This window comes from Foetidibacter luteolus (assembly GCF_009650435.1).
Lineage (GTDB): Bacteria > Bacteroidota > Bacteroidia > Chitinophagales > Chitinophagaceae > Foetidibacter > Foetidibacter luteolus.
In genome coordinates this window covers 57,672-161,901 of record NZ_VVIP01000016.1, presented here as the reverse complement: position 1 = coordinate 161,901, position 104,230 = coordinate 57,672, and the positions used below count along the sequence as shown (strand labels likewise).

73 protein-coding genes (1 of these 73 running past the window's edge) are annotated in these 104,230 nt (G+C 45.2%); 21 read left to right on the top strand and 52 right to left on the bottom strand.

The features are described 5' to 3' along the window. Positions 1–880 precede the first annotated feature (880 nt). Positions 881–3,394 carry a M14 metallopeptidase family protein gene (locus F0364_RS05280; RefSeq protein WP_153796717.1) on the top strand — a complete coding sequence of 838 codons (2,514 nt, stop codon included), beginning with the start codon at positions 881–883 and terminating at the stop codon, positions 3,392–3,394. 4 nt (positions 3,395–3,398) lie between these two features. Here the strand turns inward: F0364_RS05280 and F0364_RS05275 are convergent, their stop codons facing one another. The 7 genes from F0364_RS05275 to F0364_RS05245 form a co-directional block, all read right to left on the bottom strand. After that, positions 3,399–4,415: a dipeptide epimerase gene (locus F0364_RS05275; protein WP_153796716.1), complete on the bottom strand. Its 1,017-nt coding sequence runs from the start codon at positions 4,413–4,415 to the stop codon at positions 3,399–3,401. Positions 4,416–4,711: 296 nt separating this feature from the next. After that, positions 4,712–5,185: a hypothetical protein gene (locus F0364_RS05270; protein ID WP_153796715.1), complete on the bottom strand. Its 474-nt coding sequence runs from the start codon at positions 5,183–5,185 to the stop codon at positions 4,712–4,714. Positions 5,186–5,190: 5 nt separating this feature from the next. Beyond that, positions 5,191–6,357 carry an AAA family ATPase gene (locus tag F0364_RS05265; RefSeq protein ID WP_153796714.1) on the bottom strand — a complete coding sequence of 389 codons (1,167 nt, stop codon included), beginning with the start codon at positions 6,355–6,357 and terminating at the stop codon, positions 5,191–5,193. 26 nt (positions 6,358–6,383) lie between these two features. Then, positions 6,384–7,970, bottom strand: a complete 1,587-nt coding sequence (locus F0364_RS05260) for a peptide chain release factor 3 (RefSeq protein ID WP_153796713.1) — start codon at positions 7,968–7,970, stop codon at positions 6,384–6,386. A 358-nt stretch (positions 7,971–8,328) separates the two neighbouring features. Next, positions 8,329–8,895 carry a hypothetical protein gene (locus F0364_RS05255; RefSeq protein WP_153796712.1) on the bottom strand — a complete coding sequence of 189 codons (567 nt, stop codon included), beginning with the start codon at positions 8,893–8,895 and terminating at the stop codon, positions 8,329–8,331. Between the two features lie 97 nt (positions 8,896–8,992). Next, positions 8,993–10,576 (bottom strand): C1 domain-containing protein, encoded by a 1,584-nt coding sequence (locus F0364_RS05250; RefSeq protein WP_306452324.1) that lies wholly within the window; start codon positions 10,574–10,576, stop codon positions 8,993–8,995. A gap of 553 nt (positions 10,577–11,129) precedes the next feature. Continuing rightward, positions 11,130–12,287 (bottom strand): homogentisate 1,2-dioxygenase, encoded by a 1,158-nt coding sequence (locus F0364_RS05245; RefSeq protein WP_153796711.1) that lies wholly within the window; start codon positions 12,285–12,287, stop codon positions 11,130–11,132. A 108-nt stretch (positions 12,288–12,395) separates the two neighbouring features. Between F0364_RS05245 and F0364_RS05240 the strand changes: the two genes are divergently transcribed. After that, positions 12,396–12,887 carry a metallophosphoesterase family protein gene (locus tag F0364_RS05240; RefSeq protein ID WP_153796710.1) on the top strand — a complete coding sequence of 164 codons (492 nt, stop codon included), beginning with the start codon at positions 12,396–12,398 and terminating at the stop codon, positions 12,885–12,887. A gap of 384 nt (positions 12,888–13,271) precedes the next feature. Further along, positions 13,272–15,527: a TonB-dependent receptor gene (locus tag F0364_RS05235; protein WP_153796709.1), complete on the top strand. Its 2,256-nt coding sequence runs from the start codon at positions 13,272–13,274 to the stop codon at positions 15,525–15,527. 314 nt (positions 15,528–15,841) lie between these two features. Here F0364_RS05235 and F0364_RS05230 read toward each other — a convergent pair whose 3' ends face one another. The 9 genes from F0364_RS05230 to F0364_RS05190 all read right to left on the bottom strand — a co-directional run bounded on the left by F0364_RS05230 (position 15,842) and on the right by F0364_RS05190 (position 28,496). Continuing rightward, on the bottom strand, positions 15,842–16,972 hold the full coding sequence (locus F0364_RS05230) for a lytic transglycosylase domain-containing protein (RefSeq protein WP_153796708.1): 1,131 nt from the start codon (positions 16,970–16,972) through the stop codon (positions 15,842–15,844). A gap of 177 nt (positions 16,973–17,149) precedes the next feature. Then, the gene (locus F0364_RS05225; protein WP_153796707.1) at positions 17,150–19,510 is read right to left on the bottom strand and encodes a tetratricopeptide repeat protein; all 2,361 of its coding nucleotides are present in this window, start codon (positions 19,508–19,510) and stop codon (positions 17,150–17,152) included. A 234-nt stretch (positions 19,511–19,744) separates the two neighbouring features. Beyond that, a complete protein-coding gene (locus F0364_RS05220; protein WP_153796706.1) occupies positions 19,745–20,836 on the bottom strand; it encodes a PKD domain-containing protein in 1,092 nt (363 codons plus the stop codon). Between the two features lie 19 nt (positions 20,837–20,855). Continuing rightward, positions 20,856–21,356: a type VI secretion system TssO gene (tssO, locus tag F0364_RS05215; protein WP_153796705.1), complete on the bottom strand. Its 501-nt coding sequence runs from the start codon at positions 21,354–21,356 to the stop codon at positions 20,856–20,858. 18 nt (positions 21,357–21,374) lie between these two features. Further along, entirely contained in the window at positions 21,375–22,550 is a 1,176-nt protein-coding gene (gene tssK, locus F0364_RS05210) for a type VI secretion system baseplate subunit TssK (RefSeq protein ID WP_153796704.1), read from the bottom strand. 8 nt (positions 22,551–22,558) lie between these two features. Next, positions 22,559–23,428, bottom strand: coding sequence for a TssN family type VI secretion system protein (locus F0364_RS05205; protein WP_153796703.1), 870 nt, complete (start codon positions 23,426–23,428; stop codon positions 22,559–22,561). 640 nt (positions 23,429–24,068) lie between these two features. Further along, complete coding sequence (locus F0364_RS05200; protein ID WP_153796702.1) at positions 24,069–25,442, bottom strand: type VI secretion system contractile sheath protein TssC; 1,374 nt, start codon at positions 25,440–25,442, stop codon at positions 24,069–24,071. 49 nt (positions 25,443–25,491) lie between these two features. Beyond that, positions 25,492–25,947, bottom strand: coding sequence for a hypothetical protein (locus F0364_RS05195; protein ID WP_207632525.1), 456 nt, complete (start codon positions 25,945–25,947; stop codon positions 25,492–25,494). Positions 25,948–26,024: 77 nt separating this feature from the next. Next, a complete protein-coding gene (locus F0364_RS05190) occupies positions 26,025–28,496 on the bottom strand; it encodes an ATP-dependent Clp protease ATP-binding subunit (RefSeq protein WP_153796701.1) in 2,472 nt (823 codons plus the stop codon). Between the two features lie 807 nt (positions 28,497–29,303). On the opposite strand from F0364_RS05190, the gene F0364_RS05185 reads away from it, so the two are divergent. From F0364_RS05185 to F0364_RS05175, 3 genes are all read left to right on the top strand, one after another. Next, positions 29,304–29,741, top strand: a complete 438-nt coding sequence (locus F0364_RS05185) for a GPW/gp25 family protein (protein WP_207632524.1) — start codon at positions 29,304–29,306, stop codon at positions 29,739–29,741. A 12-nt stretch (positions 29,742–29,753) separates the two neighbouring features. Further along, entirely contained in the window at positions 29,754–31,616 is a 1,863-nt protein-coding gene (locus F0364_RS05180; RefSeq protein WP_153796699.1) for a type VI secretion system baseplate subunit TssF, read from the top strand. 396 nt (positions 31,617–32,012) lie between these two features. After that, positions 32,013–32,999, top strand: coding sequence for a type VI secretion system baseplate subunit TssG (locus F0364_RS05175; RefSeq protein ID WP_207632523.1), 987 nt, complete (start codon positions 32,013–32,015; stop codon positions 32,997–32,999). A gap of 69 nt (positions 33,000–33,068) precedes the next feature. On the opposite strand, the gene F0364_RS05170 is transcribed toward F0364_RS05175, so the two are convergent. The 8 genes from F0364_RS05170 to F0364_RS05135 all read right to left on the bottom strand — a co-directional run bounded on the left by F0364_RS05170 (position 33,069) and on the right by F0364_RS05135 (position 46,518). Further along, complete coding sequence (locus tag F0364_RS05170; RefSeq protein WP_153796697.1) at positions 33,069–33,596, bottom strand: hypothetical protein; 528 nt, start codon at positions 33,594–33,596, stop codon at positions 33,069–33,071. An 87-nt stretch (positions 33,597–33,683) separates the two neighbouring features. Next, positions 33,684–34,493 carry a hypothetical protein gene (locus F0364_RS05165; protein WP_153796696.1) on the bottom strand — a complete coding sequence of 270 codons (810 nt, stop codon included), beginning with the start codon at positions 34,491–34,493 and terminating at the stop codon, positions 33,684–33,686. A gap of 32 nt (positions 34,494–34,525) precedes the next feature. Continuing rightward, positions 34,526–38,923 (bottom strand): DUF6531 domain-containing protein, encoded by a 4,398-nt coding sequence (locus tag F0364_RS05160; protein ID WP_153796695.1) that lies wholly within the window; start codon positions 38,921–38,923, stop codon positions 34,526–34,528. Between the two features lie 324 nt (positions 38,924–39,247). Next, a complete protein-coding gene (locus F0364_RS05155) occupies positions 39,248–40,618 on the bottom strand; it encodes a hypothetical protein (protein WP_153796694.1) in 1,371 nt (456 codons plus the stop codon). Positions 40,619–40,641: 23 nt separating this feature from the next. Continuing rightward, complete coding sequence (locus tag F0364_RS05150) at positions 40,642–42,480, bottom strand: type VI secretion system Vgr family protein (RefSeq protein WP_153796693.1); 1,839 nt, start codon at positions 42,478–42,480, stop codon at positions 40,642–40,644. Between the two features lie 192 nt (positions 42,481–42,672). Then, complete coding sequence (gene tssD, locus F0364_RS05145; protein ID WP_153796692.1) at positions 42,673–43,083, bottom strand: type VI secretion system tube protein TssD; 411 nt, start codon at positions 43,081–43,083, stop codon at positions 42,673–42,675. 353 nt (positions 43,084–43,436) lie between these two features. Then, positions 43,437–44,339 (bottom strand): sensor histidine kinase, encoded by a 903-nt coding sequence (locus F0364_RS05140; protein WP_153796691.1) that lies wholly within the window; start codon positions 44,337–44,339, stop codon positions 43,437–43,439. Between the two features lie 451 nt (positions 44,340–44,790). Next, positions 44,791–46,518 carry a T9SS type A sorting domain-containing protein gene (locus F0364_RS05135; RefSeq protein ID WP_153796690.1) on the bottom strand — a complete coding sequence of 576 codons (1,728 nt, stop codon included), beginning with the start codon at positions 46,516–46,518 and terminating at the stop codon, positions 44,791–44,793. Between the two features lie 625 nt (positions 46,519–47,143). Between F0364_RS05135 and F0364_RS05130 the strand changes: the two genes are divergently transcribed. Beyond that, positions 47,144–50,248, top strand: coding sequence for a T9SS type A sorting domain-containing protein (locus F0364_RS05130; RefSeq protein WP_207632522.1), 3,105 nt, complete (start codon positions 47,144–47,146; stop codon positions 50,246–50,248). A 312-nt stretch (positions 50,249–50,560) separates the two neighbouring features. Next, positions 50,561–50,911 (top strand): hypothetical protein, encoded by a 351-nt coding sequence (locus F0364_RS05125; protein ID WP_153796688.1) that lies wholly within the window; start codon positions 50,561–50,563, stop codon positions 50,909–50,911. 6 nt (positions 50,912–50,917) lie between these two features. Here F0364_RS05125 and amaB read toward each other — a convergent pair whose 3' ends face one another. After that, positions 50,918–52,444, bottom strand: coding sequence for an L-piperidine-6-carboxylate dehydrogenase (gene amaB, locus F0364_RS05120; RefSeq protein WP_153796687.1), 1,527 nt, complete (start codon positions 52,442–52,444; stop codon positions 50,918–50,920). A gap of 356 nt (positions 52,445–52,800) precedes the next feature. On the opposite strand from amaB, the gene F0364_RS05115 reads away from it, so the two are divergent. After that, positions 52,801–52,998: a PI-PLC domain-containing protein gene (locus F0364_RS05115; protein WP_153796686.1), complete on the top strand. Its 198-nt coding sequence runs from the start codon at positions 52,801–52,803 to the stop codon at positions 52,996–52,998. A gap of 319 nt (positions 52,999–53,317) precedes the next feature. Here the strand turns inward: F0364_RS05115 and F0364_RS05110 are convergent, their stop codons facing one another. Continuing rightward, positions 53,318–54,064, bottom strand: a complete 747-nt coding sequence (locus tag F0364_RS05110) for a GNAT family N-acetyltransferase (RefSeq protein ID WP_153796685.1) — start codon at positions 54,062–54,064, stop codon at positions 53,318–53,320. A gap of 200 nt (positions 54,065–54,264) precedes the next feature. On the opposite strand from F0364_RS05110, the gene F0364_RS05105 reads away from it, so the two are divergent. The 3 genes from F0364_RS05105 (at position 54,265) to F0364_RS05095 (ending at position 59,602) form a co-directional block, all read left to right on the top strand. Then, positions 54,265–54,960 (top strand): carbohydrate-binding family 9-like protein, encoded by a 696-nt coding sequence (locus F0364_RS05105; protein WP_153796684.1) that lies wholly within the window; start codon positions 54,265–54,267, stop codon positions 54,958–54,960. A gap of 167 nt (positions 54,961–55,127) precedes the next feature. Further along, a complete protein-coding gene (locus F0364_RS05100; RefSeq protein ID WP_153796683.1) occupies positions 55,128–57,188 on the top strand; it encodes a tetratricopeptide repeat-containing sensor histidine kinase in 2,061 nt (686 codons plus the stop codon). A gap of 344 nt (positions 57,189–57,532) precedes the next feature. Next, positions 57,533–59,602: a tetratricopeptide repeat-containing sensor histidine kinase gene (locus F0364_RS05095; protein ID WP_153796682.1), complete on the top strand. Its 2,070-nt coding sequence runs from the start codon at positions 57,533–57,535 to the stop codon at positions 59,600–59,602. Positions 59,603–59,870: 268 nt separating this feature from the next. Here the strand turns inward: F0364_RS05095 and F0364_RS05090 are convergent, their stop codons facing one another. Further along, positions 59,871–60,161: a hypothetical protein gene (locus tag F0364_RS05090; protein WP_153796681.1), complete on the bottom strand. Its 291-nt coding sequence runs from the start codon at positions 60,159–60,161 to the stop codon at positions 59,871–59,873. Between the two features lie 279 nt (positions 60,162–60,440). On the opposite strand from F0364_RS05090, the gene F0364_RS05085 reads away from it, so the two are divergent. The 3 genes from F0364_RS05085 to F0364_RS05075 all read left to right on the top strand — a co-directional run bounded on the left by F0364_RS05085 (position 60,441) and on the right by F0364_RS05075 (position 61,961). Further along, positions 60,441–61,022 carry a hypothetical protein gene (locus F0364_RS05085; protein WP_153796680.1) on the top strand — a complete coding sequence of 194 codons (582 nt, stop codon included), beginning with the start codon at positions 60,441–60,443 and terminating at the stop codon, positions 61,020–61,022. A 170-nt stretch (positions 61,023–61,192) separates the two neighbouring features. Further along, entirely contained in the window at positions 61,193–61,402 is a 210-nt protein-coding gene (locus tag F0364_RS05080; RefSeq protein ID WP_153796679.1) for a YegP family protein, read from the top strand. 52 nt (positions 61,403–61,454) lie between these two features. Next, positions 61,455–61,961, top strand: coding sequence for a YkgJ family cysteine cluster protein (locus F0364_RS05075; protein ID WP_153796678.1), 507 nt, complete (start codon positions 61,455–61,457; stop codon positions 61,959–61,961). Between the two features lie 26 nt (positions 61,962–61,987). Here F0364_RS05075 and F0364_RS05070 read toward each other — a convergent pair whose 3' ends face one another. Next, positions 61,988–62,614 carry a LysE family transporter gene (locus tag F0364_RS05070; protein ID WP_207632521.1) on the bottom strand — a complete coding sequence of 209 codons (627 nt, stop codon included), beginning with the start codon at positions 62,612–62,614 and terminating at the stop codon, positions 61,988–61,990. A gap of 397 nt (positions 62,615–63,011) precedes the next feature. Between F0364_RS05070 and F0364_RS05065 the strand changes: the two genes are divergently transcribed. Beyond that, complete coding sequence (locus F0364_RS05065) at positions 63,012–63,791, top strand: (Fe-S)-binding protein (RefSeq protein ID WP_153796676.1); 780 nt, start codon at positions 63,012–63,014, stop codon at positions 63,789–63,791. A 74-nt stretch (positions 63,792–63,865) separates the two neighbouring features. After that, positions 63,866–64,378: a hypothetical protein gene (locus F0364_RS05060; protein ID WP_153796675.1), complete on the top strand. Its 513-nt coding sequence runs from the start codon at positions 63,866–63,868 to the stop codon at positions 64,376–64,378. A gap of 135 nt (positions 64,379–64,513) precedes the next feature. Here the strand turns inward: F0364_RS05060 and F0364_RS05055 are convergent, their stop codons facing one another. The 3 genes from F0364_RS05055 to bioB all read right to left on the bottom strand — a co-directional run bounded on the left by F0364_RS05055 (position 64,514) and on the right by bioB (position 67,301). Next, a complete protein-coding gene (locus F0364_RS05055) occupies positions 64,514–64,804 on the bottom strand; it encodes a DUF1272 domain-containing protein (protein ID WP_153796674.1) in 291 nt (96 codons plus the stop codon). A 29-nt stretch (positions 64,805–64,833) separates the two neighbouring features. Continuing rightward, positions 64,834–66,189 (bottom strand): aminotransferase class III-fold pyridoxal phosphate-dependent enzyme, encoded by a 1,356-nt coding sequence (locus tag F0364_RS05050; protein WP_153796673.1) that lies wholly within the window; start codon positions 66,187–66,189, stop codon positions 64,834–64,836. A gap of 119 nt (positions 66,190–66,308) precedes the next feature. Then, positions 66,309–67,301, bottom strand: coding sequence for a biotin synthase BioB (gene bioB / locus F0364_RS05045; RefSeq protein WP_153796672.1), 993 nt, complete (start codon positions 67,299–67,301; stop codon positions 66,309–66,311). 467 nt (positions 67,302–67,768) lie between these two features. Between bioB and F0364_RS05040 the strand changes: the two genes are divergently transcribed. Further along, positions 67,769–68,602: an MBL fold metallo-hydrolase gene (locus tag F0364_RS05040; protein ID WP_153796671.1), complete on the top strand. Its 834-nt coding sequence runs from the start codon at positions 67,769–67,771 to the stop codon at positions 68,600–68,602. 77 nt (positions 68,603–68,679) lie between these two features. Here the strand turns inward: F0364_RS05040 and F0364_RS05035 are convergent, their stop codons facing one another. The 5 genes from F0364_RS05035 to F0364_RS05015 form a co-directional block, all read right to left on the bottom strand. After that, complete coding sequence (locus F0364_RS05035) at positions 68,680–69,633, bottom strand: hypothetical protein (RefSeq protein ID WP_153796670.1); 954 nt, start codon at positions 69,631–69,633, stop codon at positions 68,680–68,682. A gap of 54 nt (positions 69,634–69,687) precedes the next feature. Beyond that, the gene (locus F0364_RS05030; protein ID WP_153796669.1) at positions 69,688–71,121 is read right to left on the bottom strand and encodes an outer membrane beta-barrel protein; all 1,434 of its coding nucleotides are present in this window, start codon (positions 71,119–71,121) and stop codon (positions 69,688–69,690) included. Between the two features lie 2 nt (positions 71,122–71,123). Further along, positions 71,124–71,660 carry an RNA polymerase sigma factor gene (locus F0364_RS05025; protein ID WP_153796668.1) on the bottom strand — a complete coding sequence of 179 codons (537 nt, stop codon included), beginning with the start codon at positions 71,658–71,660 and terminating at the stop codon, positions 71,124–71,126. A 792-nt stretch (positions 71,661–72,452) separates the two neighbouring features. Continuing rightward, positions 72,453–73,580, bottom strand: a complete 1,128-nt coding sequence (locus F0364_RS05020) for an ATP-binding protein (protein WP_153796667.1) — start codon at positions 73,578–73,580, stop codon at positions 72,453–72,455. A gap of 567 nt (positions 73,581–74,147) precedes the next feature. Next, positions 74,148–76,595 carry a TonB-dependent receptor gene (locus F0364_RS05015; protein ID WP_153796666.1) on the bottom strand — a complete coding sequence of 816 codons (2,448 nt, stop codon included), beginning with the start codon at positions 76,593–76,595 and terminating at the stop codon, positions 74,148–74,150. A 484-nt stretch (positions 76,596–77,079) separates the two neighbouring features. Here F0364_RS05015 and F0364_RS05010 point away from each other — a divergent pair, with 484 nt between their 5' ends. Together F0364_RS05010 and F0364_RS05005 are read left to right on the top strand one after the other, a co-directional pair. Continuing rightward, on the top strand, positions 77,080–77,625 hold the full coding sequence (locus F0364_RS05010; protein ID WP_153796665.1) for a dihydrofolate reductase family protein: 546 nt from the start codon (positions 77,080–77,082) through the stop codon (positions 77,623–77,625). 30 nt (positions 77,626–77,655) lie between these two features. Beyond that, entirely contained in the window at positions 77,656–78,051 is a 396-nt protein-coding gene (locus tag F0364_RS05005; RefSeq protein WP_153796664.1) for an iron chaperone, read from the top strand. 219 nt (positions 78,052–78,270) lie between these two features. On the opposite strand, the gene F0364_RS05000 is transcribed toward F0364_RS05005, so the two are convergent. After that, positions 78,271–79,116, bottom strand: coding sequence for a rhomboid family intramembrane serine protease (locus F0364_RS05000; protein ID WP_153796663.1), 846 nt, complete (start codon positions 79,114–79,116; stop codon positions 78,271–78,273). Positions 79,117–79,226: 110 nt separating this feature from the next. Here F0364_RS05000 and F0364_RS04995 point away from each other — a divergent pair, with 110 nt between their 5' ends. After that, entirely contained in the window at positions 79,227–79,817 is a 591-nt protein-coding gene (locus tag F0364_RS04995) for a TrmH family RNA methyltransferase (protein WP_153796662.1), read from the top strand. Here the strand turns inward: F0364_RS04995 and F0364_RS04990 are convergent. The 15 genes from F0364_RS04990 to F0364_RS04920 form a co-directional block, all read right to left on the bottom strand. Then, positions 79,812–80,015, bottom strand: a complete 204-nt coding sequence (locus tag F0364_RS04990; protein ID WP_153796661.1) for a hypothetical protein — start codon at positions 80,013–80,015, stop codon at positions 79,812–79,814. The two genes, F0364_RS04995 and F0364_RS04990, sit on opposite strands and share 6 nt — an antisense overlap. 291 nt (positions 80,016–80,306) lie before the next feature. After that, positions 80,307–81,632, bottom strand: a complete 1,326-nt coding sequence (locus tag F0364_RS04985; protein ID WP_153796660.1) for a vanadium-dependent haloperoxidase — start codon at positions 81,630–81,632, stop codon at positions 80,307–80,309. Then, positions 81,629–85,180, bottom strand: a complete 3,552-nt coding sequence (locus F0364_RS04980; RefSeq protein ID WP_153796659.1) for a VCBS repeat-containing protein — start codon at positions 85,178–85,180, stop codon at positions 81,629–81,631. The genes F0364_RS04985 and F0364_RS04980 overlap by 4 nt, the downstream gene beginning before the upstream one ends. Before the next feature lie 668 nt (positions 85,181–85,848). Further along, positions 85,849–88,305, bottom strand: coding sequence for a glutaminase family protein (locus F0364_RS04975; protein WP_153796658.1), 2,457 nt, complete (start codon positions 88,303–88,305; stop codon positions 85,849–85,851). Between the two features lie 115 nt (positions 88,306–88,420). Then, complete coding sequence (locus tag F0364_RS04970; protein ID WP_153796657.1) at positions 88,421–89,470, bottom strand: family 43 glycosylhydrolase; 1,050 nt, start codon at positions 89,468–89,470, stop codon at positions 88,421–88,423. Between the two features lie 333 nt (positions 89,471–89,803). Next, positions 89,804–90,832, bottom strand: coding sequence for a LacI family DNA-binding transcriptional regulator (locus tag F0364_RS04965; protein ID WP_207632520.1), 1,029 nt, complete (start codon positions 90,830–90,832; stop codon positions 89,804–89,806). Positions 90,833–91,004: 172 nt separating this feature from the next. Then, positions 91,005–92,858, bottom strand: coding sequence for a glycoside hydrolase family 2 protein (locus tag F0364_RS04960; RefSeq protein ID WP_153796656.1), 1,854 nt, complete (start codon positions 92,856–92,858; stop codon positions 91,005–91,007). A 500-nt stretch (positions 92,859–93,358) separates the two neighbouring features. Then, complete coding sequence (locus tag F0364_RS04955; RefSeq protein WP_153796655.1) at positions 93,359–94,060, bottom strand: DUF3823 domain-containing protein; 702 nt, start codon at positions 94,058–94,060, stop codon at positions 93,359–93,361. A gap of 27 nt (positions 94,061–94,087) precedes the next feature. Continuing rightward, a complete protein-coding gene (locus F0364_RS04950) occupies positions 94,088–95,989 on the bottom strand; it encodes a RagB/SusD family nutrient uptake outer membrane protein (RefSeq protein WP_153796654.1) in 1,902 nt (633 codons plus the stop codon). A gap of 87 nt (positions 95,990–96,076) precedes the next feature. Then, the gene (locus tag F0364_RS04945; protein WP_153796653.1) at positions 96,077–99,316 is read right to left on the bottom strand and encodes a SusC/RagA family TonB-linked outer membrane protein; all 3,240 of its coding nucleotides are present in this window, start codon (positions 99,314–99,316) and stop codon (positions 96,077–96,079) included. 79 nt (positions 99,317–99,395) lie between these two features. Continuing rightward, the gene (locus F0364_RS04940) at positions 99,396–99,788 is read right to left on the bottom strand and encodes a hypothetical protein (RefSeq protein ID WP_153796652.1); all 393 of its coding nucleotides are present in this window, start codon (positions 99,786–99,788) and stop codon (positions 99,396–99,398) included. A gap of 95 nt (positions 99,789–99,883) precedes the next feature. Beyond that, positions 99,884–100,495 carry an RNA polymerase sigma factor gene (locus tag F0364_RS04935; protein ID WP_153796651.1) on the bottom strand — a complete coding sequence of 204 codons (612 nt, stop codon included), beginning with the start codon at positions 100,493–100,495 and terminating at the stop codon, positions 99,884–99,886. Between the two features lie 961 nt (positions 100,496–101,456). After that, on the bottom strand, positions 101,457–101,906 hold the full coding sequence (gene rpsP / locus F0364_RS29360) for a 30S ribosomal protein S16 (RefSeq protein ID WP_306452323.1): 450 nt from the start codon (positions 101,904–101,906) through the stop codon (positions 101,457–101,459). Between the two features lie 311 nt (positions 101,907–102,217). Beyond that, a complete protein-coding gene (locus tag F0364_RS04925) occupies positions 102,218–103,192 on the bottom strand; it encodes a DUF1735 domain-containing protein (protein ID WP_207632519.1) in 975 nt (324 codons plus the stop codon). A gap of 26 nt (positions 103,193–103,218) precedes the next feature. Beyond that, positions 103,219–104,230: the 3' portion of a SusD/RagB family nutrient-binding outer membrane lipoprotein gene (locus F0364_RS04920; RefSeq protein ID WP_153796648.1), read on the bottom strand. 413 nt of this gene lie beyond the right edge of the window; the window shows 1,012 of its 1,425 coding nt (coding positions 414–1,425); its start codon lies beyond the right edge, outside the window — the gene reads right to left on this strand; its stop codon occupies positions 103,219–103,221.

Sequence of the window (104,230 nt, the reverse complement as noted above, 5' to 3'; positions counted from 1 at the left end):
GTTAGTAGATAGAAAGAGCTGGTTTGTAAAGAGCGCCGTAGGTGCGATATGTTAAGCAGGGTGGTGCGTAACGATAAGATTGATGATGATCGGGCTTTCTTGCAAAAGGTTGCCCCAAATACCGCCTCTACGAGGCTCTACAAAGAGGCCGTAATGGCATACCTGCTACTAACATATCGCAGCCACGGAGCTTTGTGGTTGGCGGGCAATGTTTAATCATACAGCTACGCGGAAAACGGTTACCGGTTACCAGTTGCAGGTTACCAGTCTGTTGATGGGTAAGTGGTTGAAGCTTTTTTGAGGTTACAATGTGCAAGTGGCGCTAACATTGAACGTTAAACAAACGAACACTGAACAAACAAAGCCTCGTAGAGGCGGCATGTTAGTAGATAGAAAAGAGTTGGTTTGCAATGAGCGCCGTAGGTGCGATATGTTAAGCCGCTCCTACGGAGCTTTGGTTGGCGGGCAATATTTAATCACAAAGCTACCCGGAAGAACGGTTGCCGGTTACCAGTTGCAGGTTACCGGTCTGTTGATGGGTAAGTGGTTGAAGCTTTTTTGAGGTTACAATGTGCAAGTGGCGCTAACAGATGGTTGCAAGGGCCCTATCCTGCGGGCAAAGCCTGGCTTTGCAATTTTGATGAATGGCTGCCGGATTGAAGCGAAAACCCCGCTGAAGATCTTGTGCGATTGCGCCTGTGGCGGAGTTGCAGCGAAAAGCCGGGACCGGTGCTGCATTGAAATACTGCAACTGAAAGCCCCTGCTGATTTGTTACCGGCAAAATTCACAGGGATGCGGGTTTACAGCCTACGCTTATGGCGCCAGGTTTGGCGGTAGGATTTTCTTTCAATATTTTCACCGCTCTATTACTTTTTGTTTATGAAGCAACTACTACTGTTACTGGCAACGGCCTTGTTAAACACCAGCATTTCCTTTGCACAAACCTTACAAAGCCCGGATGATTACCTGGGTTACAAAATAGGCACCCGCTACACCCGCCACCATAAGATTGTGGAATATTTTAATGCCGTAGCCCAGGCCAGGCCGGATATGGTAAAAATTGAAAAATATGGCGCTACCAATGAAGGCCGCGACCTGGTAATTGCATTTATCGCTCTGCCGGAAAACCTGCAAAAGCTGGATGCTATAAGGCTAAACAACCTGCGCCTGGCTGGCCTTACCCGCGACAAAGCCGCGCCTGTTACAGAAGGATCCCCGGCCATTGTTTGGCTAAGCTACAATGTGCATGGCAACGAACCAGCCTCTTCTGAAGCTGCCCTGAAAACCTTATACGCCCTGGTTGACCCATCTAATACCCAAACGAAAGAGTGGCTGAAAAACACAGTGGTTATTATTGACCCCTGCATTAACCCTGATGGAAGAGACCGTTATGTAAACTGGTACAACTCAATGGTGGGTATGGAGTATAATCCGGATCCTCAATCCCGCGAACACATAGAGCCCTGGCCACAGGGCAGGACAAACCATTACAACTTTGACCTTAACCGCGACTGGGCCTGGCAAACACAAGTGGAAACCCAGCAACGCATCAAAAAATACAACGAATGGATGCCCCAGGTGCATGTGGATTTTCATGAGCAGGGCTACAACACACCTTACTATTTTGCCCCCGCCGCGGAACCCTATCATGAAGTTATTACACAATGGCAACGTGACTTCCAGGCGCTCATTGGCCGCAACAATGCCAAATATTTTGATGCCAACGGCTGGTTATATTTTACCAAAGAACGCTTCGATTTGTTTTATCCTTCGTATGGTGATACCTACCCGCTGTACAATGGCGCTATTGGTATGACGTTTGAGCAGGGCGGCATACGTGGCGGCCTTGGTATTAAGAACAATGAAGATGATACGCTTACACTGGTTGACCGTGCAACACACCACTACACCACAGGTTTATCTACGGTTGAAACAGCCTCAAAAAACGCCGCTAAACTGGTAACAGAATATAAAAAATTCTTCGATGATACCCGCAATGCTGCCGGCAGTATTTACAAAACCTATGTACTTACTTCGCCCAGCTATAACACCATCGCGGCCGTTGCCAAACTGCTGGATGGCAACGGCATTGAATACGGAACAATAAGCAACACAGGTTTTAAAGGCTACAATTATTTTACCGGAAAAGAAGAGACGTTTAGCAGTGAGGGTTACCAGGTAGCAGTTTCGGCCTACCAGCCCCGGGGCGCTATGGCAAGGGTGTTGTTTGAACCTACCAGTAAACTGAATGACTCAGTTACGTATGACATTACAGCCTGGTCGCTGCCGTATGTATACGGAGCCAAAGCTTATGCCTCAAAAGAAAAACTGGATATCGCACCTTTTAAGCAGGCGCCTGCTGTTACCAAGGTAAGCTCCAGCTACGGCCTTCTGATTCCGTATAACTCGTTCGATGGCGGCAAACTGCTGGCCTACCTGCTTAAAAATAAAGTACGGGTACGTGTTTCTGACAAAGCGTTTACCTACAAAGACAAATTGTATAAGGCCGGTACTTTGATTGTACTGAAAGGAAACAATGTTGCCAACTGGAACGAAATAACCAATAATGCCTGTGCCATGTTTAACCTGCAGCCCGAAGTAGTGGAAAGCGGCTTTATGGACAAGGGGGCCGACTTTGGCTCACCCGATATCCGTTTTGTAAAAGCCGCAAAAGTAGCACTCGTAACCGGCGAACAAACTTCATCCTTATCAGCCGGTGAAGTATGGCATTTCTTCGACCAGGTGATACACTATCCGCTGACACTTGTAAATGCCAACGACCTTGGCCGCATAAGCCTTAAAAACTACGATGTACTTATTATGCCGGATGGTAACTACAGGGCGCTGGATGATGACAAACTCTCCGAAAAGCTGAAACAGTTTGTAAATGATGGCGGCAAAATAGTAGCTATGGAAAACGCGGTTAATCAAATGGCTGAAGGCGGTTGGGGCCTTAAAATAAAAGAAGATAAAAAAGACGAGGATAAAGACAAAGACAATAAAGAAGACACTACTTTATTAAAAAAATACGCTGAAAGAGAAAGAGACGAGTTGCCCAATGCCATACCCGGCGCTATATTTAAAGTACAACTGGATAACAGCCACCCACTGGCCTTTGGCTACCCCAGTTACTATTACACCCTTAAGCAGGATGGCAACATTTACGAATACAGTAAAGAAGGCTGGAATGTGGGTACACTTTCAAAAACAGATTATGTAGCCGGTTTTGTTGGCAGCAAGCTGAAACCCAAAATAAAGAACGGTTTAATTTTCGGTGTGCAGAATATGGGTAACGGCTCTGTTGTTTACCTTGCTGATGATGTACTGTTTCGCAGCTTTTGGGAAAACGGCAAACTGCTATTCACCAATGCGGTGTTTATTGCCGGTGAATAAAACACTACAAAACGGGCGTTATACCAAGCCCCGGTTTTCCGCTTAAATTAATTCTGCCGGCCTCGTAATGGAGGCCGGTTGTTTTATCTCCTGTAAGCAACAGCGGGCCATCCGCGTCAACATAATCCAGTTGAGGTAAAAAGTTAACGATGGCCGCGGAACCGATGCCGCTTTCGTTCATGCTGCCCATCATTACTTTCATACCCAGTTCACGGGCTTTTTTAATCATGCGTAATGCGGGGGTTATACCGCTGCACTTGGTGAGTTTTATATTAATGCCATGAAAGTATCCGTGGCATTTTTCAACATCCTGCTCCAACACACAGCTCTCATCCGCCAGCAAGGGCAGCGGCGACTGCTGAAACAACTGCTTCATGCCGGCCCAGTTGTCTTTTGCCAGTGGCTGTTCAATAAACTCTACACCAAGTTCTTTCAGCAAAGGTATTTTGTGGGCCGCCTCCGCGTACTCCCAACCAGCATTGGCATCTACCCTAAAAACAGCATCTGTATGCTGCCTTAAAGCGGTTATTATTTCCACATCTTCATGTGTACCCAGTTTTATCTTGTACACCGGCCAGGGCCTGGCTTTCATCTTGGCCACCATGTTTTCAATGGTATCAATACCTATGGTGTAGTCTGTAAGTACATCATTGTTCCAGTGTGTGCCCCACAGTTCGTGCAAAGGTTTTGCTTTCATTTTGCCAAACAGGTCCCAGCAGGCCATGTCCAGTGCGCAAACCAAAAAAGGATTGTTGGGATATAAATGGTGCAGGTAATGCCAGTAACGTTCAGGTTCTGTTAAAGCGAATTTCTCTACAAAGTTTTTCTTACGCTCCAGGTCTTCCATCATTTGCTCAACGGTAACCTGGTAATAGGCAATTGCAGGCGCTTCGCCAAAGCCGGTAAACGGCCCCAGTGACAATGCGGTTATTAATGCAGGCTGGTGAATTTTTGTTCTTCCGTTAGATATGGTAAAAGGGTATTCAAAAGCCAGTTCGCGGTGCTTGTATTGCAATTTCATCCGCTCAAAGTTATGGTAAAGGCAATTATATTGCTGGTTATGCCGGGCAAAACGCCTGCTGGCGCCACACGGTACCCAGCCAGACCAATGTGAAATAGGTGTTTGTTAAATGCCCTCCAGCATTTGGATACAAAAACTTTATGAACCCGGCAGCGGAAATTACTTTGAGGCTGTAGTTGCGTCGCACTCTTGTACGTCCTGTAACTCTATTCGCCATTGTGCAACACCAATATAACAGGTAACAAGCCTTATCCCAAATGACGAATGAATACACAGAGAGACAGACACGTAAAAAGCTATCGCGGTATCTCGGGATACTGATGTATAAACTCCTCTGCCATAAATACAGTAATCCCCAACTCAGGCTTAGTGTCCAATAAATTATGGTAAAGTGTGGTATCCGTTGTCACAATAATTTTGTCGTGTGTTTGCAAGCAAATCTGAACCAGGTACAGGTCTTTTCTTGGCAGCCTGGGTATCAATTCTTCCTGCAAATCATCCACTGCGTCAACCCACTTAACTTTTTCAATGTTCTTAATAAAAAGGTTGGTAATTTTTTTTACTTCTTCCCGGCTCTTGGGTGGGTACATAGAGGATGCATCTACAAGTTCGTAAAATTTACGTGCAAGCCGTGTGCCTTTCTGAATTGTTATCTTGTCACAAATCTGATATATTTTATCAAATAGCGCGGAAACCAAAGGCAGTTTTGCCTCATCATCAAACCAATGATAAAACCACTCATCTATGGTTAAATGCCATCCCCTGCCCATACGGATTAAATGCCAAGCATCGTTTTTAAGTTAGATAATTCAGTTTCCATAAAGTTTTTTAGTCCGCCTTCTACCTGTCCCCTTTCATTAATTTCCTGCGGGATGATTTTTGTTTCGTCATCTTCATTTTGGGCAAGATAAAACTGCACATCGTTTTTATCCAGTTCCCCGGCAGCTATTTTAGCCAGAACAGATGACACGATGTTTTCGCTATGTGTTGTGAGAAATATTTGCTTGTTCTCCTTCTGCACAATTTCTGTAAAAACATCCACCAGCTTATTTTGAGCAGTGGGGTGCAGGTGTATCTCCGGCTCTTCAATAAAAGCCAGGGAAGTGTTTTTCTTCAGCAGCTTGATTAACATGTAAAGCGTTTGGTTTACGCCGAAACCTTCATTAACAAGGTCGGTAGTAAATCCTTTGCTGTTTTGTGTGCGGAGGTAAAAAGAAGTGCTGCCAGGTATGGCAACGAAACGGAATGTTTTATTGAAAAGTTGCTTGAAATAATAGTCAATCTTTGACTCAAAACTTACTCCTTCATCCCGTATTTGCATAGCAAATAACGCCTCTTCATTTGCCTGCTCGGTAGAGAAAATTGGAGAAAAGAAGCCGCGTTTGACGGAAATAAGCTCAATATTTTTAATCTCCTCAAACAACTTGTTCAGTTGAATTACCAATAACCGAGTTTTTTGACTTTCATTGATTGTCTCAAAAACAAGCCCATTCCAGGTTAAACTGTAATCCTCAAACTTTACCTCAATCTTCTTAGAGAGATTATAAGGATGGTCTATGAGTATACTTTCTGAAACATTCCCAACCTCATAAGTAATTGATGAAGGAGGGAAAGTGTCGTTTAGCTTGAGAGCATATTTAAATTCGGCATCAATCATGCCAGGCATTAATGATTGCAAGTCAATTTGCTTAGTCAAAGAGATTGAAACAGAATTTCCTTCTGAAGTAATATTTTCATATCCTCCTAAGTTGATAAATCCCAAATTAAACAGACTGTCTAACCGCTGAGAAGGATTTACAAAAAAATTGCGCATTGCATACGTTGCATAAGCAACAGACGACTTACCAGAACCGTTTGGCCCATACAATACATTAAACTTCTTCAAAGGCAAATTCAAAAAACCTATTGATCTGAAATTTTCTAAAAGAAGGCTGTCCAGCATGAGCTAAAAATACAATTTACTTTTAATTACTTATGTATCTCACTCGTAAAATGAAAGTCTATATCCGGGTTATTACTAATCTCCGTATTTAAAAACCATTCGCTTTGCGCCAGGTATACGGGATGGCCATCTTTGTCCTCGCCTGAATTGGCTTGTTTAAACCTCAGGAAATCGTCCAGCTTTTTCGGGTCTTTACTGGTAAGCCAGCATGCTTTGTAAAAGGGCAGGGTGCGGAACTCACAAGCCGCCCCATACTCCTGCAACAGGCGGTATTGAATTACTTCAAACTGCAGGTCACCCACACAGCCGATAATCTTTTTGTTGCCGCCGAATTGGGTAAACAACTGCGCCACACCTTCGTCTGTTAACTGGCTGATGCCTTTTTCCAGTTGCTTGGTTTTCATGGGGTCTTTGTTCACCAGTTCTTTGAATATTTCCGGGGAAAAGGAGGGTATGCCGGTAAAAAAGAAATCTTCCCCTTCGGTAAGCGTGTCGCCAATTTTGAAGTTGCCCGTATCAAATAAGCCCACCACATCGCCGGGGTAGGCATCTTCAATTACATCTTTGCTGCGGGCCATAAAGGTGTAAGGGTTGCTGAAACGCATGTCTTTATCCAACCGTACGTGGTGAAAATATTTGTTGCGTTCAAAACGGCCGCTGCATACACGTAAGAAGGCAATCCTGTCCCGGTGTTTGGGGTCAAGGTTGGCATGTATCTTAAATACAAAACCGCTGAATTTATCTTCGCCAGCAGCCACTTCCCGCAGGCTGGTTTCCCTGTCCCGCGGTACAGGGGCAATGCGTATAAATGTGTCCAGCATTTCCTTTACGCCAAAGTTGTTAACGGCACTGCCAAAAAATACCGGTGCTATTTTACCCTCCAGGTAGTCGCTTACATTCAGCTCTCCATAAACACCGTCAATCAGTTCCACATCTTCCCGCAACTGGGCGGCATCCCGCTCTCCTGCTTTTTCATCCAGCAGTTCCGTATTCAAATCGGTGATGGAAATGGTATCTTCTTCATCTGCCTTAGTGCTGGCCGCGAAAAGGCGCAGGCTTTTATTGTCAAGGTTGTACACCCCCTTAAACTCTTTACCGCTGTTAATGGGCCAGGTCATAGGGTGCAGGCTTATCCTCAGTTCCTTTTCAATTTCTTCCAGCAGGTCAAAACGGTTTTTACCGTCGCGGTCCATTTTGTTAATAAACACAATCACCGGTGTATCCCGCATGCGGCACACTTCCATCAGGCGGCGTGTTTGTTCTTCCACACCGTTTACACTGTCAACCACCAGCACCACGCTGTCAACGGCGGTTAAAGTGCGGTAGGTATCTTCCGCAAAGTCTTTGTGACCCGGCGTATCCAGCAGGTTTATTAAAAAGCCCTGGTATTCAAACGTCATTACCGATGTAGCTACAGATATGCCACGCTGCCGCTCAATATCCATAAAGTCGCTGGTGGCGTGCTTTTTTATTTTGTTGCTCTTAACGGCGCCTGCTGTTTGTATGGCCCCGCCGAATAACAAAAACTTTTCGGTAAGGGTTGTTTTACCGGCATCCGGGTGCGATATGATGGCGAATGTTTTGCGGCGGTTGATTTCCTTTTCGTATTTCATTCTTGTAAAGTCATTAAGTCAATGGTCAATAAGTCAATAAGGGCTGTTTTTTACTGGCAGGCTGCTGCACATTGCTGAGCAATGTACAGAACGTACAAGAGTGCGACGCAACGATGCCTCATAGTAATTCCTCCTGCCGGGCCCATAAACATTTTTCCGCGCAAGCGGAAAGCTGTGCCTTGTATTTTTTGAGGCGCAAAGGTAATGTTTACATGGCTTGCAAATTCGGAGGATTGGAAAGACAGTTTTTTTATGGTACCGGCAGACGTAATGCGTGGCATCGTCCCTTGCGTCGCAATCCGTTCATCGGCAGGATTGCTATGGGGCTTTTACCGAAGCGTAGATAGGCTTTTGCGGGCTAAACATTCAACCGTTTTGACAATTCGCCATCAATCTTTACAAAAAGGTGATAAGGTTTATAGATACGCCATTCCGGTATTTCCATCAACTCAATATAATAATTCAGTTTTTTCTTTTTAAAATCGTGCTGGGTTGCCTCGGGCATGTTCAACATAATAACCCAGCCGTTTTCTTCAGAGGCCTGTTCATACCATTCCTGGTAATAATCGCGGTCCCCACTGTGAAAATTGAGCACATTTTCGGCAATCAGTATAAACTTGGTAATACCCACCGCCATCATTTCATCAATAATATCCCGCTTTAGGGTCATGATATCGTTTTCAATGGCATCATTCCACTCTCCTATTAACTCTATAATGGCAAAATTGAGTTCGTAATCGGCATAGATGATTTTCATATACAGTGTACGGCTTCCAAACTCATCCCACTGTGGGTGAATATAATAATTGTATACTGTTTGGCTAAACTCAAACTCACTGTAGGTACGGCCATAAAAAGGTGAACGGGGATCGTCTTCCGAAGTATAAATATGGCGCCAGTTATAAAACGGTTCAATGGTGTGCATGGTGCTTTTTGTTAGCCGCAAAGTTACAGGAATGTTGAACTTGTAAACCTTACCAAAAACCCAAAAAGCTCATAGAAAAATGCGGAAACCTATTGTATTACACGGCTATTTTATGCGTATAACGCGGCGTTCCTGTGTGCTTGCTCTGCAGGTACTTTTCGTGTATAATAGTACTCATGGGTTTCTCGTACACCTTGCTTTCCAGCCAGGATATTACATCCAGGTAAGCGAATGACCTTGTTTCGAAACGGTTTTTTTCCAGGTGTTTTATCTTTTCGAGGAATTTTTCAAACTCAGGCTTTAGCTTCCGCGGAGATACATCGAAAGAATTGCGCAAAAACCGGAACATTTCTTCTTCTACAACCGTCAGGTTTTTCATCTTGGCCATAAAGCGGTACACAGACTTGATAAGATATTCTATAATATCGTAGTTGCCCAGCTCGTAGTGAGACATCATGTGCAGCAGGCGGGCATAGCACTGTAGGTCTATACGCAAATCGCCGGTGCCGTTAATAATTTTTTGCAGGTGGTCAATACAGGTTTCGTAATCGCCGCTCCCAAAATAAAGCGTTGCTATTTTGTAGTTGAAAACAAGCACCCGGTGGCTGTCAATGTACAGCGAATACTTTGTAAGTTTTTCCTCCACATGTTCTACCAGCGACAGCCCTTCTTTAAATGTGCCCTGCATAAGGTGCTGGTTTATTTTGGCGCTGTAGATATAAATAAACGTATGTATGCGGAAGTTATCGTGGTGATTGGCTATATCTGTTTCTGAATAAGCTTCAAATTTCTTTAGTGTAGTTTCGAATTTTTCAAAATTGCGCAGGTCAAAATGCGCATTCAGCAGGTTATGCATGCCTTTTATGTAGTGGCCTGTTTCCACAGCAATCATCTGGGGCTGGTCATCGTACAGGTCAATCCACTTTTGGCTGTAGCGGTAATACATTAAAAAATCCTGGCGTATAAAGGCAAACCAGCAATAGCTCTGGTACAGGTAGAGTTTTTCGTAAAAATCTGTAATGCCTGTAATGTTTTCCGGCAGGTTTTCTTTAAAAAACTGCTTTATGCTGGCTTCATCCGCCTGGTTACGGGCATGGCCATTAATAATATACCACCTGTACAGCAACAGCGCCAGGTTAGAGAGTTTGGTAACCCTGTCTATATGGCTGCTTATTTCCATGGCCTCGGCAGCCAGTATTTGTGTTTTGTCAGATGAACTGCGGGTAATGTGCAGGGTTTCAATCTTTTTTTCCAGGGAAATTAACTGCACCAGGAAATTGGCTTTCTGGTTGGCTTTGGCCAGTTCTTTGGCCCTTTCCAGTATTTTAAGCGCCTGTAGTTTAAGACCTTTATTGTAGAGAATGCGGGCATTATCGAGGTGCTCGCTTAGCTGAAGATCAATATTTTCGGTGGTTTTTAGCAAGCGTAGGCTGGCCAGCAACTGTTTGTATAAATGCGTTTTTAAATTAGCCAACTGCGGTTTGGTGATAGGCGACAATCTTTTGGAGAGATATTTTTCATCATATTCATCCAGCTTATCCAACGCATCAAACAACTGTACAATTTTAAGCTCTTCATTGGCAGAACTTCGTTTTATGTACAGCTTAAAATGCCGTTTTTCAGACTTTTCAAGAGACTTAATCAATGTAAATAACGCATCTGTAAACCTGTTAGACATCATAAACAATTTTTCCTTAAACACAATGCCACTAAGGGTTTACGGGCTTGTTCACCCTTTTTGGCATAAATAAATCACTTCTAAGTTGTTTTTTCCAACGCAAACTTCCGTGTTACTTTTACATCAGAAAGTTAAGAACAATCATATCACACGGCAGGCAACAAGCATTAAGCAATCATTAAAGGCCACAAAACTTTCAAACAACAAAGAGAATTTTCGAACTTTTTCATATGGCAAGCAATCGTTAGAGGTCGTCTGTTTCTACAGGAGGCCTTTTTTTTAAGGCAGGCCCGCAATTTACGCATTTATGTAAAACGTTCAAACTCTGTATGTTTTTTCCCCTTTTTCAACATCTGAATACCCCTTATTTAACCAACTGTTGCTTCAACTCTTATCAGTAGAAAACTTTTTCTTACTTACTAACTTAACTGGACAGCATTAAATTAACACGCAACCGGTGTTACAGGGCATGCTTTGCCTGTATCCACGGTGAAGCACTGTCATGTTCCGCCGGAACATGACAGTGCAAGTATGCTATTCACCCCCCTGCCTTCAATTATTCGGCCCAACTCATTGTATAGTTTTCATTCTCTATTTCCAGCGCTTCAACCGTTAGCTGTAATGGGTGAAAAGTATCTACCATTACAGCCAGTTCCCTGGTTTCTTTGGCGCCAATACTTTTGGCTACAGCGCCGGGGTGTGGGCCGTGGGGTATGCCACCCGGGTGCAGGGTTATCATGCCACGGGTAACATTTTTGCGGCTCATAAAATTGCCGTCCACATAGTAAATCACTTCATCACTGTCAATATTACTGTGGTTGTAAGGCGCCGGTATGCTTAGCGGGTGGTAATCGAAAAGCCGCGGCACAAAACTGCACACCACAAAATTGTTGGCCTCAAAGGTTTGGTGTACCGGCGGCGGCTGGTGCACTCTGCCGGTTATGGGCTCAAAATCGTGAATGCTAAACGCGAATGGATAGCAACAGCCATCCCAGCCAATCACATCAAAAGGATGGTAGCCGTAATGAATGGGGTACATCTGCCCTTTCTTTTTGGTGTTAATAATGTAATCGCCTTTTTCGTCAATGGTAAGCAATGATTGCGGCGCCCGGATATCCCTTTCACAATAAGGCGAGTGCTCCATTAACTGTCCGTTTTTGCCCAGGTATTTTTTAGGGTACCGCACCGGGCTGAAGCTTTCCACAATCAGCAGCCTGTTTTGTTCCCCATCAAAAACTGCCTGGTAAATGGTACCCCTTGGCACTACCAGGTAATCGCCGTAACCAAACGGCAGTTCGCCATACTGCGTAAGCAGTTTACCCGAACCTTCATGAACAAAGATTATCTCATCGGCATCTGCGTTTTTATAAAAATAATCCTTCATGCTTTGCCGCGGCGCCGCCAGCGAAATATAGCAATCATTGTTTACCAGCACCGGTTTTCGGCTTTGTAAAAAATCGTCTGCCGGTTTAATAGAAAAACCTTCAAAGCTTCGGTGCTTCAGCATTTTTTCTTCAGCTACGCGGGGCTGAACATTGTATGGCGTATCGGTACGGATAATGACGGTAGGCGCATAGCAATGGTACAGCAGTGAATAATCGCTGCTGAAACCTTCGGTGCTAAAAAGCTGCTCTGCATACAAATCCCCGTCCGGCTTGCGAAACTGTGTATGGCGCTTGTGTGGAATTTCTCCGGCCTTTTGATAATGTGGCATTTAAAGAAGATTATCAGGGCTGCAGGCAATACCAGCCGCCCATCGTAAACAATCGTTCCATAAAGTTAGATAAACTTAATTTTACCTGTTTTAACAGGCACGGCAGTTATGAAAAGAATAGGACTAATCTCAGACACACATGGTTACCTGGACGAAGCTGTATTAAGGCATTTTGAGCAATGCGACGAAATTTGGCATGGTGGCGATTTTGGCAACATTGCCGTTGCCGAAACTTTACGAAAAACAAAACCGCTGCGGGGCGTGTACGGCAATATTGACGGGCCTGATGTAAGAAACGAATACCCTGAACAGGCAGTTTTTATGTGCGAGGAGGTAAAGGTGCTGATGCTGCATATAGGCGGCTACCCGCCTGCCTACAAACCGGGTGTTAAAAGCATTATTAAAACGGAAAAGCCAAAGCTGTTTATCTGCGGCCACTCCCATATTCTTAAGGTAATGTACGATGCGCAGTTGCAATGCCTGCACATGAACCCCGGCGCCGCGGGAAGGCAGGGCTGGCATAAAGTGCGTACGCTGATACGTTTTGTTATTGATGGCGCCGATATTAAAAATTGCGAAGTGATTGAACTGCGGGGATAAAGCGAAAAGAGCCGATTGCTTGCGGGCAATCTGTTTTTTAAGTACGATTTACGAAGTACGAAGTACTTTGCTCCCACCTTTTTATATACCTGCAAGCTTTTACCTGTGGTACTTCGTACTTCGTAAATCGTACTTATTAAGTGGTCACATTTGTTAAGCCTTCTACCCGGGTCTGAAAAGCTGCCATGAAAAACCGGCCGCACAAGTGAGTGACACAACGAAGTCCCCATGAAATACCTCTGCCGGTAACATAATTACTCTTCTGCCGGTACAAATTTTCTTTAACAGCATTTGGAATTCTAAAATATTTTGTTAGATTTACTTAATTATTTTTTTAGACGAGCCTAAAAAAATAATTAAAGCCTTGTAAAACACCGATGTGTTATGAAATATTTTGTACTCTTTTTTTTACTCACCTGGACAGCAACCGCAGCATTTTCGCAGCAGGCTTCCGTCTCGGGGCGCATCAATGCCGAAGGGCGCAACCTGGAGATGGCAAGTGTAATGCTGGCGCCCACCAACATAGCCACCATGTGCGATACCATGGGGCATTACAGCATCAACAACATAGAACCGGGCATTTATACTTTAAAAGCCAGCGCCGTTGGTTTTGGCGCCTACAGCAAACGCATTACCTTAAAAGCCGGCGAGCATTTGCAGCTTGATATAACACTAAACCCTGAAGCCACAACCATGAACGAAGTAGTGGTAACGGGCACCATGAAAGCCATGAGCCGTACAGAAAGCCCGATACCGGTAGAAGTATTTACACCCAAATTTTTTCAAAAGAACCCCTCCCCCTGCCTGTTTGAATCTGTTGGCATGATTAACGGCGTAAGGCCCCAGCTAAACTGTAACGTGTGCAACACCGGCGATATACACATAAACGGCATGGAGGGCCCCTATACTATGATACTGATTGATGGCATGCCGATAGTAAGCGCCCTGTCAACCGTATATGGCCTTAGCGGAATACCCAACAGCATTGTTGAAAGAGTGGAAGTTGTAAAAGGCCCTGCGGCTTCGTTGTACGGTTCTGAAGCGATGGGCGGCATTATTAACGTTATTACCAAAAACCCGGCAAAAGCACCGGCAGTAAGCGTGGATGTAATGGGCACCACCTGGCAGGAATACAATGTTGACGCGGCTGTACGCATAAACACGGGTAAAGCGCAAAGCTTAACCGGCATTAACTTCTTTAACTACAACCAGGTTATTGACAACAACAACGATGGCTTTACAGACCTTACTTTGCAAAAGCGTATTTCCTTGTTTAACAAATGGAGCTTTGAACGTAAAGACAGCCGCATTGCCAGCATTGGGCTACGCTATGTAAATGAAGACCGCTGGGGCGGCCAGACCAACTGGAACAAATTATGGCGTGGCAGCGACAGCATTTATGGTGAAAGTGTTTACACCAACCGCTGGGAACTGATTGGCGCTTACCAGTTACCGGTTAAAGAAAAAATTATGCTGCAGCTATCTTACAACTGGCATAAGCAGGATAGCTGGTATGGATTTACACCTTATAATGCCAACCAACAGGTTGCCTTTGCACAACTTTACTGGGATAAACAAATAGGAACTGCCCACATGCTGTTGCTGGGCGGCTCTTACCGTTACACCTATTACGATGATAACACACCCGCCACCGCAGATGCCAACGGCACAAAAAATCAGCCTTCCCGCACACCGTTGCCTGGCATTTTTATACAGGATGAATGGAGGCTTGGCGACAAACACAAACTGCTTACCGGCTACCGGTATGATTATGATAAACATCATGGCAACATACACTCGCCCAGGATTGCGTATAAGTTTTCGCCGGATATAAACAACACATTCCGGCTGAGCTTTGGTACCGGCTTTAGGGTAGTTAACCTTTTTACAGAAGACCACGCTGCTTTAACAGGCGCCAGGCAGGTTGTGATAGCGGAAGAACTTAAACCCGAGCGCTCATATAACAGCAACCTTAACTATGCGCTTAACATACCCACTTCCGGCGGAAAAATAGGGCTGGATGTTACAGCGTTCTACTCTTACTTTACCAACAAGATTATTGGCGACTTTGACACTGACCCTAACAAAATCATTTACGACAACCTCAGGGGCCATGCCATCTCGAAAGGGGTATCGCTTAACACAGATATCAGCTTTGCATTTCCCTTTAAAATTATGGCTGGCGTTACCTACCAGGATGTTTATCAAATGGAAAGAAATGCTGCCGGAAAATTACAGCGCATCGTTCAGTTGCATGCGCCTAAATGGTCTGGCAACTTTGCCCTTACCTATACCTTTCCGCAAAACTTTATGGTTGACCTTACCGGCCAGTTTAACGGCCCCATGCGGCTGCCCGTACAGCGCAACGATTACCGCCCTGAATACTCTCCCTGGTTTTTAATCGGCAACATACAAATCACCAAAAAATTCGCCAGGGGATGGGAGTTGTATGGGGGCATTAAAAACCTGTTCAACTTTGTACCCAAATATGCTCTGATGCGCCCATTTGACCCATTTGACAAACACATTAACGACCCGGTTAACAACCCCAATGGCTATACGTTTGACACTGAGTACAATTATGCTTCCCTACAGGGCATAAGAGGTTTTTTGGGTGTGCGTTACAACCTGTATAAATAACAGTTTACCCTTTGGGTAAACAGGAAGAATTTTTATGTACCCGGCAGGACTGCTGCTATGAGGCTTCCGTTGCGTCGCACTTCGGCGGCTGGATTACTATGTGGCTGTTCCCGCATTATATAACAGATTTATAAAGAACCATTCATTCAGATACAGTACGGCACTAAGCAGACCACACGGCCCTACTCTGCGGGAAAAGCCGCATAGCGGACAAAGCGTACAAGTGAGTGACACAACGATGTTTAATGGATGTTCCTGCCGTGGGGGGCATAGAGTAATAATGACAACAAGAAAAAGCAAAACCTATAATGGTTTCACTCCTCCTGCAGCACCTTAAGCAGTATTGTTTTTTTATTCTTTAGTGAAGACAGCAGCAGCCCCTTGCGGTAGTCGGTATCAAACACAACAACATCCCTGTCATCAAAGCCAAGGTCAACATATACGCGGCCATCTATTACCCAGCCCTTGGCAAGCAGTTCGTTGCCTTTGCTGTTAAAGCTGCCCTTAACTTCAAGGTTTTGCTGCAGCACTATATAAATGGTTTCACCATCGGCAAAATCTTTGTATTTGCCTTTTATGCTTGCCGTTACATAAGTTGATTTTTCCAAAGCCGGCTGTTGTACCGGCTGAGAAACAGCATTGCCCGCCAGTTCGCCCGTTTTAACCTTCTCACTAACCACTACGCTTGCCGGGTGGTTGCCATCATTTTCCTTCACATTCAGCGTCATGGAATTAAAAACGGTAGTATCCACATTTACATCCGTTACCGATGAAAGGCTGGCGGTAAATACATTGTAGCCAAAGTCTTTCATGTACAGCTCCGGGTATTCAAACAGTTCCTTAACAGCTATTATCTTATACACGTAAGCGGCGGTTTCGGGGTTAAGGCTCATGGAAAAATAATCTGCCCCCTGGCGGTTAATGGCTTTTGTTATACGGCCAATGCCCAGGTTATAGGCAGCCGCGGTTAACACCCACGATGATATGCCGTAATTGCGTTTAATAAGCAGGTAATATTCAGCCAGCACCCTGCATGCGGCATAGGTAGCTTTATGAATGTTATCACGGTCGTCTTTAGCTAAAGAAACTGTAAGGCCCTTTTCTACTGCCGTTTCCGGCATCAGTTGCCAAAAGCCCCGGGCGCCAACTTTGGAAGTAATGTTTTGAAATCCGCTTTCCACTATAGCCAGGTATTTAAAATCCAGCGGCAGACCAGTTTCTCTTAAGTAGTATTCAACAACAGGAAAGTTTTCCCTTGCCCTGCGGCTTAACGAAGGAAAGTTAACATTGGGCATTTGCCTGCGTATGGCATCCATCAGTTTTGAAGCGATAAAACCATTTTCAACCGGTATGCGTTCTCCGCAAAAAACAATATCATGTGCCCGGCATGGCTTGTATATAATACAGCTAACAACTAAACAAATAAAAAATAGCCTGTACTTCATGGCGCTATTATTTGTTACACAAATTGGAGGTTTACTTTTTTGGGGACGGACTGCATTGCTACTATGATGCTTTAGTTGTGTCACTCACTTGTACGTCCGGGAATTCTACTGGGCAAATCGAAGACAAGTGCATCTGTGCCAAACTCATCTAAGCACTTAAATTGCTTTGCTGTTACATTATGATTTCTTCTTTTTCTTTTTTCCTTTTGTCTCCTCTACAGGAGGCGGCGCTTCCACTTTTCTTGAGGCCTTTATTTTTTCTACAATCGGGTAAAGGCCTTTTACCCTTTCCCTGGCAAAGTTAATCTCGTATTTGTTGGTTTTGTAAATGTTAATGATGGAAGTATCAATATTGGTATCCAGGAATTTACTGTACGACTCCAGGGCTTCTTCATACTTCTTAAATGTAACCTGCTCATTACCCAGTTTAAAGTAAGCCAACCCTTCATCCAGCTTCACCTTTTCGGCATCGTAAATATCCTGCTTTCTTTTGGCTTCCAGGCTGGCAGAATCTATACCCAGTTGCTTTTCAGTATAAGCAACACGCTTTTGCGCAAAGCTTTCACCCGGCTTTAATTCAACGGCCTTTTTAAAATAAACAAGGGCCGCATTTAAATTGTTGTTTTTAAAAGCCAGGCTATCACCGGCTTGCAGGGCTTCATCGTAATCCCTGTTCAGTTTTTCAATTCTTGCTATTTCAACAAGTTTGGCACGCACATCAGCCAGCTTAGTGGCTACAATGCTTTCCGCAGGCTTTAGCTGTGCGGCTTCGGCATAAGCTTTTTCCGCTGCGGCAAACTGGTTGCTTTTGTAAGCCGCATCCCCTTTTTGCATGGCAGCTTTATACTGCCGGTCAATTTTCTCCTGCAACAGCCGGGCTTCTTCCTTTGCTTTTTTCTCAGCCTTTAGCTGCTCAATCTTTTCCTTGGGCAGCAGCTCTGCCGGTTTTATAGAGGCAGCTACCTGGTAAAGGCTTATGGCCGCATCATAATCCTGTTTGGTATAAGCATCTTCAGCCTTGGCAATTACACCGGCATACTTTTGCTTTTCTGCCGCTTCCTTCGCTTCTTTGTTTTTCTGCTCAACTATTTCCGCTTCTTTCTTTGTTATAGCAGCAAGCTTTTCTGAAGCAGGCGCATAGCCCGGCTTTAATGTTAATGCTTCCCTGTATTTGGTTTTTGCCAACTCATATTCACCGGCTTCAAACGCGTTATTGGCAAGATTCAGAACTTCATTAAGCTTATCATTCTTCTCCTTTTCTATACGCTCTGTTTCCCGCCTTGCAGCCAATGCCTTTTTCTCCTGGCCGGCTTTATTAATCATTTTTTGTGCTTCCTGGTCGCCGGGCACTAACCTTAACGCTTCCTGGAAAGCCGCTACAGCATCATCAAACATCTGGCTGTTCATGTAATTGGCGCCCGTTTGCATCTGGCTGTTGTAAGCGTCTTTCGTTTGTTTAAAAGCCGCTTCTTTAGCGGCATTCTTTTTAAGCTGCTCTATTTCATTAAGCTTTGATAACGCGTAAGCATCATTTGGCATTTGCTGCAACGCCTGTTCAAAACCAAGTTTGGCAGATTCGTAATCCTTTTTCGCCAGGTCTGCATTGGCAATATTTACGAGGCTTTGATAAGCCTCTTTCTTTTGAGCCTCGGCCTTTTTCTTTTCGTTTAAAGCGGCCTGCGCCTGCTGGTCGCTTATTTTTTGATCGGCCTGCTTTATTTTTAAAGCGGCATAGGCATCGCCTGGTTTTATACTTAGTGCCTGGTTATAACCAACTTTGGCGGCATCAAAAGCGCCAGCGGTAAAATCTTTATCAGCAATGGTTATATAGTCCTGGTAGGCCTTTTCATTTTTTGCGTTGGCTTCCGCCTGCTGCTGCTGTTGTGCCAGTTCGTCTATTTTACCAAGTTGTCTTGTTACCCAGGCCTGGCCCGGCTTTAGTTTATCTGCCTGTAAGTATATTTCTTTTGCCTTTATATAATCTTTCTCGTTGAAAGCCCTGTTGGCATTAGTAACCAACTCATTGTACTGGGTTTCCGGGTTAGATGTAACAACAGGCGTTATTGCTGGTGTATTGTTTACGGCCTGGTTTACGGCGGGTTGTGTTACCGCTGGCCGGGTAGTTGCTGGCTCGGCAGCTTTAGGCTGCTCTATAGCTGGCGGCTGATAATTCTGCACCAGCTTTTTCAATGCATCCAGGTTCTGGTAATCGTAACTCATCTCATCATCGGAGAGATCTTTTTTGTACACCAGGAAGAATTTATGCTGGCGGCCACCTTCCAGCACTATCAATGAATATGTTTCGCCAGGTTCTTTTTTTGCGCTTAGCATCATGCCTTTTTCACCTACGTTCTGGATGGAGTAATACGGATACCCGTCCTTTCCCACAAATTTCCAGTTGGTTATCTTGGAGTTGAAGCGGACGTAGGTATCTGCACTCTGCGATACAAAAATTTTAAACCCGTTTATTTCCTGGGCGAGAGTTGCGGTGCTGAAGAGAAGCAAGATAGCAACAGTATATAGTCTGCTCTTGTTCATGGCTGAAAAGGATAAGTTTGTATTATTTGATTCAGGGCTTGTAAACAGGATAGTGGTTTGTTACCTTAATATATCTTAGAACAAATAGTAAAGTCTGACGGTGGTGCAACCTTCGCTTAAATGCCTCCCAAAGAACCGAAGATGAAAGGATTGCGACGCAAGGGACGATGCTACAAGGAACCGGACGCCGGTATCCAACCCTTTAACATAAAACGGCGCAGCCGTTTTAACCTGCTAAAAAATGCCCAGCACTTTGCCCTTTTTCTTATACGTTACCGTAAGGCTGTTGATGCAATCATTAAGGCGCCCCTGCTTTACAGATTTAAGCTCTACTTTTTTGCCTTTTATGTTGGCGCATAATGTTGCAAAGGTTGACACTTTATCATTCTCTATCACCTGGGTACCTTCCCCATTGCACAGGTAGGCATTAAAGTCTGCCGGCGATTTATTGCCTTTTATCAATTCTTCCAACATTATCTTCAGCAGGTCGTCGTTTATTCTCCTGAACTTTTTAGCTTCCGGCTCGGGTTCCGTTTTACCCGTTACAGGTGGCGCTACAACAGGCGGCGGCGCAGTTACTTCAGGCTTATCTTCCGGCACTATAACAGGATATTCGTCTTTAATGAGTTTCTTGGGCTTTATCACTTCATCGCCGGCATTGGATGCGCCGGGCACTTCCATAATAACAAAGCTTTTGCGGTACTTTTTAGCCGGGTTGCCATCCAGCGTTAAGATAACCGTATAAACATCTGAGTTTTTAAAGCTATAGGTTGCTTCTTTATCTGTCCTCACCTTAATATCATCCCGGTTTTCAATCGTCCATTCGTAAGTGCTTGCTTTTAAGGGCGTAGTGAAAGTAACGGACTCAAGCACCCTGCCCTGTTCGGGGCCAACGATGTAATCAGTTATATTGCCTACACTGTCACGAACCACGTCTATGGGTTTTATTACGGTTACCATCGCTACATCATCGCATTTACCATTTACGAGAATTGTAACGTTAAATATGCCTGCCTTTTTAAATACATGACTGGCTGTAAAACCTTCCTTACGTGCTGTGTTATCGCCAAAATCCCACACAATATCGTTGTGCGGAGATGTGGAAGCCTTAAACAAAAGCAACTCGTTGATGTTGTATATCCTTTCCGGCCGGTGCTTAAGCCCGTTGATAATGGCTTCTGTTGCTACGCAGGGCTTATTGCGGTTATTGCTGATAACCCGGTAGCTTAACAACCCCATGCAAAGCACTACTACAAAGAGCATGACCAGCCAAACCTTTACGTCAAGCCCCAACCTGCTGCGGGTAAAAATAAAATCAGACTTCATGGCTATTAGCTGTTTAAGTTTAACGGGATTGCAAGCGGTATTGGTCGTAAGCCCGTTTGCATTCGGTTAGCTCTGCACGTACATTGGCCAGTTGTTCTTTGTATTCATTAACGGTTGCATCTTTATCCGTTCCTTTTCTTAACTGCTGTTTGGCAGATTGCAGGGAAGCCAGCGTAGTTATAATGCCGGTATAGATATTCTTTACAGACATGGAATCATTTATCATGGCTGCCATTTCACGTATCTGTTTGTCTATTTTATCATCTACCAGTATAGGGTTTTCCACCCGGCCAACAGAATCCAGCAGGTGCATGGTTTCTTCCATTTTTATCCTGAATACGCCCAACTGCAAACGTTCGTTTTCAACAGACGCCATCTCTTTTCGCAATTGCTCATTTTGCTTAAACGGCACCTGTATGCTAAAAAACACTACGGTGATAATAACAGCCACCGTAATAATAAAAAAGAGCAGAAAATTGGCGAAGGCCCTATTTCTTTCCTGGCTGTTTAAAGGTGTCATATCATGCGTTTATAAAAGTTATTCAAAAAAGCGCCTGCGGGGCGGTTTGCCCGGCTGGTTAACATTGCTGTTGCCGGTGGTTTCTTCTTTAACAAATATGCCGCTGTCTTTACGTTTGCCTATAAAATCCAGCTTGCTTAGCGTATCAAAAAGTTTGGCCGTAATTTTTACAAACTGGGTAACTTTTTGAATATTCCTGTTAATGTCGTTGTTATCGTATCGTATGTTGGCAAGGTTGGAAAGCATGGTTTCCAGCTCGCCCTGTTTAAGTTCGCACCACTCCACCAGGTAGTTCATCATTTCCTCTTTACCGGTGCCAATGCGCAGGTCAATTGTATTTTTCATCACCCTTGCAAGGCTGGCTACAGATGCAAACAGCGCTGCCGGCGACTCATGTATCATCAGCCAGCGCATGTGGGTAATGGTTTGCGCCAGGTGCAGGGCCATGCGGTCGCACAGGAAAAGCACCAGTTGCGAGATTTCGTTTTGCTGGTTGTTGCGGTAAATTTTCTGTACTATTTCTGTACAGCGCACTTCCAGGGTTGAAAGAAACCTGTCAAGCTCGGTAAAGAGCGCCGTAAGGTCAGGATGCGCACTAATGGAAAAACAGGGAGGTATATAATCCTGGTCAACCCGTATATCGCTGCCGCTGGCCATTACTTTGCCAATGGTAAGCGCATACGGGTGGTTAACAAACTGGCTGTACTGGCTTTCATTCACCACTTCTATACCGTACTGCGGCAGCAGGTAAGGGTAGCGGGGCGGGTTTTCTGAAAGGTCTGGGCTGCCTGCGGGGCGGGTATCGTAAGGGTGTACGGTAAGTACTACCCACCAGGTAGTGTCTGTACGGCCTTCCGTAAACGGAAAAGAAGTGGCAGGTACGCCATCAACGTCGTCATTTGCGGATGTATTAAAAACGGGCAGGTTTATCCGTATGCCGCCGGGCGTAACTGCCTGGCAGGAATGAACGGAAACACGCAATGTATTCTGGTTATCCAGCGAAAGCCTTACGTTAAAAGTATCTTCACCCGCTGCGGATGAAGGCAGCACACCGTAACGCACCGGTGAAACCATCAGCGACGAGGCATCGTACAGGGCAGACTTCCAGGCATTATCCTGCTGAATGAAGTGATGCTTGCCAATCTTCATTCCATCTATCCAGTTTACCGGGAAATGTTTAAGATTATCCCTCATAATTCAGGCTATGCCGGTTTAATGCGTTCACAAATAATTACTGTGTTTTCTGTAATGCCGTTTTCCCTTACGGTAATCTCAGGGTCAAGAATTTTTTGCCACTGGTACCACTTGGGTTTGCGGCGAAACCACCAGAAATGAGAATCCTTATCTTCATCCGCGTACTGTATGGGCGTTTCGCTTTGCGCATCGTTATAGTCGTTGATAAAATGATAGTACAGATCCCCCAGCGTCATATTTTCCGGCGCCTTGGCGCGGAAGTAGGTTTTCTTTACATCAGTGCCTTTCTTGGCTATTTCAAAACCAATAACATATAATTTTTCCCTTGGGTTTTCATCGGGCAGGTCAATCTGGCCATCCAGCGGGTACTGCCAGGTTTTAAATACCGCTTTGGGTATGGAGTACGCCGCTTCAAACGTATTAACAAATAAAAACGGAATAAAAAATGTAAGCGTACTTAACAGCATGGGATAAAACAGGAAAGGCTTGTCCTGTATAAAGCGTTGCAGTGATGAAAAAATAACCACCGTAAAGCATATTACAGAAAGGCCAAAAAGTATTTCGCCCAATATCATTTTAGACTTTGCCTCTGGCGAGCTGGCATAAAAATATTTTTTATGCACTATCGCCATGTGCACAATGCCCAGCAACAAAAAAACAATGGCAAAGGCCCAGTACACTGTAAACAGGTGATCTCCAATATAGGTTGAAGCAAAGGCAGCCAAAGATGCCACAACAGCCGAAAAGCCACCGAAGATAACAGGCTTCTTGCCCCCGCCTGCAAACGCTGAAGAAAACTGTTTTACAACAGCCACCAGGACTACGGAAAAGGTTAAAAACACACCTATATATATCCAGAAAAATTTAAGCGTCATCATTCTTTAGCTTTTATACCGGCTTTAACTATGGTGTTTAAAAGATACCCGGCCTGTTTTGGGCGGTTGCCTTTTGTTTCTTTCAACTTTCGGGGGATATTAGATTTATACATGTAAGATGTTACCTGCACAATGTAGAAGAAGCCCATTCACCACTACCCACTCTCTTATTCATGATACCGGCTGCATTTTTTATGGCATCGCCTGTTGCGTCGCAATCCGTTCATCGTTCGGTTCTTTGGGCGGCATTTAAGCGGGTATTAACCAGGTGCAAACTATATATCCGTGCTTTATATCTTCTATTTAAGCCGTTGCAATTGGAATAGCCAAGTTAGTTATTTGGCCAAACATATTTACCGTGATTTTACCTGAATATTTACTGAAAAATCACAGCAGGGTTACGGAAGCAAGTTGTTGCTTTTTTGATATTAAGCTGCCCGCTGCTTTTTGGCTGATGCACATTGCCGCGTAGAGAACAAGGCCCTTCGTTTTGCTCAGGGCGGGCTACTGAGGCAATTGGTGAATAGAATTGCCTCAGTACAAGTGAGTGACACAAGGGACGCTTAATAGTAGCACCCAAAGTCCGTCCCACATAACTGCTTAAATAAAAAAACTCTTCTCTATCGAAGAGTTGACATACACTTTATTGTTGCTTAAACTGCGCCTTCCATTCCTCACCGTCATCGCCTTTGTAGCCATCCAGTTTAACCAGGAAGCTCTTGGCAGGAAAGAACGGCGTGATGTGTATATCCAGGAAAATGCGGTCTTTCTGTTCTTCATCCCTTTCGAACCGGATAATCTGGAATTTCTCGATCAGCTTATCGGGGCCCTGTATGCCATCCAGAAACTTAACAATCTGGCCCCTAAGGTTTTTTTCCATCTTAACATTCCACAGTTCAAATGCCCGGCGGTTAAGAAAGTCTGAAAGTACCTTGGCAATAAAATCGAACACACGCACAACGGAATACGTTTGCATACCAAGGTTATCGCCCGTAAACAATGTTTTGGCGGAGAAAGGCATTACCCTGCCCCACTCCCCTACCATGGGTACCAGCCCTACATTTTCCAGTTCGGATATTTCACCTTTCTTCTGGTCGAAGCGAACGGCATCCACCTCGTCAATACAGCCATAGGTTTTACCGGCAACAGGTTGAGAGAGTTTGGTACAGTACATTTTACCGGCCAGTGCGGCAGAGCCCGGCACAAACAGGTCTTCTTCCTCTCCCACTTCTGCTTTTTTGCCACGACCTACTATGTAATTGCAGGTCATTAGCACGTTGGCCTTATGCGGGTCGCCGCTGGTAAGGTTGGCATCTGTAAACATATCCAGCACATCATCCGGCGATTCTATGTTTTCAAAATCTGTTACCAGCATTACCTTATTGCGGTAAGCCATTTTTGCCCATTTGTCAACAACGGTGTTGGATTTTAGATAGCCGGGAATAACCATCAGGCTATAGTTGTGACGCATGTCAAGGCGGTCAAAGTTGTTGGTAAGCTCCCTGTCTACATACTCAATAAAAGCCGGCTCATCAAGGTCGGTCAGTTTTTCCATGGGGGCATTCAGCAGGGCCACGTTCTTTAGCTTTGGAGATTCTGTGTTTTTGTAAAACAGGTGAACAGAGCGGTAAGATTGTTCCAGTTCCCTGGTTGCGTCCAACGCTTTTTTCAGGTTGCCTTTCAGCAATTTTTCTGCAGTTGCGGCTTTACCCTTGGCCGTTTTTTTCATTTCTTCTACGTTATTGTTTTGGGTAAGCAGGTCAATCCAAAGCTGCAGTTTTTTCTTAAGGTCGTTGCGCTGTTGTTTTTTGCTGTTGTCTGTTAAAAAGATATTGCGTTTTGCTTTACGGGCGGGGTTAAGGTTATCGGCGCCATCTACAACAGCTTCCAAAAAATCAAAGCCGCCCTGTTTGGCCAGCGTGGTAAGGGAGGCCTCCAGGGCAGGTACTTCCATCAATGCCGGTTGGCCATCCTGCTTGTACTGCTCAACTTTAGCGGTTTCTAATTCTGTTGCCATATCAATGTTTTTAAGTTTTCTGATAATGTTTTTAGTAGTTAACCGGCGGCTATTCTTTGTCTTCCAGTTCTGCCGCCAATGCCCTTAAAGAATTGATAAAGGCAGTTTTGGTATCCGGGTTTTCAATTACTTTCTGTAACGATTTGTTTGTTTCCAGTTGCTTCAGCACTTTCAGGTAAGCATCCATTTCTACGCTCAGGTTTTTCAGGTAAGGGCTTTGGTTGGTCATGTTCTTAATATCAAAATCGCCCAGGCCTGCAAACCTGAAGTTTTCTGTAATGGCAGAGCCATCCTCCTTATCCATTTCCACGTCGCAGTTGGGTTTAAAGTGCTCAAAAACAGCTTCCACGGTCTGCAGCCCTTCCACTATTTCCGGCTTAAGCGGATCTTCGCTGGTAAGCTTTTGGATAAACAGCGTTTTATTAGGTGAAATTTCAACAAACCCCTCACCAGCGGGGTCGGGGGCAAGAATGGTGGTAGCAATACCAGGTTTAGCTTGTGGCATGATGTTACTGTTTAATGGTAAATGGTGTAAGAACGGGCATTGATATTGCCCTGTTCTTTTTTTGGTTTTTAAAAGTGTTACTCAATATTCCACTCCAGTTCTTCGTTGGCAAGTCCTACCTTAATCACGTTTCCCTTGCGGGCATCGCCGGCAATAATATATTTTGATATAGGCCTTCTAAGCCTGTTTCTTATAACACCTGCTATCTGCCTTGCGCCGTATTTGGGCGTAAAACCGTTAAGCGCCAGGTTTTTCTTGGCTTCATCCGTAAGCGCAAGCCCAATGCCCTGCTTATCCAGCGCTTCCAGCAAACTCTTCATCTGTATTTCGAAAATGCGTACGATATTCTTCTCGCTGATGGGCGCAAAAGGCACTATTTCAGTAAGCCTCGCCAAAAATTCCGGCCTGAAATATTTGGTCATTATCTCCATCAGTTTGGAGGATGCCGGTATTTCTCCTTTGTCAAACTGCTCCGCTATCCACTCGCTGCCAATGTTGGAGGTGAAGATGATGAGGGCATTGGAAAAATCGCCTTCCTTACCCAGGCGGTCGTGCATGTGGCCTTCATCCAGTATTTGCAAAAAGGTGTCAAATACAGAAGGGTGCGCTTTTTCCACTTCGTCAAACAACAGGACGGAGTAGGGCTTTTGCCGTATTTTGTTTACCAGCATGCCGCCTTCTTCGTATCCCACATAACCGGGCGGGGCGCCATACAGCAATGCGGCTGAATGTTCTTCCTTAAACTCCGACATGTCAAAGCGTATCATCGCTTTTTCATCGTTGAACAAAAATTCGGCTATTGATTTTGCCAATTCTGTTTTACCCGTTCCTGTTGGCCCCAGGAAAAAGAATGAACCAATGGGCTGGCCCTTTTTGTTAAGACCGCTTCTTGATTCCAGTATTGATTCAGCGATAGTTCTTACTGCGTGGTCCTGCCCTACAACCCGCCTTTTCAGGTATTCATCCATGTTCAGCAGCCTTTCTTTTTCCTGTGCCTGTATTTTGCCCAACGGGATGCCTGTTTTATGAGAGACAACGGCGGCAATATCCTCCTTCGTCACATCCATTTTTTTATCATCGGCCAGGCGGTTTAAAGCCTCCAGGGTTCCGGACAGGAAATTGTCAAACTCCTGTGTTGTTTCAAACTTGTCTGTTTGCGCCGCATTTTCCAGTTTGCCCAGCAACACCGGGCTTATTTTGCTTTGCATCACACTGTTCAGCCATTTGTATTCGGTAAACAGTTCTGCATCCGTAATGTCATTACCCGTTTTAAGTTTTGCCAATTCCTCGCCAAACAAAGCGATATCGCCTTTATTGGTATCTACCATCATTTTTATAGCAGCCATCGTCCTGTCCAGCAGGTCTATCGCCGCATCCGGCAGGCGCCTGTCTTTCAGGTACCTTTTAGCCAGCCTTACACATTCCCTTACCGCGTCTTTCTCCAGTTTTAACTGGTGGTGTTCTTCAAACTTCGGGGCCAGCCTGCCCAGCATTTTCTCGGCTGTTTCTACAGGCGGCTCTGCTACGGCCAGCACTTCAAAGCGGCGGGTAAAAGCCTGGTCTGGTTCTATGAATTTCCTGTATTCATCATTGGTAGTTGCGCCAATTACAGTCAGCTCCCCACGTGCCAGTTCCGGCTTCAGCAGGTTGGCTGCCCCGCCGCCTATGCTGCCGCCCTTGTTATCCAGCAGTATATGTATCTCGTCAATGAATATGATGGCTTTGGGAAACTGCTTTACTTCCTTAATAATGTTCTTCAACCGGTCTTCAATTTCACCTTTGTAAGAAGCGCCGGCAATCAGGGCGCCCAGGTCAAGCTCAAATATCAGCGAGCCGGCAAGCTGCGTAGGCACTTTGTTATTTACAATATCTAAGGCGAAGCCATCTATCAGCGCTGTTTTACCCACACCGGCTTCACCGGTAATAATAACATTGGGCTTTGTTCTGCGGCAGAGTATTTCCATCATCATACGGGTTTCTTTATCCCTGCCTATGATGGGGTCTGTCTTACCTTCTTTGGCCAGTGCCGTACGCTCCACACAGTACTTGTACAACGCCCCGGCCGGCGCTGTTGCAGCCATGCCATTGGCAGATGGCGCCAGTGCCTGCTGTATGCCATCTTCCTTAAAATAAATTTCCAGTATCTCCTTCTCCTTTACGGGAAAGCTCTTTAACTGTTCGGGCTTAAATGCCACACCGGGTTTGGCAATAGCGGTAAGCACACAAATTGGCGATATCAAATCCAGCCCCAGCTTTATGCGTATGTTATCAGCTTCTTCAAATACTGCTTTTACCGCGTCATCGCCTTTTACATTGTCTTTTACCCGGGCCGTTTTAGGGTGTTCATCCATCCGCACTTCCGCCCATTCTGCCAGGTAACCGGGGTCTTTACCTATGGATTCAACAAAACCTTTAAGGCCTACATCTTTATGAAGCAATGCACGCAACAGGTGTGCAGGATAAAAAAATTCATTCTGGTATTCTTTGGCAAGCGACTGGGCGATTTCGACAGCAGCTTTCATAGATTCATTAAGGCCAAGTGTTGACATGCGTCATAAATTTGTACTTGTTAGCAAAGCTTCATTGGTAATATTTTATGTTAAGCTGACAGCAGTATTTTGCAGATTCAATGCCTTACAGAAAGCCGGGTTACCTAATATGCTGTCTCAGAATATCTTAAACTATTTGCGCTAAAAATTCCTGCAGAAATCAATCGGTTAGAAAAATATACAAAAAATATTAAAACCGCAATACTGCCTGATATTTTTATATGGATAGTTTATTACAACACAACAGGTTTTGAAATTTCTGGCTTTTGTACCTGCAAGCTAAATGCAACACAGCCCTGCACCAATGGTGTAAATCACGTTTTTGGCTGTGAATAATCACAAAAACGCATGTTAATCAACTTGATAACTTGCAGTTTTGTAAGAAGCGGGTTAAATTAGATGCAGGATGCGGGTGGCAGGTGACAGGATGCTGGTTGCTGGTTGCAGGTGGCAGGTTGCAGGTGGCTGGTGGCTGGTTGCTGGTAGCTAGTGGCCTCTTGAAATTCACCATTGACCATTCAACATTCACCCTTGTTGCAGCGTGTTACACTTTCGGGTGAGGGATTGAAGCGGATACCCCGGTGAAGGTATGGTGCGGATGGTCTGTGCCGGAGTATGAGCGGAAAGCCCGGCCCGAGGTACGAGGGACACCCCCAAACAAATGTTAGATGTTAGGTGTGGGATGTACGATGTGGGATGTACGATGTGGGATGTACGTGTGGGATGTACGATGTAAGTGTAAGATGGAGTGCCCCCACTCACCACTCACCATTCACCATTCACCATTCACGAATCCAAACAACAACCATGAGCGCTGTTTTTTACAAACTTCCCTTACAGTTAAAACAGGTTACAGAAGGTAACGAACTGCCGGTATGCAGCCTGGCCCAGTCTGTAACACAAAACCTGGAACTGCTGGTAACCACCAGGTTTGGCGAGCACCGCAGCAACCCGGCCTTTGGCTGCGAAATATGGGAACTTGATTTTGAGCTGATCAGCAGCATTAGCCTTTGGCAGGAAAAACTGCGGCTGTCGCTGCTTAAAACCATCGCGATGCATGAACCGCGGTTGCTTAACCCGGATATTAACCTTACCATAAAAGCGGTTGAAAAACTGAACTACTTTAACAACGTGCCCGAAATCAGAAAGCAGGTGGATATACTTGTAAGCGGCACATTGCATAAAACGGGTGAACAGTTTCACTTTCGCACCAACCTTTTTCTAAGCCCATTGTCTGTTGACTAAAAACAATCAAAGATGCTTCCTGAAATAAACAATTCTAAAGAGGTAATTAAAAACAGGATGCTGAAACATGCCCTTAACTTTTGGGGCATTAAAAATACGGATGACCTTGACCCCGCTGTAAAGCTGATGCTGGAGGCTTTGGCCAACGAATTGTATAACCTGGGCAACGATGTAAAAGACGCACAGGTAAGGATACTGGAAAAAGTTTCGGGCATGCTGGCGCCGGATTTTTTAACCACCGCCAGCCCGGCCCATGCCGTTATGTACGCCGCCCCTATTGAGCCCGTTGAGCAACTTACTACAACCAGTGCATTTGTTACGCAGCGCAAAATAGCATCCCGGCTGGATGAAGCGCCGGACACTGACATAGAATTATACTTTACTCCCACCGGCGCCATACAATTGTATGATGCGGAAATAACACATATTGCCACGGGCGGTAATTTGTACGGTTGCGACAAAGCTTTTAACAAACAACTGATTGCCAGGCCAAAAACAAAATTCACAGAACCCAATACCATTTGGCTGGGGCTAAAACTGAATGATAAAATTGAAGACCTGCAGGGGCTGTATTTTTATTTTGACTGGAAGAATACGGAACACCAACTGGCGCAGTGGCTATACCAGTTACTGCCCCTGGCGGCATGGCATTGCAACAACAGTGAAATTGTTGTGGCGCCGGGACTTACCTACAGCAACAGCAGCGCCGGCAACAACACTTACGGCGAGGTATTTCCCGAATACGACCTGCTATCACTAATAGAAAAAGACACAAAAAACTATTATGACAGCAGGTACATTTCGCTTAACGACAGCAGCCTGAAAAATCCGGCGGCTTTAAAACAGGTTTACCCTGCCGCGTTCCGCAATTATTTCGCAGATAATGAATTAGCCAAACTGAAAGACAACCTGCTGTGGCTGAAGATAGTTTTTCCGGCCTCTATGCAGCAGGAATACCTGGACGACCTGCATGTACATCTCAACGCTTTTCCGGTAATGAACCGCAGGCTGAATGATTTAAAATACCGGCTGAAAGGCGGCAGCCACATTATGCCGTTAAAAACAGAAGAGCATGAGCATTTTTTGTCTGTAAAATCCCTTACCGATGAAACCAATGAATATAAGGCTGTGCCTTACCGGGATAAGGAAGAGGAGAAGAGCGGGCATTACACTTTGCGCAATGGCGGTGTGGAACGCTTTGACAGCCGCAATGCCAAAGAAATGATAAGCTACCTGCTGGAGTTGCTGCGTAGCGAAAGTGCAGCCTTTTCGATGTACGGCTATGATTTTATAGCCACTACGCTAAAAGAGATGAACCAGAAGATAGCGCTGATGGAGCAAAAGACAAGGGGCAATGCAGCAGGCACGGAAGCGCCGCACTATATTATTGTAAAACCATTTGAAGGGCAGGACATGATGTATGCCGAATACTGGACCACCCTTGCCGAAGCCGCCAACAACCTGCGTGCAGGCCAAAAACTGCAGTTGGCCAAAGGGGTTAAAGTTAAAGCAGACAGCGTTACGCTGCTTACCACCACAACAGGTGGGCGTAACAGGTTGCGGCCGGAAGAAAGGCTTAACGCATTCCGCTACAGCATACTAACCCGCAACAGGATTGTAACCAAAGAAGACATACGCAGCTTTTGTTTTTATGAACTGGGCAACCGCATTAGCCAGGTAGATGTGGACAAAGGCATAGAAATGTCTCCCAAAGGCGGTGAAGCTTTCAGGCGGACGATTGATATACTGCTAACGGTTGCCGAAAACAGCAACACGGCACTTAAGGAGCAACAGTTGCTAAGCCAGCAGCTACTGACCAAACTGCAGCTACGCTCCGGCATAAGCAATTATTACCGGATTGTGTGGAAAGAGTAAAAACGGGTGGCAGGTAGCGAAGCGAATATCGAACAAGGAACAAGGAATGTTGAATGGCGAAGCGCAATGCAACCCATTCACCATTCATCACTCATTATTCACCATTATGGTACCGGCAGTAGTATTTCATGGGATCGTCTGTTGCGTCGCAATCCGTTCATCGTTCGGTTCAATGGGCGGCTTTTCAGACCCGGGTAGTTAATGGTGCGTGGAGACACGCACCACGGAAAATATCGAACAAGGAACAAGAAATGTTGAATAACGAAAGAAGGACTCACTTGCGATTCACGATTACTGACGTTTACTTGCGAAATTAATAACGAACAAGGAATACGGAATGTTGAATAGCGAAGCGTAATGCAACCCACTCACCATTCACCACTCACCACTCACCACATGAACAACGAAACCAACATCAAACAAAACACACCACAAAAGGAACGGCCAACACCACTGCCGTACTCCTTCCTGGGTGCTATTGACAATGATTTTCGTGCAGAAGTAACAGCGGCTGAACTGGTTGAAAATGGCACAGCTTCAGACAGGCTTCTGCTCCTGCTGCAGGGCGGCTTAAAAAGGTCCTTCAGCAGGGATGTAAACAGCATTGAAGAAGAAACAAGCGAATATGACCATCGTGACTATACCCTTATAAAAACACCGAAGGAAGGTCTTTATGATATGCTGCCACAGGGGCTGTTTCATAAACCCGGCATGCATAAGAAAGGGCAAACAGAAAAAGAGGTAATAAAAGCCATTAAACAGCGCCGCCAGGAAGAGCAGGATGCCCGGCTCTTCTTCCTGCCGTTTGAGGCTGGCATTAACCACCTGCGCATACTGCTGGCCTGGCATGAAAACAGGCTGGATAAGCGCTGGCACTACGACGACCTGCTGCAGGTATTTGAAGGCCACTGGCCCATCTTCCGCCACCTGGATGCCCGGCAGGCCAACCTGTTTCTTTACCTTATACCCATACTGCACGATGTGCGGGATAATTTTGAAGCCGCGGAAAATATACTCAACATGCTGCTGCAGTTACCCGTACACATAAACCTGCGCCGCCAACTGCCGCAACGGCCAGCCCATCCTTTCCGCTCTAAGATGGGGGAAGCACAACTGGGCATCAACCTTACCACAGGCAACGAAATACATGATGAAGGTGTTGATGAAATACTGGTGCATATAGGCCCGGTGAGCAGGCCGCAGTTCCGGGATTTTATGCCGGGCGGCAACAACCATACAATTTTACAAATGATGTGCGGCTACCTGCTACCCGTTCACCTGGACCAGGTAACGGAAATAGAGCTGGATGCCGCTGATAAATTTATGCAGTTGGCCGGCGGAGAAGTGGAAGGCAGCGTGATTGGGGAGGATTGCTGGTTGTGAATTGTTGTTTGATTGTTCAGGGTTTAAGGTTCCATGTTGGTTGTGGCTGAGGGTGAAATTCACACATAGCTACAAATCTTTCACAACTACTGTTCCCATGTTCTGTTTAAATGAATACTTGCTATTTTCCCGATGGGGATTTACATCAAGCTTTATGTGCTCGCTGGTATTTCTTGTCCGCCCAAAATTGTAAGTTTCCTGGTATTCAGCACTTACAAGGGCATCTATCCTTTTACCATCATTTCTTATAATCATCTCAAATTCTCCATGCAGGCCTGTGACGGCATCATCCAGCAAAAACTTCCTGCAATACGGCTTGCCAAACATGCCGCCAAGCCAGTCAAGTGATGACATGTGGTAATAATTCTTAAGATTGGATTGTACTTCCCAGGTTCTGCCAAAATTATCAATGTATTTCTTTCCGTCTTGCTGAGTTAAAGAACGTACTTCCGACTTTACATTAAAATAATTTCGGTTAAGGTGGTAATACATAAACTGCGATTTATCGTAAGGTTTACTATTAAGAACTGCATCAAGCACTTTTTTTACTTCTTTTGGTTCCAGGGAATAAATCATGGCAGAACTTTTAAATAGCATTCATGCAATTTGTGGCAATCTCTAGTCGCACAATTACAAATGTTATTTTTTTCAACAATCAACGTTAAAGCTCATTCATCTCAATAATTACTTAAATAACTGATATTTTCTAAACCAATAATCAATTGCATCCATATTAATGCCATCTTTTCCCATCCACCAGTCAACAGGAAAACTCCAGTCTGAACTTCTACTTTTTCTTGGAGCGAATCCTAAACAGGTATATTTTTTTAAAAATCCTTTTTTGTCATCGTTCTCCAAAATGCTACAAAACCCTAATCCATCAATAAAAACCTTTCTTTCTTCTTCAGTGGATTTAAATCCTGAAATGGATTTTATTTTTTTTTGAATATCAGATGGTGTTTCGTCAGATGCTGCATCAGCAAAACATTTGAGGATCAATTTAAAAATTTCCAAATCTTTTTCAAATGGTTTTTTTGCGACCATTAAATTATACTGCTGAAGATAGAATGCATACGCATACACATCATGAGTAACAATACCACCTAACTTGTACCTCACCATATTTAAAAAAGAAAAATCGACTTTTTTCCTATTACTACTAGCACAAATCTTACATACTTTCGGATTTTCCGGACTGTACGGTACAAATCCATGAATAGGGAAAGAGTGAAGAATAGCAACCACTGGAAGTGTTGACCTGTATTCTTTTCCTACGGAATAAAAACTTGCTAAATAGGAATCAGCTACCTCTTTCTTTTCAATTTTTTTTATTTCTCTTTGAATTATTGCGATAGCCTCATCATGTTCCTGATATTGCAAATCAAACATCAAGCCCTCCTTTTTTGCAAACTCAAAGTCTTCTTTTGAAGTGGCCTGTGGCTTTAGTACATTGTAAGAAAGTAAAACACTCAATGCATCATTATTGACAGTCATAACTATAAGGCTTTCATTTAAATATCATTGAATTACCCTTTTAACGTTTTCAAGGCAGGCATGTCACTTACCTTGCCTCCGTCTGTCATGGCATCAGCTTCAGAAAGCCTTCCTTGACCAGTTGGAGTTTGCTGCTTTGCTTCCGATATCCCGTTTATTTTATTACCTCTGACATTTTTGCTCCCCCGCCCCAACAAGGGTTTTTCTTCAATCCCTCTTTGTTCAATACCACGAGCATTATCGTAAGGTGTCCCATCGGGAGTAACCTTAACCATCACATCCCCTTTTCCAAATCTTTTACCGTCTTTTCCTTTTGTTTTCGAATGACGCCTTGCCACATCCTTCATTGTTTCTTTGTCAGAAGCTCGTCCGTGATAATAAACTTCCCCTTTTTTATTTTTCAAATAATAATTCCAGTCTAAACCAAAAACATCTATTATAAGATTTACATCAGATACATAAGTGTAAAGATTATATACAGCGCTATGCAAGCCAAGACTATCTTTAGAGATATACATCCCCTCTTCCACACTATAATACCTAAACCTATTGTAATACAATCCCGTCTCTACATCCTCATACTGTCCCTGGTACCTGAACGGGCAACTGCCCAGTTCTCCCCTTTCCATCCGCACTTTGCCATAGCTGTCCAACTCTGCTTCCCAAAATAAGGCGCCGTCATCCTTGTACATTTGGCTGGGCGTACCAAGATGGTCTGTAACAATGCTATACTGTTTGCCTGATTTTATCTTGCCCGCAGGGGCAAAACTGTCCGTATCAAAGAGCCAGGTGGTTACGCCTGCCCGGCCATCCTCTCCAGTGGAGGAGAAAGAACCGTCCCCATTTACATGCAGGTCGCCAAGAATTTCGCCGGTCAGGGCATGTTCTTTCCACTCATGCAGCGGCACATTGCCATCCCAAACAAATTTAGTGATTGTGTTCTTATATCGCTTGCTTAACCTTCTGCCCAAAGCGTCATACGTAAAGGTCACTTCGGCTTTATCAGGGCGTACCACTTTGGTCAGCATGCCGGCATCATTCCACTCATATTTCCAGGTATCGCCACTTACATGCTTTTTTTCTGCCAGGTTACCTTCCGCGTCATAACTGTATTCCCAGCCATTGGCTTTTTTTAGCTGGCCGCCTTTGGCATACACCCGGTCTTTACGTTCTTCTGTTTTAAACAGGTTGCCTACCGCATCCGGGTTTCTCAACTGCTCTTCGCCACTGGGGAAGATGGTTTTGGCCAGGTTGCTCCACTTGTCGTGCTCAAAACGGGTAATGCCTTTTTCATCTTTTACCTGTTTCAGGCGGTCATTCACATCCCACTGGTATTGTTTGCGTTTGCGTGTGTTAAAGCTGTTGCCAGCGGTATGGCCAACTGTTTGTATTACCGGCCTGCCAATGCCATCCCGCTGCCATTCGTTGGTAATACCACCCGGTAGCAGCCGCTGTGTTTCCAAACCCAGCTTGTCATGCGTAAACCTGGCAAACCAGGCACCGGTCTCCATCTTTAGCACATCGCCCATTTTGTTGTAGTGCTGCTCAATATCCGCCCCCAGGCTGCTGGTTATTTTTGTGCGGTTGCTGAATACATCATACGTGGACTGTACCCACTGCCCGTTCACAGTTTCTTTCAGTATGTCCCCCATTACATTGCGCTCAAACTGTACCGCTGCCGATTCATTGGCCGCCATCATCAATTCTCCATCCGGCCTGTAAGCATAGTTTTCTTCCTTGATATCGCTGTACTGCACTTTTGTTACTCGGCCGCAGTTATCATAGCCATAACTGGTAAAGCTGCCTGCGGGACGTACTACTTTCGTAACCCAGCCTGCCGCATTGCGTTCGTACCGGCGGGTAATTTCATCAAAGCCAATTTCTTCAACCACATTACCAGCCGCATCCAGTTGAAACCGGTAAGGCAGGTTATGCTCATTGATGATTTTTACCAATTGCTCTTCCGTATCGTATTTAAAAATAATGGTAGCCCCAGCTTCCGTGCGGCTGGTTAGTTTCCACAAACCGCGGTAAGTATATTCAACTTCCTTTTGCTTGTCCCGGTAATGTATCACATTATCAATGCCGTCATACTCCAGGTTAATTACGTTTCCGTCAAAATCATTTACCCTTTCAATACGTCCTTTCAAATCAAAAAAGCGGCGTTGCTTTACATTGTTGGGGTTAGTTATAGTGCTGCAGTTACCCAGCACATCATAGTCATAACTTGTTACAGCATTATCATCCGTTTTAATTGATACCAGGTTCTGGTCTTTGTCGTAAGCCAGCCTGGTAACAGCGCCAGCCGCGTTGGTTATTTTGTGCAGCAAACCATCATCATAAGTATAATGGGTTTTCGCATTTAAAGGGTTTACGCTTACAACAAGGTTACCCTGCGCATCATATTCCCATTTCCATTTACCGCCTGCCGCGTCCATGGCTTCTGTGGGCAGCAACGGAAATTTGGGATGAAAAAATTCCGTTGCTGTAAAACCGCCGGCGGGGTCTGTACTGGTAATAACATTACCCCATTCATCATGGGAATAATTTTGCTGGTTACCCAGCGGGTCTGTTTCCCATTCCAATTCACTAAAGCGATTGTACCTATATTGCCATTCACCGCCGTTACCATCTATTTTTAAATAGGGTAAGCCGTTCCTGTGATAATATGTAGTTACAAAACCAAGACTGTTTTCTACAAGCGTCATTCCCTCGTTGTACGTAAGTTTATGGTTATAAATATTGCCATCACCCCAGGTATGTATGCACCTGGCGCCGGTAGTTTTTCCATCATATCTAAAGTACCAGTCGTGCCCGTTACGCCAGGTTTCCTTCACCAGCAAATGGTTCTCGTATTCAAACTTCATCTGCTGGCCCAGTGCATCGGTATGGCATACCATGTCACCTGCTTCATTATAATCGTAATGCGCAATTACAAATGTTTTGCCCGGCTCATCGGGGTGCGGCGCAATAATGTTAATAATCCGTCCTTCTTCATCATTTTCCACAACAAGGTTTCTACCGGCGCTGTCAATAATTTTTACGAGATTACCTTCCTGGCCGTATTCAAAACGCATGGCATAGCCATTCCTGTCAGATATGCTTTTCAATAAACGGCTGCCGGCTTTTATAAATGGATCTGCGTACAACCTGTCCGTAAACCGGTACATCAGTCCATCACTATCTTCAATGTAATATTGCCCCTCGGCCCGGCAGTGCAGGAATAATTTCTCTTTTCGGTCAAACGTAAACTTTCCCGGCTGCGGCAATTCAAATATTACACCACGCCCGTCATTCATCCTGTATATGGCCTGGTTATTTTGCTGGTCAACCGTAAAGGCCATATCATAATTGTGGTACCAGCCATGGCCCAGCGGGCCTTTGTAACTGCTATCGCTATACCATGTACGCTCCCATGATAAAGGGATTACTCCCGGCAGAGAAAAATCTTCTTCGTCTGTAAACAGCATACCGCTTACTACATCTACCGGGTGGCCGGTTACATGGCATATTGCTTTGTGCAAACCTGCACGCATGCCTTTAGGAAACTTGTTGGCAATCTTGTGGAGTATCTTGGCAAAGCCGGCGTTCAAAATTTTGGTAAGCGCGGCAATCGGGTTAATGGGCGTAGGTATGGGGTTTACAATTACGTTATGCGATGGTATGGCCATTATAAAACCGGTCGGCATAAACAACTGCATAGGCGCCGGCTTGTATTGCTTACGCATCAGTTGCATAATGCCTATATCCCAGCAATCGTTGTTCAAATGCATGCCGCCCGTAAAAGGGTTGCCATCCGCCAATAAAAAAAGGCTGCCAAACTGGGCATGCCCTGTATTCTTTTTTACGGGCACAGGCGCAAAGCTTGAGCCCATCGGAAAATGCGGTATTACTTTATTGGTTACGCCGGTTGTTGTGCGTGGCGTAAAGCCTCCCAGTTTTACGGTAGCGCTCATACCGGCCATACCTAATGCCATGGTGCCAACGCTAAATGCAAGATTTGCAGCCGCATCAGCATCTGCATTTCCGGTTGGCGTTGGCGCGGCCATAGCGGCGGCTGTCATTACCGCGCAGCTCAGGTAATCTTTGGGATCAAAAACCGTGGCTATGTATGGATGCGGCATGGGTATGGGCGATGGCGACGGCGGTATCATTACCAGGTGCACATCAATGCCCATCACAGGGTCAAGCTGAGACGATGCGGGAAGGCAGGCAAGCCCCTGTAGAAAACTGAGCGCTTTATAAACAGGCATTAATGCAGCTTCCGCTTTAGAACCCACAAAACCCATTACCTGCCCATACACGCCCATAGCCGTGCTGGCAGCGCCAACGGCTTTGCCCACCGTGCTTTGCGATGCCTGCTGCCCGGCCTGTTCAGCCTGTTTTGCTGCCCGCTCTATGCGCCTGTTACGGTTTGTTACATCTGCCATGTACGGCTATGGTTTAATGAGTTTAAATTGCCTTTGGCAATTTTTATTTATGGGGACAAACTACATTACTGCTATGAGGCCCCGGTTGTGTCACTCACTTGTACGTTCTGTAATTCTTTTCAGCAAGCCGCACAAATACCTGGCTATCCATATACACGCTGTTTCACAATGTTGAGTGGCGAACAAAGCGTATAAGTGAGTGACACAACGATGTTTAATAGTAGCAATTAAGCTAAGTACATAATGTCTTTTCTTTTGTTCCTCAGTTATGCCGTTGCTTAAAGTTTCTTGCGCCACAGGCGGCAGAAACATGGCAGCCCTTCTTTATGCTGCAACCACTTTAGATGGGTCTGTCACTTGTTCGTAATGAGGGTTTTTCCAATTCATGATTTCCTTCAGCCAATCTTTACCATATACATCTTCAGCGGTTTCTTCAACTTCCTGTTGGCTGATGTATTTAAGGTTATTAATCTTAAGCAGCAGCTCAACAACCCCGGCAAACGTGGTAAACTTTACTATGTGAACGGGCAACTGCAGAGACAGTTGTATAGCTGTTTCCAACGCCTTGCAGGCTGCATCGTTATTACCTGCTTTATCGTAAGAATATCCCAGCATGCGGTATGCCTCCATGGCGAGTATCACATCGTTGGTGGCAATGTAGTGGCCTGCCGCAACAGCAAAATCTTCGGCAGCCTTCAGCCAATTTTTGTCGGCGGCATACAATGCAGCCCGCATCATAACGGCCTGCCCCCTGAATTTGCGGTGCACAAATTCGTCGGGTATTAACTGCTGAGACTGTTCTGCGGCGTCTACTCCCTTTGTTGCATACGAAATAGCCTTTTTAAAATTTCTGTAACCGACCTGGTCGTTGGCAAGAGCACCATACACAGCTATCACCTGCCCTATCCAATAACTGTTCTTAGCAAGATTTTTCTGTGCTACTTCAAGGCATGCGTTTCCATTGGCAACAGCCTCGCTTTCTTTTCTTTGTTCAATGGCCTGCATCATTTTCATAAATGCCTGCCGGTATTGTACCGCAGGATCATTCGGGTTGCCCATAGCGGCTACCTGTTGCATGGCATTATCCATATCCAGTTTTGGCCTTAACGTAGCAATGTCAGCAGGGTACTTTGCCGCAAGCTTTTCGTAAAACGGGTGGTTGGCAGAATCATCCACCAGTATTTTAAACTTATCATTCATGCCGGCTTTCAAAGCTTCTTCCAGCCAGCGGCAAAATTGAGCAGGCTGCACAAAAGAAACTTTGAGAATGGCTACCAGAAAAGTATTATCAGCCATGTTAAGATAACCGGCAAGGCTGTTCATGTTTTCAACAAACAAAGCAGCCGGGTGAACGGCCGTTTTGATTTTATAGTTTACATTCCAGTTGAGGGGTTCTGTTTTAATATTCAACGCATCTTTGTTGGAAGTATTCCAGAGATGGATCAGTTCCTTCAATTCATCCAATACAGCTTTTGTATATTGTTCATCACCATGATAAATGCTTTCGAAAATTACAGGTACATCATGATTATCCGTATCAACGCCCAGCAGGTAAGTGTAAAAGGCATCCACCATGTCTTTTTCATTTTCCTGCGCATGGATGCGGATAATATTAACGCCTGGCTGCGAAGCTGTTGCTTCCCACTTTTCAACCAGCATATCCATCCGCTGCTGTATAGGATTACTTTGTTTCAAATGAAATAATTGGAAAAGTTTGATTAGTTCAATGCTACAATAGCGCCCTGCACGGCCACTTTGCCACCGGCACTTACCGTAGTTTTGCCACCGCCATTTACCGTGGCTTCGGCATCGCCATTCAACGTTGCTTTAGCGCCGGTAGCGGTTACTTCGGCAGAACCGCTTACCGTGGTTTTGGTTCCATTCGCAGATACATCGCCGCCGGAATTAGAGGAAAAGCCATGATCACCGCTATGCATAGTTGCATCAGCGGTTCCTTCGATATTTACGTGTGCGGCCGTAATGGTAACGGTATCTCCATCCATTGTAATTGTTGACTTGCCGTTGGTTAACTCTATTTTTTGCGAAGCGGTTATTGTGATGGTATTGGTGCCATCAATCTCAATTTTGTTACCGGTTGATTTATCTACAATGGTGATACCCTTACCATCATCCAATGACAATGTATGCCCGCTTTTACTGTTGAGGCTTTTGGTATTATTGCCCTGCCCGCCCCCGCCGCCTGTTTTGCCATGGAACATACTCCCCATAACAAAGGGCCTGTCGGGATCGTTGTAACGAAAACAAACCAGCACCTGGTCGCCGGCTTCAGGCACTACAACCAACCCACGATTTTTGGCGCCATCTTTTCCACCGCCGGCATCGGGTGTCATTACCCTAAGCCAGTCGGTCATTTCGCCGCTTTGTTGTTGCCAGAGCATTTGCACACGCACACGGCCCATATTGTCCGGGTCTTTATTATCTGTTACAGTGGCAATTTGTGGTTCGGCAACAGGCGTTGATGCATTTTTAACAGGTACAACCGCCAGTCCAGCCGGTATGGCTTCAAAACTGTTGTAGTATCGGCCATTATCGCCAAGATGGTGTTCAATTGCTGTAATAAGAAATTTACCTGCATCTTCTTTGCTAAGCACATTGTTATCCAGTACACCTATTTTTACATTGGCAATTGCGCCAATGCATACCGCAGGGTTGTCGCTGCTGCCTGTCAGCACTTCCAGCCCGGCTGCCATGGCAGCCTTTTGTTTTTTTACAAAACCCTCCAGATCGCTTTTACTTTCTATCCGCTGTTTAACCGGTGTTATTACAGGCTCTGAAAATATTTTGCCGGATTCCTGCAGGGCAAAGCTGGCATAACTGTCAAGGCCATCCACTTTATCCGGCGCATCGTAAGTAACAAACTTATCATCTTTGGATATGTAGGAGTAACCGGTAAAAGCAAGCGGCAGAATGCGCAGCATAAATTCAATGTTCTGCACATCTTCTCCATAGGTAATCTCTATCTCCGGGGAGGATGAGGGCTTGCCGAAAAACAGGTCTTTTCCGCTGTAATAAAACCATTCGCCATAGTCTGCGGAAAGACGGTTTAAAAAACTAAAAGCACTCTCCCTGTATTGGCACACATAAGTAAGTGCGGCAGTATGTACAGGCGCCAGTTTTACCTGGCAATTGGCCTGGGCAACAGGCTGCGTTACCTGCTGTACCACCTGCTTCAATGTTTTTTTGTAAAAAGAAGAAAGATGAGAACCATTTTCCAGCAATATGGTGGGGCTGTAACCCCGCAATACAAAATCGCTGATAAAATTGTCTGCCTGTTCCATCTTTACTTCGCAGATAATACCCCTGAATTCGTAAGCATCATCCAGACTATCCGCTTCCTTCAGCTTTATGGCAACTGATTTACCAATGAGCTTTTTGGCATTATTCAACCCGAACGTACCCAGCTTTTCCAGCACGTCATACTTTATGCGTATAGCGAATTCATGATGCGCATTAAACTGTTGCCGTATTACCACCGAACTGTAGTACGCTATTTTCCGGTCTTCGATTTCTATATCGGCAATAACCTGGTTTTGCATATCATGTATTTATAAAACGATTTGCATTAAGCTGAAAGGCCACGTATAACAATGCTGCCGGGATACATACGTAAACTGGCATGCTTGCTTTTAAGGCAACCGGATTAACAAGGGCCAAAGGAGAGAGTTATCTGGCAGACAGTACCGGCAAACAATTAAGATAATAACGTTACGAATTAATAACCATTGCCCTTATGCAGGCCATTCGTTCTTATGCTCGGCGTTGCCAATGGAAATTTTCTGTGCGGAAATAACAAAATCAATCTGCATTGGCTTGGCGGCTTTTTCTTTGTCCTGCGCTTTGTCAACAAAGGCTTCATGAAACTCAATAACGTACCCTTTTTCCCATTTAACTTCCTTCATTTTGGCATCTTCGTCGCTCTTTTTAAAAACGATAGCGCCATCTATCGGCTTGTACTGGTTAACCATAGATTCAACAATGGTAGTGTCTTCCGTAGACTCGATGGAAAGCTTGATAGTGCCGCCATATACACCTGAAGAAGGACGGCCTTTGGCATCCACATCCCTGCGGAGTACATAATCACAGGCAAGCACGTCTATACCATCTTTGCCGCCGAATTTTAGTTTTGCATTAAAAGACATAATTGTAATTTTTAAAAGTGAATAAAAGCAGTAAAAAACATATAGGTGTTAAACAAAATAGTAATGATTTTTTTCTTTTCATAATTTTCAGGCTACTTCTTTTAGGGGTATGCCAGGCCTTTAATACGGCCTGCCACAAATGTTTTCCCCTAATGTTTACCGGCCTTCCAAAGAAATACCCTGGTTACCGGCAATTGCCTGGCGCGGCTAAAAGATGCAGCTAAATTATTTTCACCCAACCGTTTATACAACGTGAAATAACCCTGTTGATAAGTTATTTATCACATTGCTTTTACTGGTAAAAAACAATACATTACCCGGTAAATCAATGGTGCAGTACCAATACCGGCGGCTTAACTGGCTAACACAGCGGGGCGCTGTACAGGGGGCAAAGCAGATTTTTCAACTACTTCAATAAGTGGGATGGTTACTTCAAAAAAATGTTCAGTATGCTGTACGGTTATCCCGGCCCGACCAAGCATTTTGTAACGGGCATTAATGGTTTGCAACCCGATGCCTGTAGATTCTACCCTTCCTTCCTTTTTAGAAACATTGTTGCGCACCACAAGGGTTTGCCCGCCAGCATCGGATAGTTCTATCATCAACGGATTGTCTTTGTGAACACGGTTGTGCTTAACAGCATTTTCAACCAGCAACTGCAATGTCAGCGGCGGCAACATTAATTGCCTGCATTGTTCACTAACCTGGAAATTAATATTGATCCCCATGCCATAACGTATGCGCAGCATGTGATAATAGGACTGTATAAAGTCAAGCTCCTGCGCCAGGCTGGCAAGTTCTGTTTGATTATTGCGCAACAGGTAGCGAAACACTTTGGTAAGCTCGTCAAGAAAAAGCTCTGCCTGTGGTGGGCTTTCCGCTATTAACGATGAAAGCGAATTAAGGTTGTTGAATAAAAAATGTGGGTTAACAACGCCTTTTAACTGGTTAAGCTCCGCCCGGAGCTTTTCTTTTTCCAGTAACTCATTTTCTTTTTCCGCATGGCGCAGCCGGGCATAGTGGTAAAAAATATCGTACACAACAAGAAAAAAGAAAAAGATAAATACGGATATAAAAAAGGCATATCCCCACAACCCAAGGGATATAGCATTGTTGTTTACCTTAAGCCCGGTATCTACATGAAGGGTAAGGTACAAGCTGTCGCTAAGGAGCAAAGTTCTTATGGCTGTACCTGCCGCTATAACAATGGTTGTATATAACAGGCCAACCGGTATAAGCACAAGCAGCCTGTGCATTTTTCTGGAACGTATTATTGGCCAATCGCGGCTTTTGTAAATAAGCCACCGGCAACCTTCGCATACAAGTATAATAGTACACACTGATACCAGCGTGCGGCCTGCAATTTTTAAAGATGGTTTTTCCAAAAAACCATAACTACCTATAATCAACACTGAACAAAGGAGCGGTATAGCAATCCTGAACCATGTATCGCGTACGCGTATCAAAGCGGAGATGTTTTAATAAATATACGCAGTGCAATGCAAGAATGAAAATGCAGGGCAGAAAGATTATTGCCGTTACGTCATTAATACCCGCTTATATGATGCCCAATGATGGGGACGTACAAGAGTGCGACGCAAGGGACGCCTGATATTTGTTCCTGCTGCCGGGCTCATAAATCCACAAAAAAGCCGCAGGCTTTTAAGCATATCGCTTTGGCCTGCGGCTGAATAATTTACTGCAATTTTAGTTGCCTGTTTTTACAAATTTACCGGTGTAGCGCACACCATCGCCGGCGATATCGTAAAAGTAAATACCGGGCGATAAAGCGGAGATATTTACATTGCCCTGGTAATTAAAAGTATTTTTTAACTGGCTGCTTACAAGTGCTGTTCTGCCTGCGGCGTCCATAATTTTAATGTACAGTTTTCCTGTTGCCATATCATTAAGGTAAATGTTTAAAAAATCCCTTGCAGGCACCGGTGTTATGGTTAACCCTGGTTTGCCGGCAACAATTTTATCGGCAACCATGTTTGCCTCAATGGCTTCAATGGTTTCCTCTGCGGTATTAACCCTTGCTGATGAGGTTTGGTACTCATAAGCGCCAATATCGTAAGCGCCGTTTTGAGGGCGGGCTACAGCAACGCGGTCTGTTTTGATGTTGTATGCCGATACATCCCTTCCTGCATTTACCATGGGCGAGGCGGCTGTTAGTTTATAGTTGGCCGCGGCCGCATCAACAAATTTTGCGGCAGAAGTACCGATATAAGTTTGATTATTGGTAGCGCTGGCTGTTACACTGCTGCTAAACAGTTTGTAGGTGCTGCTTTGCAGTATGGTAAGGTTATTATATACCTGGTTATCGGTACCAACAGTGCGGTTGGAGTTAAGCATGTAGATACCATTCTTTGATGGGTTTACTATGGTGTTATTGGCTATGCAAACTGTAAGCGGCGTGCTGCCTTTGGGGCCTGTATCAGGCCTGTCATCCACAAAAATGGCGTTTTGCTGTGCAATGTTGTTTCCGGCATTTCTAAGTACGTTGTTGTATATGTAAATCTTGCCGTCGCCCATTACCTGTATGTTAGGGCCGGGGCCGTTTTCAACAGTGTTATTGTAGATTTTTCCTGTAGCGCCCATGTTTAAAATAATGCCCATGTTCTGGCCCGCAGCATTAGATACGCCGTAGCGTTTAACCGTGTTACTGTACACCAGCATATTTTCTGTGTGGCCTACCTGTATCCCATCCCAGCCGGTGCTGTCTATAATATTGTTGGATATTTTCAGGTTCTCCAGGTATTGCGGATAAACCACCTTATTTACGCCACTGCAGTTAACCGTTGCGGATGTCATGCTGTAGCCACAATAAAACGCTTCCAGCTTAATGTTGCGCACATACAAATGGTGCAGCCACACGTTGCGCATTTTATAGCTGCTGCCGTATTGCGTGGCCGCGTCGCAGGATGGGTCTGTCTTAATCATCAGGCCAATGGCAAAGCGGTTAATTTCTACTTTCTCCACTTCAAAATCAGTGGTCTTGTAATAAGCTTTAAACCCAAAGTTTTCTGAGCGGCCGCTGGCAGGCATTACTAAAAAACCATAAGTATGGGCTGTACTGCCTGTGCCCGTAAATTTAAAATAGCTGCTGGTAGTAAAAGATATACCACCGTGCGATCTTACCTGTCCGCCGCAATTAACAAACTTAATGGGGGCCGCTGCTGTACCATTAAAGTTTTGGAAGAAAAGTTTATCATAAGTTCCTGCCTTTATACAAACCGTAGCACCGGGTTTTACACCCAGCGATGTGCCGTTGGCATATAAAGATGCACCACTGGCAGCGCTAAGCGTAACCGTGCAACCGCAATCGGTTTGTGCATTTACGAGATAATGAAGGGATAGAAAACTGATACAACAAAGCAAACGTTTGGCATAGGGCAATAACTTGCCCTTGGGGGTGTAAAATTGGTCTTTCATTAGAGGATGTTTAGCTGAATAATCAAATTACATTGGGTGTAATTACTGTGTAGAATGTTTTACCCACACAACAATTTTCGTGGTGCTGAAAAGCAAATTCTATGCCTTGATTTTTGCGTATAAATTCTTTAAGCCTTTATTCAACTATTTTTAATGTTGTGCTGGCGCAACATTTATTTTAGCTGGTTACATGCGGCTGCATAGTAGTAAAAAATTATTCTAACGGGGTGCCCCCAATTTATCGCAAGGGGTCGGACAGAACTACGTTCGCAGCCTTCGTCAAAGTAAGGTTTAGTTGCTTTTTCCTCGGTTCTGCTATTACTCCGGCACAAGGCAGCGCTGACCCTCCACCTTTAGGGGTGCCTCACCAGGGTAACCGCTTCAATCCCTCACCCAAAAGCGTAACACGCCGTAGGTTTCAGGCATGCGCAACCTGTAAATAAAAACGCCCTCAACATTTTGCCCACATTTCATCGCATCGTTTTACAACTACCGCATCGCACCAGCACCAACTCATAGCATCCATTTTACATTTCATGCATAATGTATGTTGTACACAACCGCTGGCACATAAACTTTGCGGCGTTAATAATTCAATACTGTAACCATGATAAAATACTGCTGTATGACAAACATCAACGCATCAACCCGCAACGCTAACCTTTCAACAGCTTTACCGTTAAAGCTTAATCCCGTTCAGCCACTCATTTCAATACTGCTGTTTGCCCTGCTTTTTTTGCTGGGCAGCAATATGGCAAATGCACAGGATGTATTGGCCGGTCTAACATCCAACGGTGGCCCGGAAGGCAGAGGCACCGCTTTTACAGTCAACACTTCCAACAACAGCTTCTCCATCGTTAAGTCGTTTGCTGACTGGGGAATAGCTCCCAACGGCAGCCTGCTGGCTGGTGACGATGGCAACTTTTACGGCATGACCAGTGACGGCGGCACCTACGGCCATACCGGTACCGTTTTTATGCTTACACCTGCAGGCACACTGAAAATACTAAAGCAGTTTGACGGCATTAATTCCGGCTCCTACGCTTTTGGGGAGCTTACCAAAGGTGCCGATGGCAGCTTTTATGGCCTTACCAGCGCCGGGGGTGCAAACAGCTACGGTACAGCTTTTAAAATAACTTCAGCAGGCGTTTATACTTTACTAAAAAGCTTTGTATATGGTACAGATGGCGGTAACCCACGTGGCCGCCTGGCACTTGCCAACGATGGTAATTTCTACGGCCTTACCAACAAAGGTGGCGCCAACGGTTACGGCACTATTTTCAGGATGACGCCTGCAGGCACCGTTACAGTTATACGCTCCTTTACCTATGCCACTGATGGCGGCAGCCCTTACGGCGGTCTTGTTCTTGGTAAGGATGGCGCTCTTTACGGCATGACCTACTGGGGAGGCGCCAATGGAGATGGCACATTGTTTAAAATAACCACCGCCGGCACTTTTACCGTGCTGCGCCATCTGAAGGCGGCCACAGACGGCGGCAGCTCTCAAAGCGAACTGATACAGGCTACCGACGGCAACTTCTATGGTATGACCAACAGCGGCGGCGCTAACGGTAACGGCACTATCTTTAAACTTACCACCTCAACCGGCGCATACACTGTAATTAAAGCGCTTGGCGCCACAAAAGATGGCGGCAACCCTTACGGCAACCTCATGCAGAATACTGACGGATTTTTGTACGGCATGACGAGGAATGGCGGCTCTGGCGGCGGCGGCACCATCTTTAAAACATCTACCGCAGGCACGTTTACCGTAATACATAACCTTATACCGGCAACAGAAGGCAGCACACCTAATGGTGGGCTTACCCGCGGCACAGACGGCCAGTTATATGGCTGTACAAGCGCCAACGGACCCCTGGGTGGTGGTACAGCCTTTAAAGTAACCACCGCCGGTACATTAACCGTGTTGGCCAGCTTTAACGGCGCAGCCATGGGCAACGCACCATTTGAATCGCTTACCAAAGGCAAAGACAGCGCCTACTATGGCACCAACAGCGATGGTGGTGCTAACGGCAACGGCAGCATTTTTAAAGTATGCGGCAATACGGTAAGCACTCTTTTTTCTTTTACAAGAAACACCACCGGCGGCATACCTAAAGGCAGCCTTATACAGGCAACTGATGGTAACTTTTACGGCACTACCACAGATGGTGGTTCTAATGGCGCAGGTACAATTTTTCGCATAACACCTGCTGGTACATTCACCGTTATCAGGCATCTTAAAGCAACTACAGACGGTGGCTCGCCGCAGGGTAGCCTGGTTCAGGCAGCCGATGGTTTTCTCTACGGCATGACCAACAGCGGTGGCCCTGCCGCCGGCGGAACGATATTCAAAATAAATACTTCAGGTTCCTCTTTTACCATTCTCAAATCACTGGCATACGCAACAGAGGGCTCTAATCCTGAGGGCAACCTTATTATTGGTGCTGATGGCGCCTTATACGGCCTTACCTCCAACAATGCCAAAGCATTCAAAATAACTACCGCCGGCGTATTTACCCTGCTGCACAGCTTTGTAAGCGGTACCGAGGGCAGCTATCCCCTGGGCAGCCTGGTGCTTAACGGCGGCAACTATTATGGCACTACCAGCAGCGGCGGCACTTATGGCTATGGCACCATATTTAAAATGACACCTGCCGGCACTGTTACCGTCCTTAAACACTTTAATGCTGCAACAGATGGCAGAACACCCAAAGGCAGCCTGCTGGTTGGCTCTACAGGCTTAATGTATGGCATGACGAGCCTGGGCGGCACCTATAACGCAGGCACACTGTTTCGTATTACCACAGGTGGCACTTTTACACTGTTGCGCCATTTCGATTTAATTAAAGACGGTGGCAACCCTTACGGCAGCCTGATACTGGCCCCTAAAAACAACCTGGTAGCAACCCCGCAATCTGTAACGGTACAGGAAGATAAATCTGTTACCATCACTTTAAGTGGCACTGGCGGCTCTCCGCTAACGTACGGCGTGTCCGTTAACCCGCTTTTTGGCAAGGTTACAGGCTCCGGCAATACACGCACTTACACGCCCAACCTTAATTACAATGGCGCAGACCAATTCAGCTTCCGTGTGTCTGTAGGTTGCATGGCATCTCCTTCTGCCATAGTAAGCATCAATGTAACCGCTGTGGCCGATACCCCGGTACTGGCCAACATTACCAGCAAAACGGTAGTAAAGGGCTCCAAACTCAGCTTTACGGCTGCAGCTACAGATGGCGATGCCGGTCAAAAGCTCACATTTTCACTCATTGGTGCACCTTCCGGCGCAACCATCAACGCCACCAGCGGGGCCTTTAGCTGGACACCTTCCACCGCGGGCAGTTTCAACTTTAAGGTTAGGGTTTCAGACAACGGTTCCCCCGTTCTCTACGATGAGCAGCAGGTAGCTGTTACCGTTACTGAACCGGTTGTTACAGGTTTTTCGGCCCTTGCATCCCCGGAAACAAGTTTAGCGGTAGAGCACATGCAGGTAAGCCTTTTTCCCAATCCGGTAACGGACAAACTGTTTGTTACGCATGGCAACATCAGCGGGAAAGTTAACATACGCATCGTGGGTATTAATGGCGCGGTAGCCAGCAATAACCAGTATAACCCTGCCGGTAAAAACAGGCTTGAATTAAACGTGACTTCATTGAAAGCAGGCATTTATTTCGTACAGATGCAGAACGAGAACGGCTGGCAGTCATACAAGTTTGTGAAAAACTAATTTCCCCTTCATATACACTTAAGGCCCGTCCGCACATTGGTGCGGTACGGGCCTTTTGAATATTGAACAAGGAATTTTAAATGTAGGAGCAGGCAGATCCATTCACTCACAATTCACTGCCAAAGGGATTTTGCTTCGCAAAAATTTTTCTCTATGGGCCCGGCGATAATACAGGCATGAGGCATCGTTGCGTCGCACTCTTGTACTTTCGATATGCTGCGCAGCTTTTCCCGAAGGGTAGTTTTGCCCTTGCGCCTCCGGCGCAGGGAACAGTTTCGGGATAGTTTTGGCCATCACAACAAACCCATCGCTATGCTGTGCCAAACAATGTATCTTCTCTTTCACCATCATCCCTACAACATCAGCGCAACTTACACATCAACAGACTGGCAACCTGTAACCGGTAACCGGTATCTGGCAAGTTGTTCCAAACAATGTATCTTCTCTTTCACCATCATCATCCCTACAACATCAGCGCAACTTACTCTTCAACAGACTGGCAACCTGCAACCGGTATCTGGCAAGCTGTTCCAAACAATGTATCTTCTCCTTCACCATCATCATCTCTACAACATCAGCGCAAGTTACTCTTCAACAGACTGGCAACCTGTAACCTGCAACCGGTATCTGGTAACCGGTATCCGACAACTGGTATCCAGCTAACTCTGTTTACAAATCAAAGGTAATCCCCTGCGCCAGTGGTAGGTCGGTACCAAAGTTCAGCGTATTGGTTTGCCGGCGCATGTATGCCTTCCATGCATCGCTGCCGCTTTCCCTGCCGCCGCCGGTTTCTTTCTCTCCGCCAAAGGCGCCGCCGATTTCTGCGCCGCTGGTACCGATATTTACATTGGCTATGCCACAGTCGCTGCCCGCTGCTGATAAGAAGTATTCAGCTTCCCGCAGGTTAAGCGTCATAATTGCGGAAGAAAGCCCCTGGGGCACACCATTTTGCAGGGCCACCGCTTCCTCTATGGTTTTGTATTTAATGAGGTAAAGAATAGGCGCAAATGTTTCGTGCTGCACAATAGCAAGCTCGTTGGTTACCTCGGCAATGCAAGGCTTAACATAACAACCACTTTCATAACCCTGGCCCTTTAATACACCGCCCTCCAGGGCGAATGTACCGCCCTGCCGGCTGCACTGCTCTATCGCGGAAAAGTAGTTATTAACAGCATCCTTATCAATCAGCGGGCCTACATGGTTAGCTGTATCCAGTGGGTTGCCAATGCGCAGTTGCTGGTAAGCCGCCACCAGCTTGGCTTTAAAAGTATCGTAAACAGACTCGTGTATAATAAGCCTGCGTGTAGTAGTGCAGCGCTGCCCGGCTGTGCCCACAGCACCAAACACAGCGCCAATTAACGACATATCTATATCCGCATGCTGCGATATGATGATGGCATTGTTGCCGCCTAGTTCCAGTATAGAGCGGCCCATTCTTGCTGCAACAGCGGCCCCAACGGCTTTGCCCATGCGGGTAGAACCTGTGGCTGACACAAGCGGGATGCGTGTATCAGCAGACAGCCATTCACCAACTTCTCTCCCACCCTGCACAATACAGCTAACGCCTTCCGGCACGCCATTCTTCTTAAACACTTCAGCAATAATATTTTGGCAGGCAATGCCGCAAAGCGGTGTTTTTTCGCTGGGCTTCCAAATACAAACATCTCCGCAAACCCAGGCCAGCATACTGTTCCAGCTCCATACCGCCACGGGGAAATTAAAGGCTGAAATAATGCCCACTACGCCCAACGGGTGCCATTGCTCGTACATGCGGTGCAACGGCCTTTCGCTGTGCATGGTCAGGCCATACAACTGTCTTGACAGGCCCACCGCAAAATCGCAGATATCAATCATTTCCTGCACCTCACCGTAGCCTTCCTGCAGGCTTTTGCCCATCTCGTAGCTTACCAGCATGCCCAGCGGCTGCTTGTATTGCCTTAACGCTTCGCCAACCTGCCTTACTATCTCACCTCGTTTAGGCGCCGGTATTTTACGCCAGGCAACAAAAGCTTCCTGCGCTTTGGCTACCACGGCGTCATAAGCTTGCCTGTCTGCCTGCTGCACACTGGCTATCAGTTGGCCATCTACCGGCGAGTAGGATTCAATAGTGCCGCCGGTACTATCCAGCCATTCGCCACCTGTTGAAACGCCTTTGTTGATTTGCTGTATGTTAAGCTGCTGAAGAATCTGTTGCATAAGGTGAAAGTTAAGTGGTGCAATATAGATAAAATGGGCAATTGTAAAAGGCAGGTTGCAAAGTGGGCATTCCAGCGTTTCACAAGCCGTGACTGCACGGCCCAGGGTGTAGCCGCGGGCTGTTATATTTTGCTGCAATAATACTTTTTAGGGGGGCCTCGTACCTCGGGCCGGGCAGAACTGCGTTCGCAAACTTTGTCAAAGCAACATTTAGTTGCTTTTCCTCGCTTGTGCTCATATTCCGGCACAAAGCCCCACTGCGATGGCCTCACCGGGTATTTGCTTCAATCCCTCACCCGAAAGTGTAATACGCCAACTTTAAACGCTACTTTGGCGTAGATAAACCGGTGACCGAAATGACATGGCATGAAATAAGCCAGCTAAAAAACAAAACCAACGGAAGCCGCGTATTTACACTGGAAGAAGTGCTGAAACATTGCCAAGGCAAAATAGCCGTTATGATTGACAACAAAATAAACGGTTTTGACAGCACACTTTTTACAAGGCTGGTAAACCTGCTTCAACATTATGGTCTGGCAGGTGAAGCACGATGATAGGCACGGATGAATCCACAGACTTTTTTACAGGTAAGCTTAAGCTAAGCTGCACCCGCAAACAACTGGAAGAAAACATGCGAAAACCGGGTTAACACTCCGGTAATTATTACCTTTTTGGCAGCGGCTTAACAGCGGATGATGTTGCATGGGCAAAACAACACAATATACTTGCCGTTGGCGTGGTAAATGCGTGGCGTTACCGGCGCACTGCAACACCGGCAAAAGACGCGGAGACAGACGCGGAAAAACTGAAACAGGCAGGCTTACTACATTTTCAGATAGACACTGAATTTGAGCAGATCTTCCTGAAATAGCATCAACTTACCTGCTCCACAGGCAATATATCTCCCTTTAGCCTGTACCCGCATACCGCCATGCCCGCTTTTTCAAGTGTGGCTTTGGAAATATCGTTGTGTATATTGCAACGGGCCGCAGGCACTTTATTCATTGCATAAGCTTCTTTCTTTAATTGCTGAACCAGGTAACTGCCCAGGCCCCGCCTGCGGAATTTTTCGTTCACTTCCATATAAATATCCGCGTAGGGATGATTGTAATTTACCAGTAAACCTCCGGACGCTACCTGTATCCCATTTTCCGTAAGCTCATAAGCAAAATCGGCAGGATTACTACCGCCACTCACTTTTCTTAACTCAAGGCCCGGGCCCATAATATGCGTGGAACTACCGTCATTAAACAAAGCCGCCTCTGCCTTAATGGTATTGCAAAACCTGTACAGCATCTGCGTAAGAAAAACATCGTTGGTTTGGCATTCTACATATACCGCCTTTGTAAGGTTCGCAAATCTGGCAAAAACCAGGTTGACATATTTACGGTAAAATGGCAAAAGGTAAAACTCAAAAATGGTATCGCGGTCTTCCCTCCTGTCTGTACCCCATACAGCCCCATACCCGGCGGTAACATCATCCACAATAAAATGATAGGTATCGGCCCAGCCGTAATCATGGCATTTATTGCAGATGAACTGGCAATTTATTTCATGCAGGAAAAGGCTCCGCATAGGATTAATATCCGCAAGGTTTGCTGTTACAATACTTATTTTCATATAACTGGTTTGCAAAAAAATCTCTTGTATGAACTTACCAAATAGTTTGTCATTACCAGCTAAGCTTTCTTGGCTTATCGGCCAACAACAATAGTATTATCATGTAAGGCTGCTATGTAGCCTTTCGCTAACGGCAAGAAATGTCATCGTACGGTACTACTCTTTTTATAATTTAGCAGTGTATATCTATCACATATCTAATGAAAAAGCTTACACTGTTTCTTTGTTGTTATTTTCTGCATTATTCTTCCGTTAATGCCCAAACATATTTTATAAAGAAGGTACCAGCGGGCTCCATAAAAATTACTGGCCAGGGTAAAGATAAAGCCTGGAAAAAAGCAAACCGTATTACAGATTTTTCCTACCCATGGCAACCGGAAGAAGCGCCTTCCACAAGTTTTTCGGCTTTATGGGATGGCGCCTGGATGTATTGTTTGTTTACAGTAGAAGACGACTCGGTGAATGTTTACTTTAACAGCAATGATAAGCTGGAAACAGGCGCATCTGACAGGGTGGAGATTTTTTTTAATATTAACGACAGTATGCAACCTTATTACTGCCTTGAAATAGATGCCAATGCCCGTGTGCTGGATTATTCAGCCGGTTATTACCGCAAAATGCAATACGACTGGCAATGGCCGGCAAATCAATTAATCATACAATCGTCCCGCACAAGCACTGGATATATTGTGGAAATGGCAATCAGCATTGAGTCGTTGGAGAATCTTGGTCTCCTGAAAAGCAACCGCCTAAGGGCAGGGCTTTTCAGGGTAGAATGTAAAGGCTTTACCGATGGAAAAGCAGACCTGCATTGGATTAGCTGGGTGCGGCCAGGAAGCACAGACCCGGATTTTCATATTCCTTCCGCTTTTGGCACACTGATGCTGGAGCTATAGCACAGTTTAAACATTCACTGTAAGAAATGATTTACCTGGTTAGCCACAAGTTATTTCAGCCCATACAGAATACCTGCCGGAGATTTAATTCTTCTTAATAAATACAGGATGGTTTGGCATTCTCAGCGCCTTTGCTAAATTGCAGCATAATCACTAATTTCCGTGCGATGCCCGTTCAGGAAGCCATTATTCTAACTAGGAAAATCAACCTGCAGCCTTTATATATATTAGCTATTGTAATATTATTGTGCCTGTCCTGTAACAACCGGCACAACAATAATAGCATAGCTGTAGCCAATGTTTTTGATGCTATTGACTCAGCTTCCCTGTTTACTGCTGGGCACATGGCAGAGATGGATTCCGTTTTTGCAGTGGCTAAAAATCCTTCCATTGAAGATGTTGCCAATAAATACCTGCACAAAATATATTACTACCGTGCTACGAAGGGAGACTATGATTCTACCCTGTTGTATGCAGACAGTGCTATTAACCTCCTGGAAAACAACAGGGATATTGAGAAACTAAACGTTCTTTATGCCCGTACGCTTTTTGCCAAAGGCCTGGCCTATTACCGCCTCACCAATTACGATGAAGCCATCAGGAACTATACTATCGGCAAACTGGCACTTGCGGAAGTTAAAGACACCTGCGAGCTATTTGCTTATTATGAAAGCATGGCAAATATTCTGTACACACAAAAGAAATTTCTTGCGGCTGCCGAATTCTTCCGGCTCAAATACCTTTCCGCTGAAAATTGCGTGTATGGAGACTTTACCAGCTTTATGAGCACACAGGAAAATATTGATAATACTGGCCTTTGCTACTTTAATGCCGGGGTTTACGATAGCGCTATGTATTATTTTAATAAAACACTGGATTACATTAACGACAAAGGGCAGCGTTTTGCCAAAGATCGCCTACCCGTGCTGGAGCTTTGCAAAGCAGTGGTTTATGGCAACCAGGCGCAGATACTTTACCGTAACAAGAAATATGCTGAAGCTGAGATATTGTTTAAAAGAAGCCTTGAAGGCACCCGTACTACAGATAAACGTTACACCTGTTCTACACAGTTGGCCCTGGCAAACCTTTACATTGAAACCAGGCAGTTGGTCAAGGCTGGTAAGGTAATTAACGAGATACCCGCCTTTATAGATACTACAGAAATAAGCCTGATGGTTGACAGCTATTACAAGCTAACCGCTGATTACTATATGGCGATACAGCAACCTTATGCAGCCCACCGGGCTTTGTTAAAGGCTTATACGGTAAGAGATTCTCTCGAGCGCAGAAACAGGCAGCTAAACCAAACAGATGTGCGCCGCGAATTTGAAAATAGGGAACAAAAGGCCATTAACGAAAAACTTACAAAAGAAAATGAGATACAGAACATTTACCTGCTCGTTGCAGGCATAGGTGTAGTTATGGCGTTAACCATCATATTGCTGGTTTGGTTTAATCTTAAAAGAAAATCAAAATATGTGCGTGACCTTACCAACCTTAACATGGAAATACAGGAGAAAAACCAGGAATTGCAACTAACGCTCAATTCCCTGGAACAAAGCCACAAAGAAAATAACCGCATTGTTAAGGTAGTGGCGCACGACCTTAAAAACCCCATTAGCGCCATACGCACACTTGTTCACTCATTACTTAAGAAAAATCAGCCAGACCAAATAAAGGAAATCCTGGAACTTATAGACAGTACCTGCCTTGATTCCATAGCGCTTATCAAAGACCTGCTTAATGATAAACGCAAACTTACTGATGTGAGCAAAGAACTGGTTGACCTGGGCCGCCTTATTGAACAATGCAGCGAACTTTTCCAGGGAAAGGCGGAAGAAAAAAACCAATTGCTCAAGCTGCAGGTTGACCACCCGGTAATACTGCTGAACAGGCAAAAAATATGGCGGGTTATCAGCAACATTGTAAACAATGCCATTAAGTTTAGCCCCGAAAATTCAGAAATAAGCATACGGCTTGAAAGAAAGGACAACAGTGTTCTCCTTTCTGTTCACGATAATGGGATAGGTATTCCTTTCGCCCTGCAGGATAAAATATTTTCCATAGAGCCGGATACTGCAAGAACAGGTACCGCCGGCGAAGAATCCTATGGGCTGGGGCTGTCCATATCCAAAAAAATTATTGAGGAACATAAAGGTAAACTTTGGTTTACCAGCGAGGCAGGCAAAGGATCTGTTTTTTATGTAGAGCTGCCTTTTCTTAATTAATTGCACCCGCAACACAATAGATTGTTTTACCCGCACAATTTTTTGGGGCTTTCTGCCTCGGCAGCCCCGCCGGCCTCCTGTTCCGGCTTTTCGCTGCAACTCCGCCGCAAATACCTGCGCACAAGGCTTCAGCGGGGTTTCCGCTTCAATCCGGCAGCCAATCAGCAACAGTAATTTTACCGGGCTTGCCCGCAATGTAACCAGCGTTTCCGGTAGTAAAAAATACAGTTGTTAACTCAAAAATTTGAATCCCGTAATAATAATGCATCTTCTGAAATATCTGCTATATTTGATTGAAAGCCACGGGCTAAGTTTTATAACAGTCAACATCAATAACTTCCGTAATGCCCCTGAATGAAACACTTAAATCAATATGCCGGCCCGGCTTACATGTGTGGGTGCTGCTTTTCTTCTTAACCACAACATCTTTTTCCTGCAACAGTTTCTATAGCAACAGGTTCGATGGCTATTACCAGGATGTGTTTGACAAAGTGGATGCTGAACCGGACTACACGGCAGCAGAAATGCGTTACCTGGATTCTTTTTTTGCCGCCGCCAAAAACCCCGGACCCGATAACATCAGTAATAAGTACATGCGCAAAGTATTTTACTACAGAACAGCCAGTTTTAACTACGATTCTGTATTACTGTATGCGGACAGCGCCATAAACCTGCTGGAACACTATGTAAACAAAGATGAATACCTGGCCACCGTTTATGCAAGGGCGCATTTTGCAAAAGGCCAGGCTTACTTTCTGATGAAAAATTACGATGAAGCCATACGATACTATATCATTGGCAAACTAACCCTCTCCGCAAGAGTTAAAAACCATTGCGAGCAGTATGCCTATAACGAAAGCATGGCCAACATACTTTTTGCACAGAAAAAATACCTGGCGGCCGCCGCTTTTTTTAAAGCCAAATACCAAATGGCAGAAGCTTGTGCCTTTAACGGTTACCTGGGTTTTGTTAACACCCAGGAAAATATGGACAATACCGGCATTTGTTTTTACCTGGCGGGCATAACAGACAGTGCCACATTTTACTACGATGCCACATTGGAATATTTGGCCAAAAATGAAAGCCTTTACAGCAACCAGCATGCCGCGGATATTGAGCTTATGAAATGCATAGTATATGGCAACCAGGCGCAGGTAATGGAAAGGTTGAACAATTATACACAGGCAGAAAAACTTTACCTGAAAAGCCTGGCTGTTACACAAAAAAGAGATAGGTCTTTCTCCGCTTCTTCGCTTAACTCACTGGCCAAAATGTACGTAGCAACCAGGCAATTAAAGAAAGCCGGGGAAATAATTAAAAGCATCCCCCAGTTTGCTGACACACTTAGCGTTAGCCCGCTGACACAAAGCTTTTACAAAAATCTTTCTGAATATTACATACTTACCCACAAACCATATCCAGCCCTGCATGCCCTGCGAAAGTCCAATATTATCAGAGATTCTATTGAAAACCGCGATAAGGCCTTAAATGTTACCGACATAAGAAGAGAAGTTGAAAACCGCGAACAAAAAAACACCAATGAAAAACTTAAACAGGCTAACCAGCTAAGGAATGTTTACATAATGGCGGCGGTTGCCGGTATTGTACTGGCCATTTCTGTTATATTGCTGGTATGGTCTACTTCCAAACGAAAATCGCGGTATGTAAATAAGTTAACGCTGCTTAATGCCGAAATACAAAGCAGTAACGAAGACCTGCGGAAAACACTAACCTCTCTTGAACAAAGCCACAAAGAAAATAACCGTATAGTTAAAGTGGTGGCGCACGACCTTAAGAACCCCATCAGCGCTATAAGAACGCTGGTATATTCGTTACTTAAAAAGGGGCAGCCCCGGTACATGCAGGAAACACTTGATCTTATACAAACTACCTGCATAGATTCAATGGCGCTAATTAAAGACTTGCTTAACGACAACCCTAAACTTGCAGGGGGGGCCAAAGAACCGGTTAACATGGGCCGCCTTGTTGAACAATGTACAGAACTCTTCAGGGCAAAAGCCCGGGAAAAAAAGCAGATTATCACCCTGCAGCTTGATTATCCTGTATTGCTGCTGAACAGGCAGAAAATGTGGCGTGTAGTAAGCAATATCGTTAATAACGCCATCAAATTCAGCCCGGAGAATGCGGAAATTAAAATCTACCTGCAAAGGCAACAGCATAAAGTACTGCTTTCCATACATGATAACGGCATTGGCATACCTGCAGTACTAAAAGAAAAGATATTTTCCCTCTCGCCTGAAAGTTCGCGGCCCGGCACATCAGGAGAAGAGTCGTATGGCCTTGGCCTTTCTATTTCCCACAAGATAATTGAAGAGCACCAGGGTAAGCTTTGGTTTGAAAGCCAGGTTGGCAAAGGCTCTGTCTTTTATGTGGAGCTGCCCTATCTTAACTGAGTTAGCACGTTAGCTGTAATGACTGGCGTAGTTAAAAAACATGCTGCAAACAAAATAATTAGCCGGCACCACCACCGGGTGAGGAATTGAAGCGGCTACCCCGGTGAAGCCATCGCAGCAGGGCTTTTGTACCGGAGTAATAGCACAACCGAGAAAAAGCAACTAAATGTTGCTTTGACGAAGGTTGCGAACGCAGTTCTGCCCGGCCCGAGGGACACCCCCTAAAAATTTTTTACTTAAAACCCGAAACTGGTAACACGGCCCTGCGCTACAACGTTTCCATATTAAGCATCTTAAATATTTCTTTGGTTATCAGCCGGCAATTATCAGTAAGTTGCTGCAGGTTGCAGCACATTACATTAAGGTTGGCAGGCAATCCATCTTTCATCTCCACAAAATCAAGCTGTATGGGGTTGCTGTTCTGCACAACCCGGCTGCCCTGCAACCGGTTGAACAAATTTTCTGCAAACCGCTTGTCGTTGCCAAGCATAAATTTTCCAAACGTCTCATAATCGCTGCCCGACTTCATGTTCAAAATGATATAAAATGCGTTTTTCATACCGCGCTTTTCATAAGAAGCATAAAGTTAGTTATAGATTGTATTTTATTCCTGTTTCATTTTGCGTACGGCGCAACACCCCTGTATACATTAATTTAATTTTGACGGCAGGCCAAACACGCTTATCTTGTAGGGGTAACCAAATTAATAATTAACCAAAACACTGTTGGCGAAGCCTTAATCTCTTCCCTTCGAAAAACCTGCACCAGCCCAGCCTCTCCCCCAGGAGAAAAATAAACCCCTCATAACAATTTTAGCTTACAGGCAAAATCCCGTTTCATGTTACGGCTTACAATATTAGCGGCCTTCATTGCAATATTATTGGGCTGCAGCCCTGGCAAATCTGTAACAAAAGGCAGTACGTCCGCTGAAAATAAAAGCAATGCTTTTACAGCGCCTGCCGCTAATAATCTTTTGGCTTTCAATGGCATCAAGTCCGCCATTTCAGAGGGCGCTGATGAACGCTCCACAGAATTTACTATACCGGATACAGACCCGCTTATTTTTAAGGGTAATTATGTAATTGAAGAGCCGGATACACATACACTGGTTGTTTACCCTGAAACCGGTGAATGGAACAACTTTTTTGCAGGTATTCTTTACAAAGATTCTGCCTGCAAAATGACCATCTCTTTAGTTAACAGCCACCAGGCCCCGTTGGTAAAAACAATCATAACAAAAACCGCGCTGGGCATGTACGCCAAAGATTCACTTATGTTCATTACCTCATGGCAACAGCCTGTTATCTCAAGAGCTGTTAAGGCCAGGATAACTTTTTCCCAAACACCCGAAGTTGTTTACTTTGGCGACCTTCAAAACCCAAATAGGAAATACGCTTTTACTTTTTATTACAAACAATAACCATCCACCGTATATTTTACCACAAACGTTTTTTGTGCAGGGTGCATCCTTTTTATTTTGCTGTTAGCAACCCCGGCTGTAATTTCGTTTTATCAGCCTTTGAAATGCTTGTCCACACTGGTTGAGTTATTGTCCCCGCTTTTTGGTTGAAGGTTTTAAAATCTAATGTCATGCAAAACATGTATCATCCTAAATCTCAGTTTCGAAAAATTGAGTTACACCAGGACCATAACAGCCACTGGAGATGGAGAATTTCCCGCAATAACAGGATTATAGCAGCGGCAGAAGAAGGTTTTGAAGACAAGGCAGACTGCCTGCGCAACCTTAAAACCTACGCGTTGGAAATACTTAGCTGGGTAGAGGCTGGCAATGTATCCTGAAGCTGGTAACGATACCCATATATTTGCGGGCCATAATTGTAAATAAAGCATCATGAAGGCAGAAACAAGTCTTGCTGTTATAAGCAGTGCGGCAATAACGAAAGAAGAGGAGAATGATGCTTTTCGTGAATTTCTTAAAGTGCAGGATGCCGGCCACGTAGATACTTTGGTTAATGTTCTCAACAGCCAGGTAGAACCTCTCATAGATTGTACCGCCTGCGGTAATTGCTGCCGCAGCCTTATTATAAATGTGGAAGATAAAGAAGCGGATAACCTTGCAGCGCACCTGGGGCTGTCAAGGGCTTCTTTTGATGAAAAATATATTGAAAAAAGCACGGGCGGCATAATGGCTGTTAATACCATCCCCTGTCATTTTCTTTCCAATAACCAATGCACGGTATACGAACACCGCTTTGCTGATTGCAGGCGTTTTCCCAATTTGCATTTGCCCGGCTTTACCAACCGCCTGTTTGCAAGTTTTATGCACTATGGCCGCTGCCCTATTGTGTACAATGTAATTGAATATCTGAAACAGGAAATGAACTGGCAGTTGCCATAAGCAGTAATGGCCGCCGCCTTGCGGGCCTATTTTGTAAGCATACGGTACAATTGTATAAGCGCACTCAGTATAAAAATAATACCCATTACTTTATTAAGGGTTTTAGTACTGGTATTCATTTTGGTAATAAGCCAGTTACCGCCATGTATATATAATGCCAACCCGGCAATAGTGCCCAAACCAGCACCTATGGTAAAAAAATCGTATTGCAACGTTACAGGTTGTATCACCTTATTATCCAGCAGGTAAGTGCTCCATATAAACCAAAAGGGTATCTGTGCCGGGTTAAGGGCACTCATGCTCATGCCTAATAAAAAGCGGTTTAAATTGTTATTCAGCAACAATGCTTTTTTGCCGGCAGCCTGTTTTCTGGCGGTTAAAAAACTGGCCACGCCAAGCACAAGGAACAGTACCACTGTTAACCATCCCAACACTTCAAAAAAAAGCTGGTGCCGCATTATCCAGTCAACGCCTTTTAAAGACAGCCGCAGGTAAACTACCTCCACAATGGCAACGCCAACAGCGTACTTCCAGGCATTTTTCAGGTTTTCCTGTATATAAATCTGTGTAGCCGTAATGCTCATATTGCCCAGCGGCAATTGCCCCAGAAAGCTAACCAGCATACCCATAAAAGCAGCAAACAGCAAATTCATTGGCGGCAAATATACCGGTATCATTTATTCAAAAAACCCTGACCATATAGCAGCAATGGCCATACAGTGTTTTTTCATTAGCCCGGCTACAGGAACACCCCCATCCCCTGAAGGGGGATGACATTTGTATGATAAAAACATTTTTATGAGCCCGGCTACAGGAACTCCAATTAGGCAGCCGTTGCGTCGCACTCTTGTACGGTTAGATTCGCTATGCAGCTTTTCCCACAGTGTAGTTTGTTTCTGCCGCCTGCGGCGCAGAAACTTTTACTTCACCGTTGCCGGGGCAACGGGGCTTATGTGCATACGTTACAAAGTTTTGCTTATCGGTTATATCTATTTTTAAAATTCTTTTACGCACTGCAATAATCTCTATTTTTGAGGCAAAGCAACGCCAATGAAAATTAACAGCATGGCCGAAATGATGATGAATGGAGAAACACCCAACATTCTTTTTTGGGTGGGTTGTGCCGGCAGCTTTGACCAGCGTGCCCAGAAAATAACAAAAGCATTTGCCGCTATACTTAACAAACTGCAAATTAAATACGCCATACTCGGCAAAGAAGAGGCCTGCACCGGGGACCCTGCAAGAAGGGCCGGCAATGAGTTTCTCTTTCAGATGATGGCTTACAACAACATACAGGTGCTTAATGGGTATAATGTAAAAAAAATTGTTACCGCTTGTCCCCACTGCTTCAACACGTTAAAAAACGAGTACCCGGAGTTGGGTGGTAATTATGAAGTTTTGCACCATACCACTTTTTTACAACAGTTGATTAACGAAGGAAAAATAAAGCTGAAAGAAAGCGGAAGCTTTAAAGGCAAACGGATAACCTACCACGACAGTTGTTACCTGGGCCGGGCCAATAATATTTACGAAGCACCCCGCCAGGTGCTGGAATTGTTAGACGCGGAGTTGGTGGAAATGAAACGCTGCCGCACGAATGGACTTTGTTGCGGCGCCGGCGGCGCTCAAATGTTTAAGGAAGAAGAGGCCGGCACCCATCGCATTAATACCGAACGGGCCGACGAAGCCCTTAGCCTGCAGCCGGATGTTATAGCATCTGCCTGCCCGTTTTGCAATACCATGATTACCGACGGTGTAAAAAGCCGCGAAAAAGATCATGAAGTAAAAGTACTTGACATAGCAGAACTTATTATTGCGGAAATGGAGTAGTCCCAGGCTGTTAATATTCCGCTGCCATGCCCGACGACTGCGGTTCAACAACTCATTCTGCCTAAATTTGCCGCATGAACTTAGCATTTGAACAGTTTATCCCAACGGAGTTTCACCCATCTTCCAGGGTGTGGATATACCAGAGCAACAGAATTTTCAGCATGCCCGAAGCATTGGCTTTAGAACCTGTACTGCAGCAATTTGCCGCCAACTGGAAAAGCCATGGCACACCGGTTAAAGGTTTTGCCAACCTGCTCTTTGGCCAGTTTATAGTTGTTATGGCAGATGAAACCGCCACAGGTGTTAGCGGGTGCAGCACAGACAGTTCTGTAAGGGTGATAAAACAAATAGAAGAACAGTTTAAGGTTTCCCTGTTTGACAGGCAAATGCTGGCATTTTACCTGAAGGACAAGGTTGAACTGCTGCCTTTAAGCCAGTTGAAATACGCTTTTGAGAACAATTTCATAAATGCAGGTACGCTCTATTTTAACAACCTGGTAGCCACCAAAGAAGAATTGCTTAACAACTGGATTATTCCTGTACAGGAAAGCTGGCTGGCTAAAAAAATTCCGGCATTACAGGCGTAAAACCTATGTGGGAAAAGCTGCGTAAAGAATCCAACCGTTGAAGAGTGCGACGCAAGTAAAGCTTCATAGTTGTTCCTGCTGCCGGGCCCATAATAAATGATAAAAATTACGGCGTGTAACTGGTAATCTATGCCGTTACCGCTCGTTTGGTGCTACATTTTTATTTTTCTGCAACAGCGGCCCGAATTTTTCCATATCAACCGGCTTTAGATAGGTCTCCTGCTTTGCATGGTATTTTAGCAGCTTGTTCTTTGGGCGTGATGGCCTTTTTTCAAAACCGCCACCACAGTTGGGACAAACATTGTGCAGCACATTGGTTACACAATGAGCACAAAAAGTGCATTCGAACGTGCAAATCATGGCTTCTGTACTGTCGTTGGGAAGCTCCTTGCCGCAGTTTTCGCAAACAGGCCTTATTTCTAACATGTGATGGTTGTTTTGATTTTTGTTTAAGGTCAGTAACAGTGCTCATCCGCAATTTCCAGCGCTTTGTCAATTATGGCCAGCCCTTCATCTGCCTGCTGCCGGGTAATACAAAGCGGCGGGGCTACAAATATGTAATTCCACCGCACAAAAGCATACATACCCAGTTCTTTTAATTTAGCGGCTACCTGGTTCATAATACCCATGTCAGCGGCTTTGGCATTGTAAGGGGCCATGGGCTCTTTTGTTTGCCTGTTCTTTACCAGCTCAAGGCAGCCCAGCAGCCCGGTATTACGAAAATCGCCAATGCTCCTGTGTTTATCCATCAGCATTTGTACCTGTTGCTCAATATAGCTACCCATTGCGGCGGCATTCTCCAAAAGATTTTCATCGTTATACACTTTAAGTGTTTCCACACCTGCGGCACAACTTACCGGGTGTGCGGAATAGGTAAGGCCCAGCCATAAAACCCTGTCGTTAAAGTGTTCGGCAATCCTGTCGCTTACAATCAATGCGCCCAGCGGTATGTACCCGGCGGTAATACCTTTGGCCGTGGCAATCATATCCGGCACTACCTGGTAGTTATCTACACCAAACCATTTACCCGTTCTGCCAAAGCCACTCATTACTTCATCCGCTATCAGCAGTATGCCGTACCTATCGCAAAGGGCACGTATGCTTTGCAGGTAGCCGGGAGGGTATTTGATACAACCGGAGGTACCACTCTCCCCCTCCATAATAACAGCGGCAATGTTTTCAGGCCCTTCAAATTCTATTACCCTTTCAACATGGTCAACACAAAGACGGTGGCAGCTTTCAGGCTGCTGGCCCCAGGGGCAACGGTAACAGTAAGGGTCTTCCACATGAACAATATTGGGCGCCTGCTGGCTATCGTGGGGCAGCTTGCGGGGGTCGCCACCGGCTGCCATAGCGCCGTAAGACCCACCGTGAAAAGCCCGGTAACGGGCTATTATCTTGTGCCTGCCGGTGTACAGCCTTGCCAGCTTAACGGCATTCTCAATAGCTTCTGCCCCGCCGATGGTAAACAGTGTTTTATTAAGGCCCTCAGGAGCTATTGCAGCCAGTTGCTTCCCTAAATCTCCACGTGCTTTGGTAATACAGCCGGGCGTTACATAACTTACCTGCTGCATTTGCTGTACAACAGCCTGGGTAATACGCTGGTTGCCATGGCCAATGTTTACATTTACCAGCCCTGATGAAAAATCTATGTAACGTTTTCCGTTATAATCGTACAGGTAAACGCCTTCCGCCTTTTCAACAACGATGGGGTTAAGGCCTTTTTGTGCAGACCATGAAAAAAGTGTGTGATTAAAGTTATCCTGCAATATCTCATCCCTAAGTGTCGAGGTTACCGGTTGCGCTGTCATAGCATTGTTGTAAGAGGGTAAAAAAATCAACTCCCCTGAAATTTAGTAACAGTTATGCGCATAAAAAAACTCCTTGCGGAGTTTTAGTTATAAAAATTTAAGTAAGCTGCCGCTAATGGTTACACCAGTTCAGCTTCCAGTTTCTTTTCTTCTTTAAAAGCTACCCGTGGTTTTAACCCCAGCAACTGAAACATTTGGTTATCCTCATCAAATGAGGGGTTGGGCGTGGTTAACAGTTTGTCGCCGGCGAAAATAGAATTGGCCCCTGCCATAAAACACCAGGCCTGTTCAGCAACGCTCATTTCTGTACGGCCGGCGCTGAGGCGTACCATGGTAGCGGGCATAAGAATGCGGGCCGTAGCAATCATACGCACCATATCCCATATATCCACTTTGGGATTATCCTGCAAAGGAGTGCCTTCTATCCTAACCAAAGCGTTGATGGGCACACTTTCGGGGTGTTGCGGCATGGTGCTTAAAGTATGCAGCATTTTAATTCGGTCCTCATGTGTTTCGCCCAGGCCTATTATACCGCCGCAGCAAACAGTTACGCCTGCTTTACGCACATTGTCTAATGTGTTCAGCCGGTCATTGTAAGTGCGGGTGGTGATTATTTCATCGTAATATTCTTTGGATGTATCCAGGTTGTGGTTATACGCGTACAGGCCAGCATCTGCAAGTTTATGCGCCTGTTCCTGTGTAAGCATGCCCAGGGTGCAGCAAACTTCCATGCCCATTTCGTTTACGCCTTTCACCATATCCAGCACCCGGTCAAAATCGCGGTTATCGCGTACCTCACGCCAGGCGGCGCCCATACAAAAACGGGTACTGCCGGCATCTTTGGCTTTTTGCGCATATTTCAGCACTTCTTCTTTCTTCATTAAGGCCTGCACATTTACGCCGGTGCTGTAGCGTGCCGCCTGCGGGCAATAGGCACAATCTTCTGAGCAACCACCGGTTTTAATACTCAGCAATGTGCACACCTGTACTTCGGCAGTATCGTTGTATTCCCGGTGAATGGTAGCCGCCTGGTAAACAAGCTCCAGCAACGGCATGTTATATATATCGTGTATTTCTTCCAGTGTCCAGTTGTTCCTTACAGGTATGCGCATATTCATTGTTTGTAACGGCAAATATAGCGGGAGTTGGGGAAAATAGTCAAGTACGGGATACGAAGTAGTTATTTGATGTTAGATGTGGAATGTGGGAGGTATGATGTAAACAACTACGAGTTACGAAGTACCTTTTTTATGTAAGATGTTAGATGTGGGATGTACGATGTAAAAACAGGTACGAATTACGAATTACGAAGTACCTTTTTTTATGTAAGATGTGGGATGTGGGGTGTACGATGTAAATAAGTACGAGTTACGAAGTACTTTTTTTTGTTAGATGTTAAATGTAGGGCGTAAAATACAAATCTCTACCCGGGCTGAAAAGCTGCATAGCGAATCCAACCGTACAAGTGAGTGACACAACGAAGTCTAATTGAAACACCTCAGCCGGGGCCATAAAAAAACTGTACATGTAAATAGCAGTATCTACCCATATCGGCAAATACCCCTACTTTTATGTTACTATGTCTGTGTTTATAGCTTCATTAAATTCCGGCAGTAATGGCAACTGTTACTATGTGGGCAACAGTGAAGAGGCTGTGCTTATTGATGCCGGGATTATTTGCAGGGAAACGGAAAAAAGGATGGGCCGGCTTGGCCTTGACATGCGCAGGGTGAAAGCTATTTTTATTTCGCACGAACATACGGACCATATTTGCGGGCTGGCGGTACTGGCAAAAAAATACAACCTGCCTGTGTACATAACCGATAATACAAGGCAGCATACGGCACTTACAGACAAACATTGTGTGATAACATTTAACGCCAACAGCCAGGTAAGCATTGGCAGCCTGCGGGTTACCGCTTTTTCCAAATATCACGATGCTGCAGACCCCCACAGTTTTGTAGTGGAGAACAATGGCATTACCGTCGGGATATTTACTGATATAGGCCGGGCATGCGACAACGTTATTAAACATTTTAAGCTATGCCATGCGGCTTTTCTTGAGGCCAATTACGATGAAGATATGTTGCTGCGTGGCCGCTACCCATGGTTTTTGAAAAACCGCATACGTGGCGGAAACGGGCATCTGTCTAACACCCAGTCACTGGAACTCTTTACCACACACAGGCCGCCGTTTATGAGCCACCTGTTGCTGGCCCACCTATCCCGTGACAATAATAACCCGGAACTGGTAAAAGAACTTTTCAGCCGCCATGCAGGCAATACGGAAATAATAGTGGCATCCCGCTACGAAGAGACGGCGGTTTACAGCATCGGCAATAAATTTGTGCAGGCGCCTGCCAGCAGGCCACAACCGGTAAAGGTTCAACAAATGCAGTTGTCGCTATTTTAAATGGTTAATATGCATAAAAGAAAAAGCCCTGCCCCCAGGCAAGACCTTTTCCATTGTGAACAACCACTGGTATACGGTTACAAAGTTTCTATAAAGGCAATCAACTGATCTTTGGTTACTTTTTGCGGCGTAAATTCTTCTGCCTTATCAACGGCCACCTTTATGCTTTTGCTGCCGAGGTAAAAATCATCCCCAATTTTTGAAATGCTTACCAGCGTTACATTACTGCCGACGGGAATATTATCTGCATAAAAATACCTGTTGGAAGGGTTGGCATACAACCTTAATACACTCCACTGGTCTTTAAACACAGCAAACACGGCTGTATTCTTATTGGTAAAGTTTACCGGCAGTATGCTTACAAGCTTGGTACGTGGCATTGAGGTATCGCTAAAGCGGTCGCAGTTAATCCAGCCGAATTTAGGCGAGAGCAGCTCATACCCATATTCTATACCAGAGGAGTCTTCCTGCCGCCATACTACTGCAGTATCTTCCGCCGGTACCCAGTTAAACCCATCATTACTGTTTACCGATGTATCGCCATAAAAAAGCGACATATTGTTTTCTGGCGAGGGAACGGTGTAACGGATGCTGATGCGCTTGTTATCAAGCTCCAGTTGCTGGCCGTTTTGGGTAACATTTATATAAAAAGCGCCACCGCTAACCAGTACTCTGCCATCACTGACTGTTGGTTTTGAAAAACGCAGCATATCACCTTTGCTGTCAAGAAAAATCAGCTCTACTTTAACCTTGCCGGCAACACTACCTTTAAAGCATTTGGCCGGAAATTTAATCGTGCAGTTATTGCTAAAGTGTAGGGTGCCTCCAATGCTCACATCAAGGGAGTCTGACTCCACTCCCGCTGCAAGTGCTTGTATCAATTGATTTACGGGCGCTGTGGCCGCTATACCGGCACTCCAGGTAGTATCATTCTGCGGATGGTAGGGATCTGATATAAACTGGTCGGATTTTTCTTTGCTGCACGCAAACAGCAATAAGCAAAGAGATAAAAATGAAAACAAGCGTTTCATTGTACAAAGTATTTATGTTTAGATACAACGCGGTTTTGCCCTGTTGCCTGCCTTTTAAAATTTATATCTTAAGCCTACAGCAAGGCCGGCAGTATGTATTTTTTGGCTAAACGGTTTGGATGAACGCGTCATGCCACCCAACCTGTAACGCAGGTAAGGCTCTGCAAACAGGGAGAACCTGCCCGATATATCTTTTATTAACCCGGCGCCAACATATACGCTGGTGCCCAGGTTGCTTTTATACAGGCCGGCATCGTTAATATTTGCGGCTTTATATAAACTATCTACGGTATAACCGCTGTAAGAAGTAGTAATGCCAAACAACACGCCAGCATTAACATAGGCCCTGAAAGATGGCCCCGCGGTTTGATAGCCCAGCAGCAATGGCACTTCAAAACTGCTGTACCTATTGGTATTTGCTACCAGCCTGTAGCCCCATTGGCCGTAGGCACTGGTACTAACGTTGTATATGTTGCCATTACTTGTAGGCAGGTTCCTGGCCACAATTACAGAACTTATGCGGTATTCACTTGCGCCTTTGTAATTAAATTGCTCCCTTACCTGGGAATACTGCAGGCCGGTTTTTATAAAAAAATGCTCGCTTAGCATTTGGGTAAACCGCAGGCCAACGCTGAACGATATGGTTTGTTTTTCTGCCTTGTTTTTTTCTTTTACGTAGTTACCAAAGCCATTGGCAGCGGTGGTTTGTTTCCACGCTATTTCTGGAGATGCAAATAGCTCTATCAAACGCTGTTTGGGCTCCCTGTATTTTTTTTCTTTCTTTTTGCCCATGCCGGTAACAATAATGTCCGCAAGGGTTGGCTCGTCTTTGGCTTTATCTACGGCCTTTTTTGTTGTATCTGCTTTTGCGCTACTGTCATCAGTAAAAGCTGAAACAGTTTCTTCCGGTTTAGCATTGCCGGCCTTTTGCTCTTTTGCCGGCTTCTCACCTTCGGCCTGTCGCGTAGCGGTTGGCGTAGATGTGGCAATATCCTGTGGTTGTGCACTTTGCAGGTTTGTTTTGCCCGGGGTCTTTTTTCCGGCAGATACCCCGGCGCTTACGTAGCCTGTATTTTCTTTTTTACCGTTTGCTCGGGCGGCAGCTACATTTTGCTCTTTTTTGTCACCTGCCGTTGCCAAGGCATTATTACTATCTGTATTTTTTTCTGTATTGCCAGATTGTTGTGTAGAGTTTGTGCTATCGGCTTCAGTTTTATTGTTTGTAATTGTTTTTTCCTGTTGTTTATTTTGCTCCGGCTCAGCAACCTTAACTACTGCGCCGGGCTGGCCGCTGTTACTGTTATGCAGCAGGTAGCCGCCGGCAAGGCCGGTAATCAACAATGCAGCCAGGCTAAGCGGCCAAAAGCCAAACCTTTTGCGGGGCCGGTCTTTACGCCGCTCTATCTTCTGCCACATATCTTCCGGAACGCTGCTCTCATGGTTTTGCAGCTTTTTCCTGAAGAAATCATCAAATTGGTTGTCTGTCATTTTTATACGGCAATTTTTTGTGATAATTTAATCTGATCCTGCAGCATGCGCCTGGCTTTTACCAACTGGCTGCGGCTGGTACCGGGCTGTATGTTAAGCAGTTGTGCAATTTCCTCATGGCTGTAACCCTCAATAACCGCAAGGTTAAATACCACACGGTACCCGTCCGGCAAGTCGCTTATCATTTTCAGTAATTCATTTTCGCTTAAGTTGGTAACCGCGTAAGATTCAATTTGTGGCGCTGTGTGCAGGGTATCGCTCAGTTCCCTGAATTTTATTTTGCGTTTTTGTATCGTTTTCAGCGCGGTGGTAACCACTATGCGCCGTATCCAGCCTTCAAAAGAGCCCTCGTGTTTGTACTGGGCTATATAGGTAAATACCCTTATAAAAGCCTCCTGCAAAATATCTTCGGCCTCGGCATGGTCAAGGGCATAACGCAGGCAAATAGTCATCATTCTGCCGGAGTATGTCTCAAACAACATACGCTGGCAGGCAGCATTTTTTTCTATGCAACCTTTAATTAATTCCTGCTCTGTCAACAAGTTAAATTTAGTCGGGCATTACAGAGATACCGTTAGCCGGTAAAACGTTGCCCATATTGCAAAATTGCGGAGAAAGGGGCATATTCTATGGCAGGGTTGGCCGTACCGCAGTTGAGAATTTATTTTGGGGGTGCCCCCAAGCTGCGCAAGGGGTCGGGCTTTCCGCTACAAGTCCTCGCCACTCGTTCCTCGTGGCTGTGGGCTTTCCGCTTCAATCCCTCACCCGAAAGACAGTTGCCGGTTACCAGTTGCAGGTTACCGGTCTGCTGAGGTTTAAAAGGTTTATAATTTGCTTGAATGACGAAGTGCAGGTTCTGCATAGCTGCAAAGCCGTAAACATTTAACATTAAACAACAAAGCCCCATCGGGGCGGCATGTTAGTAGATAAGGAAAGATATGGTTTGCAAAGAGCGCCGTAGGTGCGATATGTTAAGCAGGCTGATGTGAAACAGCATGTTGGAGATTACCAGTCCCTGTTGCAAGAGGCTGTTTAACATATCGCCTCTACGAGGCTTTACAAAACAGGCTGCGATTACCTGTTTGCTACTAACATATCGCTTCTACGGAGCTTTGCGGTTGATTGCGGAAAATTTAACCACAAGGCTACCCGACGGTTGCAGGTAGCTGGTTATAGGTCTGCTGATTGTAAAGTCTTATAATTTGTTTGAATGACGAAGTGCTGAAGCTTTACAATACCCGCTGCTAACATTAAACTTTAAACAAATGAACATTGACCTGTAGATGTTGCCGGTTACAGATTGCCGGATACGGTAACAGCGCAAATGCAGGTTATAGTAAAAACTCCTCCATATTATCAGGAGAAATGATATTGGTGGATGAGCCGGGATAGTTATTGAGGAAGGTTTTGGGAATAGCGGCTTTTTTATTTTTACCCCACTTGAACTCAAAAGCGGCAAGCTGCTGGCCATTTTCTTCCACAAGATCTATTTCCTGCTGCTGATTGGTACGCCAGAAATATTGTTTTGTCTGAACATTTTTATAGGCAAGATGCTTTACTCTTTCAGCCATCAGAAAGTTTTCCCACAAGGCGCCTGTATCTGTACGCAGGTTAAGCGGGGCAAAATTGTTGATGATGGTATTACGCACACCACAGTCATAAAAATAGATTTTCTTACCTTTTTTTATTTCATTTCTCACATTGCGGTTAAGCGCAGGCAGCCTGAACACCACAAAAGCCTTTTCCAGCAAATCAATATATTTTTCAACGGTGTTTTTATCCGCTTCCACCATTTGCCCCAGTTCATGATAGTTTACTTCGCTGCCCAACTGTAAAGCCAGGGCCCTAAGTAATTTATCCAGCAACACAGGTTTTTTAACCTGCTCAAGCATCAGCAAATCCTTATACAAATAGCTGCCTGCCAACAGTTTCAAAAGTTCTTCCTGCTCTCCTTCTTTGGTAACTATTTCCGGGTAGTAGCCATATAACATGCGTTGTTCCAGCAGTCTTTTTTCATCCAGCAAACCGTTTTGCTGCACCATTTCCCCAAAACTTAAAGGATACAGCATAAACTCATACTTACGGCCAGTAAGGGGTTCATTTACTTTACCTGACAGCTCAAATGCCGAAGACCCCGTTGCAATTACCTGTATGTCCTTTAATTGATCAGTAAACAGTTTTAACGTAATACCTATACCTTGCACCCGCTGCGCTTCGTCAATAAACACGATGCGTTTTTTACCAGCGATAGCTTTCAATTTGGCAGACGTTGTATGGGTGAGCATATCACGCACATCTGCTTCATCGCAGTTTAGATAAAGCCATTCGTGGCTTGATTGATCATTCAAAAGGGTTTCTATTAATGTAGATTTTCCACATTGCCTTGGGCCCCATAAAAGGATGGCTTTCCCCTTAAAAAACCGGCTTTCAATAGCCTGCTGCAGGAATCGCTTAACCATAAAAAAATATTTCTATTCACAAAAATATATACATTTTAGTGATTCAATTCACAAAATTGTATATTTTTTAGTGATTTAATTCACAAAAATATATGTTTTAAGTGATTTGGGCACGCTCAGGCGTTAACAAGCCGTGCAGTAAAATGCACAAAGCATCATTCAACCCCTTCGGGGTTGGGACGATATTGTCAAATGCTAACCCCGGATTTTATCCGGGGCTATTCACATTTAGCCCTTCGGGCTATTACACAATTTTATCCTGTATGCAATAGTTTTCTGCCGCCTCCGGCGGCAGCTACATCGTAAATCCGGTGGGAAAAGCCGCATAGCGAACCGAACCGCACAAGAGTGCGACGCAACGGAAGCCTCATGCCTGTTCCATCTGCCGGGCCCATAACTATGCTTCGCAAAAAAGTACGAAGTACTTTTTAACCGCACAGCATAAAAAAGCCACGGCACCTTGCATTGTACCGTGGCATACTATATATGAGAAATAAGGGCGTAAGGCTTAAATGGGTTTACAGGGTAACTGTTTTAAAGGTTGGTGGTTGCCTGTATATGTGGTTGTTAATTGCCGCCGCTTTTTACCCGGTTGGCTTCGTCTCCGGCGCCGCCCCTTTTGCGCTGCTGGCCTGCACCCTGGCCTTTGCTGAAGCGGTAGGTAAAGCTTAGGTTTACTACGCGGTTATCCCACTGGTTCCTGATATCTACATCTATATTCTGGTATTTGCTGTAACCGCGGAACTGCTGTACATCCAGGAAATCCCTGATATTCAGGCGGATGGTACCTTTCTTCTTCAATATGTTCTTGCTTACCGCAAAGTTGAGGGCGCCCATCGGCCGGGATACCAGCGTGCCTTCAATCATCCGGCCACGGTAAAAGCCGCTCAACTCCAGGGTCCATTCTTTGGGCAGGGTAAACTGGTTAGACACATTGGCCATAAAACCAATACCGCTTACATCTTCGTAACCATTGTTGATAACACCCCTGAACCTGTTGTAAATGGCCTGTGAGTATATGTTGGCCCTGTACCATTTGGTTACGGGAAAGTTGGCGCTTACGCTTAGGTTAAAATTGTCCTGGCTGGCAATGTTGCTTTTTCTTACATAGGAGGTGTTAATGCTGTCTATCTGCTCAATTACATCCTGTATAATGTCTTTGGTTTTGTTGTAACCGAAGGTGGTGGTTAAAAAGCCGCCATAGGTGTGGGTAAGCTCTATGTTATGGCTAAACTGCGGCCGTAGGTAAGGGTTGCCCACCTGGTAGGTGTACTTGTCTAAAAAGTAATAAAAAGGGTTCATGTCGCCGTAGTCGGGCCGTTCTATCCTGCGGCCATAGCTAAGGGCAAACTGGTTTTTGTCGTTCATGGTATAGCCCAGGTAAGCGGTAGGGAACAACTGGGTGTAGTTGCGCTCAAAAACTTCGCCGGTTGTTAACTGCTCGCCTTTGGCTATAGTGTTTTCCAAACGCAGGCCAAGCTGGGCGTTCCATTTTTTGTTTAGGGGGCGGCTGTAGTTTACATAGGCGGCGTTAATGTTTTCTGTGTACAGAAAATGGTTGCTACGCCTGGTATCGCGGCCCCATGCGCCATTGGCCAGGGTATCATAAGCGGCATCGTTGTCTGTTTTTACATAGCTTGATTTTAAGCCGGCTTCAAAACGGGCGTTGTTTTTTAAGGGTTTGGTAAAGTCAACTTTAGCGCTATAGATATGTATGTTGGAAGGGAGGGTGCCCCTGAGTATTTCATCTGGCTGAATTTTGCCGCCTGACTGGTTATAAAAATAGTTATTGAACAACTGGTCCATGTTATTGTCGTAAGTCATATAATCCAGGTCGGCGGTAATTTCTGTACCGGTGGTATCAAAAGTGTGCTTAAGGTTAAGGTTGCCGCCTATGTTGCTCCATTTTTCTTTTGATATATTTTCTGCAAGGGTTTGTTTTTCAAGCTTATCGTACGCATCATAAATGTTGGTTACGTTGCTGTTGCGGTTTTGGCCGGGGTTGTAGTAACCGTTTACCACAAAGCCTATGGTTGTTTTTTTGCTGGCAAAATAGTCGGCGCCAATTTTATAAGAATGGTTTTGATAGTTGGGCGTACGTTCTGCGGTTTGGCGGAAGATGGACAGCAGGTCTCCGTTCTGCTGGTCAATAAACTTACGGGTAAGCTCCAGTTTACCCCAGCCTTTGCCCCAATAGTGGCTGTAGTTGGTAAAAAAGTTCACTTTACCGGTGCGGTAATTAAAGTTGAAGCTGTTGTTGGTTTTAGGGTTAATGCCCATGCCGGCGCCAAGTGACACACTGCCGTTCATACCTTTAACACGGTTCTTTTTAGTTTTAATGTTAATTACACCGGCGTTACCTGAAGCATCGAATTTAGCGGGAGGGTTGGTCATAATTTCAATCTGGTCAAGGTTGTTGCTGGTCATGTTACGCAGCAGGTTGGCCAAATCGGCGGCGCTTAGGTAGGTTGGTTTACCATCTACCAGTACCAATACGCCGGCCTTACCTTTCAGGCTAATATTGCCATCTTTATCTACGGTAATACCGGGTGATTTTTCCAATACATCCAGCGCAGAAAGACCAACGTTGGTGGGCGAAGCATCTACGTTTACAATTGTGCGGTCAATTTTTTGCTCAATCAGCGGCTTTTTGCTGGTAACCACTACAGCGTTAAGGTTTTCGCTGGCTGCTTCAAGGTTTAAAGTGCCTGCGGTAAAGCTGGTTTTGCTTTCGTTTAATTCAAATGTTCCTGAGTAAAACTTTTGATACCCAACAGATTGTATTGACAACAGGTACTTGCCATAAACCAATTTTTCTATCTCGAATTCGCCGGTTTTGTCGGTTACGGCCATTTTAACGGTGGAAGAATCTTTGGCCCGTAACAGCAAAACAGAGGCTGCGTCTATCGGTTTTTGCCTGCCTTCTACCCTTCCGGTTACTTTGCCGGTTTGGGCGTTACTGACTGAAAAGGAGAATAATGCAAATAAGGTTAACAATGCAAGGGTCTTTTTCATATATAGTATTTTAATTAGTTTGGTACTATTTGTTGTTAATTACAGTTCAAAAGTAAGTACTATGCAAAACATAGTACATTATTTTACAGTGAACGGTTGATATGACTGATGAATGGCGGCTTGCTATTTTTCAGGAGACGTTTTGGTTAAGAAAAGGTTACCGGCCCGGTTACCCGATGTGACAAACGGCGGCTGCAACAGATAAGAGGAAAAAGTTTTGGGCGCCCCCGAAGGGCCGGGCTATCCGCTGCAAGTCCTCACCACCTCCGCTAAGGCTACGGTGGTTGCGGGCTTTCCGCTTCTATCCCTGGCGCGGCTTCACGGGCATCCCTGTAATATTAAGAACTCGGTTTCAACAAAGTGCTGGCAGCGCAATATGCCCCGCAAATTGTCACTTACGCACCTGCCGGGCGGCACTGGACTATGTTATATTTGATATCCTAACGTGATAGATACATTTACCAATTGATCAACAAAAGCCAGCATGAAAAAAATTATTCTTGACTTAGCGGTAACTTTAGACGGACTGATAGAAGGCCCCAACGGAGAAGTTGATTGGTGCATTATGGACGGAGAATCCGGCTTTCTTGATTTCCTGGAGGATGTTGACACTATTTTTTATGGCCGTGTAAGCTATGATTTATGGGGCAACTGGCAACCGGCAGACGAGTATAACGATACCATTAAACAGGCATACCAACAAATTCACCAAAAAACAAAATACGTTTTCTCCACCACCAAAAACAGCGGTGATGGTAATGCCACCTACATAAACGATAATATGGAAGAGAAGGTAGCCCATATAAAACAGCAGCCAGGCAAAAACATCTGGCTGTATGGCGGCGGCAATTTGATAACCAGCTTCATCAATGCCGGCCTTATTGATGTGTACCGCCTGGCCGTACACCCGGTTATCTTAGGCGCCGGCAAGCCACTTTTTCAAAACCTGCAACACAGAACAGGCTTAAAGCTTACGGGTTACAAGGCATCAACTTCGGGCGTTATACTTTTAACCTACGAAAAGCAATAGCAAAAACCACTTCATCAAAACCAACCATATATGGTACCTAACGCAGCAAAAAACATAGATGAGTATATTGCCGGTTTTCCTGAAGACATCCAGGCACGCCTTCAGCTAATACGCCAAACGGTTAAAAAGGCCGCCCCCGATGCCGTGGAAGCCATAAAATACGCTATGCCCGCTTTTGTACTAAAGGGTAACCTGGTATTCTTTGCGGCCTTTAAAAACCATATTGGCTTTTACCCCGCCCCAACCGGTAACCCTGCTTTTGCCAAAGACCTTGCCATCTACAAAACCGGCAAAGGCTCGGTACAGTTTCCGCTTGAGCAACCGGTACCGCTGGACTTAATAACCAGGATTGTTAAGCTGAGGATACGACAGAATACTGAAGCGGAGGAGGTAAAAAGAATGGCGAAGAAAGTAAAGAATAAGTAAGCTGCAAGGCTTTGATGTACTAATCCTGCTTGCGAATGCAGCGACGTGTTACACTTTCGGGTGAGGGATTGAAGCGGTTACCCCGGTGAGGCCATCGCAGCAGGGCCATTGTGCCGGAGTATGAGCGGAAAGCCCGGCCCGAGGTACGAGGGACACCCCCAAAAAACTTTATTGCAGCATAACGCAACAGTCCTGCGCTACCCAGGCGTTATCATGAATTCACCTTACAGATTTTGAATAAGCATCCAGCATTTCTTTTTCGGCTTTCGTTAAACTGCTTATCCCCCCTGCACTTATCTTGTCCAGTATGCGGTCTATCTCTTTCTGGTTGCGTGTACGTTCTTCATTGTATTTATGATCTATTGAATAGTAGTTCTTATGGTTTTTGTAAAACAGGTTATCCACCAGCAGGGCGCCGGGCTTTGTAATGATGATGTAAATGAATACAATGGCCGGTAACGATATAATTAGTATCACAAAATAGTTTTGAGCAAAAGCAGAAGGTTGCAACAAGAGCGCTGCCGCCATGCCTACCAGCGCCCCGCCCAGGTGCGCCTCATGGCCAATATTATCCTTACCGCTGCGTATACCGTAAATGGAATACAATACATAAGCAAGGCCGTACAACCAGCCAGGTATGGGTAATGGTATGCCAAAGAACCCGATATCCATGCCCGGGAAAAGCGCAATGGCAGCGAAAATAATACCGCACACAGCGCCGGATGCGCCCACGGCACTATAATCCCCATGGTTGCGGTGTATAAACAGGCAAAGCAAACCGCCCCCCAGCAGGCCTGAAAAATAAACCACCAAAAATGGCAGGGGGCCCAGCCAGCTTTCCAGCAGGTTGCTGAACATGAGCAGGCTAAACATGTTAAACACGAGGTGTACCCAGCTTACATGCAAAAAGCCACTGGTAACAAGGCGCTTGTACTGCCTGCGCACCAGTATGTCGTCTACCTGAAATTTGTAACGTTCAAAAAAAAGGCTGTTGTTAAATCCTTTGTAGGAGAAAGCAATGTTGGCTATAACGAGTATCAGCGCTGTTAATCCTATATCTGCCATAAGGGTTTCTTTATGTTTTGCAGGGTGGTTTTTGAACATAAAGATAAAAAAACAGGTAATGCTTACAGCGGCGGTATTTGCTAATATTGCCAACTTATTTTACTGCATATATGACACCACAACGTGAAAGCAGGATTAACCAGGTTTTGGCAGCACGCCAAAACAATATTACCCTGGTGATGGAGAACATTGAAGACCCAAGGAACATAGCCGCCGTTATGCGCACCTGCGACTCCGTAGGCATACAGCATTTATACATTGTAAATTACGGGCAGCCGCACAGAAAAAAATGGAAGTATAAATCTGCCAAAAGCGCCGCCAAATGGCTTACCCTGCACCAGTTAACCAGTGTAGAAGACTGCGTTGCTGAATTGCGGCAGCGCCATTACAACATATACACCACCCGCCTTGCAGCAGGCGCCGTAAGCATATACCAAACGGATTTTACACAGCCCAGCGCCATTGTGTTTGGCAATGAACAGCACGGCGTTAGCGATGCTATGGCATCGCTGGCGGATGGCAATATACTGGTGCCGCAGGCAGGCATGGTGCAAAGCCTTAACATATCTGTTGCCTGTGCGGTAACAGTGTATGAAGCCTACAGGCAAAAGCAACTGGCAGGGCATTACAACCATGCATCTTTACCTGCGGGCACAATGGAAAAACTTAGGCATGAGTGGGGATTGGATGATGAGCTATAACGCATCTTCCGCTTCGGCAGCCATGCGGTTCATTGTCCTGAAAATTTTGATGCAAAAGCCAAGGGCTGTAAGGCTGGCAAGGGCAAACAGTACACCGGTGAGGCTGCTGTATTTTAACCCTTCGGCAATGGCGTAACAGTTTAAGGCAGTCATAACGGCAACAACCAACAGTTGCCAGGGGCGTAATGAAACTTTCATAAGCAATGTGTTGAAGATGTGAAACAATAAGATGAAGCGCCAATAAATTTCCACATTAATCTACATAGCTTTTTTGAAAAGGAAAGTTAGCAGTTTCATAAAGGTATGGTTGAATTGTACCGTGGTAACGGCGCAGGCCGCCTGTAGATAACCAGCAGGCAGCACCCCGGGTGAGGGATTGAAGCGGATACCCCGGTGAAGGCAATGTGCGATGGCTTTTGTGCCGGAGTAATAGCGGAAAGCCCGACCCCTTGCGATAGCTTGGGGGCACCCCCTGAATATGTATTTTCTCTACCCTTGCTTTCTTGTTTTTATTTTGCGAACGATAAATAACCCAAGGTCGCTGCCTTCCTTTAACCCGTTATCAATAGCGGGCATATAATGAATGCCGCCATAAAACCGGCTGATGGCAGCTTCCTGGGCGGCTTGTTTAAAAGAGGTGAAAGTACGTGGGGGCAGTTCAAACTCCACTTCAGTAGAATCGGTATAGGAAAAATTGTCGCCGAATATTTTAGTAAGCACTACAGCCGCGGCGCCGGATACCACACTGTGCCCGCTGGTGTATTCAGGAAAGGGTGGTGTTTGCAGCAGCGGCAGCCAATTAGGATCAATGTACTGGTTGATGTAAGTTTCCGGCCTGATGACGTTGCTGCGGTACTTCTCCGTCCAGCAACTGATGAAACCATCTGCCAGCGCGATGGCCAGGCAGGCATAAGCTTCCGCAGATTTTATTACATCCGCATTTACCTTTTGGCAGGCTTCCGCCGTTATATTTACCCAATGACCACCGGGTGAAATTTTTTTGGTAGCAAACATTACGTGTCCACGCACATTCATTTTAAAGGGATTACAATCCCAGAAATTGGCTATTTCATTTTGCTCCCGTGTCAGCTTTAAACCAACATTTCTTACCGCCATTGCCTCTTTGTAAAAACGGCTTTCTTTTTTGGTTGAAAATGCCGGCGGGGGAATGGGTTTAAACTGTTCAGCAGAATCTATGATGAAAGTGCGTATCTTATTCCAGTGCGGTTCTATTGCTTTAATGTAGGCCGGTGGTGTTGGCTTCCATGTGGAAGGCTCTTCACTTACCATATACTTGGGTAAGGAGCGTGTTTGCTTATAATTGTCGCCGGCTGCCCACGCAAGTATATGTGCTGCAACCAATTTACCATAAGCCTGTGAATTGGCAATCACTTCATCAGGTACGCCATCGTTCTTAAACTCCTGCAAGACTTCTTTTAAAAATGCATCTACTTTTTCTTCGGAAATCACCAATGCTTTGGCAGTATTGCAAATGGCAAAAACCGCGGCTGCTGTATTACTTAATTCTTTGTCTGCTTCCGGAACAGGTACCGGCTTTAACTGGTGCAACTGGCCCGCAAGACTAATACTGCCAGTATTGCCTTGTATGGCTGCTTCGTAACCGGCTATGGAAATGTAGGCATAGGTACGGCTGGCTACCGGCGGGGAATATATATCGAATACCATTATGTCCGTCACCTTTTTTATGGTGCGGTGCAGGTAATCAGCTTTTCCGCTTTTAGCCTTCCAGTCCTGGGAATGGCCGTAAAAAAAACCTGTTACAACAAACAGGCTTATCAAAACTGCGTGTTTCATAACAGCGGCCTTTTTTCTCCTTTAAAGTTGGTGACGGTTATGGTTTTCATATTGCTGTAAACAGGCAGCTTCCTGGATGATTGCGACAGAAAAGTTGAACCGTAATAAAACTCCTGGCGGCTAGTACGGCCGTCAGAAAAAGTAATGTCTGCGCTAAGATCATCCGCTTTCAAATCTATCCACTTAACGGGTACCGGCTGTTTGCTTTTATCGGGAGCATAAACCAATACGCTGTCCTGGTTTTGTGTGGCAATCAGCAGGTCTTCGTTTTTAGCGGAATGTATTCTCGCCAGCCCTTTTCCATCGCCCCTTACATAAAAACCACTTTCTGCAACGGTTAAAGGTTTAAAGTTGCCTTTTCCATCGCCGGCTAAGCACAATCCTAAAAAGGCATCGTGCCGGCCACTATATGGCTCCATACCATAATCATTGCCAACCATCAGTATATCCAGGTTACCATCGCCATTAACATCCTGGCTTACGATGCCATATACAGGCGCCTGCTGGGCCTGTAATGGCAACGGGCTTATGCTGAACTTGCCATTGCCCAGGTTTTCAATATAAGACGTATGCATATCTGTAGCATGAAATATCAGCGCTCCTTCTCTGTCCTTCTTATTCCACAAATCATCCATTGTTGCAGCGCCATAAGATTTAAACGTAGGAAATTTTTTACGCATGGTAATTACTTGCCCAGAAAGATCGTCTTTGGTGCTCATCGGGAAGGATTTCATAGAACCATCTTCCGCTTTCATGTAACAAAATACCATCGCGTCCATTGACCCGTTGTTGTCTATGTCTTTGGCTATGATGGTTAATGGTTCCTGCGGCGTTGCTTTGTAGTTGGTGTTTAAGCCGAGGTTGCCGGCTATATAGTCTATATCTCCATCGTTGTCAAAATCTCCGGCTGAAAGGCTGTTCCACCAGCCTGTATGATTTTCAATGCCGGTGCTTGTTAAAGGCTCGAAACCATTTCCAGTATTTCGCAGAAAGGTAACTGCCATCCACTCCCCGGTAAGCACCAGGTCAACCTTTCCATCTTTATCAAAATCGCTCCATAAAGCATCGGTTATCATGCCCATGTATTGCAGTTTAGGGCACAACTTTTCCGTAACATCGGTAAACTTCCCATTGTTATTCTGCAGTATAAAACTTTGTGGCTGTTCAGGGTAAACGCCAGATACTACACGCCCGCCAACGAACAAATCAAGGTCGCCATCGCCATCAAAATCGGCGGCACGCACACAAGACCCATTGGTAGAATCTTTTGGCAATACGTCATCTGTTTTGGTGAACCTGCCTTTGCCATCATTCAGGAAAAACCTGTCGCGGCTGATGGCATGCCGTGGTGGTACTTCGTAGCTGCCGCTTACGATATATAGGTCGAGGTCGTTGTCGTTATCAGCATCAAAGAATAAAACCCCCATGTCTTCATACAAAGGATCATCTTTCTTAGTGAAACGTGCAGAATCCAATACAAACTTGCCCGCCGCACTTTGCATAAAGAATACACCGCGATTGCCCGATGAACCGCCGAGATAAAAATCTTCCAGGCCATTACCGTCAATATCCCCAACCGCTATACCTGGCCCGTACTGACTTAGCTTGTGTGGCAAGGTTACCTGTATGTTGTAATCAACAAAATCCCGCTCCTGTGGTTTGTATTTGATACCATACGCTGCCGCTACGTTTTTAAACAAGCCTTGCGAAGCATTGGATGGCACTTTACCCCCAGCAGCATCTTTGTAGGCAACAGTCACCGTCTTATCCGCACTGATACTGCTTAACAACTGCGTTTTACCATCCGGCCAAAGCACCCTCAAAGAATCTACTTCAGTTGCAGTGCCCAGGCCAAAATGCACCCGTGGGTCATCCGTTGACAAGTATCCCCGGGTGGGGTAATGCTCATATACCTGCTGGCTGCCTTTGTAATAAATACGCAACACGGCTCCTATTCCCGCAATGTTTTTGCCGGGCCCTTCTATATTAACGGTAAGTATATGCTTATCACTTTTATCTCCACTGTTGTTCAGGGTATTTTCATAAATACCGGATACTTCGTTCAGGTTATTAATAATTACGTCCAGGTCGCCATCATTATCCAGGTCAACATAAACAGCGCCATTGGAAAAAGAAGATTGCGTAAACCCCCAGTCGGCAGATTTATTCTCGAAGGTGAGTCCGTTCTTATTTTTAAAAGCATAATCAGGCAGTTTCACAATAGGCAATGAGTCGGTCATAGCCAATGAATAATTGCCGCCGCGTCCGCCCTGGCCATTGTTGTAAGAAACATAATCAAGGTCGGTAACATCTCTCGGCAGGCCATTTGAGATAATAATATCCCGCAATCCATCATTATCAAAATCCGCTACCAACGGGCACCAGCTCCAGTCGGTTTGGTATACGCCTGCCAGGTAGCCAATATCACTAAATACCGGGTGACCTTGCGGTGTAGGGCCACTGCTTAACTGCAGCACATTACGCACATATTGGTGATCATAGCCATACTTAGCGCTATTGGTATAGTTGTAATATTCATTGCCACTAAGCATGCGTTTTTTTCGCATGTTGGTTTCGGGCAGCATTTCCAGCGAAATAAAATCTATATAACCGTCATTGTTAATGTCTACAGCATCGGTACCCATGGCATTCCATGCAGTATGCTTAAAGTACTCAGCAGGTTTGTTGCTGAATGTGCCGTTCTTATTGTTGATGAGGCAAAAGTCGTTGGACACAAAATCGTTGGCCACATAAATATCCGGCCAGCCATCCAGGTTGATGTCTGTAATACAGGCGGCGTGGCCCCAGCCTTCAATAGTAATACCCGCTTGTTTTGATACGTTGGTAAAAGTTCCGTTACCATTGTTGCGGTACATTCTGTCTGTGTTTAAAGCGCTGCCATCTGTTACCTTGGGCCTGAAACGGATAGGTGTTTTTACGTCATACAATTCGTTGGTAAGCTGGTACATGTCCAGGTCGCCGTCTTTATCATAATCAAAAAAATAAGCCTGCGTACTAAAGCCTGTATCTGCCAGTCCATAAGCTTTTGCAGACTCTTTAAATACCGGTATTTTATCGCTGTTCAGGCCCTGGTTTATGTAGAAGAGATTAGTGCGTTTCAATACATCATTTTTCATAAAAGATGCCGACACGTAAATATCTTTCCATCCGTCGTTGTTTATATCAACCACCGCTACGCCGGTACACCAACGGCCTTCACCATTTACTTTAGCTGTCTCCGTTACATCTTCAAACTTTAAATTGCCTTTGTTCATGTACAGTTTGTTATGTACCATGTTGCCGGCAAAATAAATGTCCATCAAACCATCGTTGTTAAAGTCGCCGATGCCCACGCCACCGCCATTGTAAATGTTGGCCTGGTTTAAAATATTGAGCGTATCGCTTTCGGTAAGCAGGTTATTGAATGTAACTCCTGTTTGAGAAGAAGGCAATAAACGGAATAACGTATGCTGGCCGAATGCATTTATTGCAGTCAGCAGGCAAACAATCAGCAGGGGCAGGCAAGCTTTGCTTTTTCGCAATATCATGGTCACAATTTTATTAATCGTTGTTTTGGCTTTATCAAGGGTTTGTTTGCGGGACGAACTGCTTTACTACTATTGGACTTCGTTGTGTCACTCACTTGTACGTTCTGTAATTCTACTGAACATAACGTAGATTATCACAAACAACTATTACCGCAGGGCTTTAAACTCTAGACACATGGCTTCGTCCTTGCGGGCTTTTACTCATAACGCAGCGTGTTGCACCTAAGCGCCAGGGATAGAAGCGGATACCCCGCTGAGGCCTTGTGCAATGGCCTTGTGGCGGAGTAGCAGCGGATAGCCCGGTGCCTTCGGCAGGCGCCCTGACATAACCTAAGAACAATTAATTTTAACCGCATCTTTAAGTTTATACGCCCTGCTGATTAAAATTCTATTGCTGAAGTTACAGTAGCGCAAAAGCTTAATTAAGGCGTAAGAAAGAAACGTGCTGTATATCGTTTCTTTCTTGACTTTTTGTTTTACTTTTTTGTGTCAAGACAAAAAAGTAAAACAACATTCTCGCTTTCAAATCCGGCAAATGCACCCAAGTTTATTATTCTAATAGCTTAAAAGAACTGGTATATTAAACATTAAAATATTCAACACACCATGTTTGTATGAACATAGCGTGTTGAATATTGAGTGGGCTTCGACAAGCGCAGCCCGAAAAATTATTTGTTCAACTTCTTCTCCAGCATCTTCATATAATAGCCGCCAACCACACTTCTTGCCTGGAACCCGACTTGCTTGCCATTGGTGGTTTCGTGCCAATCGCTCAGCGGCACTCTGGTAGGCGTTTCTGTTGCATACTTTAACAATGGCGCTACCAGGGCATTAAAATCATTGGCGTCATAAGCCAGGGTAGCAGTCCAGATAATCCAGTCGCTCTTGGTGTATGTTTTGCGGCTGTCAAGCGGCAAACCAAATTCGTTTTGTTTGGTGAGGTAATATTTTATCTCCTTGTCATATACCGACTTAGGGAAAAGATTAAGGCCAAGCACTTTATCCCATACAAGGTTATACTTCTGGCTCCAGGTACCCCCTTTGTCAAAGGTTAAGGCAAAATGGTCGCCCTCATCGCACATGGTTTGCCATTTGGCCGCCATGTCTTTAGCGATGGTATTGTATTTTGTTGCAGTGGCTTTATCGCCCAGCATGTCAGCCAGCATGGCATAACCACCTATACCTACAATTGCCTTCATAGATAAGTTAGCATTACGGGCAAGGTGGCCCGCAAAGTCATCTGTACACAACTGGTTAGCAGGATCGAAACCGTCACTCACCAAAAAATTTACCCAGGTAGATAAAGTTTTCCAGTGCTTCTTTGCATATTCCGCATTGCCTTCTATTTTAGCGATGGCTGCAACTGCCGCAATCATATTGCCAGACTCTTCCACTGGCATATCTTCTCCATAAGTCTGGCCGTTGGCAAGTGGATAAGTACCCAGGTCGTGCGCCGCAAAAGGTTTGGCCCATTTACCGCTTTCACTGTAGTAAAAAATACCGTTCAACATACCCTTCAGCAAGTCTGGGTTATACACCAGGAACATAGGCGCAGACGGATAAGTAATGTCTACAGTATTGATAGACCCGTTGCTGAAATTCTCTTTGGACAGGAACAGCAGTTCTCCCTGCGGGCTTTTTACCAGTTTATGTGCAGCAATGGCCTGGCGATAGGCCAACACGCAAAGGTCTGCGTACGCTTTGCCACCTGCCGCTTCCGCATCAGCGTATAAGCTTTGGTTAAACGCGTTGCATTTTTCTGTAACAGAAGCATAGTCAGCAGCGGCTGTTGTTAACTGTTTTTCGATAGTCTGTGCAGGGTCATTCTTCCACCAGGGCTTCAGGTTTTGTTTGAAGTATTGAATGGAGTAGAGGTCATCGTAACCCAGCATTACAAACTGTTCTTTTGCTGTACCGTTTACTTTGCCTAAGTCAAAAACAGTATTCAATACAAGGCTTTTACCGGAAGTGGTTACAGCCGGTGAAAAAGAATTACCCGTAAATGATGTAAGCGCCAGTGACTCCGCGGTGATATATTGTTTGGCCTTTGCCGCAGCCGGAGCAGCTACATACATATATCCCCAATCTATACGCAGGTCATCGCCTTTCTTTTGCAATACCGGTTGCTCAACGGTACCTGCTTTAAGAATACTTAACTGAGGTGTTGTGTATTTTTGTGCCGTAACTACCTGGGAAGGAATATCAACCGCAATATTGGTAGAGGCGCCAAAGTATAGCTGCACATCATGCGGATTACCATCATTGCTTTTTACGGAATAGTTAATGTAGGAAACCGGCCTTGCAACCAGGTCCAGGTCATCCATCAGCAACGGAGACGTAAACGTAAGCGTTGCATCAACAGGGCCACAGGTGAAAGTATAAATGGTTTGGGTGGCATTTATGGTTACAGATTTTTGCTGGCCCAAAATTGTTTCACTGTTCTTTGGCGGTGGCGGAACGTTAGCAATGCCTGCATCCAGCCAGGCGCCGCCGGCAGTATTGGCCACATGAATAGCCAACACATTCTTTCCCTTTTTTAGTTTGCTTTTAATGGCATCTTCCAGGGGTATGTAATCAAACTTGCCCAGCCAGCCTACATAGCTGTACACCTTCTCTCCGTTGAGATATACTTCCGCATTATCGTCATGCTTTATCTTAAGATAAAGCTTGTTGAAATTGGTTTGGCTTAAGGTAAACGTTCTGCGTACCCAGATATTTTTACTAAACCAGGGCGTGCCCTTAATGGATTTATTATCCGCAAAAGGAGCTGTACCTGTTTTCCACGTAGCGTCATTAAAGCCTTCTTGTTCCCAACCTTCTGCAGGTTCTGTTTCCGTGTATTTGGCCACGTAAGATTTTTCGTCGCTGGTGGGTACAACTGATTCAAAGCTCTTGCCTTCACTGCCCAGCACACGGTAAGTTTTATCGTCTACTTTTATCATACCGGTAAGCGATTGTTCAGCGCCTGTCCAGTGCTTGGTAGGCGATGCGGTTAACTGGTCTGTAGTTGACCAGATACAGAAATAAGGGTCGTGTGTAATAAGCGGGTATGCAGGCGCTTTTTGCTGCGCCAGCAAAGCCTTACCAACCAATAAACAAGAGAGCAGAAACAGATGTTTTTTCATGATATGCTATATATAAGAATTTTGCGTTACGCACCCATTCACCATCAACTGTTCATAAAAAAATCAATGCCAGGGAACAAGACCAATTCACCACTGACTATTCACCATTCACCACTCACTTCCTCTCCTCCGGGTTATCCATCCAAAAGTCAAACACATTTTGCCTGTCACTTACCAGTGTTCCGTCTTTTATCTGCAACGGCCCAACCTGTATGGAGGAACGGCGCAGACGATAAGGCGTATTACCAGAGCTATCCAGCGGGGCATCAGAATGTGTTTTGCGTTCGGGGTGTGTAAAGTAAAAAACGTACGCTTTGTTGTTGATTACAATTACGTCTCCATGTGCGCCGCTGGGGCCATCTTCTGTACGCGAAGTAGCACTATCCAGTATCAAACCCTGCCGCTCCCAGTTGTCGCCATCTTTGGAGCGGTACACCCTCATTCCCCTCCACTCATCCGTCAGCATCCAAAACCAACCGCCGAATTTAAAGGCTTTCGGGCCCTCGTGCGGCTGGCCACCAATGGCCGGCTCTTCATTGGTTTTCCATTTATACAGGTCATCGCTTTCGGCCATCATGGTTACGCTTCCACGCTCCTGGTCTTTGTACCACATGCGCCATTTACCGTTAGGCATCTGCATCAGGCTGGCATCAATCACACTTTCCGATGTAAGCTTCAGCAGCCCCAGGAACTTCCAGTCCCACAGGTTTTTGCTGGTGTAATGTGCCATTCTTGCCCTCCCGCCCCAATGGTTGCGGGCGCCCTGTATGTACACAACAAACATGTGGTATTCGCCATTATGATACACCACATCCGGCGCCCAAAAAGTATTCAGCCCGTTTTCAAAGTCCAGCTTCAGCGTGCCACGGTACACCCAGGTCTGTCCATGGTCGTTAGACGATGCAACTGCAATAGGAGTACCATAGCAGTAAGCCACATCGGCACCCTCGCTGTTGGCACGCCGTTGCGTGTAAAGCATCCACCAGCTTTTTTCCTGGCGGTTCCAGATAAGCACGGGGTCCGCGGCGCCATCGGTAACCGGGTCGCGGTACAGCGGCGCAGCGGCGCGGTGGCTTTTTGGAATAATCGTAATTGTATCCTGGGCGGTGGAGGCAAAGCCGGTAATTACAGAAATTATCACAGGCAGCAGGCGCAGATATTTCATCAGTCAAATCTTTTCAGAGGTTATGTAAATAAGCAGCAATATAGAGTAATTGAACAGAAGTTTTTGGTGACGGGCTTTTGGTTTTTCATGGCGGCCCGGTTGCGTCGCACTACGTTCATCGGTTGGTTTTTCATGGCAGCTTTTCAGACCCGGGTAGAGGAGGTGCGTAGAGACACGCACCTGGGGAAAGGCCGTTTTTACCCTCGGTGGGAAAAGGCGAATAACGAACCAACCGTACAAGTGTGCGACGCAACGGCAGCCTCATACCTGTTCCTCCTGCCGGGCCAATAAAAAAGGTCATTAAAACACAAAGAAAAAAAGGGATGAGAATACTTAGTATTTCCTGCTGGATTCCCGGCATATCAGTTCCGGCTGCAGTATTAGTTTGCGGGGATGGGCAGGGTATGCATCGCCACGAAGGCTGTCGAAGAATAAACGGGCGGCGGTTTCGCCCATGATAACGGTTTTCTGGTTTACGGTGGAAAGCGATGGTGTGAGGTACTCGCCAAACGCTTCGTTACAAAAACCAATGATGGCAATATCGGCAGGTATTTTTATGCCGGCATCTTTCATGGCCTGCATAGCGCCAAGCGCTGTAAAATCTTCCACAGCAAAAACCGCATCAGGCTTTTTGGGTGAAGAAAGCAACTTTTGCATACACTCCCGGCCAGATTCTATACTTACCTTACCATACACAATCAGGTCATCATCCACGGTAATGTTGTGTACGTTCAAAGCATCTATATAACCCTTGAGGCGTTGGTTAAAGATGCCTACATGTTGCTGCCCGCCAATATGCGCTATGCGTTTGCAACCTTGCTGTACCAGGTGTTTGGTGGCTTCAAAAGCGCCGGCATAATCATCTACAACTACGGATGACACGCCGAGGTTATCATTGGCCCTGTCAAAGAAAATAAGCGGTATGCCACGCTTTTTTATTTCGGCATAATGCTCGAGGTTAATGGTTTCTTTGGATATGGATGCCAGCACTGCGTCTACCTGCGACTGCAAAAAGGTATGCACGCCTTTCTTTTCGTACTCATACAGCTCGTTAGACTGGTAAATGAGTACATTGTAATTGTTTTCGTTAGCAACCTTTTCAATACCGTGTACTACGGAGCCGAAGAAATTTATTTCTGCGCTGGGTATTATTACGCCAATGATATTTGACTTGCCCAGGCGCAGCGAAGAAGCAATTTTGTTAGGCCTGTAGTTAAGCCTTACCGCTGTTTCCTTAACGGCTTTTTTAGTGGCTTCTTTAATGGCAGGGTGGTTGTTAAGTGCACGGGATACCGTAGCTGCTGTAATGTTCAGCTCACGTGCTATATCCTGTATGGTGGCTTTTGAAATTGTGTCACTCATCTGCAGCCGGTTTAAACAGCCCGTACTATGTTTGGTTATAACTGGTATTACAAAAAAGAAACCTGCCGTTGACACAGCAGGTTTAACTGCTTACAAAACTTGCCATTATGAGAACCAAAAATCTATACACTTATCCCGTTATTTATCTGAAAACAAACACAGGAACCGGTAACTATTTCTTAGCCATATTGCCCAGTGCACTATTGTAAAGCTTGCTGTGCACAGCTTTTAAACTGGCTTCGGGTATTTTAATTTCTTTTCTGTCGTAAGTCATTAAACCGTTTGTTTCCACTTCCACATCAGTGGTTTGTGTGTACACAGCGGCAGACAAACCCTGCTCTATAAGCGCCGGAAATTTTTCCATCATTTCCGCGTAGCGCTTAAAAAGCTCATCCTTATTTTTAAAAGTCTGGTAACCCCAGTTGTTTTTTTCCTGCCAGGTGTGGCCTTCCATTGGCAGGCCCAGGCCACCGAATTCGCCCAGCACCACTACACGCTCTTTACCAAACAAATCGGCCCGCGGCATAGCAGGCTCGGGGTAGTTATGCAAATCAAAAATGTGCCCTACATCTTCAAAGTTGCCGCCACTGGCGGTGTTGATCAGACGGGAAGGATCTTTCTGCATCGTCCATTCAACAATTTCTTTTGTTTTAAACTGGCCCCAGGCTTCGTTAAAGGGCGTCCATACCACAATGGAAGGAAAGTTGTAGAAATCCTGCATAATCTCATTCCATTCTGCTTTATAGATGCCCTCGGACTCAGGCGTGCGGTCTTTATCGGTTGCCCGGCCAATAATGCCGGGGCGTGAATCCCAACGGTTGCCGAGGTCGCCGCTTGGCATATCCTGCCATACCAGCATACCTAATTGGTCGCAGTAAGTGTACCAGCGGGCAGGTTCTGTTTTAACATGCTTGCGTATCATGTTAAAACCCATTTCTTTTGTTTTAACTATATCAAATTTCAAGGCTTCATCCGTAGGCGCTGTATACAAGCCATCTGGCCACCAGCCCTGGTCAAGCGGGCCATACTGAAATACAAACTCATTGTTCAGCAGCATACGCTGAATACCGTTCTTATCAGGCGCCATAGAAATTTTACGCATGGCAAAATAGCCTTTCACCTCATCAACGGTCTTGCCTTTGCGGCTAACAGTAATCTTTAAATCGTACAGGAAGGGGTTAGATGGCGACCATAACTTAGCATTACTGATACTTAACGCAACAGGGCTGCCTGATACAGTTTGCTCAGCTACCTGTGTGGCGCCATCCCAGGCGCTTACTTTTACTTCATCGCCGGGCTGCAGGCTTTCTGTTTTTACATCCACGTTTACAACCTGCTTATCAATATCCGGCGTTTGCGTAAAGGCACTTATATAGGTTTGAGGAACCGCTTCTATCCAAACGGTTTGCCAAATACCCGTAACGGGTGTATACCATATACCATGCGGGTTTTTAATTTGTTTGCCGCGTGGCTGCGGGCCATCATCAGAGGGGTCCCATACGCGTATGGAAATTTTCTGATCACCCTTCTTGGCAAGGGCTGATGTAATGTCGAATGAAAATGGATCGTAACCGCCCTGGTGGCTGCCTACTTTTGTGCCGTTCACATATACGTCGCACAACCAGTCAACCGCGCCGAAGTGCAGCAACACATTTTGTTTCTTAAATGTTGCCGGTAGTGTTAACGTACGCTCATACCACAATACGCTGTCCTTACCCACCGTTTTACCCACGCCAGACAATGCTGATTCAACAGCAAAGGGCACTAATATTTTACCTGCATAAGCCGCGGGTATTGTTTCCTGGGTTTTTGGCAAAATGTTATAATCCCATTCGCCGTTAAGGTTAACCCAGTTGCCACGCACCATTTGCGGACGCGGATATTCCGGCAGCGGGTTTTCCGGTTTTACATTAGCAGCCCAGGGCGTCATAATTTTTGAACCCGCAGGTTTCCACGAAGACTGTGCGAAAGCGCATGTACCGGTTAAGGCAAACAGCAGCGCCAGAGAAATTTTCCTGATTAGCATTTTGTAGTAATTATCGTAAAGAAAAAACGAGGTGCCAGGTTGTATAATCAAGTACGAAGTATGAAGTACAAAGTACGCCAACCCTACTTACTATTACCCACTCCCGACTACCTTTTTGATACCAGCGCCAGTGCCCTGTGGCATCTTCGTTGCGTCGCAATCACTTCATCGTTCTGTTCAATGAGCAACTTTTCAGACCCCGGTAAATTAAGCATTCATTCCTGAAGAATGGAACGTTGAACAATTAGGGCCTGCTAAACAATGCCCAGTAGCGAACAGAACCTTTGCATGCCCAGGGCAGGCTACTACAGCAATTGGTGAATAGAATTGTTGCAGTACAAGTGAGTGACACAACCAAAGCCTCATAGCAGCAATACAGCCGGTACCCAAATAAAAAAAATTATTATAAACTACAAAGGCCACCCGGCTGTTGGCAGAATGACCTTTGCAGACTTTTTTTATCCTATCGCATGATGATGTCTTTTACAGCACATGGCATTTTAATAAGTCACTTTAACCACCGGTGAAAAAATCCTGTCTTCCACACCTGCAATCTTAATGCTAAGCCTTGCGAACACATAATTCTGCGCAGGCGTAATGGATGGAACATCTACGGTGAGGGTGATGTTATTGAGGTCTGTTATATCACCCCCGTTTCTGCCTGCGGAAGCAATGTTATCACCACCGGATACAAACTGCGTTCTGTTGATGTAAAGCACTACGTTTTCAATGTCTTTAGCATCGGCGCCGGTAATGATTTTTTCAGCTTTAAATGTACCGGTTACCTTATTAGACCCGCCGGTTATCTGCGGCGTTCTAATCATGTAAAAAGGCATTACGTCCAAATCAATTTCCTGGCTGCCGCGTAAAGAAATGGAAACAGAATCAGGTGCCCCGCCTGCGGTTTTCTTCCACATGAACGGGCCCTGGCCATTGGGTATGATGAGCTTGTACTCACCATCAAACAACATGGCTGAAAAATTACCTTCCTGCGTAAAGGATGAACCGATAGGCCCAACTTTACCAAAACCATACTGGTACAATTCGTAAGGCACCTGGTAGTTTTCCACTCCAATAGGCTCGCCCTGGTAAACTATGCGGCCAGAGAGTTTGGAAGTAGGCTCTTTGTAATTATCTTTTTTGCATGATACCGCCACGGCGCAAAGGGCGATGACTGCTATATGTTTCAATTTGAATTTCATAATGAAAGTTTTATACCGTTAACACTGTTACTGGTTAGGCTGCCTTACAATTTTGGGATTAGCGGCCCTGATATTATCATCAATAAAGCTGTAGTAGTTACCCAACTGGAACCTGTTGAAACCGGTAACCACGGCAGGCAATGTTTCTCTGAATACCCATTTACCATGATTGGCGTTGCCTGGGTTATGGTATTTATAAGGCCACAAACCCCATGGCTGGGTACTTTTTTTGGTGGCTTTACCAATATCGCTCAGCAATTCAGCTTTGCTTGTGGGGCTGCCATTCCAACGGATGTGTGCCAGTCTCCAGCGTTTCATGTCGTATAAAGTATGGCCTTCAAAAGCCAGCTCAACACGGCGCTCATGCACGATGCGGTCAAAGGTTAAAGTGGCATCCGTTAAGCCAGGTAAACCAGCCCTGCTGCGCACCTGGTTAATGTAAGTAAGCGCCGTTGTTTTGTCACCCAGTTCAAAAGCAGCTTCGGCTGCATTTAACAGTACTTCAGCAAAACGGTAGCGTATAAAAGCCACATCGCTGCCACGGCCACGGCGGCCGGAGCCTACTGTGGGGTCTAACCATTTGCGTGTGTAAAAGCCACTCTGCGCCCTGAATTCAAGGCCATTTACGGGGCCATCCTTACCTACCACCTGTATTGGGTTAGTTGTGCCAGGCAATGGCTTTAACTGGCCCGCTTCATCGCTGGTTAAGATGCTGCCATCAGCAAAAGTGTAACCAGCCCATATATCCACCCTTTTACCTTTAAACAGTCCATTGGGCAGTAAAACGGTTCCTGCCAGGCGGGCATCCCTGCCGGCAAAAATGTCTTGTATATCACTGTAATAAATGGGGTTACCGCCGGCATCAGTAGTTGGCAGCGGTGCAAATGTGCCGTCCAGCTTTTCAAACGACTGTACCAGGTTTAAAGATGGGTTTAAGCGGCCGGCATCGCCACCTTCATCAGAAATGGAGTAAGGCTGGTCGTTTGTAGTGAAAGCGTGTACCTTACCAGCGCCGGCCCTGAAGTCTTCTATAAATATTGACTCCTGGTTTACGGTACTTTTATCTAAAAAGATAGCTGCGAAATTATCAGAAAGATCGGGCAATACTTTGTACAACTGGTAAGATCCGGCGCTGCCGTTAATGATTTCCTGCGCTGCAGTTAACGCGGTTGTATAGTAAGCATTGGCCTTATCGGCAGGGATACCCACTTCGCCACCGGGCAGCGAAACTGCCGGAGTAGTAGCGCCATATTTGGCAATTGAAGCGGCATACAGCGCAGCCCTTGTTTTCATTGCCAGTGCAGCGCCTTTTGAAGCCCTTGATTTTTGGTTGGCATCAGTTGGCAACTGGTTTTTGATAGCTTCCGCTTCAGCAATTACAAAGTCGTAAATATCAGATTCTTTTGCCCTTGCTACCTGAACTTCAGAAGCGTCTCCTTTTGACGGGTCATATATCAATGGAGATGTTATCAGGGGCACACCACCCATTCTTTTTACCATTTCAAAGTAATAGCTGGCGCGGAGAAACCTTGCTTCAGCCATAAACCTTGTTTTATCTGCTTCTGTTAAAGCGGTGGAAGCACTGTCACGCTGGATAAACAGGTTTAACTCCCTGATGTAAGTGTAATCCCAGGTGGACCAGCTACCGTAGCCCCAGCTTGTATTGCGCACCAGGTCGTAACTGCCGTTTTCTGAAGGGAAGCTTTCACTGAAATCGGCAAAGCTTCTCCAGCCGTTATCCAAACCTGAAAAATCGTAGTAGCGGTTATACAAGTCGCCCAATATAGAAAGCACAAGTGCGGGGTCAGAAAAAGCCGTCTCATTGGGTATAATCTGTATCGGCGGCACTTCCAGGTAGTCACTGTCTTTAGAACAGCTTGCTATACCCAGCAGCCCTGCAAGTATTGTAATTGAAAATATCTTTTTCATCCGGTATTTTTTTATTTGTTTCATGTAACCCGGCCGGTTATCCCTGCCGGGTTACATTGAAATATTTGTATCTAATGCAATGAACTTTTAAAGTGAAAGGTTGATACCTACGTTAATAACCCTGTTCTGCGGGAATTGCAGGCCATTGTCATCAATCGCTTCAGGGTCAATACCGTAATCTTTCAGGTTATCCAGCGAGAAGAGGTTATAGGCATTGATGTATACCCTTGCCCTTTGTATTTTAACCCTTTGCAGCAATGAGGAAGGAATGGTATATCCCAACTGTATGGTCCTGGCCCTTAGCTGCTTTACATTGTGCAACCAAAAAGTTGAGTTAGTGCGGTAGTTGCTGTGGTCTGGCCCCATATTATATCGGTTGGCAGGATATTTTCCCGGAACCCACTCGCTGTTGGGGTCGTACATATCTGCACGGTGCCACCTGTCTGTAAAGATGGTATTCAGGTTACCGTTGTTCTGGAAGGCCCATCTTGTTTCCCAGTTCTGGAACCAGGTATAACCGCCGCCGCCAGAGAAGTCTGCATTAAAATCGAAGTTTTTGTAAGTAAGCCCAATGCTGAAGCCAAAGTTAATGTTAGGCTGCTGTCCATAACCATAACCGATGGGGCGCTGATCGTAACCATCAATCTTATTATCTCCGTTAATATCGCGGTAAATGATATCGCCAGGTATCAGGGTTCTGTTACCTTGTCCATCCACATTAACAGGGTAATTGTTAATCTGTTCCTGGGAAGTAAACTGGCCATCCGCAATATACCCCCATGCTATGCGTGCAAACCTGTTTTCGGCAGAGTTGCGGTACTCATCCCAGGAGTTAAAGAACCTGGGCTTGTAAGAATCCAGTGTTTTAGAGCGTGTATAACCTATGTTACCACCTATGTTAAAATTAACCTGGCCCAGCTTGCCATGATATTGCAATGACATTTCCTCACCATACTGCGCATCAGTATTGATGTTTTCGTTTGGCAGGCCGTAACCAATTTCAACTGGTACAATTACATCGTACTTGGCAGCAGGCAAGCCTGTGCGTTTGCGGTAGAAGTAATCCAGGGTACCTGTTAATTTTCCGTTGAACAGGCTGAAGTCAAGGCCTATATCTGTGATCTTACTTTTTAACCAGGAAAGCGATGTAACGGGAATGCCTTTATCCCTTGAAACAGTAACCGGGTTACCCTCTATAATGGCGGTACCCTGGTTGTAATTGTAGCCCTGCAGGTAGGCATAAGGAGCAACAATCGGCTGGTTTTGGTCGTAAGGGTTTCTGTCATCACCCAACTGGCCGTAAGAAGCACGTAGTTTCAAATCGCTTAATGCACGGCTGTCGCCTAACAGGTTCTTAAAGAATGGTTCTTCGGTAAGCCTCCAGCCAACGGACACGCCGGGGAAGTAACCAATCCTCTGGCCTGGTGCAAACAGGTAAGATGCATCACGCCTTGCCGAAGCTTCAACAAAATAGCGGTTAGCAAAGCTGTAGGTTAAACGGCCAATGTAACCCAAACGGCGCTCTTTTGTTTCCTCATCCTGGTATTGGTCCATGGTAGGGAAGTAAATAAGCGGCAGGTTGTTAGAGATAGGGGACGCATGCAGCCAGTTTCTCCTGCGGTGAAACTCCAGCCTTTCAGCAACCAGCGTAGCGCCAATGCTATGGTCTCCAAAAGTATTGTTGTAGTTTAACTGTACCTGCATATTCTTGTTGATCTGTTTGATCTGCTCACGGTCTCTCCATGGGTTGGTGCTGCCACCAGTAGCCCTGTATTCTTCCGGGGCTGTTTCTGTTGCGGGTATATAAGTATAGGCCTTGTAAGTGTATTCCTGGTTGTTGTGCTGCAGATCGGCAATGTAATAGGAATAGGTACCTTTAACGGTAAGGCCCTGTACAAAAGGTATTGCCCACTCCGCGTTCAGGTTAGCCTGCACTACACGCCATTCGTTTTTAAGCTTACCGGAGATTGTTTCGTTAAGGAAAGCATAGTTGGTTTCCAGGTGCTCGCCCATATCATTCAGGTAAGCAGGGTTATCGTTAGCATACGGCCTTTCTCTTGGGGTATTTCTTAAGATAGCGAAACGGGACAACCAGTAGTCATCTCCACCTGGTACGCCAGGATTTTGCCTTGTTTCAACGCGTCCGTTCAGTTCCGCACCTACTTTAAAGCCTGTTGCGAGTTTAGCTGTAACATTGGCTTGTATATTGGAACGGTTAAAGCGGTACTCCTTACCAAGATTTGAATTTTGGTAGAAGTTAGTGGCTGAAACATAATAGTTTACTTTATCCGAGCCACCGCTGATGTTGATGTTTACAGAGTTCTGGGGAGCGGGTTTGTCCAGGATATACTCCCGCCAGTCAAAACTGCGGTATTGTTTTCCTGCACTTTCCCCCTGTTTGTATTTGTCCAGTTCTTCCTGGGTTATATTGGTATTTCCAAACCTGTTTATTTCCGCTTCAGCGCGGTAGAACATGTAATCATAAGAACTGTTCAACACTTCCGGGAAGCGGAACCAGGTTTGCCAACCGGCGTACGCGTCTATGTTTACGTTGTTTTTTCCTGATGCACCACGCTTAGTGGTAACCACAATAACGCCATTGGCGGCACGAACACCGTAAATAGCGGCAGATGCGTCTTTTAACACCGAAATACTTTCAATATCATTGGGGGCAATGTTGTTAAACTGGCCGGCATCCTGCTGAATTCCATCAATTACATACAAGGGATTACCCATGTTACGGATCTGTATAGTGGCAGATGCACCGGGACGGCCATCTGGCATACGGAACGTAACGCCCGGTATTTTACCTGCAAGGCCGCTACTTACGGTAGAGCCACCGTGTACACGGTCCAGGTCTTTGCTGGTAACTGTAGAAATGGCGCTGGTTACAGAACCTTTTTTCTGGGTACCATAACCAATTACCACCACATCGTTTAAGTTACTGGCGGCAGATACAAGCTGTACATTAACCGTGGTTTGGTTTTTTACAGCTACTTCCTGCGTTACAAAACCCACGTAAGTAAACACAAGCACGGCGCTGCTGTTAGCAACAGTAATGGAAAAAGTACCATCAGGGTTGGTAACCACACCATTGCTGGTGCCCTTTTCCTGGATGCTTACATTAGCCAGGCCTTCATTTTTTTCGTCTGTTACCTTGCCCGAGATGCCAACGGCGGGGGCTTTGTACGCAAGGGCGGTTAGCGGGTTTGCGCATAACAACAAGAAAGCAGTTAAAAGGCAACTTAGCTTTACCGCGGAAGTTTTTCGTAAAGCAATCGTTTTGGTGAGGATATATATAGATATACCCCTGGTAAGAAATTTCATACCTTTACTTTGTTTTAGATGTTATTCGAATATTTAAAGCCACCGGCTGTACTAATTCGCAGTTAGTGCAGCCAATTTTTTACATGCGGTTGTTGTTTTTCCGTAACATGCCTATTAAAGCCGGCATTGCATAAAATCCGTTTAATTCCAGCATTATACCTGTTAGTTTTTTAAAGCAGCCTGCCTGCATTTTCTCTTTTGTTGCTTCAGTATTAATGTAATGGTTGTTCATTATCCGGGCGGGCATTTTTTTTTGTATCAGTTTTTCATAAACGCTTTCCCACTTAACAAAAGAACCGGGAGTGTTCCCTGTATCCTCTGTATTCCACAATTTTTGCAGCTCTTCAGCAATCATATCTTTCTCCTGTAAGTCAAATAAAAGTTGCCAAAATTCAGTCAGCTCTCTTTCCGTGCAGTTGTTATCCAGGTATAGTTCAAGCAAATGTTCCAATCTTGAAGGGGAAGAAGGCATATGACAGCTTTATATCTCTATGACGCCTACATCTCTTCAAGGGTACCACCTGTTTTACATATTTTTTTAACAGCGCTTTGGCACACTTTAAGGTTTCAGTTAAGCCATGTTTCAATTTCGTGAGCATGCAAAAAACGCCTTACATGCTTTAATGTTTCTGCTATGGTATTACGTACTGTATTCCTTGAAAGCTGAAGCTTTACGGCAATTTCTTCATGGGTAAGCCCCTGCACCCTGCTTAAGGCAAAAACCATTTTTCGTTGGGGAGAAAGGTCGTTAAGGGCTTTATAAAAAATTTCATTGTATTCCCGTGTAAGTACATGGCTGTCAGTGCTGCAATCTATTGTGTTTTCCAGTTGGCGGCTGGCTATTTTCTGCAATCCTTTGTTACGTGCAACCACCCTGAAGTAATCAAGGGCTTTATTGTGCGCTACTTTGTGTAAAAAGGCATCCAGGTTTTTTATTTCGGGCAAAAGCTGCCTGCAAAGCCATATTTTAAGAAATACATCTACGGTTAATTCCTCAGCCGCTGTTTTACTTTTGGTTAGACGGAAAAGATAATTGTACAACTTGCTTTTGTGGCGGTTAAAGAGAAATTTAAACGCGTTTTCATCGCCTTCTGACACTTTTTGTAATAAGAAATTTTCATTTTCCATAGCAGCAATTTTCATGTAATCGTTTGCATTAAGGGTTAATAAATTATTCATTACCAATGACTTTTCACCGGTTATTATCCTTGCTTTTGCAATTACCCGCAAAAGCGGCAATGATTATTGTTTTATTTGTGCTATTTCTGCAGGCTTTTGCAGTGGCAACCAATGTCCGTGGCGGAATAGCAGTTAAAAGTTTCATATAGCATAATTATCAATCAAGTAGTGTGTAAACGTTTACATAGTACGTTTGGAGTATATGCTTACTTCGTTTACAATGTGAAGAAACTTCATTTTGAGCAATTACATTATTCAGCCTGTATCATAATCTTTTCAAAATGTTGCATTCTCATATTTTAAAGGTTATTATGTAAATGTTACACAGGCTTTTTGCTTGGGCACAAAGGCATTTACAGTGCGTTTTACCGTGAAAATACAAATGCGGATACCGGCGACTGGTTCTTTGTGGCATCGTTCCTTGCGTCGCAATCCGTTCATCGTTCGGTTCTATGGGCGGCTTTTCAGCCCCCGGTAGATAAGTTTTGCCGCCTTTGCCGCCAGAAATATTGCCGGCCTAAATGCCACGGAAGCGCGGAAGAGAAGGAGAAGTTGGGGGAAGTTATCCTCCTAATGATATCGAACAAGGAACAAGGAATGTTGAATGAAGAATGAAGTGCCCCCTACTCACGATTCACTACTCACCACTCACGATAAGAATATCGAACAAGGAACAAGGAATGTTGAATGAAGAATGAAGTGCCCCCTACTCACGATTCACTACTCACCACTCACCACTCACCACTCACCATTCACCACTCCTACCCGGGTCTGAAAAGATGCCATGAAAAACCAACCGATGAACGGATTGCGACGCAAGGGACGATGCTACAGGGATATATCGCTGGTATCTTAATGCATTTGGGGATGTGAGGTGGGCAAAGGAATGATGCTGTATGATATAAAATAAAAAGTCCCCGGCATTACTGCAAGGGACTTTAAATTTTTTCGGCAAACGCATTTAAGCTTCAGAAGCAGGGGCAGCCTCACTACCCTTATTCTCCACTTTTTTCACAAATGGTCTTGCACCACCCGGCTTTTTAGCACGCTGCTGCTTTTTGTGCTCTTCTGTACGTTTTTTCATAGTAGCTTCATGCTCTTCGTGCCACTTTTGGAATTTAACCATTGCAGTAGCTTCGTCGAACAAGCCAAGCTTTACACCACGTAACAGGTGCTTCAGGTACAATACGCCTTTAAATGAAAGAATGCGACGCACGGTATCGGTGGGTTGAGCACCTTTGTGCAGCCATTCCAGCGCTTTCTGACGATCTAACTGAATTGTAGCAGGTACGGTAAGCGGGTTGTACGTACCAATTTTTTGAATGAATTTACCATCGCGGGGCGCACGGGCATCTGCCACTACTATAAAGTAGAATGGCCTTTTTTTACTTCCGTGCCTTTGAAGTCTCATTTTGACTGCCATTGTAAATAGAAATTTAACGGCTTTTAAACCAGGTTAACAATAAATTGTACGCTGCGAAGGTAAGGGCTGTGACGGAAAAATCAAAGACTGCATTTTAGTGCTTTAACATTTTTTAAAAAACCCTGTTTAAAGTAGTCATTTTCTTACGCTATAATTGACTTTGATGTTTTCTTTATTCAGAATCTTTTTCTTTACGTCATTGCAATTTTTCTGACCCGAACGGTTCTATACAAATCAAGAAGAGGCTGTTCCATAGATGAACCAGCCTCTTCCATATCTTGATGTAGATTAGGTAAGTTTTATTCTCTTGGTCTTTCATATTTCCAAACCTCGTTGAACCTGCACCTTATGTGGGGCGGATCAGGAATAAAACTGGGTTGTTTCATGAAATACCTTATTTTGATTTCCCCATCGGCATATTGATTTTCGCCAGTAGGGTCTAGCTCTGCAGTTCTTGTATTAGGCGCTGGTTGTCCGTAATAGTTGGTTACACTTACAATTTTGTCCGTTTCAGGATCAAAATTTATCAGCAATCCAAAGTTGCCGTAATAAGACAGATCTGAAGGGTTGCCCGTAGTGCTAAACACAAAACCTACGCCCCCCAGTAAAACATTATCTACTACTACACATTGTGTAGGGCTTGTTGTTTGCAATTCCCACTCATAGGGGTAGAGCCCGGTAAATGCGGCATTTCCAGCATCAGTATAAGAACCTGTTACAGAATAAACACCATCCCACTTGTTTTTAACGCTAAGCAACACCAGGATAGAATCGCGGCCGCTGGTAATTTTGTTACCGCCAACTGCGCTTAGGCCAAAGCCAAGTGCATAGGTATGCTCCAGATTCCATTTAGAGCCATCCAGCTTTATTGTAAATTCCTTGGCAAATTGCCCGGCCTGCAGGGTAAAATCGTAGTTGTCGCCAGATCTTGCGATAGTGGGCTCGATGGCATACAGACTGTCGGGCAACACTTCAAAGTGTGTTCCGTTTTCATCATTGTACCGGTCAATCAAGCCGGGTGCCAGACTTACCGTAACCGGTGTACTGGAATTTGCCTCACCTTCGCTGGGAGCATCCTTTCTAAGGCTGAAGAGGTCAATTGTGCGCACCTCAGAAAATGGCGAGAAAAACAGCTTTTTTTGAGGACCATCCATGAATTTAATGAACGTGCTACCCTGGTCTTCCAGGGTTATTGTACTGTCTTTTCTGCAAGAAGTGGCCATCAATGAAACCAGGCCTGCAAAAAGAAAAAGTTTTAAATATTTATATTTCATAATTGATTTTGCTTTAGACATGAAAATTATTGATCCCACCAAACTTTAGCATCCTGGCTGTCTGCGCCGCCAGGCAATTCTGACACAGCCTTTTTAACATTCTCTGCATTTGAGCCATATTCATTTTGCCCATAAGCCAACCTTCTGGGAATTTGTTTTGAAGCATTTACCGCATCAGGCGCAGGAGTTAGCGTAGGTACTCCAGTCCTCCTCCATTCACTCCAACCCTGGATGCCATCAGGATAAAAAGCAATGTAGCGCTGTAAAGCAATATTCCTGATATTAGCCCCAGATCCGGAAGCAGCATTTAATGCCACGTTTGACTGGGTAAAATAAGAGGCCGAAGGTGCATTAACGCCCCACTGCTCAAATGATTTCTTTATTCCGTCTTCATAAACTGCTTTCATGTTCTCACTTGTCCAGCCTCTGTCAGCAGCTTCTGCACGGGCTAACGCAACATGGGCAGCGCCAATCATTACAACACTACTGTTCTCCTGCCTAAGTGAAGCATTCAATACATACGTCCATGTAGGGTTTCCGGATGTCCAGGGATCCACCTTATCGCGAGTCCAACCATAAGGTACTCCTACCGCAGAGGGGTTACCATTAACGTCTGAAGCAAAAGCATTTTGCCTTCCATCTGCAAGCGAAGTCATCAGTGCAGTCATAGTTGCGCTTTCCCCAACGTCTTTTCTTCCGTTGTATAAGTTAAACCAGGGACTTTTGAAATTACCACCGGGATAGTCCACTGTAAAGTTTTGACTGTTAGTGGCAATATACCCGGCAGCATCGCCAAGAGCGGCTTTAAACTCTGTTGCCGCATAATCTGAAGCACCAGGATACCTTTTAGACAACCTCATGGACATTATCATTCGCAATGAATTAGCTACCCTTTTCCAGGAAGCTATATCACCTGAAAAAATAATATCTCCTACAATTAGATCAGAGCCGCCAAATTGAGCATTGGCTGCCTTTAACTCTTCTATCAAGCCCTTATAAATGTCCTCTTGTTTGTCGTACACGGGCGGCTCTGGCTGC

Excerpts from the sequence above, each read along its gene's own strand:
- F0364_RS05280 (WP_153796717.1), top strand. The coding sequence starts at position 881 with ATGAAGCAACTACTACTGTTACTGGCAACGGCCTTGTTAAACACCAGC.
- F0364_RS05275 (WP_153796716.1), bottom strand. The coding sequence starts at position 4,415 with ATGAAATTGCAATACAAGCACCGCGAACTGGCTTTTGAATACCCTTTT.
- F0364_RS05270 (WP_153796715.1), bottom strand. The coding sequence starts at position 5,185 with ATGGGCAGGGGATGGCATTTAACCATAGATGAGTGGTTTTATCATTGG.
- F0364_RS05265 (WP_153796714.1), bottom strand. The coding sequence starts at position 6,357 with ATGCTGGACAGCCTTCTTTTAGAAAATTTCAGATCAATAGGTTTTTTG.
- F0364_RS05260 (WP_153796713.1), bottom strand. The coding sequence starts at position 7,970 with ATGAAATACGAAAAGGAAATCAACCGCCGCAAAACATTCGCCATCATA.
- F0364_RS05255 (WP_153796712.1), bottom strand. The coding sequence starts at position 8,895 with ATGCACACCATTGAACCGTTTTATAACTGGCGCCATATTTATACTTCG.
- F0364_RS05250 (WP_306452324.1), bottom strand. The coding sequence starts at position 10,576 with ATGATGTCTAACAGGTTTACAGATGCGTTATTTACATTGATTAAGTCT.
- F0364_RS05245 (WP_153796711.1), bottom strand. The coding sequence starts at position 12,287 with ATGCCACATTATCAAAAGGCCGGAGAAATTCCACACAAGCGCCATACA.
- F0364_RS05240 (WP_153796710.1), top strand. The coding sequence starts at position 12,396 with ATGAAAAGAATAGGACTAATCTCAGACACACATGGTTACCTGGACGAA.
- F0364_RS05235 (WP_153796709.1), top strand. The coding sequence starts at position 13,272 with ATGAAATATTTTGTACTCTTTTTTTTACTCACCTGGACAGCAACCGCA.
- F0364_RS05230 (WP_153796708.1), bottom strand. The coding sequence starts at position 16,972 with ATGAAGTACAGGCTATTTTTTATTTGTTTAGTTGTTAGCTGTATTATA.
- F0364_RS05225 (WP_153796707.1), bottom strand. The coding sequence starts at position 19,510 with ATGAACAAGAGCAGACTATATACTGTTGCTATCTTGCTTCTCTTCAGC.
- F0364_RS05220 (WP_153796706.1), bottom strand. The coding sequence starts at position 20,836 with ATGAAGTCTGATTTTATTTTTACCCGCAGCAGGTTGGGGCTTGACGTA.
- tssO (WP_153796705.1), bottom strand. The coding sequence starts at position 21,356 with ATGACACCTTTAAACAGCCAGGAAAGAAATAGGGCCTTCGCCAATTTT.
- tssK (WP_153796704.1), bottom strand. The coding sequence starts at position 22,550 with ATGAGGGATAATCTTAAACATTTCCCGGTAAACTGGATAGATGGAATG.
- F0364_RS05205 (WP_153796703.1), bottom strand. The coding sequence starts at position 23,428 with ATGATGACGCTTAAATTTTTCTGGATATATATAGGTGTGTTTTTAACC.
- F0364_RS05200 (WP_153796702.1), bottom strand. The coding sequence starts at position 25,442 with ATGGCAACAGAATTAGAAACCGCTAAAGTTGAGCAGTACAAGCAGGAT.
- F0364_RS05195 (WP_207632525.1), bottom strand. The coding sequence starts at position 25,947 with ATGCCACAAGCTAAACCTGGTATTGCTACCACCATTCTTGCCCCCGAC.
- F0364_RS05190 (WP_153796701.1), bottom strand. The coding sequence starts at position 28,496 with ATGTCAACACTTGGCCTTAATGAATCTATGAAAGCTGCTGTCGAAATC.
- F0364_RS05185 (WP_207632524.1), top strand. The coding sequence starts at position 29,304 with ATGAGCGCTGTTTTTTACAAACTTCCCTTACAGTTAAAACAGGTTACA.
- F0364_RS05180 (WP_153796699.1), top strand. The coding sequence starts at position 29,754 with ATGCTTCCTGAAATAAACAATTCTAAAGAGGTAATTAAAAACAGGATG.
- F0364_RS05175 (WP_207632523.1), top strand. The coding sequence starts at position 32,013 with ATGAACAACGAAACCAACATCAAACAAAACACACCACAAAAGGAACGG.
- F0364_RS05170 (WP_153796697.1), bottom strand. The coding sequence starts at position 33,596 with ATGCTATTTAAAAGTTCTGCCATGATTTATTCCCTGGAACCAAAAGAA.
- F0364_RS05165 (WP_153796696.1), bottom strand. The coding sequence starts at position 34,493 with ATGACTGTCAATAATGATGCATTGAGTGTTTTACTTTCTTACAATGTA.
- F0364_RS05160 (WP_153796695.1), bottom strand. The coding sequence starts at position 38,923 with ATGGCAGATGTAACAAACCGTAACAGGCGCATAGAGCGGGCAGCAAAA.
- F0364_RS05150 (WP_153796693.1), bottom strand. The coding sequence starts at position 42,480 with ATGCAAAACCAGGTTATTGCCGATATAGAAATCGAAGACCGGAAAATA.
- tssD (WP_153796692.1), bottom strand. The coding sequence starts at position 43,083 with ATGTCTTTTAATGCAAAACTAAAATTCGGCGGCAAAGATGGTATAGAC.
- F0364_RS05140 (WP_153796691.1), bottom strand. The coding sequence starts at position 44,339 with ATGCACAGGCTGCTTGTGCTTATACCGGTTGGCCTGTTATATACAACC.
- F0364_RS05135 (WP_153796690.1), bottom strand. The coding sequence starts at position 46,518 with ATGAAAGACCAATTTTACACCCCCAAGGGCAAGTTATTGCCCTATGCC.
- F0364_RS05130 (WP_207632522.1), top strand. The coding sequence starts at position 47,144 with ATGACAAACATCAACGCATCAACCCGCAACGCTAACCTTTCAACAGCT.
- F0364_RS05125 (WP_153796688.1), top strand. The coding sequence starts at position 50,561 with ATGCTGTGCCAAACAATGTATCTTCTCTTTCACCATCATCCCTACAAC.
- amaB (WP_153796687.1), bottom strand. The coding sequence starts at position 52,444 with ATGCAACAGATTCTTCAGCAGCTTAACATACAGCAAATCAACAAAGGC.
- F0364_RS05115 (WP_153796686.1), top strand. The coding sequence starts at position 52,801 with ATGACATGGCATGAAATAAGCCAGCTAAAAAACAAAACCAACGGAAGC.
- F0364_RS05110 (WP_153796685.1), bottom strand. The coding sequence starts at position 54,064 with ATGAAAATAAGTATTGTAACAGCAAACCTTGCGGATATTAATCCTATG.
- F0364_RS05105 (WP_153796684.1), top strand. The coding sequence starts at position 54,265 with ATGAAAAAGCTTACACTGTTTCTTTGTTGTTATTTTCTGCATTATTCT.
- F0364_RS05100 (WP_153796683.1), top strand. The coding sequence starts at position 55,128 with ATGCCCGTTCAGGAAGCCATTATTCTAACTAGGAAAATCAACCTGCAG.
- F0364_RS05095 (WP_153796682.1), top strand. The coding sequence starts at position 57,533 with ATGCCCCTGAATGAAACACTTAAATCAATATGCCGGCCCGGCTTACAT.
- F0364_RS05090 (WP_153796681.1), bottom strand. The coding sequence starts at position 60,161 with ATGAAAAACGCATTTTATATCATTTTGAACATGAAGTCGGGCAGCGAT.
- F0364_RS05085 (WP_153796680.1), top strand. The coding sequence starts at position 60,441 with ATGTTACGGCTTACAATATTAGCGGCCTTCATTGCAATATTATTGGGC.
- F0364_RS05080 (WP_153796679.1), top strand. The coding sequence starts at position 61,193 with ATGCAAAACATGTATCATCCTAAATCTCAGTTTCGAAAAATTGAGTTA.
- F0364_RS05075 (WP_153796678.1), top strand. The coding sequence starts at position 61,455 with ATGAAGGCAGAAACAAGTCTTGCTGTTATAAGCAGTGCGGCAATAACG.
- F0364_RS05070 (WP_207632521.1), bottom strand. The coding sequence starts at position 62,614 with ATGAATTTGCTGTTTGCTGCTTTTATGGGTATGCTGGTTAGCTTTCTG.
- F0364_RS05065 (WP_153796676.1), top strand. The coding sequence starts at position 63,012 with ATGAAAATTAACAGCATGGCCGAAATGATGATGAATGGAGAAACACCC.
- F0364_RS05060 (WP_153796675.1), top strand. The coding sequence starts at position 63,866 with ATGAACTTAGCATTTGAACAGTTTATCCCAACGGAGTTTCACCCATCT.
- F0364_RS05055 (WP_153796674.1), bottom strand. The coding sequence starts at position 64,804 with ATGTTAGAAATAAGGCCTGTTTGCGAAAACTGCGGCAAGGAGCTTCCC.
- F0364_RS05050 (WP_153796673.1), bottom strand. The coding sequence starts at position 66,189 with ATGACAGCGCAACCGGTAACCTCGACACTTAGGGATGAGATATTGCAG.
- bioB (WP_153796672.1), bottom strand. The coding sequence starts at position 67,301 with ATGCGCATACCTGTAAGGAACAACTGGACACTGGAAGAAATACACGAT.
- F0364_RS05040 (WP_153796671.1), top strand. The coding sequence starts at position 67,769 with ATGTCTGTGTTTATAGCTTCATTAAATTCCGGCAGTAATGGCAACTGT.
- F0364_RS05035 (WP_153796670.1), bottom strand. The coding sequence starts at position 69,633 with ATGAAACGCTTGTTTTCATTTTTATCTCTTTGCTTATTGCTGTTTGCG.
- F0364_RS05030 (WP_153796669.1), bottom strand. The coding sequence starts at position 71,121 with ATGACAGACAACCAATTTGATGATTTCTTCAGGAAAAAGCTGCAAAAC.
- F0364_RS05020 (WP_153796667.1), bottom strand. The coding sequence starts at position 73,580 with ATGGTTAAGCGATTCCTGCAGCAGGCTATTGAAAGCCGGTTTTTTAAG.
- F0364_RS05015 (WP_153796666.1), bottom strand. The coding sequence starts at position 76,595 with ATGAAAAAGACCCTTGCATTGTTAACCTTATTTGCATTATTCTCCTTT.
- F0364_RS05010 (WP_153796665.1), top strand. The coding sequence starts at position 77,080 with ATGAAAAAAATTATTCTTGACTTAGCGGTAACTTTAGACGGACTGATA.
- F0364_RS05005 (WP_153796664.1), top strand. The coding sequence starts at position 77,656 with ATGGTACCTAACGCAGCAAAAAACATAGATGAGTATATTGCCGGTTTT.
- F0364_RS05000 (WP_153796663.1), bottom strand. The coding sequence starts at position 79,116 with ATGGCAGATATAGGATTAACAGCGCTGATACTCGTTATAGCCAACATT.
- F0364_RS04995 (WP_153796662.1), top strand. The coding sequence starts at position 79,227 with ATGACACCACAACGTGAAAGCAGGATTAACCAGGTTTTGGCAGCACGC.
- F0364_RS04990 (WP_153796661.1), bottom strand. The coding sequence starts at position 80,015 with ATGAAAGTTTCATTACGCCCCTGGCAACTGTTGGTTGTTGCCGTTATG.
- F0364_RS04985 (WP_153796660.1), bottom strand. The coding sequence starts at position 81,632 with ATGAAACACGCAGTTTTGATAAGCCTGTTTGTTGTAACAGGTTTTTTT.
- F0364_RS04980 (WP_153796659.1), bottom strand. The coding sequence starts at position 85,180 with ATGATATTGCGAAAAAGCAAAGCTTGCCTGCCCCTGCTGATTGTTTGC.
- F0364_RS04975 (WP_153796658.1), bottom strand. The coding sequence starts at position 88,305 with ATGAAAAAACATCTGTTTCTGCTCTCTTGTTTATTGGTTGGTAAGGCT.
- F0364_RS04970 (WP_153796657.1), bottom strand. The coding sequence starts at position 89,470 with ATGAAATATCTGCGCCTGCTGCCTGTGATAATTTCTGTAATTACCGGC.
- F0364_RS04965 (WP_207632520.1), bottom strand. The coding sequence starts at position 90,832 with ATGAGTGACACAATTTCAAAAGCCACCATACAGGATATAGCACGTGAG.
- F0364_RS04960 (WP_153796656.1), bottom strand. The coding sequence starts at position 92,858 with ATGCTAATCAGGAAAATTTCTCTGGCGCTGCTGTTTGCCTTAACCGGT.
- F0364_RS04955 (WP_153796655.1), bottom strand. The coding sequence starts at position 94,060 with ATGAAATTCAAATTGAAACATATAGCAGTCATCGCCCTTTGCGCCGTG.
- F0364_RS04950 (WP_153796654.1), bottom strand. The coding sequence starts at position 95,989 with ATGAAAAAGATATTTTCAATTACAATACTTGCAGGGCTGCTGGGTATA.
- F0364_RS04945 (WP_153796653.1), bottom strand. The coding sequence starts at position 99,316 with ATGAAATTTCTTACCAGGGGTATATCTATATATATCCTCACCAAAACG.
- F0364_RS04940 (WP_153796652.1), bottom strand. The coding sequence starts at position 99,788 with ATGCCTTCTTCCCCTTCAAGATTGGAACATTTGCTTGAACTATACCTG.
- F0364_RS04935 (WP_153796651.1), bottom strand. The coding sequence starts at position 100,495 with ATGAATAATTTATTAACCCTTAATGCAAACGATTACATGAAAATTGCT.
- rpsP (WP_306452323.1), bottom strand. The coding sequence starts at position 101,906 with ATGAGACTTCAAAGGCACGGAAGTAAAAAAAGGCCATTCTACTTTATA.
- F0364_RS04925 (WP_207632519.1), bottom strand. The coding sequence starts at position 103,192 with ATGAAATATAAATATTTAAAACTTTTTCTTTTTGCAGGCCTGGTTTCA.